Annotated in this window: 109 protein-coding genes, 1 tRNA gene and 1 pseudogene (1 of these 111 running past the window's edge); 49 read left to right on the plus strand and 62 right to left on the minus strand. The window is 66.9% G+C overall.

The genetic code is table 11. The features are described from left to right. Positions 1–245 precede the first annotated feature (245 nt). From J0I99_RS10650 to J0I99_RS10660, 3 genes are all read right to left on the minus strand, one after another. The gene (locus J0I99_RS10650; RefSeq protein ID WP_291397511.1) at positions 246–1,073 is read right to left on the minus strand and encodes an inositol monophosphatase family protein; all 828 of its coding nucleotides are present in this window, start codon (positions 1,071–1,073) and stop codon (positions 246–248) included. A gap of 71 nt (positions 1,074–1,144) precedes the next feature. After that, on the minus strand, positions 1,145–2,053 hold the full coding sequence (gene galU / locus J0I99_RS10655; protein ID WP_291397513.1) for a UTP--glucose-1-phosphate uridylyltransferase GalU: 909 nt from the start codon (positions 2,051–2,053) through the stop codon (positions 1,145–1,147). A 39-nt stretch (positions 2,054–2,092) separates the two neighbouring features. Continuing rightward, complete coding sequence (locus tag J0I99_RS10660) at positions 2,093–3,484, minus strand: UDP-glucose/GDP-mannose dehydrogenase family protein (RefSeq protein WP_291397515.1); 1,392 nt, start codon at positions 3,482–3,484, stop codon at positions 2,093–2,095. Positions 3,485–4,048: 564 nt separating this feature from the next. On the opposite strand from J0I99_RS10660, the gene J0I99_RS10665 reads away from it, so the two are divergent. The 7 genes and pseudogenes from J0I99_RS10665 (at position 4,049) to J0I99_RS10695 (ending at position 10,474) form a co-directional block, all read left to right on the plus strand. Then, entirely contained in the window at positions 4,049–4,732 is a 684-nt protein-coding gene (locus J0I99_RS10665; RefSeq protein ID WP_291397517.1) for a sugar transferase, read from the plus strand. 34 nt (positions 4,733–4,766) lie between these two features. Continuing rightward, the gene (gene gmd, locus J0I99_RS10670) at positions 4,767–5,831 is read left to right on the plus strand and encodes a GDP-mannose 4,6-dehydratase (RefSeq protein ID WP_291397519.1); all 1,065 of its coding nucleotides are present in this window, start codon (positions 4,767–4,769) and stop codon (positions 5,829–5,831) included. After that, a complete protein-coding gene (locus J0I99_RS10675; protein ID WP_291397521.1) occupies positions 5,831–6,778 on the plus strand; it encodes a GDP-L-fucose synthase in 948 nt (315 codons plus the stop codon). Before gmd ends, J0I99_RS10675 begins: the two co-directional genes overlap by 1 nt. 27 nt (positions 6,779–6,805) lie before the next feature. Further along, a complete protein-coding gene (locus tag J0I99_RS10680; RefSeq protein ID WP_291397523.1) occupies positions 6,806–7,768 on the plus strand; it encodes an NAD(P)-dependent oxidoreductase in 963 nt (320 codons plus the stop codon). A gap of 279 nt (positions 7,769–8,047) precedes the next feature. Beyond that, positions 8,048–8,977, plus strand: a pseudogene (locus tag J0I99_RS10685) (glycosyltransferase); the annotation flags it as partial. Continuing rightward, on the plus strand, positions 8,974–9,552 hold the full coding sequence (locus J0I99_RS10690; RefSeq protein WP_291397527.1) for a putative colanic acid biosynthesis acetyltransferase: 579 nt from the start codon (positions 8,974–8,976) through the stop codon (positions 9,550–9,552). The pseudogene J0I99_RS10685 and the gene J0I99_RS10690, both read left to right, overlap by 4 nt. A 79-nt stretch (positions 9,553–9,631) precedes the next feature. After that, positions 9,632–10,474: a hypothetical protein gene (locus tag J0I99_RS10695; RefSeq protein WP_291397529.1), complete on the plus strand. Its 843-nt coding sequence runs from the start codon at positions 9,632–9,634 to the stop codon at positions 10,472–10,474. Between the two features lie 3 nt (positions 10,475–10,477). Here the strand turns inward: J0I99_RS10695 and J0I99_RS10700 are convergent, their stop codons facing one another. From J0I99_RS10700 to J0I99_RS10725, 6 genes are read right to left on the minus strand one after another with little or no spacing between them, the layout of a single operon-like run. Further along, on the minus strand, positions 10,478–10,726 hold the full coding sequence (locus tag J0I99_RS10700) for a hypothetical protein (protein WP_291397531.1): 249 nt from the start codon (positions 10,724–10,726) through the stop codon (positions 10,478–10,480). 35 nt (positions 10,727–10,761) lie between these two features. Continuing rightward, a complete protein-coding gene (locus tag J0I99_RS10705) occupies positions 10,762–12,198 on the minus strand; it encodes a mannose-1-phosphate guanylyltransferase/mannose-6-phosphate isomerase (protein WP_291397533.1) in 1,437 nt (478 codons plus the stop codon). 4 nt (positions 12,199–12,202) lie between these two features. After that, positions 12,203–14,353: a Wzz/FepE/Etk N-terminal domain-containing protein gene (locus J0I99_RS10710; protein ID WP_291397535.1), complete on the minus strand. Its 2,151-nt coding sequence runs from the start codon at positions 14,351–14,353 to the stop codon at positions 12,203–12,205. A gap of 9 nt (positions 14,354–14,362) precedes the next feature. Then, the gene (locus J0I99_RS10715) at positions 14,363–15,850 is read right to left on the minus strand and encodes an O-antigen ligase family protein (protein ID WP_291397537.1); all 1,488 of its coding nucleotides are present in this window, start codon (positions 15,848–15,850) and stop codon (positions 14,363–14,365) included. After that, positions 15,847–16,515 carry a hypothetical protein gene (locus J0I99_RS10720; RefSeq protein WP_291397539.1) on the minus strand — a complete coding sequence of 223 codons (669 nt, stop codon included), beginning with the start codon at positions 16,513–16,515 and terminating at the stop codon, positions 15,847–15,849. Before J0I99_RS10720 ends, J0I99_RS10715 begins: the two co-directional genes overlap by 4 nt. Positions 16,516–16,560: 45 nt before the next feature. Next, positions 16,561–16,974 (minus strand): hypothetical protein, encoded by a 414-nt coding sequence (locus J0I99_RS10725; protein ID WP_291397540.1) that lies wholly within the window; start codon positions 16,972–16,974, stop codon positions 16,561–16,563. A 516-nt stretch (positions 16,975–17,490) separates the two neighbouring features. On the opposite strand from J0I99_RS10725, the gene J0I99_RS10730 reads away from it, so the two are divergent. Beyond that, positions 17,491–18,093, plus strand: a complete 603-nt coding sequence (locus J0I99_RS10730) for a hypothetical protein (RefSeq protein ID WP_291397541.1) — start codon at positions 17,491–17,493, stop codon at positions 18,091–18,093. 7 nt (positions 18,094–18,100) lie between these two features. Here the strand turns inward: J0I99_RS10730 and J0I99_RS10735 are convergent, their stop codons facing one another. Together J0I99_RS10735 and J0I99_RS10740 are read right to left on the minus strand one after the other, a co-directional pair. Continuing rightward, positions 18,101–18,643, minus strand: a complete 543-nt coding sequence (locus tag J0I99_RS10735) for a transglutaminase-like cysteine peptidase (protein WP_291397542.1) — start codon at positions 18,641–18,643, stop codon at positions 18,101–18,103. A 102-nt stretch (positions 18,644–18,745) separates the two neighbouring features. Then, positions 18,746–18,994 carry a hypothetical protein gene (locus J0I99_RS10740; protein ID WP_291390897.1) on the minus strand — a complete coding sequence of 83 codons (249 nt, stop codon included), beginning with the start codon at positions 18,992–18,994 and terminating at the stop codon, positions 18,746–18,748. 347 nt (positions 18,995–19,341) lie between these two features. Here J0I99_RS10740 and J0I99_RS10745 point away from each other — a divergent pair, with 347 nt between their 5' ends. The 6 genes from J0I99_RS10745 (at position 19,342) to J0I99_RS10770 (ending at position 25,522) form a co-directional block, all read left to right on the plus strand. Beyond that, on the plus strand, positions 19,342–20,835 hold the full coding sequence (locus tag J0I99_RS10745) for an ABC transporter substrate-binding protein (RefSeq protein ID WP_291397543.1): 1,494 nt from the start codon (positions 19,342–19,344) through the stop codon (positions 20,833–20,835). Between the two features lie 115 nt (positions 20,836–20,950). After that, positions 20,951–21,973 carry an ABC transporter permease gene (locus J0I99_RS10750; RefSeq protein ID WP_291397545.1) on the plus strand — a complete coding sequence of 341 codons (1,023 nt, stop codon included), beginning with the start codon at positions 20,951–20,953 and terminating at the stop codon, positions 21,971–21,973. Next, positions 21,970–22,821, plus strand: a complete 852-nt coding sequence (locus J0I99_RS10755) for an ABC transporter permease (protein WP_291397546.1) — start codon at positions 21,970–21,972, stop codon at positions 22,819–22,821. Before J0I99_RS10750 ends, J0I99_RS10755 begins: the two co-directional genes overlap by 4 nt. A gap of 337 nt (positions 22,822–23,158) precedes the next feature. Continuing rightward, positions 23,159–23,968 (plus strand): ABC transporter ATP-binding protein, encoded by an 810-nt coding sequence (locus J0I99_RS10760; RefSeq protein ID WP_291397548.1) that lies wholly within the window; start codon positions 23,159–23,161, stop codon positions 23,966–23,968. After that, positions 23,965–24,711: an ABC transporter ATP-binding protein gene (locus J0I99_RS10765; RefSeq protein ID WP_291397550.1), complete on the plus strand. Its 747-nt coding sequence runs from the start codon at positions 23,965–23,967 to the stop codon at positions 24,709–24,711. The genes J0I99_RS10760 and J0I99_RS10765 overlap by 4 nt, the downstream gene beginning before the upstream one ends. A 16-nt stretch (positions 24,712–24,727) precedes the next feature. After that, on the plus strand, positions 24,728–25,522 hold the full coding sequence (locus J0I99_RS10770) for a DUF1684 domain-containing protein (RefSeq protein WP_291397551.1): 795 nt from the start codon (positions 24,728–24,730) through the stop codon (positions 25,520–25,522). A 69-nt stretch (positions 25,523–25,591) separates the two neighbouring features. Here J0I99_RS10770 and J0I99_RS10775 read toward each other — a convergent pair whose 3' ends face one another. The 4 genes from J0I99_RS10775 to J0I99_RS10790 all read right to left on the minus strand — a co-directional run bounded on the left by J0I99_RS10775 (position 25,592) and on the right by J0I99_RS10790 (position 30,059). Continuing rightward, positions 25,592–26,908, minus strand: a complete 1,317-nt coding sequence (locus J0I99_RS10775; RefSeq protein WP_291397553.1) for an alpha-glucosidase/alpha-galactosidase — start codon at positions 26,906–26,908, stop codon at positions 25,592–25,594. A 56-nt stretch (positions 26,909–26,964) separates the two neighbouring features. Continuing rightward, positions 26,965–27,840, minus strand: a complete 876-nt coding sequence (locus tag J0I99_RS10780) for a carbohydrate ABC transporter permease (protein ID WP_291397555.1) — start codon at positions 27,838–27,840, stop codon at positions 26,965–26,967. Beyond that, a complete protein-coding gene (locus tag J0I99_RS10785) occupies positions 27,837–28,721 on the minus strand; it encodes a carbohydrate ABC transporter permease (RefSeq protein ID WP_291397557.1) in 885 nt (294 codons plus the stop codon). Before J0I99_RS10785 ends, J0I99_RS10780 begins: the two co-directional genes overlap by 4 nt. 84 nt (positions 28,722–28,805) lie before the next feature. Then, the gene (locus J0I99_RS10790) at positions 28,806–30,059 is read right to left on the minus strand and encodes a sugar ABC transporter substrate-binding protein (protein ID WP_291394044.1); all 1,254 of its coding nucleotides are present in this window, start codon (positions 30,057–30,059) and stop codon (positions 28,806–28,808) included. A 175-nt stretch (positions 30,060–30,234) separates the two neighbouring features. On the opposite strand from J0I99_RS10790, the gene J0I99_RS10795 reads away from it, so the two are divergent. Continuing rightward, positions 30,235–31,158 (plus strand): helix-turn-helix domain-containing protein, encoded by a 924-nt coding sequence (locus J0I99_RS10795; RefSeq protein ID WP_291397559.1) that lies wholly within the window; start codon positions 30,235–30,237, stop codon positions 31,156–31,158. Between the two features lie 61 nt (positions 31,159–31,219). Here the strand turns inward: J0I99_RS10795 and J0I99_RS10800 are convergent, their stop codons facing one another. From J0I99_RS10800 to J0I99_RS10835, 8 genes are all read right to left on the minus strand, one after another. Next, positions 31,220–32,890, minus strand: a complete 1,671-nt coding sequence (locus tag J0I99_RS10800) for a hydantoinase B/oxoprolinase family protein (RefSeq protein WP_291397561.1) — start codon at positions 32,888–32,890, stop codon at positions 31,220–31,222. A gap of 3 nt (positions 32,891–32,893) precedes the next feature. Further along, a complete protein-coding gene (locus tag J0I99_RS10805) occupies positions 32,894–34,963 on the minus strand; it encodes a hydantoinase/oxoprolinase family protein (protein ID WP_291397563.1) in 2,070 nt (689 codons plus the stop codon). A gap of 65 nt (positions 34,964–35,028) precedes the next feature. Then, entirely contained in the window at positions 35,029–36,000 is a 972-nt protein-coding gene (locus tag J0I99_RS10810; RefSeq protein ID WP_291393099.1) for an ABC transporter permease, read from the minus strand. Then, a complete protein-coding gene (locus tag J0I99_RS10815; RefSeq protein WP_291393097.1) occupies positions 35,997–37,535 on the minus strand; it encodes a sugar ABC transporter ATP-binding protein in 1,539 nt (512 codons plus the stop codon). Before J0I99_RS10815 ends, J0I99_RS10810 begins: the two co-directional genes overlap by 4 nt. A gap of 69 nt (positions 37,536–37,604) precedes the next feature. Continuing rightward, a complete protein-coding gene (locus tag J0I99_RS10820; protein WP_291393095.1) occupies positions 37,605–38,594 on the minus strand; it encodes a sugar ABC transporter substrate-binding protein in 990 nt (329 codons plus the stop codon). Positions 38,595–38,691: 97 nt separating this feature from the next. After that, entirely contained in the window at positions 38,692–39,237 is a 546-nt protein-coding gene (locus tag J0I99_RS10825; RefSeq protein WP_291393093.1) for a GAF domain-containing protein, read from the minus strand. Then, positions 39,234–40,469, minus strand: coding sequence for an amidohydrolase family protein (locus tag J0I99_RS10830; protein ID WP_291393091.1), 1,236 nt, complete (start codon positions 40,467–40,469; stop codon positions 39,234–39,236). The genes J0I99_RS10825 and J0I99_RS10830 overlap by 4 nt, the downstream gene beginning before the upstream one ends. A 195-nt stretch (positions 40,470–40,664) precedes the next feature. After that, positions 40,665–41,936 carry an ArgE/DapE family deacylase gene (locus J0I99_RS10835; protein ID WP_291397565.1) on the minus strand — a complete coding sequence of 424 codons (1,272 nt, stop codon included), beginning with the start codon at positions 41,934–41,936 and terminating at the stop codon, positions 40,665–40,667. A gap of 158 nt (positions 41,937–42,094) precedes the next feature. On the opposite strand from J0I99_RS10835, the gene J0I99_RS10840 reads away from it, so the two are divergent. Then, the gene (locus J0I99_RS10840) at positions 42,095–43,033 is read left to right on the plus strand and encodes a dihydrodipicolinate synthase family protein (protein WP_291397567.1); all 939 of its coding nucleotides are present in this window, start codon (positions 42,095–42,097) and stop codon (positions 43,031–43,033) included. Between the two features lie 76 nt (positions 43,034–43,109). Here the strand turns inward: J0I99_RS10840 and J0I99_RS10845 are convergent, their stop codons facing one another. Beyond that, positions 43,110–43,844, minus strand: a complete 735-nt coding sequence (locus J0I99_RS10845; RefSeq protein WP_291397568.1) for a GntR family transcriptional regulator — start codon at positions 43,842–43,844, stop codon at positions 43,110–43,112. A 322-nt stretch (positions 43,845–44,166) separates the two neighbouring features. Between J0I99_RS10845 and J0I99_RS10850 the strand changes: the two genes are divergently transcribed. After that, positions 44,167–45,060, plus strand: a complete 894-nt coding sequence (locus J0I99_RS10850; RefSeq protein WP_291397569.1) for a c-type cytochrome — start codon at positions 44,167–44,169, stop codon at positions 45,058–45,060. A gap of 377 nt (positions 45,061–45,437) precedes the next feature. Here the strand turns inward: J0I99_RS10850 and J0I99_RS10855 are convergent. From J0I99_RS10855 to J0I99_RS10865, 3 genes are all read right to left on the minus strand, one after another. Then, a tRNA-Ser gene (locus J0I99_RS10855) sits at positions 45,438–45,528 on the minus strand. Positions 45,529–45,624: 96 nt separating this feature from the next. Next, complete coding sequence (locus J0I99_RS10860) at positions 45,625–46,344, minus strand: glutathione S-transferase N-terminal domain-containing protein (protein ID WP_291393086.1); 720 nt, start codon at positions 46,342–46,344, stop codon at positions 45,625–45,627. A 143-nt stretch (positions 46,345–46,487) separates the two neighbouring features. Next, entirely contained in the window at positions 46,488–46,931 is a 444-nt protein-coding gene (locus J0I99_RS10865; RefSeq protein WP_291393085.1) for a glyoxalase superfamily protein, read from the minus strand. 489 nt (positions 46,932–47,420) lie between these two features. Between J0I99_RS10865 and J0I99_RS10870 the strand changes: the two genes are divergently transcribed. Beyond that, complete coding sequence (locus tag J0I99_RS10870; RefSeq protein WP_291397570.1) at positions 47,421–48,188, plus strand: sulfite exporter TauE/SafE family protein; 768 nt, start codon at positions 47,421–47,423, stop codon at positions 48,186–48,188. Between the two features lie 44 nt (positions 48,189–48,232). Here J0I99_RS10870 and J0I99_RS10875 read toward each other — a convergent pair whose 3' ends face one another. The 3 genes from J0I99_RS10875 to sugE form a co-directional block, all read right to left on the minus strand. Next, the gene (locus J0I99_RS10875; protein WP_291397571.1) at positions 48,233–50,320 is read right to left on the minus strand and encodes a molybdopterin oxidoreductase family protein; all 2,088 of its coding nucleotides are present in this window, start codon (positions 50,318–50,320) and stop codon (positions 48,233–48,235) included. Positions 50,321–50,415: 95 nt separating this feature from the next. Then, positions 50,416–50,607 carry a hypothetical protein gene (locus J0I99_RS10880; protein WP_291391517.1) on the minus strand — a complete coding sequence of 64 codons (192 nt, stop codon included), beginning with the start codon at positions 50,605–50,607 and terminating at the stop codon, positions 50,416–50,418. Between the two features lie 184 nt (positions 50,608–50,791). Continuing rightward, the gene (gene sugE, locus J0I99_RS10885; protein ID WP_291391518.1) at positions 50,792–51,106 is read right to left on the minus strand and encodes a quaternary ammonium compound efflux SMR transporter SugE; all 315 of its coding nucleotides are present in this window, start codon (positions 51,104–51,106) and stop codon (positions 50,792–50,794) included. Between the two features lie 233 nt (positions 51,107–51,339). Between sugE and J0I99_RS10890 the strand changes: the two genes are divergently transcribed. After that, positions 51,340–52,137: a FecR family protein gene (locus J0I99_RS10890; protein ID WP_291397573.1), complete on the plus strand. Its 798-nt coding sequence runs from the start codon at positions 51,340–51,342 to the stop codon at positions 52,135–52,137. An 11-nt stretch (positions 52,138–52,148) separates the two neighbouring features. On the opposite strand, the gene J0I99_RS10895 is transcribed toward J0I99_RS10890, so the two are convergent. The 4 genes from J0I99_RS10895 to ndk form a co-directional block, all read right to left on the minus strand. Further along, a complete protein-coding gene (locus J0I99_RS10895; RefSeq protein ID WP_291397575.1) occupies positions 52,149–52,334 on the minus strand; it encodes a tautomerase family protein in 186 nt (61 codons plus the stop codon). Positions 52,335–52,350: 16 nt separating this feature from the next. After that, the gene (locus J0I99_RS10900) at positions 52,351–52,638 is read right to left on the minus strand and encodes a 4-oxalocrotonate tautomerase family protein (protein ID WP_291397577.1); all 288 of its coding nucleotides are present in this window, start codon (positions 52,636–52,638) and stop codon (positions 52,351–52,353) included. A 54-nt stretch (positions 52,639–52,692) separates the two neighbouring features. Beyond that, the gene (locus J0I99_RS10905; protein WP_291397579.1) at positions 52,693–54,690 is read right to left on the minus strand and encodes a DEAD/DEAH box helicase; all 1,998 of its coding nucleotides are present in this window, start codon (positions 54,688–54,690) and stop codon (positions 52,693–52,695) included. Positions 54,691–55,053: 363 nt separating this feature from the next. Beyond that, complete coding sequence (ndk, locus tag J0I99_RS10910) at positions 55,054–55,476, minus strand: nucleoside-diphosphate kinase (protein WP_291391523.1); 423 nt, start codon at positions 55,474–55,476, stop codon at positions 55,054–55,056. A gap of 137 nt (positions 55,477–55,613) precedes the next feature. Here ndk and J0I99_RS10915 point away from each other — a divergent pair, with 137 nt between their 5' ends. Together J0I99_RS10915 and J0I99_RS10920 are read left to right on the plus strand one after the other, a co-directional pair. Continuing rightward, the gene (locus J0I99_RS10915) at positions 55,614–57,503 is read left to right on the plus strand and encodes an ABC-F family ATP-binding cassette domain-containing protein (RefSeq protein ID WP_291391524.1); all 1,890 of its coding nucleotides are present in this window, start codon (positions 55,614–55,616) and stop codon (positions 57,501–57,503) included. Next, on the plus strand, positions 57,500–57,931 hold the full coding sequence (locus J0I99_RS10920; RefSeq protein ID WP_291391525.1) for a cupin domain-containing protein: 432 nt from the start codon (positions 57,500–57,502) through the stop codon (positions 57,929–57,931). The genes J0I99_RS10915 and J0I99_RS10920 overlap by 4 nt, the downstream gene beginning before the upstream one ends. Positions 57,932–58,097: 166 nt before the next feature. On the opposite strand, the gene J0I99_RS10925 is transcribed toward J0I99_RS10920, so the two are convergent. The 3 genes from J0I99_RS10925 to J0I99_RS10935 are packed head-to-tail and all read right to left on the minus strand — an operon-like array spanning position 58,098 to position 60,591. After that, positions 58,098–58,544: a DNA polymerase III subunit chi gene (locus J0I99_RS10925; RefSeq protein ID WP_291397581.1), complete on the minus strand. Its 447-nt coding sequence runs from the start codon at positions 58,542–58,544 to the stop codon at positions 58,098–58,100. After that, positions 58,541–59,101 (minus strand): hypothetical protein, encoded by a 561-nt coding sequence (locus J0I99_RS10930; protein ID WP_291397583.1) that lies wholly within the window; start codon positions 59,099–59,101, stop codon positions 58,541–58,543. The genes J0I99_RS10925 and J0I99_RS10930 overlap by 4 nt, the downstream gene beginning before the upstream one ends. Beyond that, positions 59,098–60,591 (minus strand): leucyl aminopeptidase, encoded by a 1,494-nt coding sequence (locus J0I99_RS10935; protein WP_291397585.1) that lies wholly within the window; start codon positions 60,589–60,591, stop codon positions 59,098–59,100. The genes J0I99_RS10930 and J0I99_RS10935 overlap by 4 nt, the downstream gene beginning before the upstream one ends. A gap of 218 nt (positions 60,592–60,809) precedes the next feature. Here J0I99_RS10935 and J0I99_RS10940 point away from each other — a divergent pair, with 218 nt between their 5' ends. The 5 genes from J0I99_RS10940 to pdxA all read left to right on the plus strand — a co-directional run bounded on the left by J0I99_RS10940 (position 60,810) and on the right by pdxA (position 67,370). After that, positions 60,810–61,898 (plus strand): LptF/LptG family permease, encoded by a 1,089-nt coding sequence (locus tag J0I99_RS10940; protein WP_291397587.1) that lies wholly within the window; start codon positions 60,810–60,812, stop codon positions 61,896–61,898. After that, positions 61,895–62,947 carry an LptF/LptG family permease gene (locus tag J0I99_RS10945; RefSeq protein ID WP_291391530.1) on the plus strand — a complete coding sequence of 351 codons (1,053 nt, stop codon included), beginning with the start codon at positions 61,895–61,897 and terminating at the stop codon, positions 62,945–62,947. Before J0I99_RS10940 ends, J0I99_RS10945 begins: the two co-directional genes overlap by 4 nt. Further along, complete coding sequence (locus J0I99_RS10950) at positions 62,944–65,250, plus strand: LPS assembly protein LptD (RefSeq protein ID WP_291397589.1); 2,307 nt, start codon at positions 62,944–62,946, stop codon at positions 65,248–65,250. The genes J0I99_RS10945 and J0I99_RS10950 overlap by 4 nt, the downstream gene beginning before the upstream one ends. Before the next feature lie 84 nt (positions 65,251–65,334). Next, a complete protein-coding gene (locus J0I99_RS10955; RefSeq protein ID WP_291397591.1) occupies positions 65,335–66,213 on the plus strand; it encodes a SurA N-terminal domain-containing protein in 879 nt (292 codons plus the stop codon). A 146-nt stretch (positions 66,214–66,359) separates the two neighbouring features. Then, the gene (gene pdxA, locus J0I99_RS10960) at positions 66,360–67,370 is read left to right on the plus strand and encodes a 4-hydroxythreonine-4-phosphate dehydrogenase PdxA (protein ID WP_291397592.1); all 1,011 of its coding nucleotides are present in this window, start codon (positions 66,360–66,362) and stop codon (positions 67,368–67,370) included. A gap of 179 nt (positions 67,371–67,549) precedes the next feature. Here pdxA and J0I99_RS10965 read toward each other — a convergent pair whose 3' ends face one another. Then, a complete protein-coding gene (locus tag J0I99_RS10965) occupies positions 67,550–67,999 on the minus strand; it encodes a DUF305 domain-containing protein (RefSeq protein WP_291397594.1) in 450 nt (149 codons plus the stop codon). Positions 68,000–68,120: 121 nt separating this feature from the next. Here J0I99_RS10965 and rsmA point away from each other — a divergent pair, with 121 nt between their 5' ends. Together rsmA and J0I99_RS10975 are read left to right on the plus strand one after the other, a co-directional pair. Further along, positions 68,121–68,954, plus strand: coding sequence for a 16S rRNA (adenine(1518)-N(6)/adenine(1519)-N(6))-dimethyltransferase RsmA (gene rsmA / locus J0I99_RS10970; protein WP_291397596.1), 834 nt, complete (start codon positions 68,121–68,123; stop codon positions 68,952–68,954). Further along, positions 68,951–69,208, plus strand: coding sequence for a hypothetical protein (locus J0I99_RS10975; RefSeq protein ID WP_291397597.1), 258 nt, complete (start codon positions 68,951–68,953; stop codon positions 69,206–69,208). The genes rsmA and J0I99_RS10975 overlap by 4 nt, the downstream gene beginning before the upstream one ends. A 234-nt stretch (positions 69,209–69,442) precedes the next feature. Here J0I99_RS10975 and J0I99_RS10980 read toward each other — a convergent pair whose 3' ends face one another. From J0I99_RS10980 to J0I99_RS11020, 9 genes are all read right to left on the minus strand, one after another. After that, positions 69,443–69,736, minus strand: a complete 294-nt coding sequence (locus J0I99_RS10980) for a hypothetical protein (RefSeq protein ID WP_291397599.1) — start codon at positions 69,734–69,736, stop codon at positions 69,443–69,445. A gap of 184 nt (positions 69,737–69,920) precedes the next feature. After that, positions 69,921–70,559 (minus strand): guanylate kinase, encoded by a 639-nt coding sequence (gmk, locus tag J0I99_RS10985; RefSeq protein WP_291391538.1) that lies wholly within the window; start codon positions 70,557–70,559, stop codon positions 69,921–69,923. 3 nt (positions 70,560–70,562) lie between these two features. Continuing rightward, positions 70,563–71,456, minus strand: coding sequence for a YicC/YloC family endoribonuclease (locus tag J0I99_RS10990; protein WP_291397600.1), 894 nt, complete (start codon positions 71,454–71,456; stop codon positions 70,563–70,565). Beyond that, a complete protein-coding gene (gene mltG, locus J0I99_RS10995; RefSeq protein WP_291397601.1) occupies positions 71,456–72,595 on the minus strand; it encodes an endolytic transglycosylase MltG in 1,140 nt (379 codons plus the stop codon). Before mltG ends, J0I99_RS10990 begins: the two co-directional genes overlap by 1 nt. A 75-nt stretch (positions 72,596–72,670) precedes the next feature. After that, a complete protein-coding gene (gene fabF, locus J0I99_RS11000) occupies positions 72,671–73,933 on the minus strand; it encodes a beta-ketoacyl-ACP synthase II (protein WP_291390212.1) in 1,263 nt (420 codons plus the stop codon). A gap of 32 nt (positions 73,934–73,965) precedes the next feature. Then, positions 73,966–74,202: an acyl carrier protein gene (locus J0I99_RS11005; RefSeq protein ID WP_055048542.1), complete on the minus strand. Its 237-nt coding sequence runs from the start codon at positions 74,200–74,202 to the stop codon at positions 73,966–73,968. A 355-nt stretch (positions 74,203–74,557) separates the two neighbouring features. Then, the gene (gene fabG, locus J0I99_RS11010; RefSeq protein ID WP_291397603.1) at positions 74,558–75,298 is read right to left on the minus strand and encodes a 3-oxoacyl-[acyl-carrier-protein] reductase; all 741 of its coding nucleotides are present in this window, start codon (positions 75,296–75,298) and stop codon (positions 74,558–74,560) included. A 181-nt stretch (positions 75,299–75,479) separates the two neighbouring features. Next, positions 75,480–76,430: an ACP S-malonyltransferase gene (fabD, locus tag J0I99_RS11015; protein WP_291397604.1), complete on the minus strand. Its 951-nt coding sequence runs from the start codon at positions 76,428–76,430 to the stop codon at positions 75,480–75,482. A 136-nt stretch (positions 76,431–76,566) separates the two neighbouring features. After that, entirely contained in the window at positions 76,567–77,517 is a 951-nt protein-coding gene (locus tag J0I99_RS11020; RefSeq protein WP_291397605.1) for a threonine/serine dehydratase, read from the minus strand. Between the two features lie 96 nt (positions 77,518–77,613). On the opposite strand from J0I99_RS11020, the gene J0I99_RS11025 reads away from it, so the two are divergent. The 16 genes from J0I99_RS11025 (at position 77,614) to J0I99_RS11100 (ending at position 90,615) form a co-directional block, all read left to right on the plus strand. Further along, a complete protein-coding gene (locus J0I99_RS11025; RefSeq protein WP_291397607.1) occupies positions 77,614–77,799 on the plus strand; it encodes a hypothetical protein in 186 nt (61 codons plus the stop codon). A 57-nt stretch (positions 77,800–77,856) separates the two neighbouring features. Beyond that, positions 77,857–78,153 carry a type II toxin-antitoxin system HigB family toxin gene (locus J0I99_RS11030; RefSeq protein ID WP_291397608.1) on the plus strand — a complete coding sequence of 99 codons (297 nt, stop codon included), beginning with the start codon at positions 77,857–77,859 and terminating at the stop codon, positions 78,151–78,153. After that, on the plus strand, positions 78,150–78,530 hold the full coding sequence (locus J0I99_RS11035) for an XRE family transcriptional regulator (protein ID WP_291397610.1): 381 nt from the start codon (positions 78,150–78,152) through the stop codon (positions 78,528–78,530). The genes J0I99_RS11030 and J0I99_RS11035 overlap by 4 nt, the downstream gene beginning before the upstream one ends. 209 nt (positions 78,531–78,739) lie before the next feature. Continuing rightward, complete coding sequence (rpsF, locus tag J0I99_RS11040) at positions 78,740–79,150, plus strand: 30S ribosomal protein S6 (protein ID WP_291390208.1); 411 nt, start codon at positions 78,740–78,742, stop codon at positions 79,148–79,150. Positions 79,151–79,171: 21 nt separating this feature from the next. Then, positions 79,172–79,426 carry a 30S ribosomal protein S18 gene (gene rpsR, locus J0I99_RS11045; protein ID WP_291390207.1) on the plus strand — a complete coding sequence of 85 codons (255 nt, stop codon included), beginning with the start codon at positions 79,172–79,174 and terminating at the stop codon, positions 79,424–79,426. 82 nt (positions 79,427–79,508) lie between these two features. Beyond that, a complete protein-coding gene (gene rplI / locus J0I99_RS11050) occupies positions 79,509–80,087 on the plus strand; it encodes a 50S ribosomal protein L9 (protein ID WP_291397612.1) in 579 nt (192 codons plus the stop codon). 272 nt (positions 80,088–80,359) lie between these two features. Continuing rightward, positions 80,360–81,850: a replicative DNA helicase gene (locus tag J0I99_RS11055; RefSeq protein WP_291391118.1), complete on the plus strand. Its 1,491-nt coding sequence runs from the start codon at positions 80,360–80,362 to the stop codon at positions 81,848–81,850. 2 nt (positions 81,851–81,852) lie between these two features. After that, complete coding sequence (alr, locus tag J0I99_RS11060; protein ID WP_291397614.1) at positions 81,853–82,995, plus strand: alanine racemase; 1,143 nt, start codon at positions 81,853–81,855, stop codon at positions 82,993–82,995. Between the two features lie 93 nt (positions 82,996–83,088). Beyond that, entirely contained in the window at positions 83,089–83,343 is a 255-nt protein-coding gene (locus J0I99_RS11065; protein ID WP_291391146.1) for a GlsB/YeaQ/YmgE family stress response membrane protein, read from the plus strand. A gap of 27 nt (positions 83,344–83,370) precedes the next feature. Then, entirely contained in the window at positions 83,371–83,907 is a 537-nt protein-coding gene (locus J0I99_RS11070) for a YidB family protein (RefSeq protein ID WP_291397615.1), read from the plus strand. A 106-nt stretch (positions 83,908–84,013) separates the two neighbouring features. Next, complete coding sequence (locus J0I99_RS11075; RefSeq protein WP_291397616.1) at positions 84,014–84,997, plus strand: TIM barrel protein; 984 nt, start codon at positions 84,014–84,016, stop codon at positions 84,995–84,997. Further along, a complete protein-coding gene (locus tag J0I99_RS11080) occupies positions 84,997–85,866 on the plus strand; it encodes a PfkB family carbohydrate kinase (RefSeq protein WP_291397617.1) in 870 nt (289 codons plus the stop codon). Before J0I99_RS11075 ends, J0I99_RS11080 begins: the two co-directional genes overlap by 1 nt. A 68-nt stretch (positions 85,867–85,934) precedes the next feature. Continuing rightward, positions 85,935–87,323: a DNA repair protein RadA gene (radA, locus tag J0I99_RS11085; protein WP_291397618.1), complete on the plus strand. Its 1,389-nt coding sequence runs from the start codon at positions 85,935–85,937 to the stop codon at positions 87,321–87,323. Between the two features lie 124 nt (positions 87,324–87,447). Then, positions 87,448–88,083: a CvpA family protein gene (locus J0I99_RS11090; protein WP_291389552.1), complete on the plus strand. Its 636-nt coding sequence runs from the start codon at positions 87,448–87,450 to the stop codon at positions 88,081–88,083. 89 nt (positions 88,084–88,172) lie between these two features. After that, positions 88,173–89,663, plus strand: coding sequence for an amidophosphoribosyltransferase (gene purF, locus J0I99_RS11095; protein WP_291389551.1), 1,491 nt, complete (start codon positions 88,173–88,175; stop codon positions 89,661–89,663). 208 nt (positions 89,664–89,871) lie between these two features. After that, positions 89,872–90,615, plus strand: a complete 744-nt coding sequence (locus J0I99_RS11100) for an SDR family NAD(P)-dependent oxidoreductase (protein WP_291397619.1) — start codon at positions 89,872–89,874, stop codon at positions 90,613–90,615. 102 nt (positions 90,616–90,717) lie between these two features. Here the strand turns inward: J0I99_RS11100 and J0I99_RS11105 are convergent, their stop codons facing one another. The 3 genes from J0I99_RS11105 to J0I99_RS11115 all read right to left on the minus strand — a co-directional run bounded on the left by J0I99_RS11105 (position 90,718) and on the right by J0I99_RS11115 (position 94,646). After that, the gene (locus tag J0I99_RS11105; protein ID WP_367115397.1) at positions 90,718–91,980 is read right to left on the minus strand and encodes a hemolysin family protein; all 1,263 of its coding nucleotides are present in this window, start codon (positions 91,978–91,980) and stop codon (positions 90,718–90,720) included. 364 nt (positions 91,981–92,344) lie between these two features. After that, positions 92,345–93,778, minus strand: a complete 1,434-nt coding sequence (gene der, locus J0I99_RS11110) for a ribosome biogenesis GTPase Der (protein WP_291397621.1) — start codon at positions 93,776–93,778, stop codon at positions 92,345–92,347. A gap of 28 nt (positions 93,779–93,806) precedes the next feature. Further along, a complete protein-coding gene (locus J0I99_RS11115) occupies positions 93,807–94,646 on the minus strand; it encodes a tetratricopeptide repeat protein (protein ID WP_291397622.1) in 840 nt (279 codons plus the stop codon). Positions 94,647–94,770: 124 nt separating this feature from the next. Between J0I99_RS11115 and J0I99_RS11120 the strand changes: the two genes are divergently transcribed. Further along, on the plus strand, positions 94,771–95,526 hold the full coding sequence (locus tag J0I99_RS11120; protein ID WP_291397623.1) for a polysaccharide deacetylase family protein: 756 nt from the start codon (positions 94,771–94,773) through the stop codon (positions 95,524–95,526). Positions 95,527–95,588: 62 nt separating this feature from the next. Here J0I99_RS11120 and J0I99_RS11125 read toward each other — a convergent pair whose 3' ends face one another. The 9 genes from J0I99_RS11125 to guaB form a co-directional block, all read right to left on the minus strand. After that, complete coding sequence (locus J0I99_RS11125; protein ID WP_291397624.1) at positions 95,589–96,473, minus strand: glycosyltransferase family 25 protein; 885 nt, start codon at positions 96,471–96,473, stop codon at positions 95,589–95,591. Then, complete coding sequence (locus J0I99_RS11130; RefSeq protein WP_291397625.1) at positions 96,470–97,480, minus strand: polysaccharide pyruvyl transferase family protein; 1,011 nt, start codon at positions 97,478–97,480, stop codon at positions 96,470–96,472. The genes J0I99_RS11125 and J0I99_RS11130 overlap by 4 nt, the downstream gene beginning before the upstream one ends. 84 nt (positions 97,481–97,564) lie before the next feature. Beyond that, the gene (gene guaA, locus J0I99_RS11135) at positions 97,565–99,133 is read right to left on the minus strand and encodes a glutamine-hydrolyzing GMP synthase (RefSeq protein WP_291397627.1); all 1,569 of its coding nucleotides are present in this window, start codon (positions 99,131–99,133) and stop codon (positions 97,565–97,567) included. Between the two features lie 70 nt (positions 99,134–99,203). Continuing rightward, on the minus strand, positions 99,204–99,899 hold the full coding sequence (locus tag J0I99_RS11140) for a Crp/Fnr family transcriptional regulator (protein WP_291397628.1): 696 nt from the start codon (positions 99,897–99,899) through the stop codon (positions 99,204–99,206). A gap of 68 nt (positions 99,900–99,967) precedes the next feature. After that, positions 99,968–100,348 (minus strand): Crp/Fnr family transcriptional regulator, encoded by a 381-nt coding sequence (locus J0I99_RS11145; RefSeq protein WP_291397630.1) that lies wholly within the window; start codon positions 100,346–100,348, stop codon positions 99,968–99,970. A gap of 162 nt (positions 100,349–100,510) precedes the next feature. Continuing rightward, complete coding sequence (locus tag J0I99_RS11150) at positions 100,511–100,924, minus strand: TspO/MBR family protein (protein WP_291393903.1); 414 nt, start codon at positions 100,922–100,924, stop codon at positions 100,511–100,513. A 125-nt stretch (positions 100,925–101,049) separates the two neighbouring features. After that, entirely contained in the window at positions 101,050–101,445 is a 396-nt protein-coding gene (locus J0I99_RS11155) for a hypothetical protein (protein WP_291393899.1), read from the minus strand. 3 nt (positions 101,446–101,448) lie between these two features. Then, positions 101,449–102,741 (minus strand): RsmB/NOP family class I SAM-dependent RNA methyltransferase, encoded by a 1,293-nt coding sequence (locus J0I99_RS11160; protein WP_291397632.1) that lies wholly within the window; start codon positions 102,739–102,741, stop codon positions 101,449–101,451. Beyond that, the gene (gene guaB, locus J0I99_RS11165) at positions 102,741–104,243 is read right to left on the minus strand and encodes an IMP dehydrogenase (RefSeq protein WP_291393897.1); all 1,503 of its coding nucleotides are present in this window, start codon (positions 104,241–104,243) and stop codon (positions 102,741–102,743) included. The genes J0I99_RS11160 and guaB overlap by 1 nt, the downstream gene beginning before the upstream one ends. Positions 104,244–104,487: 244 nt before the next feature. Between guaB and J0I99_RS11170 the strand changes: the two genes are divergently transcribed. Both J0I99_RS11170 and J0I99_RS11175 read left to right on the plus strand, forming a co-directional pair. Next, complete coding sequence (locus tag J0I99_RS11170; protein ID WP_291393896.1) at positions 104,488–104,892, plus strand: RidA family protein; 405 nt, start codon at positions 104,488–104,490, stop codon at positions 104,890–104,892. A gap of 139 nt (positions 104,893–105,031) precedes the next feature. Beyond that, on the plus strand, positions 105,032–107,080 hold the full coding sequence (locus tag J0I99_RS11175) for an elongation factor G (protein ID WP_291397634.1): 2,049 nt from the start codon (positions 105,032–105,034) through the stop codon (positions 107,078–107,080). Between the two features lie 343 nt (positions 107,081–107,423). On the opposite strand, the gene J0I99_RS11180 is transcribed toward J0I99_RS11175, so the two are convergent. Beyond that, on the minus strand, positions 107,424–108,737 hold the full coding sequence (locus J0I99_RS11180; RefSeq protein WP_291397636.1) for a hypothetical protein: 1,314 nt from the start codon (positions 108,735–108,737) through the stop codon (positions 107,424–107,426). A gap of 175 nt (positions 108,738–108,912) precedes the next feature. Here J0I99_RS11180 and J0I99_RS11185 point away from each other — a divergent pair, with 175 nt between their 5' ends. Together J0I99_RS11185 and J0I99_RS11190 are read left to right on the plus strand one after the other, a co-directional pair. Next, positions 108,913–110,319, plus strand: coding sequence for an MFS transporter (locus J0I99_RS11185; protein ID WP_291397638.1), 1,407 nt, complete (start codon positions 108,913–108,915; stop codon positions 110,317–110,319). Positions 110,320–110,323: 4 nt separating this feature from the next. Then, positions 110,324–111,721 (plus strand): MFS transporter, encoded by a 1,398-nt coding sequence (locus tag J0I99_RS11190; RefSeq protein WP_291397640.1) that lies wholly within the window; start codon positions 110,324–110,326, stop codon positions 111,719–111,721. A gap of 166 nt (positions 111,722–111,887) precedes the next feature. Here the strand turns inward: J0I99_RS11190 and J0I99_RS11195 are convergent, their stop codons facing one another. Further along, positions 111,888–112,589, minus strand: a complete 702-nt coding sequence (locus J0I99_RS11195) for an RlmE family RNA methyltransferase (protein WP_291397642.1) — start codon at positions 112,587–112,589, stop codon at positions 111,888–111,890. Further along, positions 112,589–113,564: the 3' portion of a Ppx/GppA phosphatase family protein gene (locus J0I99_RS11200; RefSeq protein ID WP_291397644.1), read on the minus strand. Its footprint extends 203 nt past the window's final position; only the last 976 of its 1,179 coding nucleotides appear in the window; the start codon falls outside the window, past its right edge; the stop codon is at positions 112,589–112,591. Before J0I99_RS11200 ends, J0I99_RS11195 begins: the two co-directional genes overlap by 1 nt.

A 113,564-nucleotide genomic window follows, 5' to 3' on the forward strand; every position in this document is an offset into this window, starting at 1 on the left:
GCACCGGCATGGCGCCACCCCGCGTGATAGCGGCTTGTCCGGCGAACCGGACCATGCCGCGCGTGCTTTGAGCCTGGGGCAACACGACTGCCACCCCACCCAACCTCCCCTGCACCAACCACTCGTCATGATCTCGCTTCGGTGCAGCGAACGAGCGGGAGAATCGCACGGGTGCGGGGTGAGGGGGATAAGATTCTCAAGGCTCGGCCTTCCGACCTCGCATGGCCGGGTAATCTGCCCCTTTTCTAGACCCCCTTGGGATGGCTTACGTCCTTCTTCGGCACCTGCTTGAGCTTCTCGAGCAGATACGCGTGGGTGGCCTTGTTGGCCACGATCATGGCGCCGGTCTGCTCGAAGTACTCCGGCCCCCTGCCCCACCAGTCGGTGACGATGCCGCCGGCTTCCTCGACGAACAGGATGCCGGCCGCCGTGTCGACGAAACCGGTCTCCTCGTAGTAGCCCGTGAGGCGACCCATAGCGACATAGGCGCAGGAATTGGCGGCACTGCCGACGATGCGGACGGCGCCGACGGGTGCGCGGATGGCATCGAGGCGTTCGTAGGAGCCGGGGTAGAGCGACAGGCCGGGCGTGGGCAGCCCCGTGCCGATGCACATGAGGCCGATATCGGCCTGCTCGCTGACCTTAAGCCGTTCGCCGTTCATGAAGCTGCCCTGCCCCTTGATGGCAGTGAACATCTCGTCGGCGGGGGGATTGAAGAGCACGCCGCAGACCGTCTCGTTGCCGCGACGGAGCGCGATCGAGATGGTGTAGTGCATGCCGTTGATGAAATTGGTGGTGCCGTCGATGGGATCGACGAGCCAGCGGAACTCCTGGTCGTGCTTGTCGACGGGCGGGAATTCCTCGCCCGTGAAGCTCCAGTCCGGGTAGCGCTTGAAAAGGTAGTTTCGGATGAGGAGTTCGGACTCCTTGTCGGCATCCGAAACGAAATCGGCCGGCCCCTTGATGCCGATTTCGATCTCGCGGAAGCGCTTGAAATAGCCCTGGGTCAGGGCACCCGCCTGGCGGGCGACCGACACCATGTCGTCGAGAACCGCCTCATAGGAAATGGTCATGAATCACCGTCTGGTCTTGAGGCCGGCAGTGTAGCCGAAACAGGTGACGATTCGTGTGGCGGTGCCGGCCCTCAGGCCGGCTCGCTGTTCCGCGCCTCGGCCCCGTCGAGAAGACCCAGCTGGCCGAGCGCCTTGCGGAAATCCGGGCCAAGATCCGGCCGGTCGAGCGCAAACACGACGTTGGCGGTGAGGAAGCCGAGCTTGGAGCCGCAGTCGAACACGCGGCCATCGTACTTCACGCCGGTGAAGTCCTGGGTACGGATGAGGACCTGCATGGCGTCGGTCAGCTGGATCTCGCCGCCGGCGCCGCGGGTCTGCTCGGAGAGGAGAGCAAAAATCTCGGGCTGAAGAATGTAGCGGCCGGAGATGAACAGGTTCGACGGTGCATCGGCGGGCTCGGGTTTTTCGACCATGCCGGTAATGCGGAAGCCGCTGTCGGGGCCCCCGCCGCGGGCGACAATGCCGTAACTTGAGACGTCCTTGGGATCGACTTCCTCGACGCCGACGATATTGCCGCCCATTTCCTCATAGGCGGCCATCATCTGCTTCAGCACACCGGGCTTGGCCCTGAAGACCATGTCGGGCAGGAGCAGCGCGAAGGGCTGCTCGCCGACCAGCTCGCGGGCACACCAAACTGCATGACCCAGCCCAAGCGGCTCCTGCTGGCGGGTGAAGCTGGTCTGGCCGGCGGAGGGCAAGTCCTTCTGCAACTCGCTGAGCGCCTCGGTCTTGCCGCGGATTTCGAGCGTGTGCTCGAGTTCGTACTGCCGGTCGAAATGGTCTTCGATGACGCCCTTGTTGCGGCCGGTGACGAAGACGAAGTGCTCGATGCCTGCTTCGCGCGCCTCATCGACCGCATACTGGATCAGCGGCCGGTCGACGACCGTCAGCATCTCCTTGGGCATGGCCTTGGTGGCCGGCAGAAAGCGGGTGCCGAGACCGGCTACCGGAAACACCGCTGTGCGTACGCGCTTTGGCAAGTTCGATCCCTTTTCGCCGTTGCGGAGGCTTGGTCGCCGTCAGTCTACCTGACGCCGCCCGATGGGGAAGTAGGCCAGGCCCGCCTCCTCCACTGCCGACGGTTCATACATGTTTCGCCCATCGAAGATGGCTTTCTTTGTCAGCCTCGTGGCGAGGACGGAAAAATCCGGCGCGCGGAACGCTTTCCACTCGGTGACGATGACCAGCGCGTCGGCGCCCTCGACGGCCTCGTTGGCGCTCCCGGCGAAGGTGAGTGCGTCATGCGCGCCATCGAGGTCAAGCGCAAGCACGCGCCTCGCTTCCTCCATGGCGACCGGATCGAAAGCACGGACTCGGGCGCCGCGACCGATCAGATCGGCGATCAGCACGCGGCTAGGGGCGTCGCGCATGTCGTCGGTGTTGGGCTTGAAGGCGAGCCCCCAGACGGCGAAGGTCAGCCCGCTGAGGTCGTCTCCGAAGCGGCCGCGGATCTTGCGGCCAAGGACTTCCTTCTGGGCGGTGTTGGCGTCTTCGACCGCCTCGAGGATACGGAGCGAGCGGCCGTGCTCGGCGGCGCTGCGGCGCAGCGCGCTGACATCTTTTGGAAAGCAGCTGCCGCCGTAACCGGTGCCGGCGTACAGGAAGCTGTAGCCGATGCGGGGGTCCGAGCCGATGCCGCGGCGCACCAGTTCGATGTCGGCGCCGAGGTCCTCGGCCAGGTTGGCGAGTTCATTCATAAAGGAGATGCGCGTCGCCAGCATGGCGTTCGCCGCATATTTGGTGAGCTCTGCCGAGCGCACGTCCATAACCATGGTCCGGTCGCGGTTGAGCGTGAACGGGGCGTAGAGATAGCGCATAAGTTCGAGCCCGCGCCGACCGCTGGTCGTATTGTCGGCGCCGATGACGATGCGGTCGGGCCGGCTGAAATCGGCGACGGCGGCGCCCTCCTTGAGGAACTCAGGGTTGGAGACGACGGTGAAATCGGGCTGGCCGAGCCGGATCCGCTCTTCCGGATCGGCGGCAAAGCCCCGCGTGACCAGTTCCTCGGTTACGGCGGCGGCGACGAGGTCAGCAGTGCCGACCGGGACGGTGGACTTGTCGGCAATCACCCTGAAGCCGTTGAGATGCTGGCCGATGGAGTGGGCGACAGACAGCACGTATTTCAGGTCGGCCGAGCCGTTCTCGTCGGGCGGCGTGCCAACGGCGATGAACAGCACCTCGCCGTGGTCGACGCCCTGGGCGATGTCAGTGGTAAAGCTCAGGCGCCCAGCCTCGCGGCTGCCGGCGACGATGGCGTCGAGGCCCGGCTCGTAGATGGGCATGCCGCCGTCGTTCAGCAGCGCGATCTTGTCCTCGTCGACATCGACGCAGACGACCTGGTTGCCCGCATCGGCCAGGCAGGCCCCCGTGACCAGCCCGACATAGCCGGAGCCAAAGACCGTGACTTTCATTCATCGCCTCAAATGGTTCGCTGCAGCATACATATGCCGGATGGCCGCGCAGCAAATATCGATGAGCTCCAGAGCACACGGTTAAGGAACGTGGGTAACACGCCCGCCGCGCCGATAAGGCTCGCCAGGGCAAGACGGCGGCGCGTGGGGACGCTAGGCTTAAGCGGATGCCCCTCTACTTTCCCCCTAGATGCGCATTGCAAGTAGCGATGACCTTAAGCCGGCCTCATGACAAAGATGGAAAACCCTCTTGTTGATTGTCCTGACAATGCATGCGTCTCGTGTCTTCCGGTGCTGCGGTCATCGGTCATTCGACAGTCGTCGTCGACCAAAACAATTTTACGCTTGTACAGCCCCATTAACATATTGTTAATATCCATCCGGGGGGGGCGGCCATGGGCACACTTGCCGGCAGCCGCAGGCATCAACGATCTGGGGCAGTTGATGAGCGATACCTATGATGATGCGCGGCAAATACTTCGCCGGCGCGGCGGGAGTGCTGCGGGAGCTGATGCGAGGCGCAGGCGGGCGTCCGGATCTGGGTGGGGCGCAGAAAACTGTACAGTGGCCTGGCAGAGTGGACTGCCGCTCTGGCTGAGCGGAGGCACACCCTCGGTGCGTCCAGCCGGGCGTTGGCTGGGCCTGCAACTGCGGCTCAAGCGGCTGCTGATCGACATCCCGCTGTCGGCGATGTCGCTGATCGTGCTGTCGCCGCTCCTGATCGGGCTCGCGGTCGCCATCCGCCTCACCTCCAAAGGCCCTGCCCTATTCAGGCAACCGCGCGTCGGCCTGGGTGGCAGCGACTTCATGATGCTGAAGTTCCGCACGATGCGGATCGAGGCCTGCGACGCCACCGGCCTGGCGCAGGTGGTCGCCGACGACGACCGGGTCACGCCAGTCGGGCGGTTCCTGCGCGCAACCAGTCTCGACGAACTGCCGCAGCTCTGGAACGTCCTGGTCGGCGACATGGCCATCGTCGGGCCGCGCCCGATGGTGCGAGGACAGCGCGCGGCCGGGGTCGAGTACCGTGAGGCCGTGCCGTATTACGACTACCGCCATCGCGTCAGGCCGGGCCTTTCGGGCTGGGCGCAGGCCAACGGACTGCGCGGTCCGACGACCGAAATCAAGTCGGCCAAGGACCGCATAGACCATGACTGCGCCTACGTGCAAAACTTCTCGCTGGCACTCGATGTGAGGATCATCATCCAGACCATCGCGCGCGAATTCCTGACGGGATCGGGCGTGTAGCCATCGCCACCAACGACAAGATCGAGTTTCGAGCGTGACCAAACGCGTTGCATTGATAACGGGAATAACCGGCCAGGACGGCGCCTACCTGGCGCGGTTGCTGCTTGAGAAGGGCTATACCGTCCATGGCATCAAACGGCGGTCGTCGTCGTTCAACACCGGCCGGATCGAGGACATCTACGAGGATCCGCACGTCGAGGATCAGCGACTGATCCTGCACTACGGCGACATGACCGACTCCACGAACCTGATCCGGATCGTGCAGGAGGTCCAGCCCGACGAAATCTACAACCTCGCCGCCCAGAGCCATGTTGCGGTGAGCTTCGAGACGCCCGAATACACCGCGAATGCCGACGCCATCGGCACGCTGCGCCTGCTGGAGGCGATCCGCATCCTGAAAATGGAGCACAAGACCCGCTTCTACCAGGCTTCCACTTCGGAGCTGTACGGCCTAGTCCAGGAAGTGCCGCAAAAGGAAACGACACCGTTCTATCCGCGCTCGCCCTACGCGGCGGCCAAGCTCTATGCCTACTGGATCGTGGTGAACTACCGCGAGGCCTACGGCATCCACGCGAGCAACGGCATCCTGTTCAACCACGAGAGCCCGCTGCGCGGAGAGACGTTCGTCACCCGAAAAATCACCCGAGCGGCGGCGGCCATCCGGCTGGGCAAGCAGGACAAGCTGTACCTCGGCAACCTCGATGCCAAGCGCGACTGGGGCCACGCCGAAGAATATGTGCGCGGCATGTGGATGATGGTGCAGCAGGACGAGCCGGACGACTACGTGCTGGCAACGGGAGAGACGACGGCAGTGCGTTCGTTCGTCGAATGGGCCTTCGCCGACGTGGGGATCGCGCTCGAGTGGCGCGGAGCGGGCGTCGCGGAGAAGGGTTACGACGCCGCGACTGGCCAGTGCCGGGTCGAGGTGGACCCGCGCTACTTCCGACCGACCGAGGTAGACCTGTTGATCGGCGATCCCAGCAAGGCGCGCAACAAGCTGGGTTGGACGCACACGAAGTCGGCCCGGGAAATCGCCCGCGAGATGGTCAACGAGGATCTGAAGATCATGCAGACGGCCACCGTGATGAAGGAGGCCTGATGTACGAGCTCAAGGGCAAGCGCATCTGGGTGGCCGGCCATCGCGGCATGGTCGGGTCGGCCGTGGCGCGGCGGCTCGAAAGCGAGGAGTGCACCATCCTCACTGCGACGCGGGCCGAGCTGGACCTGACGCGCCAGGCCGAGGTGGAACGCTTTGTCAGCGAAACCCGGCCGAACGTCATCGTGCTGGCTGCGGCCAAGGTCGGCGGCATCCTCGCCAACGACACCTACCCCGCCGACTTCCTGTTCGAGAACCTCGTGATCGAGAACAACATCTTCGGGGCGGCGCATGCGGGTGGGGTGAACCGTCTGCTGTTCCTGGGCTCGAGTTGCATCTACCCCAGGCTGGCGCCGCAGCCGATCACCGAGGATGCGCTGCTGACCGGGCCGCTCGAGGAAACCAACGAGTGGTACGCGATCGCCAAGATCGCCGGGATCAAGCTGGCGCAGGCGTTCCGCAAGCAATATGGCCACGACTACATCTCGGCCATGCCGACCAACCTCTATGGGCCGGGCGACAATTTCGACCTCAAGTCGAGCCATGTGCTGCCGGCGCTGATCCGCAAGGCGCACGAGGCCAAGCTCCGGCGCGCCGAGAGCGTCACCGTATGGGGCACCGGAACGCCGCGCCGCGAGTTTCTGCACGCCGACGACTGCGCCGACGCGCTGGTGTTCCTGCTCAAGACCTATTCTGGCGTTGAGCAAGTCAATGTCGGCTCAGGCGAGGACCTGAGCATTCTCGAGTTGACGCAACTGGTCTGCCGGGTCGTCGGCTTCGAGGGCCGGATCGTCCATGACCTGACGAAGCCCGACGGCACGCCGCGCAAGCTGATGAGCGCCGACAAGTTGCGCGCCATGGGCTGGTCCCCCCGCATCGAGCTCGAGGCGGGCATCGCCGAGACCTATCGCTGGTTCCTCGATCATGAGGCCGAGGGAAGAGCGGCATGACCCAACAGCTTCCAATGGAGGTCCGACTTGTCGCATGAAGTCGTGATCTTCGGCGGAAGCGGCTTTTTCGGCATGCATCTGTGCCGATACCTCTCGGCTCGGCCCGATGTCGGTCGGATCGTCGTCGCCGACCTTGTGCCGCCGCGTGAAATGCGTCCCAAGGTGGAATATGTCCGTTGCGACGTGCGCGAGCCGATCGCCGTCGAGGTGTTCGGGCCTCCCGTGATCTACAACTTCGCCGCCGTGCACACGACGCCGGGTCATGCGGACTGGGAGTACTACTGGACCAACGTGCGCGGTGCGATCGAGGTGTGCCGATTCGCCGACCGGGCGGGAGCGGAACGCATCAACTTTACCTCGACGATGGGAGTCTATGGCCCGCAGGAGGAGCGTGTCGACGAGGACACAGTCCCTCGGCCGAGCACGGCATATGGACGGTCAAAGCTCCTCGCCGAACAGACGCACGAAGACTGGCAGAAGGCGCGGCCAGGGCGGCGACTGGTCATCATCCGGCCTGCGGTGACCTTCGGTGAAGGGGAGCGCGGCAACTTTACGCGCCTGGCCAGGCTCCTGAGGCGCGGGCTGTTCGTCTATCCGGCGCGCAAGGACACGATCAAGGCGTGCGCGCCGGTCGAGCAGCTACCGGCCTGCATCGACTTCATGGCGCAAGCGGACGAGCCTGTGGTTCGGTTCATCTACGCTTACCCGGAACGGACCACGACGGAGGCGATCAACTGCGCCTTCGCCCAGGCGGCAGGCTTCCGCCCGCCAGCGATCGTCGTACCCGAGGGCATGATCATGGCCACGGCGGTCGTCTTCGAACTCATCAATCGGCTGGGGATCAGGACCTCGATCAACCGGGCACGGGTGCGCAAGCTGATCCAGTCCACCAACGTTTATCCGGCCGAGCTCGAGCGCCGCGGCTGGAGGTTCTCGTTGTCTCTGCCGGAGGCGCTGGCCAACTGGAAGAAGGCGAGCGACTTCCAATGAACCTGCACCAGAAGACGCCGAGCCTGTTCTTCCATGACTACGGCGGCCATGCCTTCACGGCGCAACTGGCCCGCGCCATGTCGCGGCGCGGCTACGCGGTCACCTACGCATCGTCCAACGAATTCGGGACGCCCAAGGGACGAGTGCAGGGTCGCGAAACCGACCCCGAGCAGTTTCGCGCCATCGGCATCAGCGTCGGCGAGCGCTTCGACAAGCAGAACCTGGTGAAGCGCCAGCGCCAGCAGGCGCGCTACGCAACCGTGGCAGCCGAGGCCATGCGCCGGGCTCGCCCAGGCCTGGACGTTTCAGTGCCTGGCGGTCTTCATCTGGTCTATCTGGCGCGGGAGGCCCTATGTCGTGTCCCCGCATGGCATGCTCGAGGCGTGGATTCTTGCGCGGTCGAGGCGGCTAAAGGCCATGGTCTCGTGGCTGTATCAGGACCGGTTTCTAAGGCGCGCTACGGTGTTTCACGTGCTGACCGAAAAGGAACGAAAGGATGTCACGCGCCTCGCCCCCGGGCGACCATGTCACCTGGTCCCCAATTTCGCAGAGCTGCCGGTGAACCAGGCTTGCGCACCGACCTGGTGGCGTTCCGAGTTCAACGGAAGGACGATCTATCTCTACCTCGGCCGCATTCACGAGAAGAAGGGTTGGCGAGAACTCTGCGAGGCGTGGGACCTGGCCTGTGCAAGGGATCGCGCCTTCGCGGCCACCAGCCAGCTGGTGTTCTGCGGGTGGGTCGATGATTCCCCGTCATTTGAGCCTGCCCTGCGACGGCTCTCCGAAAAGCACGGAAACGCACTGTTCGCCGGCCCGCAGTTCGGATCGGCGCGTGGCGGCAGCCTGGCTGTCGCCGACGCATTCATCCTGCCGTCACGCAGCGAGGGCCTGCCGATGGTCGTCCTGGAGGCATGGGCAGCCGGGGTGCCGGTCATGATGACCAAGGAATGCAACCTTGCCATCGGCTTCGAGGCAGGTGCGGCCCTGGAGATCGGCTGGACGACAGAGGCAATTGTTGATGGCCTGGGTCGGTTCGCGGCACTCGCCAGCGAGGCGCGGGCCGGACTGTCGGCGGCAGGCATCGCCCTGGTGGAAGCGCATTTCTCGGCAAGCCGCACTGGCGACCTGATGGCGCGAATGTATCAGGGTTGCCTGGTTCAGTCGGGTGCGCTGTCCGAGATGGACGCTACACCGAAGGACGCCGAATGACCCGGGGCAGAGACATCCTCACCGCAAGCAGCAAGTCGCGGGAGGGCGGGCCGAGCTTCACCCTGCGCAACCGGCTGTTTCGCGCTTTGTGGATCGTGGCCTGGACGTTGCTGGCGCGGTGGACGCCGCCGCCGTTGCATGGGTGGCGGCGGGGGGTGCTGAGAGCGTTCGGCGCCAAGGTGGGCAAGGGCGTGCGGATCTATGGCAGCACGCGGGTGTGGTATCCGCCCAACCTCGTTCTGGGCGACCATGTCGCCATCGGCTGGCAGGTCAAGCTCTACAACCAGGGCATGGTGACGATCGAGGACTACGCGATCGTCTCGCAGCATACCCACGTGGTGGCGGGGACGCATGATATCGACGACCCGTATTTCCAGCTGCAGGTGCGCCCGATCCGGATCGGCAGGCAGGCCTGGGTGGCCTCGGGTGCCTTCGTCGGGCCGGGCGTGACAGTGGGCGAAGGGGCAGTGCTCGGAGCGCGCGGCGTCGCCTTTCGCGACTTGATGCCGTGGACCGTCTATCGCGGCAATCCTGCAGTCGAGATCAAGAAGCGCAGGCCGTTCACCCTACCCTGATGGGTCCGTAGTCGTCCCGACGCGACGACTGCCGCCGGCTCGCTAGTCTCGTTTCCGGATCGAGCCGGGACGGTAAGCCTTGCCCTACCTGCGAAGCATCGTTGCCATCGGGCTGTGGCTCGTGGCCCCACTGGCCGGGGCGCAGGAGTATCGAGCCACGACATCTGCGGACGCGACGGTGCGCCAGGCGCCGGGGGTGCAGTATACGTCGCTCGGCGTGGTGCCGCGCGGCACGCCGCTCGCCATCGACGTCTGCTTCGACCGCGGCGCCTACTGCGCAGTGAGCTATGAGGGCGGGCGCGGGTTCGTCGCCGGGGAATTGCTGGCGATAGAGGGAACGGGCGGGACGGTTCGCGCTGCCGAGACGGCGCGCTGGGCAGCGATCGACGCTCGCGCGACAGGCAGACGCCTGCCCGACTGGGAGAGCCGCAACATCGTGGTGTGGGGCGACAGCCTCTCCGCGGATACGTTCGGCGATGAACTGGAACGCCTGCTGCCCGGCCGGCGGGTCGCGATGCAGGGCGTGCCTGGGGAGGACGGGGCGGCGATCGCGCGGCGGCGCCTCGCCACCGACGCGTTCGACAGGCGCATCGCCGTGATCTGGGACCGGCACTCCACCAACCAGGACCCCACGCGGTACATCGCCGATCTGGCGCCGCTGTTCGAGCGCCTCGACCACGGGCACTACATCGTCATCTCCGACATCCGTTCGATGAGCCCGGAACTGGATGTCGTGGCCGACCGGCAACGGACGGAAGCCATCAACGCGCGACTGAGGAGTGCCCATCCGGACAACTTCCTCGACCTGACCGAAGCGCTGGATGACCCGGCCACGCGCAGCGACGGGCTTCACCTGACGCAGGCCGGGATCGACATCGTTGCCGAGCAGATCGCCCGGTTCGTCACGGACAAGGGCTGGTGACGCTCACCAGCCCCGCCCATCGAGAAAGACCTTGATGGCACTGGCCTGGATCGCCTGGCCGGCGTTGCCGAAGTGGACGAAATCGCCGCCACCGACACGCGTGGCATCGTCATCGAGGGCGGCGGCATAGGCCGACTGCTGGCCAGCGTCGAATGTGTGGCCGGCAAAGAACGGATCGGCCAGCAAGCCCGACTGGATCTCTGCGATGGCGGTTGCCGAGCTGTCGGGCAGGCCGCCGGGACTGTTCAGCACCGGCGGCACGAAGGCGCGGGGATTGGTCTGTCGGTTCAGGTGCGACCGAACTCGTCCTCGATGCGGATGATGTCGTCCTCGCCAAGGTAGGAGCCGGTCTGGACCTCGATGAGCTCGAGCAGGATCTTGCCGGGGTTGGCGAGCCGGTGGACGCAGCCCAGCGGCAGATAGATCGACTCGTTCTCGGTGAGCGTGCTGACCTGGCCATCGATCGTGACCTCGGCGGTACCGGTGACCACGACCCAGTGCTCGGCGCGGTGATGGTGCTTCTGCAGGCTGAGCTTCTTGCCCGGCTTCACGAACAGCCGCTTGACCTGGAATCGATCGCCGCTGAGCACCGAGGAGTAGCCGCCCCAGGGACGGTAGGCGGTACGGTGGATCTCGGTGAGGCCCTGCGTGTCGGGATTGGCGCGGAGCGCCTTGACCATCGGCCCGACGCGCTGCGCCTCGGAGAGTTTGCCGACGTAGATCGCGTCATCGGAAGCGACAATGGCGATATCGGTCAGCCCCTCGACGGCGATATGCGCCTTCTCGGAAACAACCAGTGAGTTGGAGGTGTTGGACAGGGTGGCGTTGCCGTTGGTGACGACGTTGCCGTCCCGATCCTTGGCCGAGACCTTCCAGACCGCATCCCATGCACCCAGATCGGACCATGGAAACGTGACCGGCACCAGCGCCACCGATCGGGACTTCTCGAAGATGGCGTAGTCGACCGAGATGTTGGGAGCGGCGGCGAAGGCCTTTTCATCCAGGCGGATGAAATCGAGGTCGACCCTGGCGGCATCCATGGCCGCCTTGGCGGCGGCGTAGGTGTCGGGCGCGAGGGCCTGCATTTCCGCGAGGAAACTATCGACGCCGAGCATGAAGGTGCCGGAGTTCCAGTAGTAGCCCCCGGCTGCCAGCATGCTCTCGGCGGTGGCGCGATCGGGCTTTTCGACGAAGCGCGCGACGGCGCGGACTCCGTTGCCGAGATCGGTGGCGGCTTCGATATAGCCGTAGCCGGTCTCCGGGGCGGTCGGGGTGATGCCGAATGTGACGAGACGGCCGTGACGCGCGGCGGCAGCGGCAGTGTCGACGCTCCACCAGTAGTTCGCGTCGGCCTCGACCGCGTGATCGGATGCCAGCACATGGATCACGGCATCGCCGCCGAAGCTCGCCCTAGCCTGCAGGGCGGCGGCCGCGATGGCGGCCGCAGTGTTGCGCGCGACGGGCTCGAGCAGGACTGCGGCTGGAGTGACGCCGGCCTCCTGCGCCTGCTCGGCGGCGAGGAACCGATACTCGGAATTCGTGACAATGATCGGCGCGTGGTAGCGCGTCGCATCGGCAACGCGCCTCAACGTCTGCTGGTAGAGCGAGGTCGGACCGGTCAGCGGCAGGAACTGCTTGGGACGGGCAGCACGCGACATCGGCCACAGCCGGGTCCCCTGCCCTCCCGCCAGTACGACGGGAACGATCTTGGCGGCATCAGTCATCGGTTCAGGCCTCGGCGTAGTATCCCGCGTATTTGCCACGGTAGGCGGCGGGATTGCTAGTCTGCTGGTTCAGCACGGTGAGCACGGGAACGCCGTCACGCTTCGCCTTGTCGAGCGCGGCCATTGCCGCCTTCACCTCCTGCTGGGGCGTGCTCGAGAACTTCACCACGACGGCAATGGCATCCGCCATCCCCGCCAGATAGAGGGCATCGACGACGGGGCCGACGGGGGGCGTGTCCAGCACCACGATATCGAAGGTCTTCCGCGCCGCCGCGATCAGCCCCGCGAATGTCTTGCCGGCGATGAGCTGGTCGGTCGCGATATCGCTCCGGCGCGATCCGACGACGATCTGCGCGCCGCTGCCGGAGTCGACGGTAAGAAAGGACCTGAGCTCGGAGGCACCGGCCTCACCGGCGAGATACTCGAGCAGGCCCTCCGAGGCCTCTATACCCAAATGCTTGTGGACGCCCGGCTTCCTCAGGTCGCAGTCGATCAGCAGCGTCGACATGCCGGCAAGGGCATAGGCACGTGTCAGGGCCAGCGCCACGGTGGTCTTGCCCTCATTGGGGGCCGCGGACGAGACGACGATGACAGCGCCGCGTCCATCCTGGGCATCGCCTTCCATCCGGCGCCGCTTGCCGATGGCCTGGTCGATGCCGATGCGGACACGCCGGATCGATTCCGAAAAGACCGAGAGCGGGGCAAGGATCAGCGAATCCGCCACCGAACCCTCGCCGTCGCTGCGCCTCGGCAGACGCTGGCGGGGAATCGCCGATGCCACGGGTGTGCGCAGGATCGACTCCGCCTGGGCCTCGCTAGTGAAGCCGCCGACGAAGTTCTCGATCAGGAACGCGAGGCCGATGCCGATGCCCAGCCCGGCGAACGCCGCAAGGAGCAGGATGATGCGCGGATTGGGGAAGGACGGGCTGGCCGGGGCCGTGGCCTCCGAGACGATGCGGCTGTCGGCGACCTGGAGGTAGGCCTGGGTGTCGAGGTCCTTCTGCCGGGTCAGCAGCGTCTGGTACTGGGCCCGCGCAATCTCGGCCGACTGCTGCAACTCGTAGATGCTGGTCAGCATCTCGGTGGGCAGGTCGCTGGTCAGGATCGACTGGCGCAGCTGGTTGCGCAACTCGCTGACGCGCCCCTGCGAACGGGCGACGTCGACCTTGAGGCCGGACAGGGCCTTGGTGGCCGCCGCGTCCAACTGGTTCTCGAGGCCCGCGAGGCTGCTGCGCAGGTCGATCTCGGCCTGACTGCCCGCGGTGACGCCGGCAATGGTATCGAGCAGCGCGATGCGCTGGCGCTGCAGGTTGCTGACAGCCTCGTCCTTGAGGCTGACCGCGACGGCATCCCAATCCTGGCGGGCGAGGCTGCGCTCCGCCAGCTCGGCGACGGAGGAGGACTGGGTGCGGAAGGCGTTGAGCGAAGTGATCTCGTTTCGCATCTGCGCCAGGTCGATACGCCCCGTCGCCTCGCTGATCCTGTCGATATTCTGATCGACAAACTGGTCGAAGGCCCGCTCGGACTGGGCCACGGTCTGGCTCGCGTCGGCCATCCGGTCCTTGATGATGGCGGCGGACGCCAGCGTCGAGTCGATCTTGGCCTGCAACTGCTGGGCGATATAGGTGCGGGCGACGGCGTTGGCGATCGTGGCGGCGAAATCGGGGCGGCCGGAACGGGCATTGACGGCGATGAGGAAGGTCAAGCCGCGACGCTGCACCGAGACGGCGTCGCGCAGGCCGCCGATGATCCGGGACAACGCCTCGTCACCGGTCGGCATCGCAGGCTCGGCGATACGGAAGAAGGCGAGGAGCATGTCGTGCATGCCCAGACCCAGGCCGAACTCGGGGTCGTTGGGCAGATCGAGCTGCCGGGCGACCGCGAGCAGCGTGGTCTCGGACTTGACCAGCTCCACCTCGCTGTCGACGCGCAGGGCCTCGGACGACGTCCCGCCGATCTGGTCCGGATCGAGCAGGTTCTTCTTGCTCGGATCGACGAGGACCAGCGCCGTTGCGGTGTAGACCGGCTTCAGCGCCAGCAGCGCCACACCGGAGATACCGATCGCGACCACCGTCACAAGCAGGATGATCCAGATCCTGCGGCGGAGGACGTCGAGTATGCCTCTCAAATCCAGTGTATCGTCTTCAGCATCCATGCCGCGATCCTAGGTGAGCGGTGTGTGGGGACGGAGCCCATGGCCCGCAGGCACGATGTTGCGACCGAGCCCTCCAGCGGCGCCGAGGGCCAGGATAACCGTGAACAGGAAGGCATTGGCTTCGATCTCGGCCGAAAAATCGAGCAGGGAATGGATGGCGAAGACGACGATGACGCCGAGGGTTGCGACAGAGACAACGGCGCTCGCGGGATCACGCGCGCCGCGGGCGGTGCGCAGGCCGAGCAGCGCGATGACGACGAGTGGGATCGACCCCGCAACCAGGCCCATCTCGAACCACAGCGCCAGATAGGTTGAATGGCTGTTGTTCCAGACGGACTCCGCCGAGAGCGGAGGCCGCTGGAACGCCTGGAACACAGTGGCGAAACTGCCGGCGCCATAACCCAGCCATGGCCGCTCGAATATGGCGGCCCAGATGAGCCGATGGGCATCGACCCGGCTCTCGTCGACGGTCGGGAGCAGCACGAGGCGCTCGACCAGGGACATTCCGAAGGTGCCGACAACAGCCAGGGCAGTACCGAGCAGAACGAACGCGACGATGAAGCCGACCCGCCCAATGCCGCGGAAGGCCATGGTGCCGAGCACCAGTGCGGTGGCGGCGCCGCCGACTCCCGCAACCGTACCCAGGCGCGAACCGGTGGCGACGAGCGCAGCGCCGATGACGGCCATGCACCCGGCGACCAGCGCCAGTGTCCCGAGCAGGCGACCCAGGGGCAGTTCACGCCGCAGCGCGACCGCTTCCAGCAGGATCGCCGTGCCAAGCGTGAGGCCGACGGCCAGGAATGTCGCGAACGAGTTGCGATTGATGAACGTGGCAGTCGCGTAGCCGCGGTAGATCTGCTTCTCGAAGCCGAGCAGCGTGTCGCCCAGTTGGGTGAGGCTGACGAGGCCGACCACCGCGAACAGCGCGATGATCACCAGGATGCCGAGCAGCATCCGCCGCGCCCGCAACCGGTTGGCCGCAACCTGCGCCGCGAGGAAGAACAGCAGCCCGAAGGTCAAAAACTGGATCAGGACGAGGCGGGAGCTGCCGGGGTCGAGGCTCAGCGTGGCCGGGCTGATTCCCAACGTTTCGACACGGCGGATGACTTGAGGCAGCAGGCCGCCGAGCGGCAAGGTCTGGACGGCGACGTAGGCACACAGAGAAAGCACCAGCGCGACCTCGGACGCGAACACTGCAAGGCCCAGGCGTGGGGGCGCGCGGAGCCGCAGAAGCACCAGGCCATAGGTGAAGGCGAGGCAGCCGATCGCTGTTGACCAGATCATCCAGAAGGCGGGACGATTGCTGCCGAGCGGGATCGGCGCCAGTACAAGCAACGCCATGATGGCGACGGACACAACGGTGTTCAACCGATGCATGGTCGGAGGGACCAGCCGCGGCCCGGACGCAGGCGCCGGCCGCGGCACCATGCGGACCGGCGCCCCATCCTGCGCGATGGGCGGTGCCGGAGTGACGCTGCCCTCGGCCGCGACGCTCACTTGTCGGCCGCCCGCTGGGTGACGAGGGCAAGGAAGGCGCGCTGCCGGTCCGGCGGCGCCAACTCCAGGATGCGCGTGTAGGTGTCGCGCAGGTCGGCGCGCCGGACATAGCGCTGGGCCAGCACCTCGATTCCCATCCGTCCCGTCGCAAGCACGGCAAGATCGTCTTCGTAGACCGCGCGACCTGCGGCATCGACCTGATCGGGGTGCGCCTCCACCAGTTGGGTGCGTCGATCAGCCAACCACTGCAGCTTCGGCGCTGTTCGCTTCGACATGGCGAGAGCCTGGCGCATGGCAGAATAGTCGCGCCGTTCGGCCGCCGTCATGGCGAGCACCAGCCAGGCGCTCGACGTGGTCGGTGCGCTCGCCACGATGCGCCCGGCGTTGTCGCTGCAGTTCAGTAGCAGCCGCCGGCGCGAGGCGGTCGGTTGTGCCAAGGCGTAGATCGCGGACGGTACGTCCAGGCATTCGTCGAGGTAGAGATCCCGCGACCACCTGGAGTCGCCGGGAATGAATGCGCCGGTCACCAGGGCACGAAAGCGTTGTGGAGCCCCGATACCGCCCAAGAAGTACGGCGTGATCTCGGCATAGGCCTCGGCAAGGGAGGCCAGCGCCAGGATGCCGCCGACTACGACAACAGCGATGGCAGTCTGCTTGTTCGCCAATACGCACCGAAGGACTATTGCGCCATGAGACGCGCACAGGAGAGGTCACGCACCGCTAACGCCGAGCGCTCCGGTCTTGATCGTGCCGCCCGCGGCCATCGTGTAGGCGATCTGCATGATCGCGGCGGCCTGCTCGCCGGTCGCGTACTTCGTGCCGATGTCCTCAACGGCCGCGATGACGATCGCCTTGATGTGGGGAGCGACGTCCGCCTGGGCCAGCGCGACGACCAGGGCAGCGATCAGAGCCTCCAGATCGGGACCGGCCACATTGATTTGCTGGAGATACGCGAAGTAGTCGGCCATCACCGCCTTGCAGCCTGCCTCTGTCGCGTCCGCGGCGGTGCAGGCGGCGAGGACCTGATCCTGGGTGACGACCGGAAATTCGATCGGAGCGGCAACGTCGGGAGATGCGGCGTCCTGCGCAAGGGCTGGGACCAGGAGCGCCAGAGGCAATGCCACTGCGACAACTGCGACAATAAATTGCCTAAGCATATCCACCCCCGATCCCAACCATGATCAGGCTAGCTGAGACAAAAGCGGCAGTCAATAACACGTTAACGATCGATTAATCCTGCTTGCGCGGGAACGATCATCTTGCGACCGAAGGATCGACGCACGCCGAAACGCGATCCGAAACTGAACTTATGCCATATCACGTTTCCCACGGAGCATCCTGTCTATTTCGTCCGTAATCACGCCTCAGACACTCGTTTTTTACGAGGCACACGGGGCACGGTCATTACTTTGATCGAACAGGAACAGCGCGGGGACCTCTGAACAGTGCAGCGAAGATGCTTGCGTGGACGGGGCCCGCACGACTGCTCCTCCGCGAGCGGGAGACCTCAGAATGGCTCCGGCGGGCAAGCGCCGACCCTCCGGGCGTCGGCCCCGTTATCCTTACTGAAGGATTACTGACCGGCTCGAACCGGACTGCTGATATCTGGGAGCACCACTTCTGATCGAAAAGGCGTGGAATTGCGCTCGCCCCTCAAATTGCTGTCCCTTGCCGGACTGGTTCTGCTTGTTGCCTGCAACTCTCCGTTCGCGAGCGCGGCCGACCTTGGTTCGAGTCCCGCCGCCATCGCGGATCCGGCGCCTGTCTCGTATCGCGAGGCGCTCTCGCGCTACCTTTCGCTCGAGATGATCCGCGCGACCTTCGACGTGGTGGCGCGCGAGGACCTGGGCCCTGCACTCGAGGACCAGGCGCGCCGCTGGCAGGGAGCCGTGCCGGCCGCCGCAGAGGTTGCCGATATCGACCAGCAACTTCTCGCGGAGGCCAGCTACTACATCGTGTCGCTGAGCTACCTGGTGCAGGTGGGGGGAGCCGTGTTCCCGTCCGACAAGGCGGAGACGGTCTATGCGAACGACACGGTTGCGCGGCTGGAGGACCTGCGTCGCCGGCTGTTCGAGGACGTGGAAGCAGGTAGCGACGTGCTGCCGGTGCTGACCGAACTCGAGCGCATCCGTGCGCTGACCGAGGGGTATGGCAGCATTCCGAAAGGGTTCGGGGTGTTCGAGCAGCATGACCAGCTGCTCGATCAGGTGCTGGCCAAGCAGGCCGAGGGAACCCCGGCCTGAGCTGCGATCAGCTCCAGGACCGCGGATTGGCGCCCGAGATCGAGATGATGCGATAGCCGGTCTGGCTCAGCGGCTTGATGCTGGCTGACAGGTTGTCGAGGACCAGGTCCTTGCCGTTGGTCTTGACCACCAGAATCGCGTGCCCTTCACCCCGGCGCGTCTTGACATAGGCGATGCGCAGCGAACTGGCCGGAATACCGGCCTTGATCAGGGCCTTGCGCTTGGCAAGGACATAGTCCTCGCAATCGCCCGAGGTGGCGTTGGCGTTCCACACATCGGCACCAGCGGCATCGTAGCGCGGCTGGATGGTGCGGTTGACGTGGCTGTTGACGCGCTTGAGCGTCGTCATCACATCCGATGTCAGGTTGACCTTGGCCTTGCCGCCGCCCTGGCATTCCTGCGGCGACTTCAGGCACATCAACTGGTAGCCGAGCGGGGCGTGCGTTCCGGCAGCAGCCGCCGGCATCGAGAGTGCGGCAGTCGACACAACGATGGCGGCAAGCAGCGTCGCTGCGATCCGGATACGGCCCGTCCTGGGTCCAGTGTTCATCTCAAGCTCCTCAAGCGCGCATCCTGCACTTGCGATGAACCATGCCGGAGCCGGTTTGCGGCCCCGTTCAGCGATTGCGTAAAACTTTAGGCAAATTGCGCGTCAGGCCGGCTGCGGCTTGGCCGAGGTTCGAATGACGAGGCTGAGCACCAGGCCGACGTTGAAGGCGACGAGGGTGAGGGCAAGCCAGAGCAAGGTTGCCACAAACGGCGCAGTGGCTGCCACCATGGCGAACACAGTGGTGAGGAACAGCAGGCTGGCGATCACGATCCAGCCCATCAGCGAGTAGTACCCGCCGGCGATCAGTCCCAAACCGGCGGCAAGCATGATCACCAGCACAGTCGCGCCCATCCGATTTCTCCAGAACAGGCAACAGGATGACAGGCGCCGCGTTAACCTGACGTTATCGAAATGTTGCGACTTGCGACGTCCACAGGCGCGGTCGTGCCGCCCCAGGGCCGCAGGTTTGCCACCGGCATGAACGGTTCCTGAACGGAAAACCCGTCGTTGGAACCGGTTTCTCCGCCATGCTGGCCAATGCCAAATCGCATTTCCCGCTTCGCGACGCGCTTGGCAGGATAAGTCTATAGCGGGGATAGGGTATTGGCGCGCGGGGCGCTATCTATCTCTCCCAACGGAGCCAGCGAGCTCCATCGGCGGGGGGTGGTTGCCTCCGGCCCAGCAAGAACGGAGCAAGCATGTCCCTCATCCACCATCGCGCCCTCGTTGCAGCGATCCTGCTCGGCAGCGTTGCCTTCGCGCCGCTGGCCATGGCGCAGGACTACGATGCCAACGCCACGATCCGGATCGGATCGCTGTACGAGCCGCAGAACCTCGACAACACGGCGGGCGCCGGCCAGGGCATCAACGAGGCCTTCAATGGCAACGTCTATGAGGCACTGTTCCAGCTGACGGACGCGGGCACGGTCGTGCCGCAGCTGGTGGAGAGCTACTCGGCCTCCGATGACGGGCTGACCTACACCTTCAAGCTGAAGCCGGGGGTGACCTTCCACTCGGGCGACCCGCTGACCGCCGCCGACGTGAAGTACTCGATCGAGCGCGTCACCGCCGAAACCTCGAAGAGCTCGCGCAAGAAGAGCCTGTCGAGCATCACCGGCATCGAGACGCCGGATGACCAGACGGTGGTGATCACGCTGTCGGCCCGCTCGATCTCCCTGCCCTACAACCTCAGCTACGTCTGGATCGTCAACGACAAGGCGACCGACATCACCGCGACCGAGGACGGCACTGGTCCGTACACCCTGGGCGAATGGCGCCGCGGCTCGGCGCTGGCTCTGGCCCGCTTCGACAAGTACTGGGGCACCGCCCCGACCAACGGCGAAGTGGTCTATACCTACTTCACCGACGCAACGGCGCTGAACAATGCCTTGCTGACCAACGCCGTGGACGTGATCACCTCGGTGCAGAGCCCGGATTCGCTTGCCCAGTTTCAGGGCAACCCGGCCTACACCGTGAGCAACGGCGCCTCGACCACCAAGGAACTGCTGGCCTGGAACGACCGCGTCGCCCCGTTCGACAACGTCAAGGTGCGCAAGGCGCTGGCCCGCGCCACCGACAAGAAGAAGCTGCTGAACGCCATCTGGGGCGACTACGGCACGCTGATCGGCTCGTTCGTGCCGCCGACGGACCCGTGGTATGTCGACCTCACCGGGGTCGATCCCTATGACGTCGAGGGCGCCAAGGCGTTGCTCGCCGAGGCCGGCTACCCCAACGGCTTCGAGTTCACGCTCGATACGCCGGACTACGACCCGCACCCGATCGTCGCGCAGTTCCTGCAGGCCGAGTACGCCAAGGTCGGCGTGAAGGTGAACATCAACATCATCACCGCCAACGAGTGGTACGAGAAGATCTACAAGGCGCACGACTTCCAGGCGACGCTGCAGGAGCACGTCAACCACCGGGACATCGTGTTTTACGGCAACCCCGACTTCTACTGGGGCTACAACAATCCGGACGTGGTCAAGCTGATCGCCGACGCCGAGAGCGCGACGAGCGAGGCCGACCAGGTGGCCAAGCTGACCGAAGCCAACAAGCTGATCGCCGAGGATGCCGCCAGCAACTGGCTCTACCTCTATCCGCAGATCGTGGTCTCGGCGGCGAACGTGACGGGCTACCCGGTCAACGGGCTCAACTCGCAGTTCTTCGCCTACGGGATCAAGAAGGCGAAGTAAGCTGCCGGGCGGCAGCAATGCCGCCCTCCCCGCCTGATTGAGATCGAACTCGGTGTCATCCCCGCGAAAGCGGGGATCTCTGTCTTGCCTCGGTAGCGCAAACGGAGATTCCCGCTTGCGCGGGAATGACCCGATGGGTGGGGCGCGCTATGTTGCCCTCCCCTATCCAAGGACCACACACATTCTCGCCTATCTCCTTCGACGCCTTGCGATCCTGATCCTGTCGCTGTTCATCGCGGCGGTGATCCTGTTCGTGCTGCTCAGGCTGTTGCCGGGCGATCCGGCCAATGCGCTGCTGGGGGTCGGGGCGACCGAGGCGCAGATCGCGGCGGCGCGGGCGCAGGTGGGGTCGGACCAGCCGCTGGTGGTGCAGTTCCTGGCCTTCATCGGCAATCTGGCCCGGTTCGACCTGGGGCAGTCGTTCGTCAGCAAGGCCGGGGTGCTCGCCGAGATCGGCAACCGGATGAGCGTGACGGCACCGCTGACCCTGCTCGGCTTCGTGGTTGCGATCGCGATCGCGCTGCCGCTGGGGATCGTCGCGGGCGTGCGGGGCGACAGATGGTATGGGGCGGCGATCTCGGTGGTCAGCCAGCTCGGAATTGCGATCCCGGTGTTCTGGCTGGGCATCCTGATCGTCACGATATTTGCCATCAATCTCAAGCTTTTCCCCTCCGGCGGCTTTCCGCTCAAGGGCTGGGCGAATTTCGGCGAGGCGGCCGTGGCCATGGTGCTGCCGGTGCTGACCGTGGCGCTGGTGATCGCGGCGTCGCTGCTGCGCTACGTGCGCTCGGCGACGCAGGACGTGATCGGCAGCGACAGCATCCGCACGGCGCGGGCGCTGGGATCGAGTTTCCCCGAGGCGCTGGTGCGGCACGGGCTGAGGAACGGCGCGGTGCCGGTAATCTCGATCCTCGGCATCGAGCTGGCGACGACCTTCCTCGGCGCCGTGGTGGTTGAGAAGGTCTATGCGCTGCCGGGGCTTGGCTCGATGCTGCTGCTCGCCATCCAGCAGCGCGACTATCCCAACGTACAGGGCGTGCTGTTCATATCGACGCTGCTGGTACTGCTGATCGGCTTCGCGGCGGACCTGCTGCAACGGCTGGTCGACCCGCGCCTGCGGGGGCGCAGTTCGACATGACGGCGCTCCAGCAGACCCTCCTGCCGCGCCGTCGCATCGTCTCGGCCAGCCTGACGGCGGGCGCGATTCTTGTCGGGCTGCATGTACTTGTCGCCCTCCTGAGCCTGGTGTGGCTGCCCCATGACCCGACCGGAATGACCGGGGGCCGGCTGGCGCCGCCGTCCTGGGAGCACTGGGCCGGGACCGACCGGCTGGGGCGGGACTTCTTCACGCAGATCATGATCGGGTCGCGGATCGCGCTGACGGTGGGCATCGGGGCGGTGGCGATCGGCGCGGCGATCGGGGTCACGCTGGGCACGCTGGCGGCGTTCGCGACCAGGCTGCTGGATGATGCGCTGGCCGCAACCCTCGATATTCTCATCGCTTTTCCCACCCTGCTGATCGCCATGCTGGTGGTGGCGGCGAGCGATACGGCGAGCCTCGGGACCGCGATCCTGGCGCTGGGGATCGCGCTGTCGGCGATCGTGGCGCGACTGACGCGCATCCTCGTCAAGCGGGTGCTGCTGATGGACTACATCACCGCCGCATACACGTCTGGAACTCCCTGGTATGGCGTGGTCATCTTCCATGTCCTGCCCAACGTCTGGCCGACATTGTCCGTGAACTTTGCCCTGCAGTTCGGCCTCGCCGTGATCGCGGAGGCGTCGCTCAGCTATCTCGGGCTCGGCGCGCCGCCCCCGAACGCCTCGTGGGGGCGTCTGCTGCAGGAGGCGCAGGGGACGGTGTACACGGCGCCGATCGGGGCGATCGCGCCGGGCCTTGCGCTGGTGTCGCTGGTGATCGGGGTGAACCTCTTGGCCGACGGGCTGCGCGACATTGCCGACCCGACGCGGAAGGGCGGGCGATGAGCGCTTCGGTCCACATCGGGGTTGTCATCGCCCCCTCGCTCGTCGCTTCGCTCCGATCGGGCAGGCTTCGTCTGCCGACCCCTCATCCGGCGCTTCGCGCCACCTTCTCCCTCAAGGGGAGAAGGAAGACCGGTGCAGGTTGGCGGCGCCGGCCGGATCCATTGGCCGGAACCCGGGTTATTGTCTCACGCGGTGTCATCCCTGCGAAAGCAGGGACCCAAGTGACGGCTGGCGCCGGCTGCGAGATGGATCCCGGCTTTCGCCGGGATGACACCGAGGGTGTGGACGGGACTGCGGCTCTGCTCTGCAGGATCGACAGCTGGTGGGGGTGGCAAACGTGACGGCCATCCTCAAGATACAGAACCTCAACCTCTCCGCTGCCGGCATCCCGCTGGTGAACGAACTTTCCCTGACCATCGCGCCGGGCGAGCGGGTGGGGCTGATCGGGGAGTCCGGGTCGGGCAAGTCGCTGACGGCGATGGCGGCGACAGGGTTGCTGTCGCGTGCGATCACGGCGCGGGGATCGGTGGTGCTGGGTGGGCAGCAGGTGATCGGGGCACCGGACCGCGTGCTGAACGGATTGCGCGGGACCGTGGCGGCCTTCGTGTTCCAGGAGCCGCTCACGGCGCTCGACCCGCTCATGCGGGTGGGCCGGCAGGTGGCCGAGCCGTTGCGACGCCGGTGGCGGCGCGATGGCCGGGACATCGGCGGACGCGAGCTCGATCGGGCCGTGACCGAACTGCTGGAACAGGTGGCGTTGCCACAGCCGGAGCGCATCGCGCAGGCCTATCCGCACGAGATCTCGGGCGGACAGCGACAGCGCGTGGCCATCGCCATGGCGCTGGCGTGCCGGCCGCAGCTGCTGATCGCGGACGAGCCGACGACGGCGCTCGACGTCACGACGCAGGCCGAGATCATCAGGCTGCTGGACGGGCTGGTGCGGGAGCGGAACATGGCGCTGCTGTTCATCAGCCACGACCTGCCAGTGGTGGCCGGGATCGTCGATCGCGTGCTGGTGCTGCGCAAGGGCCTGGTGGTGGAGCAAGGGCGGGTGGGCGCCGTGTTCGCATCGCCGCAGCACGAGTACACGCAGGCGCTGGTGGCGGCGGCGCGGACGCTGGACACCGCACTGGGAGGCGCCGCATGAGCCTCGTCAGTGTCGACCATGTCGGGTTCAGCTATGCGCGTGGGCGAAAAGTGCTGGACGGGGTGTCGCTCGCGATCCGGGAGGGCGCCAGCGTCGGGCTGGTCGGCGAGTCCGGATCGGGCAAGACCACCCTGCTCCGCCTGCTGCTCGGCCTGCAGCGGCCGGATGCCGGGCGCATCAGCTTCGATGGCGCGCCGCTCGAAACGCGCAGCGCGCGCTTCATGCGCGGGTACCGGCGGCAGGTGCAGGCCGTGTTCCAGGACCCGTACTCGTCGCTCGACCCGCGACAGAACGTGCTGGGCATCGTGTCCGAACCGCTGCGCTGGCTGGGCGTTGCCGGGGATCGGCACGAACTGGTGCAGGCGGCGCTCGAGGCGGTCGGCCTCGAACGCGACATCCTCAAGCGCTATCCGCACGAGTTTTCCGGCGGCCAGCGCCAGCGCATCGCCATTGCACGCGCCATTGTCGCCAAGCCGCGGCTGCTGCTGGCGGACGAGGCGGTGAGCGCGCTGGACCTTTCCACCCGCATCCGCATCGTCGAGCTGCTGAAGCAGCTGGCGGCACAGATGACGCTGGTGTTCGTGTCGCACGACCTCGGCGTGGTGGCGGCACTGTGCGAGGAGATCGTGATCCTCGAGCGCGGCCGGATCGTCGAGGCCGGGCCGACGCGACAGATTCTCGACGCCCCCCAGCATCCCTACACGCGGACGCTGCTTGCCAGCGTGCCGCGCATGCCTGCCTGAGCCAAAGGACGACCCCATGACCACCCAAGCCAACTACCCCGCCGAACTCGAGGCCTGGAAAGAGCGCCGGATGCGCAATCTCAAGGCGCCGAACGGCTGGCTCAACATCATCGGCCGCTACTGGCTCGAGCAGGGTTCGGTGACGGTCGGCAGCGCGTCGGACAACGATATCGTGCTGGCGGCCGGCCCGGCGCATGTGGGAACGATCACCGAGGACGAGACGGGCGTGACCTTTGCGCCGGCCGACGGCGGCACGCCGCTGCGCCTGCAGCTGAACAAGCAGAGGCCACCGCAGTTCGACGTGGGATCGCTCCTGCTCGAGGTGACGACGATGAACGGGGAGAACGCCCTGCGGGTCCGCGACAAGGAGTCGAAGGGGCCGGCGGCGTTCCCGGGGATCGAGTACTTCCCGATCCGGCCCGAGTGGCGGATCGTGGCGGACTGGGTGCCGTTCGAGCAGGAGCTGACGGTCAACACCTCGCACAACATCCCCACCGACGTGGTGGCGACGCACAAGGCGGTGTTCACGCACGACGGCAAGAGCTACGAGCTGATCGCGACGCACGGCACGCCCGAAGCGCCGCAGTTCGTGATCCGCGACCTCACCTCGCGCGACAGCACCTACGGAGCGTGCCGCTTCGTCTATGGCGAGGACGTGACCGAGACCTCGATCGTGCTCGACTTCAACAAGGCCATCAACCCGCCCTGCGCCTTCACCGAGCACGCCGTGTGCCCCCTGCCCCCGGCGCAAAACGTCCTGCCGTTCCGCATCGAGGCGGGTGAGAAGCGCGTGGACATGCCGCTCGCCTGAAACCGGGCGTCCCGCCGACGCGGCGGGACGGCCGATCGATCGAGGGCGGGCGTGGATGGCCGGCTGGCCCTACCGGTAGGCCGGCAGCCAGTTCCCGTGCGCTTCGATCAGGCGGTCGACGAGACTCCAGATCTCGTCGAGCGACAGTTCGGCCGCGGTGTGCGGATCCAGCATGGCAGCGTGGTAGATGTGCTCGCGCTTGCCGGTCACGGCCGCGGCGACGGTCTGGCGCTGGACGTTGATCGATAGCTGCATGATGGAGGCCAGGTGATCGGGGATGCGCCCGATGCGGGTCGGCTGGATGCCGTTGCGATCGACGTGGCAGGGCACCTCGACCACCGCATCGTCGGGCAGGTTCTCGATCAGGCCGCGATTGGGGACGTTGCCATAGATCAGGCCGTTCTCGCCGGTGGTCAGCGAGCGGATGATGCCGGCGGCGTACTCGTTGGACTGCTCGACCTCGAGCGGCGCGTCGCCCTCGAGGTCGCGGCGCAGCTGGTGCCATTCGGCGATCTGGTCCTCGCAGCGATAGAGGTATTCGCCGAGGCGGAGGTTGTACTTGTCCAGCAGATCCTGGCGGCCGCGCTTGATGAACCAGGAATTGTACTCGGAGAGATGCACGCTCGACTCCGTGACGAAGTGGCCGACGCGCTTGAGCAGGTCGAAGCGCACGCGGTCGTCGTCCGGGATGGGGCCGTGCTCGGCGATGGCCTTGAGGCGGGGATATAGGTCCTCGAACGCGCCGTCGGGCCGCACCTTGCCGAACTTCAGATAGAAGGCGACGTGGTTGATGCCGGCGCACAGATAGCTGAGGTCGGCCGGGTCCTCGCCCAGCAGCCCGGCCAGTTGATGCGAGGTCTCCTGCACCGAATGGCACAGGCCGACGGTCTTGATGTGCGGGAACTTGTCCTTGATGGCCCAGCAGTTGATCGCCATCGGGTTGACGTACTGCAGCAGCGTGGCGTCCGGGCATACCTGCTCCATGTCGCGGCAGATGTCGAACAGCACGGGGATGGTGCGCAGGCCGCGGAAGATGCCGCCGATGCCGAGCGTGTCGCCGATGGTCTGGTTGAGCCCGAAACTGTCGGGCACTTCGAAATCGGTGACGGTGGCCGGCTTGTAGCCGCCGACCTGCATCATGAGGATGACGAAATCGGCGTCGCGCAGCGCCTCGCGGCGATTGGCCGTCGCCTCGACCTTGAGGCTCGTGAGCCCAAGCGCCTGGCCGATGCGGTTGGCGACGACGACCGAGGTCGAGAGCCGGGTCTCGTCGATGTCGTGCAGGCTGATAGTCGCATTCTGCAGGGCCGGATTGGAGAGCACGTCGCCGAGGATCGACTGGGCGAAGACGGTGCTGCCGGCGCCGATGAGACAAATCTTGAGCATGCGATATTCCTTCATCGCGAGGATGCCGAGGGGGTGGTTGGTTCGGGTGTCGGGGGCTACTTGATGCCGGTCGCGGCGAACCCCTGGATGAACTGCTTCTGGGCGAAGAAGAACGCCACGATGATCGGGGCGATCGAGATGATCACCGCCGCCATCATCAGCGCCCATTGCGCGCGATAGAGCCGCTGGAACAGCGCCAGGCCCACGGGCAGCGTGGTCTTTTCGAGGTCCGACGGCAGGTAGATCAGGGCGCTGAACAGGTCGTTCCACGAGTTCATGAAGGCGAAGATGGCGAGTGCGGCGAGCGCCGGCTTCGCCAGCGGCAGGTAGATCGACCAGTAGATGCGGAACAGGCTCGCGCCATCGAGCCGGGCCGCTTCGAGCAGTTCTATCGGGATGGTGCGGAAGTACTGGCGCAGGAGGAACACCCCGAAGGCGCCACCGAGGAAGCTGGGCAGATAGAGCGGCACGTCGGTGCCATAGAGGCCGAAGGTCCTGAAGATGATGAACTGCGGGATGACCGTCATCTGGTAGGGCACCATCAGCGTCGCGAGCAGCAGCACGAACAGCAGGTCTCGCCCCCTGAAGCGCACGATCGCAAAGACAAAGGCGCCCATCGAGCAGGTGACCACCTGGCCGATGGTGGAGAGCGTCGCGATGCGGAACGAGTTCCAGACCAGGTGCTGGAACTCCATCAGCTCCCAGGCCCGGCCGAAATTCTCGAAGGTGACCTGGCGCGGGATCAGGTCGCGGGTGAACTGGTCGGCGGCCGGCTTCAGCGCCGTCGACACCATCCAGACGAACGGCGCGACCATCAGCACGCCGCCCACGATCAGCACGAGGTAAAACCAGATGTTCTCGCGCAGGTGCCGGGCGAGGAACGCGGTGGTCGGCAGTTCGGTGGCCGGGGCGGAAGCGGTGACGACGCTCATCCGTGTTGTCCCCAGCGCTTGTTGAGCCGCGAATAGACCAGCGTCAGGCCGAGCACGATCACCGCCAGCACCACGGACTGGGCCGAGGCATTGCCCATGCGGAAGTAGTTGAAGCCCTCGCGGTAGATGTTGAACACCAGCATAGGCAGGCTGGAGCCGCCATTGCCGGTCTGGGTCAGGATGTAGACGTAGTCGAAGGCCTGGAAGGCGTGGATGGTGCTCAGCACGGCCTGGAAGAAGATCGAGGGCAGCAGCATCGGCACGGTGACGGCGAGGAACTGCTGGAAGCGCGATGCGCCATCGATGGTCGCGGCTTCGTAGACGTCGCGCGGGATCGCCTGCAGCCCGCCGAGGAAGATGATCATCCCCTCGCCGATGGCGCCCCAGACATTGACGATCACCACCGAGTAGAGCGCCATGTCGGAGCCGAGCCAGTGCACCGGCTCGCCCCCGAAGGTGGTGACGATGGCGTTCAGCACGCCCTTGTCCCTGGAATAGATCCAGGTCCAGACAAGGCCGACGGCTGTCGGCGAGGTGACGACGGGGATGAAGTAGATCAGCCGGAACAGCCCAACGGCGCGGATGCGCTGGTTGAGCAGGACCGCCACCACCAGCGAGATCGAGAGCGTGGCGGGCACGTACATGGCGGAAAACAGCGCGGTGTTGCCGAGCGCCTTGAGGAAGCTGCGGTTCTCGGGCAGCGCCAGGTAGTTGTCGAAGCCGACCCAGCGGGCCGGGCTCAACAGGTCCCACTGGAACAGGCTGATGCCGATGGTCGCGGCGATCGAGCCGAACGCGCCGAGCGCCAGGCCGAGCAAGGTCGGCAGCAGCAGCACGATGACCCAGAAGCGCTCCGCCCCACGTACTCCGACCCCAGACATCTCGCTGCTGCCCCCTCGCCCGCTATGGCCCAAGCCTGAGACCAGCCCGGGCGGCCGGCAAGGTCGCCCGGGGTCCCCAGGAGGTTACTGGTTGCCGGCCAGCGCCGCGTCGGCGTTCGGCACGATCTCGGCCAGCGCGTCTTCGATGGTCATTTCGCCGTTCCAGACCAGCGCCAGTGTGTCGCCGACGGCCGCCGACCATTCCTCGTAGCCGCGGAAGCTCGGCTTGGTGTGGGCGTAGGCCAGAGCATCGAGGAACACCTTGTGGTTGCCGCGCGCCTTCTGCTCGAGGAAGACGGGGCTGTTGGCGACCTTGTCGATCACCGGAATGGCGAAGCCGAGCTCGGTGAGTTTCGATTGCCCCTTCTCGCTGATGACAAACTGCACGAACTTCCACGCCGCATCCGGATTGGGGGTCGAGGCGCTGACGACAATGCCGGCGCTGTTGACCAGCGTGGCGCGGCCGGCCGGACCCTTGGGGAACGGAGCGACGTCCCAGTCGAAGGCCAGATCGGAATAGGCCGGGACCACCCAGTGCCCCGAGAAGGTCATCGCCGCCACGCCCGCGAGGAAGCCATCGCTGCCGTAGCTCTCGAGGTCTTCCTGGCTCATCACCGAGCCGTCGTTGAGGCGGAAGTCGGCGAGGAACTTCCAGGCCTCGGCAGCGGCGGCATCGCCGAGCGTGGTCTTCTTGTGGTCCTCGCTGATCGGGGCGCCGCCGTAGCTGTAGAGCACCGGGCCCCACATCGGCTCCATGTCCCACAACTCCGTGCCGAGCCCCCACTGGTCGGTCTGGCCGTCGCCGTCCTTGTCGATGGTCAGCTTCTTGGCCGCGGCGCGCAGGTCGTCGAGTGTCCAGCTGTCGTCGGGGTATGCGACCCCGGCGGCATCGAACATCGCCTTGTTGTAGAACAGCACGATGGTCTGGAAGTCCCGCGGCAGGCCGAAGGTGCCGGCGCTCAGCTGATAGGCCGAGAGCGGGCCGGGATAGACGCCATCGAGCGTCTCGGGGGCGGCGGCGAGGTAGGGCGACAGATCGAGCAGGCTGCCGCGCGACTGCCAGTCCGGATAGAGCGGCGCATCCATGGCGAACACATCGGGCGGGTTGCCGCCGACGGTGGTGACCCGCAGCTTGTCCCAGTAGCTGTCCCAGTCGGAAACCTCGACCTTCACCTTGATGTCGGGGTTGGCGGCCTCGAACTCGCCGACAATCGCCTCCCACACGGCAATTTCCGGCGGGTCGCCCCACATCATGTAGGTCAGGTTCGTCTGTGCAATGCCCGCCGTGGCCGACAGTGCGAGCGCGCTGAAAGCGGCGGCCGAAAACAGTGCCTTCAAGGTCCTACCCTCCATTGGTCCCCAGAGTGCCGGAAAGCGCTTTCCCTCTCCGCTGTCCGGCCGTAGTGGCACTGTCCGGCAAAGCGCGCGCGTAATCTTCCGAAATTCTGGTGTTATTCTTCCGGAAAAGTAGCGATTGTGACAGTTGTCGTTGCCGGGCGCAGGAGGGGATGCCATGCCGAACGCACTGCGTACCACGCCCGCCGACGTGCCGATGTCCGACAACAACGAAGAAATCCTGCGGCACCAGTTCTGCGTCGAGACGCATCTCGCCGACGCCATGCCCGAGAGCCATTGGCACGACCATGTCGAGCTCAACTACCTGTGGTCGGGCCAGCTCACCTACCTGATCAACGGCAGGCGGCTGGTGCTCAATGCCGGTGAACTGGCGATCTTCTGGGCGGCCACGCCGCACCAGGTGGTGGCGGTCGAGGAACGGCAGCGGCTCAGTTGCGCCTACATGCCGCTGTCATTCTTCCTCAGCCTGCCGCTCCAGCCGGGGTTCCGCCAGGCGATCCTCGATGGCGAGGTGTTCTACAGCCTCGAGCAGGACGATGGCGACAGGCACATGTTCGCGCGCTGGACCCGCGAGTGGCAGGATGCCGATACGCCGCAGCGGCACATCCTCGAGGAGGAGGTTCGGCTCCGGGTACGGCGCCTGTCATGGTCGCAATCGATCGCGCGGGCCGGCGGCCGCCCCCCTGCCCCGGCGATGTCGCCCACCGGCCACCGCGCCGTGGCGATGGCCGAGCGGATGACGCGCTTCATCCACGACCACCTCGATACGCCGGTCAGCGTGCGCGACGTGGTCGCTGCGTCCGGGCTGCATGCCACCAATGCCGGGGCGGCGTTCCAGAAGGTGCTGGGCATGTCGATCGGCGAGTACATTCGCCGGCACCGGCTGCAGCACGCCATGCGGCTGCTGGTCGATACCGACATGGAGATCGCCGAGGTGGCGTTCGAATGCGGCTACACCTCGCTGGCCCGGCTGTACGACGCGTTCCAGAAGCGGCTGGGCAAGACGCCGCGGCGCTATCGGCTGGAGTTCCAGCAGGGCCGCGGCGCGTTGCGACGGGAGCCGGCCCGGGTGGCCGGCTGACGTCATTTCGCTACAGGCCAGCCGGCCTGCACTCCCGCCGGTCTTCCGGCGGGACGGTCATTCACGCGCTGTGCGCACCATCGGCCAGCGGGCCATAGACCTCCCTGGCCCGCTCGACGGTCAGGTAGCCGTTCTTGATGTCCTGGGCCACCATTTCGGGTGTGCGCAGGGCCGGATCGCCATAGCCGCCGCCGTTGGCGGTAACGATGCGGATCACATCGTTGGTGTTGACCACCACGTTGGTCGCAAAGGAATAGCGCTCCCTGCGGCCGTCGGTGCGGACCAGCTCGACGTAGTTCAGCGAGCCATCGAGGCCACCGGCCGCACCCCACGGCGGAATGCGCGAACGGGTGTAGCCGAGCGACAGGAAGTTGTTGTCGCCACGCACCCGGTAGTGCACTTCGATGCCCTTGCCGCCGCGCCACTGCCCCTCGCCGCCGGGCTCGGAATTAAGCGCCACCTGGTCGACATACATGCCGTAGCGGGCTTCCGCGATTTCGGCCGGGCAGTTGAAGGTCTCGCCGTGGAAGCCGGAGAACTGGCCGGAATTGCCGTCATGGCCTTCCCAGCCGCCCCAGCCGCCGATCTGCGGCTCGACGATGGTGTAGTGGCGGCCGGTGTCGGGATGCTTGCCACCCATGACCGTGCCGCAGATCGAGGCGAAGTTGCCGGCGGGCACGACACCGCCGAAATGGTGCGCCAGCGCCCGGAGCGTCATGTCGAAAAGCCGGATCTCGACTTCCGAGTAGTAGCCGAGCGCGCCCGGCTCGACGACGTGGAAGATGGTGCCCGGCTCGGTGATCACCTCGAGCGGCCTGAAGCAGCCGCCATTGCCCGGCCCCTCGGGGTCGGTGAAGTTCTTGAACGCCAACTGCAGGGCAATCTCGGAGCCCTCGCGCGAAGAGTTCTTGGAGCCCGACTGCGCCGGGTTGCCGCGCAGGTCGACGGTGAACTTCTCGGGCGAAATGATGAGCCGGAGCTTGTGGACCGCGCCGTCGTCCTGCTCCTCGGAATAGTCGTAGGTGCCGGCCGGCAGCTGCTTGAGCGCCGCAAGCACGCGCTTTTCGCCGAGGTCCATGTAGTCGACGACGGCGGCAAGGTAGGTCTCGGCGCCATACTTCTCGATCAGCTCGAGCACCCGCCGCTCGCCGATGCGCAGGCCCGCAATGCCGGCCCACAGGTCGCCCTTGAGGAAGTCGGGCAGGCGCGTGTTGACATAGAGGATGTCGAACACCGCCTGGTTGGCGACGCCCTGATCGAACAGCTTTACGGCCGGGATGCGGACGCCTTCCTGGAAGATCTCGGTGGCGTCCGAGGACATCGAGCCCGGCACGTTGCCGCCGACGTCGTTCCAGTGCGCGATGTTGGCGACCCAGGCGACCAGCTTGCCCTCGGCAAACACCGGCGCGGCCAGCACCATGTCGTTGAGATGGGTCACGCCGCCATAGTACGGGTCGTTCGAGGCATAGAGGTCACCCGGCTTGACGGTCTCGAGCGGGAACTTCTTGAGGATGCCCTTGACCGCCTTGTCGAGCACCCCGATGAACGCCGGAATGCCTGCGCCGGCAGCGGCGATGTCGCCGACCGGATCGAGGATCGACGAGGAGAGATCGAGCACCTCGTAGATGATGGCCGACATCGACGCCTTGCGCTGCGCCACGAACATCTCGTCGGCGATGGCTTCGAGGGCGTTCTGGATGATGTCGAAAGTGACGGGATCGTGCTTGGTCATCTGTCAGCCCCGGATCGCGATGTGAATGTTGCCGTAGTCGTCGATTGAAACCCGGTTGCCGGGCTGGATGACCACGGTGGTGCCCGGGTCCTCGATCACTGCCGGGCCGGCAAAGCTCATGCCCGGCTCGAGGCGCGTGCCGTCATAGATGGTCGCCTCGTGGATGCCCTCGGTCGCGTAGTCGACCTCGCGACGGCCCTTGACCGCCTGCTCGACGGTGGCGCCGGTCCGCGCAAGCTTCAGGATCTCGAGCTTGCCGACTTCCGAGGCGGCCACCAGGTGCAGCCCGATGATCTCGACGCCGGCATCGAGGCGGTAGGTGTATTCGCGCTCGTAGGCATCGTGGAAGGCGGCGATCAGCTCGGCCATCGAGGCTGCCGTCGGCTCGCCCGCCGGCAGCGGCACCTCGACGGCGAACTCCTGGTTCTGGTAGCGGGCGCGGACGAAGCCGGAGATGCTCACCTTCTCGGCCGGCACGTTGCCGCGCACGAAGTCGGCGATGGCCCGCTCGCGGGTGCGATCCAGCAGCGAGGCCAGGCCCTGGTGGTCGTCGGCATCCATCAATTCAGTGACGAAATAGTCGCGACGCAGGTCGGACATCAGCATGCCCCAGGCGGAGAACACCGAGGCGCCGCGCGGCACCACGACCTTCTTGACCCCCAGCTCCTTGCCCAGTTCGGCGCCGTGCATCGGACCGCCGCCGCCGAACACCACCATGGTGAAGTCGCGGGGATCGTAGCCACGGTTCACCGAGACGAGCTTCAGGGCATTGACCATGTTGGAGTTGGCGATGCGGACGATGCCACGCGCCACCTCGACATTGCTCATGCCGAGCTTGCCGCCGAGTTCGGCGAGCGCAGCGTTCAGGGCGTCCATGTCGGCGACGACGTTGCCGCCGACGAAGTAGTCCTTGTTGATGCGCCCGAGGGCCAGGTTGGCGTCGGTGGTGGTGGCATTGGTGCCGCCCCGGCCATAGGCCGCCGGTCCGGGCATGGCGCCGGCCGACTTAGGGCCGACGTGCAGCTTCTGGAACTCGTCGACCCAGGCGATCGAGCCGCCGCCGTTGCCGATCTCGACCAGGTCGACCACCGGCACCATGATCGGATAGCCGGCCGACTTGCCGTGCCGCTCGATCCAGTAGTCGGTCTTGATGTTGACGTGGCCGCCGGTGATCAGCGAGCACTTGGCGGTGGTGCCGCCGATGTCGAGGGCCAGCACATCGGGTTCGCCGATGATGCGGCCGAGCTCGGCGGCGCCCCAGAAGCCGGAGGCCGGGCCGGATTCGACCATGGTGATCGGCGTCTGCTTGATCGACTCGACGGTATCGACGCCGCAGTTGGACTGCATGACGTAGAGGCCGCCCTGGTACCCCTTGCCGCGCAGGCCGCTCTCGAGCCGCTCGAGGTAGCGCTGGGCCGAGGGCTGCACGTAGGCCGAGAGGATCGTCGTCGAGGTGCGCTCGTACTCGCGCCATTCGCGCGTGATCTGGTGCGAGGCCACGGCGGTGACGTCGGGCCACAGCCGGCGCAGTTCGGCCAGCGTTGCTTCTTCGTGCGCCGGATTGGCATAGGCGTGGATGAAGCAGATGGCGACCGCCGTCACCCCCTCGGCGCGGAAGTCGGCAACGATCTGGCCAAGGCCGCCGAGATCGAGCGGCACCTGCTCGACGCCGTGGAAATCGACGCGGCCGGGCAGCTCGCGGCGCAGGTAGCGCTCAACGAAGGGTTCGGGCTTCTGGTACTTGAGGTTGAAGAAGTCGGGGCGGTTGCCGCGCCCGATCTCCAGCACGTCGCGAAAGCCCCTGGTGGTGATCAGGCCGACCTTGGCGCCCTTACGCTCGGTCAGCGAGTTGATGACCACGGTGGTGCCGTGGGCGAGGAAATCGAGGCTCTCGACGTCGACGCCCGCCTTGTCCAGGACCGCCAGCACGCCCTTTTCGAAATCGGGCGGCGTGGTGTCCGACTTGTCGGTGCGCACGGTCTGCGCCCCGGTGCGGGTGTCGGTTTCGAAGTAGACCAGGTCGGTGAACGTGCCGCCCACATCCGTGGCCACGCGCGTAATCTTGTCGGGCATATGCGTCTCTCGTTTGGGCGCCGCAGCAACGCGCTACGGTCGCCTGGATAGCGTGTGGGTCGGGATCAGCGGCGGTTGCCGGTCGCGGCTAGGGCGACGGCGAGCACGATGATCACGCCCGTGGTCAGGTCCTTGAAGAAGGGGTTCACGTTGAGGATGTTGAAGCCGTTGCCGATCAGTGCCATCAGCAGCACGCCCGCCATCGAGCGCCAGATGGCGCCGGCGCCGCCCATGATCGAGGTGCCGCCCAGGATCACCGCGGCGATGGCGTCGAACTCGTAGCCGGCGCCCGCCTGGGGCTCGCCCATCGACAGGCGCGACACGGTGATGACACCGGCCAGCCCGGCCGCGCCGCCCGAGAGGGCGAAGGTGATGATCTTCACCAGGTTGGTGCGGATGCCCGAGAGCAGCGCCGCCTCCTCGTTGCCGCCGACCGCGAAGATGGCGCGGCCCAGCGTGGTGCGGTTGAGGATGACCATCATCAGCAGCATGAAGCCGAACATCACCAGCACGGCGACGTTGACCATCTCGATCTTGGAGCGGCCAAGCCATGCGAACTCCTCGACGCGGACCGGGATCAGCTTGCCGTCGGTGACGAGGATGGCGAGCCCGCGATAGACGAGGCTGGTCGCCAGCGTCACGAGGAACGAGTGCACGTTGAAGGCGGTGATGATGATGCCGTTGATGGAGCCGAGCAGCAGCCCGATCATCGGCGCGGCGATGATGGCGACCAGCGGATCGACGTTGATCGCCAGCCACGCCGCGCTCACCGAGGCGACGCCGAAGATGGCGCCGGTCGAGAGGTCGAAACCGCCACCGATGATCACCAGGGTCAGCGCGCAGGCGATGATGAACAGCGGCGTCGACTGGTTGAGGATGTTGAACAGGTTGCGCGCCGACAGGAAGGACGGCGACAGCAGCGTCAGGCCGACCAGCATGACCGCGATGATGATCAGCACGCCGTACTGGCGGACAAAGGCGCCGATGTCGAAGCGCCGCGCGGGCGCACCCGGCCGGTTGAGAGCGGTATCGGTCATGGGGCAGCGCCCTCCTGGCGGTTGCGGTGGCTGTTCTGTTCGAGGAAGACGCGATGCAGGGCGGACTCGACCGTCAGGCTGCTGGCCGGCTCCTCCGCGAAGATGCGTCCGTCGCTGAGCAGGTAGCAGCGATGCGAGAGGTTGATGACCTCCTCGATCTCGGACGAGATGAGGAGCACGCCGACGCCCTGCCGGGCCATGTCGACGATGAAATCGTGGATGCGGCGGCGGGCGCCGACGTCGACCCCGCGGGAGGGTTCGTCGAGGATCAGCAGCCGGGGCTTGGCGACAGCCCATTTCGAAAGCAGCACCTTCTGCTGGTTGCCGCCGGAGTAGCGGGCCACGCGGCCATCGACGGCGGCGGGGACGATGCCGAAATGCTTGATCATCTCGCGCGTGCGCCGCACCTCGGCCGAGGTGCCGAGAATGCCGAACCGGCTGATGGCCCCGAGCGTGCCGAGGCTGACGTTGAAGCGGGTCGGCTGGGTCAGGACCAGCCCCTGCTTGCGCCGGTCCTCCGGCACCAGCGCCACGCCGCTGGCGATGGCGCGCCGGACGCTGAGCCGCTGCTCACTGCGGCGGCCCTCGATCAGGTACTCGCCGCCGGTGATGCGGTCGGCACCGAACATGGCGCGCGCGACTTCGGTGCGTCCCGAACCGACGAGGCCGATCAATCCGACGATCTCGCCGGGGCGCACGGAAAGCGAAATGTCGGAGAGCCCGGCATCGGTGCTGACATTGCGCAGCTCGGCCACCGGGCGGACGTCGCCGGCGGGAGCCGCAGGCAGCGCGGGATAGAGGATTTCGGCTTCCTGGCCGAGCATCGAGTCGACCAGCGACTTCTTGGTCTCGCCGGCGATCGGCGAGGTCCGCACGACGCGGCCGTCACGCATGATCGTGACGTTGTCGCAGTTGGCCAGGATGTGATCGAGGAAGTGGCTGACGTAGATGATGGTCTTGCCCTGCGACTTCAGGCGCTTGACCACCTCGTGCAGGCGATCGGCCTCGTCCTCGGTGAGCGAGGAGGTCGGCTCGTCCATGATGATGACCTGCGCGTCGCGGGCGATGGCGCGCATGATCTCGACCTTCTGGCGCTCGGCGATGCGCAGCGTCGCCACCCGGGCGAGCGGCGAGATGCCGAAGTCGCAGGTCTTCTCGAGCGCCTCGAAGCGCGCCATGTCACCCTTGACCAGGATGCCGGCGCGGGCGCTCTCGCGACCGAGGAAGACGTTCTGGACGACGCTGAGTTCAGGGGCGAGCTGCAGCTCCTGGTGGATCATCGCCACGCCCAGCTGCAGTGCGTCGCGCGGGGAGAAGCGCGCCACGGCGCGGCCGAGGATCTCCACCTGCCCTTCGTCGGGGGTGTAGTAGCCGCCGATGATCTTGCCCAGGCTCGACTTGCCGGCGCCGTTTTCGCCGACCAGCGCATGGACGGTGCCGGCGGCGATCTCGACATCGATGTTATCGAGGATGCGTGTTCCGCCAAAGCTCTTGGCGACGCCTCGCACTCGAACGGCAGTGGTAGCACTGGTCATGGGCGTTCTGCTCTCATGCTCGCAGGATGTGCCGGGGGAGCCCCCCGGCACGCACTCGGATTGTCAGGATCAGCCTTCCCACTCGGCCTTGAAGTCCGGATGGGCATCGAGCCATTCCTTGTTCACGATCGTGGGGTTGGTCGCCTTGGTGGCGGGGTCGATCCAGTTCTCGACCGTCTCGCCCTTCTTGGCCCGGATCAGCGCGTCGGCGGCGTAGTAGCCCTCGGAGTACGGGTAGCCCGACAGCGTCGCGTCGAACACGCCCGACTTGATCTTGTCGACGGTGATCTGGTTGAGGCCGCCACCGATCATGTAGATCGGCTCGACCGGAATGCCGGCGTCATTGAGCGCGATCTCGACGCCCAGCAGGTGCTGGTCGGCGTTGGAGAGCACGACATCGATCTTGGGGTTGGCCTGGATGATGTCCTGGAACGCCGTCAGCGAGGCGTCGGGGCTGTAGTTGCCTTCGCCGGTGGCGACGATCTTGATGTTCGAGTGCTGGCTCAGCACCGATTCAAAGGTCTTGTTGCGCAGGTTGTCGAACGGGAACTGCAGCTGGCCGATCATCACGACCACGTTGCAGGGATCCTTGTCGGCGCAGAACTTCACGACTTCTTCGGCCTGGGCGGCGGCACCATCGACCGGGTTCGAGGCGACGGTGGTGGTGAGGCCGGGGACCTGCGGGGTCATCACCGTCAGTTCCGGACCGACCGGGAACAGCGTGGCGGCGACGAGCAGGCCTTCCTTGGTCGCTTCCTCGAGCGCGGTGGCGATGCCGACCGTGTCGTTGGGAGCGATGATGATGCCGTCGAAGCGGCCGCCGGCAATGATGTCTTCCACCTGCTTGTACTGGGTGGCGGCGTTGAACTCACCGTCGAAAATCTCGACCTGGACGTTGCCGGCCTTCTCGGCGGCAGCCTGCACACCCTTCCAGGTGGCGTCGTTGTAGCCGTTCTGGCTGGAGGCGGCGAGGAAGGCCAGGCGGATCGGCTCCTGGGCCATGGCGGTGGCGGGGATGAGGCACGTGGCCAGCAGCGCCGCGGCGATGAGTTTATGCATGCGTTGTCTCCTGTGCGGGACGCCAGTCCCGTTGTTGTGTTCCCTTGGGCCCGTGATGACCGGGCCACGTAATGCGCCGCCCGCGAGGGCCGGCGAGCTAGCCTTCCATCGCCTGCACCGCGTCGGCGGTGACCGTGCCATGGAAGTTGGCGCCTTCCGACCCAGCGAGGTCGAGCAAAAGAAAGGCGAGTGTCGCGACCGGCTGCCAGGCGAGCGCGAGCGCCACCTTGTCGGCCGTGAAATGTCCCTTGCGGTGCAACAGGTTGATGGTGCCGATGACGCGTCCATCGGCAATCGCGGGCAGGTTCATGTTGGACTCGAACCCGAGCCCCTGGATCTTCTGCCAGTCAAAGAACACCGTCGCGATTTCCTCGATCGTGGTCGAGGAGAACGGGCGGCGACCTTCGATCACCGTCTCGAAGTAGCGGTTGCGGTCGAGCCGCTTGAAGTTGCCGGTAGGATAGGCTGCCGCATCGTCGGTCCACACCCGGCGCGAGCGCATCCGGGCGAGATCGTAGACCGAGGCGGTGGTCAGCAGCGAGCCGGCCGAAGCATGGATGCCGGCCCGGGCGTAGGCGAACACCGCCTCGGCCGCGTCCTCACCCTGCGCCAGCTTGAACGCGTGATCGAGGTCGGGGGTCAATTGGCCCTCCGGTCATGCGCCACGGCCCCGTTCTTGACCACCAGCTTGAGGTGGTCGGCGGGACGGCCGAGGGCGGCGATGTTCGAGAACGGGTCGACGTCGAAAGCCACGAGGTTGGCGCGCGCGCCGGATGCCATGGTGCCGATCTCGCCTTCCATGCGGCAGAGCCGGGCGCCGGTCTCCCACATGCCGCGCAGGATCTCGGTCGGGGTCAGCACCTGCGCCAGCAGCTCGAACTCGAGGCCGCCGAACTTGCGCAGCTGGCCAAGGAGGTCGGTGCCGAAGGCCATGGGCAGCCCGGCATCGCGCATGATGGCGAGCGAGTTGCGCCCGCCGTCGCGGACCACGTCGAGCTTGGCCTGCTCGGCCTCGCCGAGGCCGAGCTGCTTGCCCTCGATCTTGAGACCCTCATAGGCGGCGAGGGTCGGAATGGCGATGCAGCCGGCCTCGGCCGCCATCGCCGCGGTTTCAGCGCCGATCAGGTTGCAGTGCTCGAGCGACTTAACGCCCAGCTTCACGCAGCGGCGGATCGAAGCATCGGAATAGACATGCGCCGACACATAGGTGTTGGCGTTGCCCGCCTCCTCGACCATGGCGCGGATCTCGTCGTCCGAGTACTGCAGGCCGTCGATGGGGTCGTTCGGCGAGGACACGCCGCCATTCGCCATCACCTTGATGAAGCGCGCGCCCTCCTTGATCATCTTGCGGCAGGCGCGGCGGACATCGTCGACGCCATCGACCAGCACGCCCATGTTGCCGACGCGCCAACCCATGGAGTCGGGCCGGATGTCGGTGCGCTGGCGCAGGTCGGTGTGGCCGCCGGTCATCGACAGGCCCTTGCCGCAGATGACGAGGTCCGGGCCGTTGATCAGGCCCTCGTTGACGCCGCGGACCAGACCGTAGTCGGCCCCGCCGAGGTCGCGCACGGTGGTGAAGCCATCGGCGAGCAGGCCTTCCATCACCTTGGCGGCACGCAGTGCGGCGAGGCTGTCCGGAGCAATCGTGTTGGCCCACAGGTCGAGCGACCAGGCAACGACGTGGAAGTGGCAGTCGATGAAGCCCGGCATCAGCGTGGCGCCGCCGAGGTCGATCACCTCAGAGGCGGCATCGGCGGGCTGGCCGGTGCCGGCGATCCTGCCATCGACGACGGAAACGGAGGTCGGCGCCGTCAGCTTGCCGGCATCAAGGTCGACGAGACGGGCGTTGACGAGGGAAAGCGAGGACGATGCCATCAGAGCCTCCGGAGGCCCGGCCGACGGTAAAGGCCCGACGTCTGGCGCCGCTGCGCCATCCGCCCTGCCGGCAGTTCAATCATACCCTCAGCGTGCATTCCGATCCCGCATTGCAACCGTTTCATGTCAGTATGTTCCAATATTTTGTTTGTCGACAAGATAGATTCTTAACGTCGACAGAGATTTTACCAAGCCTCAGACTCGGCGCAGCCCGCACCAGCGCGCGACAAAAAGCGCAATGATTTCAGTGGTTTTCCGCAGGCTCTCGAGATCGACCGCCTCGGCGGGCGAATGCATGCCGCGCGCCAGGCCGCCGTAGCAGAGGGCCGGAATGCCATAGTAGAGGTCGTAGAACCGGGTATCGCTCGTCGCCGTCATGCTGATGGTTTCGAGGGGCGCACCCATGATGCCGGTGTGGATTTCGTCCAGCAGCGCTTCCGCCTCGGTGCCGGGCGCGAACACGTGGCCATCGGCCTGGAAGCCGATCCAGGTCAGGACCGGCATGTCGGCTCCCATCGCCTCGGCGCAGCGCCGAACGGCCTCGGTCACGCGCTCGCGCACTTCGGGCAGGCTGTGGCCGGGGAGCACCGACAACCGGCACTCGAGCTCGCACCACGAAGGCACCGAGCCGAGCCAGTCGCCGCCGCGGATCTTGCCCGGGTTGAACTTCACCGGGTCGGGGATGGCGCCAAAGTACGGGTGGGCGACGGCAGCGGCATTGATCTGCGCCGTCAGCGTCTTCAGCGCCTCGATATAGCCCATGGCCGCGAGGATGGCGTGCGAGCCGGCGGCGGCGCTCGCCAGCACATGGCCGGGCCGGCCGAGGATACGCAGGCGGAACCAAACCGAGCCGAGTTCGGCGCGCACGAGCTTGTGGCCCATGGATTCGGGGATGAAGGCGGCATCGGCGCGATAGCCGCGCGCCAGGGTGGAGAGCGCGCCATTGCCGGTGCACTCCTCCTCGCTCACCGTCTCCACATGCACGGTGGAGCCCGGCACGTAGCCCAGGCTGCGCAGTGCATCGAGGGCGAACACCATGGCCGAGACGCCGGACTTCATGTCGGCCGTACCCCGCCCGTACATCCAGCCATCGGCAATGCGCGGCTCGAACGGCGGCTGCGACCAGAGCTCGGGCGCGCCGGTCGGAACGACGTCGATATGGCCCTGCAGGATCAGGCTCCTGCCGACCGGTTCACTGACGCGTTGCGTGGCCACCACCTGGATGGCCCGGGAATAATCCGCATCGACCACCGGCGAAAACCCGGGCAGCCCGGAGATCGCAGCCTCGTCGATCGCGTACTTGTCGACCTCCCAGCCGCGCCCGGCGAACTCGCCGGCAAGCCAGTCCTGGGCCGGCCCCTCATTGCCGCGCGTGCTGTCGAACGAGGCCAGTTTCGCCAACCAGGCCGTCTGCCTTTCGAACCCGTCCGCCACGGCCCGCGCGACCGCTCCGCTGTCGATATCCATTCCCGCCCCTACCTCCGAAACGCAGGTTTCGAGGAGCTCCCGAACCTTGCATTTCTCTTGTCGACAAACTGTCGGCTGGAGCCTATAGGGAGATCGTGACGAAGCGCAATACGCTTTCTTCCCCCCTGTTTCCCGTTGTCTCCGATGGAGCTGATGCCATGGACAATAGCCCTTTCACCGGGTGTATCCCCGCCCTGATGACCCCCTGCCGTGCTGACCGCACCCCCGATTTCGACGCGCTCGTCCGCAAGGCCAAGGAGCTGATCGAGCTGGGCATGTCGGGCGTCGTCTATTGCGGCTCGATGGGCGATTGGCCGCTGCTGACCGACGCGCAGCGCATGGAAGGCGTCGAGCGGCTGGTTTCGGCCGGCATCCCGGTGATCGTGGGAACCGGCGCGGTCAATACGCAGTCTGCCGTGGCGCACGCCGCGCACGCCCAGAAGGTCGGCGCGACCGGCCTGATGCTGATCCCGCGCGTGCTTTCGCGCGGCTCGTCGCCGGCGGCCCAGAAGGCGCACTTCAAGGCCCTGCTCGCCGCAGCCCCGGACCTGCCGGCCGTCATCTACAACAGCCCGCACTACGGCTTCGCCACCCGCGCCGATCTCTTCTTCGCGCTGCGGGCCGAGCACAAGAATCTCGTCGGCTTCAAGGAATTCGGCGGCGAGGATGCCCTGTCCTATGCAGCCGAACACATCACCTCGTCCGACCCGGCCCTGGCCCTCATGGTGGGTGTCGACACGGCGGTCTACCACGGCTTCGTGCAGTGCGGCGCCGCCGGCGCCATCACCGGCATCGGCAATTGCCTGCCGCGCGAAGTGCTGCACCTGGTCTCGCTCTGCCAGAAGGGCCAGCAGGGCGACCCGGTGGCCCGGCGTCGCGCCAAGGAACTGGAAGAGGCCCTGATCACCCTCTCCACCTGGGACGTCGGCCCGGACCTGGTGCTGTTCTTCAAGTACCTCCTCGTCCTCAACGGCGAGAAGGAATACGAGCTGCACTTCAACGAGACCGACGCGCTCAGCCCGTCGCAGCGCCGGTTTGCCGAGCAGTCGCTGCAGCGCTTCCGCACCTGGTACAGCGCCTGGTCCGCCGCGGCCTGATCGACAACTGCCGCAAGAAACAGGCGGGCCGGACAGTGCATGTCCGGCCCGCCTTGTCGTTTGCGGCCGCGGGTGCCTACTTGGCCTTGCCGGAAAGGTCGATGCCGCTGGTCGTGTCGCGCGCCATGTAGGCCTGGATCTGGCGGACGATCTGCGATGCGTGCGCGGCGGCGAGCTGGTCGGCCCGATCGGCGTCACCCGCCTCGACAGCCGCCACCATGTCGTTGTGCTCGTCCACGTACCGGTGCGGCAGGTCGTCGTCGAACGAGTGGTAGTAGAGGCGGAGAACCCGCCGGCCCTCGTCGAGCAGGCGCGCGAACAGCTGGGTGAAGTAGATGTTGCCGCCCGCCTCGGCGACCGCCACGTGGAAGTCGCGGTTGGTCGAGATCATGTCGAGCGCGTCATGGCGCTGCACGGCATCGGCGTAGGCAGCCTCGTGCGCCTTGATGTTCTCCAGGTGCTCGGGACGCCGGTGCACCGCCGCCGACCGGGTCGTGGCGCGATACATCAGCGTCAGCGCCTCAAAATAGACCGGCAGGTTGATGAAATCGATCGGGGCAACGATGGTGTTGCGGTTCGGCAGCGTCGTCAGCAGGCCTTCCGCCGCCAGCCGCACCATCGCCTCGCGGATCGGCGTGCGGGACAGGTTGAACTCCTCGGAAAGCCGCATCTCGTCGAGCGGGCTTCCGGGCGGCAGGCTGAGGTCGAGAATGGACTGGCGCAGCTTCTCGTAAACCTTCTGCACGCCGTGCCCGCGCTTGCGCCGCTCCGTCGACCCCTCGTCACTCGCAGGCGGCAGTCTTCTTGCCATTCCGATCTTCCACTTCCGAACAGCCCCCGTTGCTTCCCTATATGCAAATTGTCGACACCTGGCTAGGCCATCTTGATTGGCCGGCATCTTGCGGCCTGCTGTCGCTGTGGAGCAGCACGTAGCGATCGTCCGCAACTCGTTGAAGGGTTTGACGCCTTGGGCCGTAGCCGGCAGCTCGGCCATCTCATCGACGAAGCGAACGTAGCCCGAGCCCCGCCACGATCGAAGGCGGGACAGCGACGGCGCCGCAATGCTGAGGGTACGCCATTGTAGTGCGGCGTCGGGAGCGATAATATGCGGAGGTTCAGTAGGGGAGGTGTGAATGACCAGATCACTGGTTGCGCTCGCCATATTGGGCGGCGTCTTCTTTGCATCGACAGCGTCGGCGCAGGACGACTTGGTCAAGCGCGGCGCGTATCTCGTCAATGGGCCGGCAGCCTGCGCAAACTGCCACACCCCGAGGAACCCTGACTTCTCTCTGATGGCTGGAAAGGACTTGGCGGGTGGATTCCATCTGGTCGATCCCGCATTTGATGTTTACTCAGCCAACATTACACCGGATCCCAATACGGGTATTGGCAAGTGGACCGACGCGCAGATCGCGCGCGCCATTCGACAGGGCATCGACGACAAAGGGAACGTGATCTTCCCGCCGATGCCGGTACCGACGTACAACAGCATGTCGGATGATGATGTGAAGGCGATCGTGGCCTACCTCCGGACGATTCCGGCCGTGCAGAATGAAGTGCCGGAGTCGAAATGGAACATCCCCCTGAAGCCAATGCCCGAACCAAAGGGTACGGCCGCGCCCTCGCCCGATGACAAGGTTGCTTACGGACGTTATCTGGTGACGTCGATCGCGCATTGCTTCGAGTGCCATACGACGCCGGACGAACATGGTGTGCCCGACTTTGCCAACCACCTGGGAGCGGGCGGGCTCAAGATCAGTCTTGGACCAGGCATGGATGTCGTGACGCCCAACATCACCTCGGACAAGGAAACCGGGATCGGAAAGTGGAGCGCTGCCGATATCAAGAAGGCACTGACAGAGGGACTGACCCCTTCCGGGCAACACCTGTCGCCGCCGATGCCGTTCCCCTGGTTCAAGAATATGACGGATCAGGACCTTGATGCGGTCGTCGCCTTCATCCAAACGCTGCCGCCGATCAGCAACAAGGTCGAGCGCACGGAGTTTCAGAAGACGGCGTTCAAGTAGTCTCCTCCAAATCCTGTCAGCGCCCGGACGTCACGAATGACGACCGGATGAAGCGCAGCGTGACGGAAGGCAGTGCGGTCATGTTCAGCCCTTGACGGCGCCGAGGAGCATGCCGCGCACGAGGTAGCGCTGCACTGACGGGTAGAAGACGAGCAGCGGCACGATCGCCAGCAGGATGCCGGCCATCCGGCCCTAGAGGACAAGCGCCCATCTCCCGGTAGAGGCCTGCCGCTCGGCCTTATTGGCCGACCAGGGCACCATCGCCCACTTCATTGATGGACCACGGCAAGCTGTGCCACCGGACGCTCGGGCGCAAGGCCCCCACCACTAGCCCAGTTTGGGCCCCAGTGTCGGGCACCGGCCACTTGGAGTGAAGGTGGCGGAGAGGATGGGATTCGAACCCACGAGACGCTTTTGACGTCTGCGCCCTTAGCAGGGGCGTGCCTTCGACCACTCGGCCACCTCTCCGGCGCGGTTCGGATAGCCGCAATCGCCGGGATGGGCAAGCGGTTTTCCGACCGCTTGCGCAAAGCCGGCCCGGTCGGGGCGGCTTTGCCGCGCCTGTCAGCGCTGGTTGAACAGCACGCGCTGGGCTTCCCTGTCGTTGGCGGCGCTGATCTGCTGGCTCTGGTCGAGCGTGATGGCGAGGGCGCGCTGCACGGCCGGGCGATCGGTGACGCGCTGGCGCCAGGCGGCGAAGGTGGGGAACTCGGCGATGTCGATGCCGTGGTTGTCCGAGCCGCGCGACCAGTCGAAGATGGCAATGTCGGCGATGGAGTAGCCCTCGCCGGCGACATAGTCGTGACCGGCGGCCTGCTGGGCCTGCAGCTGGGTGTCGAGCACGCGATAGAGACGGTGCGACTCGTCCTGGTAGCGCTTGATGGCGTAGGGAATCTTCTCGGACGCGTAGCGGGAGAAGTGGTTGTTCTGGCCCAGCATCGGGCCGAAGCCGCCGACCTGCCAGAACAGCCACTCGTCGATCTTGACCTTCTCACGCCAGGACGTGCCGTAGAACTTGCCAAACTTCTCGGCGAGGTACTTCAGGATGGCGCCCGACTCAAAGACCGAGATCGGCTTGCCGTCCGGGCCCTCGGGATCGACGATGGCGGGGATCTTGTTGTTGGGCGAGATGGCGAGGAACTCGGGCTTGAACTGGTCGCCGCGGCCGATGTTGATCGGATAGATGCCGTAGGGCAGCCCCAGCTCCTCGAGCATGATGGTGATCTTCCGGCCGTTCGGGGTGGCCGCGTAATAGAGGTCGATCGGCAAGGTCTGGGTGGTCATCTGTCGTATCCGCTGCTGCAGGTGGAGGGGTGACAGGGCGCCACCGGTGTCGGGGTTCATATATCGGTACTTGCCGATGGAACTCAACCCGGCCACGGAAACGACAATGGCGGGCCGAAGCCCGCCATTGGAATAGCGTTTCGTCAGGCGCGCCGCAGGCGCATATGCGGTTCACCGTCGCTGGTGCGGGCCGCCGAGACGCCGTGCAGGTCGACCGTGGCCCGGACGCGCTGGCGCCAGATCGGCCCCATGAGCTCGGACTTCGAGACGTTCACGGGCTGGTCGAACTTCACCGTCACCTCGTAGTGGGCCATGTCGGCAAGCATGTGCACGCCGATGACCATGCCGGCGAAGGGCTGGCCGAGATAGGCGCCGCGCACGCGCTGGCCGACCTGGACGGGCGTCGCGATGCGCTCGGGCATGGCGGCCGCGGCGGTGTTCCAGTCGCGATAGCCGTGGCGGCGGGCAATTTCCTCGAGAGCGGCGCCATGGGCGATGGGCGCCCCGGCAACGGCGCGTTCGGCACGCAAAGCCTTGGCCTCGGCCTTGAGCGTGGCGGTGCTGGGGGTATCGAGAGAGAAGGTCATATCGGTCCTCTGTTGCAGAGGCGGATTGTCTTCATGGGGCCCGCGTTGCCATGAACCGCCTGCACGAAGGAGCGATCATGATTGGGCGCGGAATATTCCGCGGCTGGACTTCACCATCGGGTTTCCCCGGCGAGCGGCAGGCGCCAGCAGCACGGTGCACATGTGGGGGATGCAGGCGGGTTTGTCAATTGGGGGCGCGGGCGCGACCTCCCTCCTCCCTCCTCCCCTCGCGGGAGAAGGGGGCGCGCAGCGCCAGATGAGGGGTTCGCAGACGCAGTCTGCGCGACCGGAGTGAAACGACGGGCGGCAGCGAGGGCTGAGACAGACCCCTCATCCGCCCTTCGGGCACCTTCTCCCGCAAGGGGAGAAGGCGATCACAGCAGCCTCAATGCTGATCATCACTAGCCTTGATGGGGATGATTAGGGTTTTGCGTTGGCGTGGCGGACCGCCTCCGGCTAGGTGTGGCGGGAAATGTCAGACATTTGCCGATGACCGAACTGCTGCTCGTCCTCGCCGGGCTTTTCGCCGGAACCCTGAACACGCTCGCGGGGGGCGGCTCGTTCGTGCTGTTTCCGGCGCTGCTGGCGGCGGGGATTCCGCCGGTGATCGCCAACGCGACGAACACGTTTGCCAGCCTGCCGGGCTATGCCAGCGGCGCGGTTGGGTTCTGGAGCGACATCGTCCGGCACCGGGAGCGCCTGCTCGCCTACAGCATTGTCGGCCTGGTGTTCGGCTATGCCGGAGCCGAACTGCTGCTGCACGTGTCGAACCAGGCCTTCGTGCTGGTGGTGCCGTGGCTGATGCTGTTCGCGGTGGTGCTGTTCGCGTTCGGAGCCCGGATCAACGCATTCGTGCGGCTGCGGGCTGGCAGCGGCGGACGCCGGCAGCGCGCCGGGGCGATCGGGCTCGTGCTGCTGCTGGCGGCAATCTCGCTCTATGGCGGCTTCTTCAACGCGGGGCTGGGCGTGCTGCTGCTGGCCTTCCTGGCGCTGGCGGGGTTCACCGACATCCATGCGATGAACGGGTTGAAGCTGTGGATCTCGACCGTGGTGGCGCTGGCGGGCGTGGCGCGCTTCGCGCTGTCCGGCGCGATCGACTGGTACCACGGCGCGTTCGCACTGGCGGGAATCGTGGTCGGAGCCTACGGGGCGGCGCGGCTGGCCAAGCGGGTGCCGACGCCGATCATCCGGACGCTGGTGATCGTCTACGGGATCGGGCTGACCGGCTGGTTCTTCTGGTCGGCATATTTCGGTTAGCTGGCCGGCACCCACAGGATGGCGGATGGCGGTGACGCGCCCCCTCAGCCCCTCTTCACCCATACCGCCGTGTCGTGGAAGGCAGCGCCGCCGAAGGGCTTCACGGGGTCGGAGCCGATCAGGGTGTTGATGCCGACGCCGTTGCGGTGGGCGGCGTTGGGGTGGATGCCCTCGGCGATGAGGACGCCGCGCTGCACGCCGGCGAAGTAGATCGCCTTAAGCGGAACTTCGCCACGACGGTTGCCGAGGGTGACGGGATCGCCTTCGGCGATGCCGAGCTCGGCCGCGTCGTCGGGATGGATGAAGACGGTCGGCTCGGGCTGGCGCTTCCGGCTGCCGGGGGTTTCGGCGAAGGTCGAGTTGAGGAAGGCGCGCGAGGGACTGGTGGCGAGGCGGAACGGCGTCTCGGCGTCGACCCTCTCGTTGACGTCCCAGTGGTCGGCGAAGCGGGGCATCTCCGACGGATCGCAGACCCAGGTGTAGCCCTTGGCATCGGCGACGCCCTGCCAGTCGGGGGCGAAGCGGTAGCGGCCGTCGGGCCAGCCGAAGCCGTCGCCGAAATGGGCCTGGCCGAAGGGCTGGGCGCCATCGACGAAGCCGGTCTTCTCGATCTCATCGAGCTCGCCGAAGCCGGAGCGGCGGAAGGTCTCGGCGACCATCTGGCGGTCGGTCAGGTCGAGGGAGGCATGGTCGGAGCCGAGACGGCGGAGCAACTCGTTGACGACCTCGAAGTTGGAGCGGCACTCTCCCGGCGCCTCCACCAGCTTCGGACCGAAGAGCACGCGGGTGTGGCCGCCGCGGCGGTAGTAGTCGTTGTGCTCGAGGAACATGGTGGCCGGCAGGACGATGTCGGCCATCGCTGCCGTGTCGGTCATGAACTGCTCGTGGACCACGGTGAACAGGTCCTCGCGGGCAAAGCCGGCCCGTGTAAGCCCCTGCTCGGGCGCCACGTTGACCGGGTTGGTGTTCTGGATGAACAGCGCCTTGACCGGCCCCCTGCCCTTCAGCGCGCCGGCGTCGCCGGTCAGCACCTTGCCGATCTCGCACATGTCGAGTTCGCGGCCGCCCGGGCCCATGTCGGCGCCGATGATCAGCGACTTGTCGAGTTTCCAGGCGCCGGAGTTGGAGTGGAAGGCGCCGCCGCCGATGTGCTGCCAGGCGCCGGTCATCGCCGGGATGGACAGCGCCGCATGCATGGAGACGGCGCCGTTGCGCTGGCGGGTGAAGCCGTAGCCAAGGCGGAAGAAGGTTCTGGGCGTGGTGCCGACGAGGCGGGCAAAGGCCTCGATCTCGGCGATGGCGAGGCCGGTGATGGCGGCGGCCCATTCGGGCGTGCGGGTGGCCAGGTGCGCTTCGAACTCGGGCGAGAAGTCGGTGTAGCGCGCCATGTAGGCGCGGTCGGCGAGGTTGTCGCGCAACAGGATGTGCATGACCGCGACGGCGAGCGCGCCGTCGGTGCCGGGGCGCAGCACCAGGGCCATGTCGGCCTGCTCCATCGTGGCGTTGCGGTAGATGTCGATGGCGACGATCTTCGCACCGCGCTCCTTGCGGGCGCGGACGGCGTGGGTCATGACGTTGACCTGGGTGGCGACGGCGTTGGTGCCCCAGATGACGACGCAGTCGCTTTCGGCCATCTCCTCCGGATTGACGCCCTGCAGCCTGCCCGCGCCGGCCAGGTAGCCGGGCCAGGCGGTGCCGGTGCAGATGGTGTCGTATTGCAGCGAATAGCCGCGAGCGTGGCGCAGGCGCTCGATGCCGTCGCGCTGCACGTGGCCCATGGTGCCGGCGTAGAAATAGGGCCAGATCGCCTCAGGGCCGTCGGTGCGCTCGATCTCGAGCCAGCGCGAAACGATCTCGTCGATGGCTTCGTCCCAGCTGATGCGCTGCCACTCGCCGGCGCCCTTTTTACCAACGCGGCGAAGGGGATGAGTCAGCCTCTTCGCGTGATGAATCCGCTCGGCGTAGCGCGCCACCTTCTCGCAGATGACGCCGGCCGTGTAGGGGTCGTCCTTGGCGCCACGCACGCGGCCGATGGTGTGCGCGTCGATGATCTCGACGTCGAGGGCGCAGGTCGACGGGCAATCGTGCGGGCAGACGGAGCGCGCGGTGTGTGGGCTGGCGATGGCGTTCATGGGTGCGCTTCTAGCATGGCCGTGGCGGTGACGACAGTCGACCACGGCCCCGCGTGGCGCGGCCTCGCGTGGCGCTCCGCGTTGGGCAGATGCCGCTATTCCTCGGCGCGAATCCGGCGCAGCTCCGCCTGATAGATGCGCAGGCTGAGGAAGATGGCGAACAGGAAGCAGACGATGCCGGTCATCTGCGCCAGCGGCAACTGGTCGATGATCGGCACATGCTTGGCAACGAGCAGGACAACAACAAGAGCGAGGACGGACACGACCTCGGCAAAGCGGAACAGCATGGGTCCCCTTGACCTTTTCAACGGTGATGCGCTGACGCTCGGCGCGGAACAGCTCCGAGTTAAGGAGCCCCCCTGCGCATCACGCTAGGGCAATTCGCAAAAGGTTCCATCAACTTTTGCGTCATCGCCGCGTTTCGATCGGCGAGGCTGGCACGGAAGCCACAGCTGCCGCGCCAGCACTGCCTCAGCCGATCAGCTTGAGGCCGGCGATGCCGGCGACGATCAGCACGATGCAGCCGAGCCGGAGGGCGGTGGCGGGCTCGTTGAACAGCAGCATGCCCAGAATCGCCGTGCCGACGGTGCCGATGCCGGTCCAGACGGCATAGCCGGTGCCGACCGGCAGGTCGCGCAAGGCGACCCCCAGCAGCGCGACGCTCGCCACCATGGCGCCGACGGTAATGGCCGAGGGCACGAGACGCGTGAAGCCTTCCGTGTACTTCAGGCCGATGGCCCACACGATTTCGAGCAAGCCGGCGCCGGCCAGATAAACCCATGCCATGGGAGTACTCCTGTGGCGGGTCGTCCCGCAGATGACTGGAAATTCCGGGGTCGTCCCCGGACACCAGGGATATACGACCTGCATCGCCTTGGAGGTAGCCCCCGCCGGCATATCCGGCATTCCCGCCGCGATGGGGCTGGCGCGACGCGGTCGAGTACGCTAGACAGCCTACCCTACCGCTCCCGCCGGGGGGCCGGGCGGTTATCCATGTCAGTAGCATTTCGAGGACGCGAATGCACAAGTTGATATGGCGAGCTCCCCTCGCCGCGGCGCTCATGGCGCTAGGTCTATATTCACCCGCCACTTCCGCCCTTGCCGCGAGCGGCACAGCGCTCGGGGTCAACCCGTCCGCCGCCGCCGAAACCAAGGCCGAGACGCGGTCCCTTGTCGTCGGCTCGGACGTCTTCATCGGCGACCGGGTGGTCACCGGGCCCGAGGGCCAGGTGCAGATCCAGTTCTCCGACATGACCCGGCTGGTGGTCGGGCCGAACTCGGCGCTGCTGATCGAGGACTACCTGCTGCGCGACGACAAGTCGGCCGGCAAGTTCGCGATCAACGCGCTGTCCGGCACGTTCCGCTTCGCCACGGGGCGCGCGCCGAAGAACCAGTACGTGATCACGACGCCGACCGGGACGATCGGCGTGCGCGGCACGGAGTTCGATTTCAACGTCACTCCCGACCAGACGCGGGTGCTGCTCTACAATGGCGCCGTGCTGCTGTGCAATCCGGACCAGAGCTGCGTGACCGTGGATGACAGCTGCGAGCTCGGCCAGGCGGACCTCGGCCAGTCGCAGGTGCTCGGCAACACGGACGAGATGGACAAGAAGCAGCGCGACGACGTGAAGTCCGACTTCATGTATGCCGTGTCGCAGGCGCCGCTGCTCGGCCGCTTCCGCTTCGAGGAAGCCAAGCAGTGCTTCCAGAAGGGCTTCGTGTCCAACGTGCCGGAAAGCCTGGTGAAGAGCGAGGCCAAACCGGCGCCGCCGGTAGAGTGCCCGGAAGAATACTACTACTACTGCTACCCGGACTAGCCATCACGAGTCTACAGCTCGTCGAAGGGCACGCCGCCCCTCGACTTGCTGTGCTTCGGGCTTTCGACGATCTGCACGACGACGCGCTCGGGGGGCACGTAGAAGTTCCTCACCACGGCGTCGGTGATGTCCTTCATCAGCGCCTTCCTGGCCGCGACCGAGCGGCCCTCGACGATGTGAACGAGGATCTCGGGCACAGCGTCAGGCCTTGGCCTACTTGGCGGCGGATTTCTTGGTCGCCTTGGCGGCTGACTTCTTCGTCGAGGCTTTCCCCGCGCCTGCCTGCGCCCCGTCGCGCTCCCTGGCCTCCGCCTCGCGGATCTTGGCCACCGAGGTGCCCATGTGGCCCCAGTTCTTGTTGTCCACTTCCTCGATGACGACGAAGGTGTATTCGGGCTTCTTGTTCAGGATCCGGACCAGCATCTCGGTCGTCTCCTTGTAGATCTGCAGCTTCTGCTCGTATGTCGCGCCGTCGGTGATCTCGATACGGACGTAGGGCATGTCTTGCTTCTCCTCCCAAAGCGAGGGGAGGATGCGGCAGTCGAGGTACGTCCGTCAATCGAGCGGATCGAAGGCCTTCTTCGGCTTCTTGCGAGGCGCCGTGCCGGCGTCGGCGGGCGGCTCGCGCCGCTCGCGGTTCTTGTACTTGGGCTTGCCCTTGTCCTTGGGGTTGGGCTTGGGCTTTTTGGGCGCGGTCGGACGCTCCTCGCGGACCTCGGCGACGGGCGGAGTGAGCTCACGGGCCGGCCGGGTAGCGAGCTTGGCGCCCTTGTCGGAGCGGACCTTGTAGCGCGGGCCGTCGTCGCGAGCCGGGCGTGGGGAATCGAAGCGCGGGGCCTTGTCACGCGGCGGGCGCGGGCCATCGTCGTAGCGGCCGGGCTTCGCACGCTTCTGGAACCCGGGCGCACTCGAGGGCTCGATGGTGGCGCCGTTCTCGACGCTGCTGCCGTTGCTGGCAACCGTCCGCGCGAAGGCCTCGGCCTTGTCGGCGGCGATCTCGAAGCGCGTCTCGGTGTCGAAGATCTTGATCGAGCCAATGTCGCGCTTGGTGACGTCGCCGGCCTTGCAGATCAGCGGCAAGAGCCACTTCGGATCGGCGCGGCGGTTGCGGCCGATGGAGAGGGTGAACCAGCGCCCATCGGTCATCGGCTCCGGACGGCCCTTGGGCCCCTCGGGCCGCGGGGCTTCGTCGAGGAAGCGCTTGTCGCGGCGGGGCCCCTTCTCGTGGAAGGCGGGTAGTGGGGCCTCGGACACTTCCTCGGCCGCGGGGCGGGCGGCCAGCTCGCGGCGGATATAGGCGGCGGCGAGCTGCTCGGGGCTGAGGCGGGCGAGCAGGTCGGCGACGAAGCCGGCATCGATGTCGTCGGCCGAGATCGTTTCGGCAGCGGCGGCGAGAATCTGCTCGCGGTTGCGCGCGTCGATCTCGGCAATGGTCGGGGCGCCGCGCGTGGTGGCCTCGAGATTGGCGGCGCGCAACACGCGGGCGGCCGCGCTGCGGCGGTGCATCGGCACGATCAGGGCGCAGATGCCCTTGCGCCCTGCCCGGCCGGTGCGGCCCGAACGATGCAGCAGCGTCTCGGGGTTGGACGGGATGTCGGCGTGGATGACCAGATCGAGGTTGGGCAGGTCGATGCCGCGGGCGGCGACGTCGGTCGCGACGCAGACGCGGGCGCGGCCGTCGCGCATCGATTGCAGGGCATTGGAGCGCTCGGCCTGGGTCAGTTCGCCCGAGAGCGCCACCACCGGGAAGCCGCGATTGGCGAGACGGGCGGTGAGGTGCTTCACCGACTCGCGGGTGTGGCAGAAGACGATGGTGTTGGAGCTGTCGTGCAGCAGCAGCGTGTTGATGACGGCGTGCTCCTTCTCGTCGTTGCGGACGACGATCTGAACGTACTCGATGTCGGCATGCTGCTCGCCGGCACTGGTCGCGACCAGCCGCAGCGCATCGCGCTGGAAGGTCTTGGCAAGCTCGGCGATCTCGCGCGGCACGGTGGCCGAAAACAGCAGGGTGCGGCGGGTCTCGGGCGCCAATTCGAGGATGAACTCGAGGTCTTCGCGGAAACCGAGGTCGAGCATCTCGTCGGCCTCGTCGAGCACCACGGCACGGACTTGGCCGAGGTCGAGCGCGCCCTTGGTGATGTGGTCGCGCAGGCGCCCCGGCGTGCCGACGACGATGTGGGCGCCGCGCTCAAGCGCGCGCCGTTCGGTGCGGATGTCCATGCCGCCGACGCCCGCCGCGATCTGCGCGCCGGTATCGGCATAGAGCCACTGCAGCTCGCGCTGGACCTGCAGGGCGAGCTCGCGCGTCGGAGCGATGAGCAGCGCGAGCGGGGTCGAGGCCGGGCCGAAGCGCTGCTCCTCGCCGAGCAGGGTGGGGGCGATGGCCATGCCGAAGGCCACGGTCTTGCCTGATCCGGTCTGGGCGGAGACCAGCAGGTCCCGCTCCGCCGCCTCGGGCGCGAGCACGCTCAGTTGCACCGGCGTCAGCGTATCGTAGCCGCGTTCGGCGAGCGCTGAGGCAAGGGCGGGATGGATGGTCTCGGGCAGGTTCATTCGGTTCTTTCTTTCTTCCCCCTCCCCTTGAGGGAGAGGGTGCCCGAAGGGCGGGTGAGGGGAAGGACGCTCCTCACATTCGTTCGGATCGGCGATGCTCTGCATCGCGACCCCTCATCCGGCGCTGCGCGCCACCTTCTCCATCAGGGGGAGAAGGAAGAACAGAGCCAGCCTTTCCTGCAAGGCCACACCCACCGGGTCATTCCCGCGAAAGCGGGAACCTCTGTTCTGCTGCCTGAGGCACCATCGCCAACGGAGGTCCCCGCTTTCGCGGGGATGACACCGTGGAGTTGGAAACACTTGAGCAAAACAAAACAAAAGGGCCGCCCGGAGGCGGCCCTCGGAAATCGGACTATCGGGCGATCAGCCGACGATCTCGTCGTCGGTGAAGAAGAACTTGATCTCGATGGCGGCGTTCTCGGGGCTGTCCGAGCCGTGCACCGAGTTCTCGCCCATGTTGAGGGCGAAGAGCTTGCGGATGGTGCCCTCGGCGGCGTTGGCCGGGTTGGTGGCGCCCATGATCTCACGGTTCTTGAGCACGGCGTTCTCGCCCTCAAGCACCTGCACGACGACCGGCGAAGCGATCATCTGCTCGACCAGCTCGCCGAAGAAGGGGCGCTCCTTGTGCACGGCGTAGAAGCCCTCGGCCTGGGCGCGGGTCATCTTGATCTTCTTCATCGCGACCGGGCGAAGGCCGTTCTCTTCGAACTTGGCGACGATCTTGCCGATCAGGTTGCGGCGAACCGCATCGGGCTTGATGATGGAAAAGGTGCGCTCGATGGCCATGTGCCTGGTCCTTGCGTGTGGGGCTGAATTGGGTGCGGCCTTCTAGCGGGAAGGCGTGACGGGCGCAAGACGGGCGTTTGCGGCTGTTGCGGCCGGCATTGGACAAGGGCGGGGCAAGTCGCTATCTCCCAGCCGCCATGCTGACCATTACAGACCTCACCTACCGCATCCAGGGGCGACCTCTTTTCGAGGGCGCCTCGCTGGTGCTGCCCGATGGCTCCAAGACCGGGTTCGTGGGCAAGAACGGCACCGGCAAGACGACGCTGTTCCACCTGATCCAGGGGCATATTGCGCCGGAGACGGGCTCCATCGAGGTCAACAAGAAGGCCCGCATCGGATCGGTGGCGCAGGAAGCGGTCGCCAGCGAGGTCAGCGTGCTCGACGTCGTGCTGATGGCCGACAGGGAGCGCACGGCGCTGCTGGCCGAAGCGGAGACGGCGACGGACCCGCACCGGATCGGCGACATCCACACGCGGCTTGCCGAGATCGACGCGCACACGGCCGAGGCGCGGGCTTCGACCATCCTCAAGGGCCTCGGGTTCGAGAAGGAGCGGCAGCTGGGGCCGACCTCGGAGCTCTCCGGCGGCTGGCGCATGCGCGTGTCGCTGGCGGCGGTGCTGTTTTCGCAGCCCGACCTGCTGCTGCTCGACGAGCCGACCAACTATCTCGACCTCGAGGGCACGCTGTGGCTGGAGAAGTATCTCCAGACCTATCCGTACACCGTGTTCATGATCAGCCACGACCGCGACCTGCTGAACAAGGCCGTGACCTCGATCGCGCATCTCGAACACCGCAAGCTCACCTTCTACAAGGGCGCCTACGACACGTTCGAAGAGACGCGCCGGATGCAGATGGAGCTCAACAACAAGAGCCGCGAGAAGACGCTCGACCAGATCGCGCACCTGCAGAAATTCGTCGATCGCTTCAAGGCCAAGGCCACCAAGGCCGCCCAGGCGCAGGCGCGCGTGAAGATGATCGCCAAGCTGAAGCCGCCGGCGGCGATGTTCGACGAAACCTCCCTGCCCTTCAACTTCCCGAATCCCAAGAAGATTCCGGCGACGCCGATGATGACCTTCGACAACGTGTCGGTGGGTTATGGGGACAAGGTGGTGCTCAGGCACATCACCAACCGCATCGACCCGGACGATCGCATCGCGCTGATCGGCGTCAACGGCAACGGCAAGTCGACCTTCGCCAAGCTGCTGTCGGGCGACCTGAGGCCGATGGGCGGCGAGATGCGCAAGGGCAAGGGGCTCGAGATCGCCTATTTCGCCCAGCACCAGCTCGACAAGCTGAAGCCCGAACAGACCCCATTCGAGCACATCGTCGAGCTGATGCCCTATGACAGCGAGGCCAAGCGCCGGAGCCGGGTGGCGCAGATGGGGCTCACCACCTCGCGCATGGACACCAAGGTGAAGAACCTCTCGGGTGGCGAGCGAGCGCGCCTGCTACTCGGGCTCATCACCTTCGGCGGGCCGGGCATGCTGATCCTCGACGAGCCGACCAACCACCTCGATATCGACAGCCGCGACGCGCTGGTCGCGGCGCTGAACGACTATACCGGCGCGGTGCTGATCATCTCGCACGACCGGCACCTGATCGATGCGACGGCAGACAAGCTGTGGATCGCGCAGAACGGCACGATAGAGGAATTCGACGACGATCTCGACTCCTACCAGCGCCAGCTCACGTCCAACTCGAACGGCAAGTCGAACAAGAAGGATTCCGGCCCGATCGTGGTCGAGGACCGCAAGGCAGCGCGGCAAGGCGCGGCGGCAAGGCGCGCCGAAGTGGCGCCGCTGCGCAAGTCGATCAAGGACGTGGAGCAGAAGCTCACCCGGCTCCGCACCGAACTGGCGCGGGTGGACGGCATCCTTGCTGACCCAAAGACCTATGACGGCGCGCCGGAGCGCGTGATATCGCTGGGCAGGGACAAGGCGCGCTTCGAAGGCGACATCGCCAGCGCAGAGGAGAAATGGCTGATGCTGAGCGAAGAGCTGGAAGCGGCCGAGAGGGCCCAGGCGTGAGCGAGGTGACGGCTTCCGACCTGATCAGCCTGCTCGGGCTCGAACCGCACCCGGAGGGCGGATTCTACCGGCAGACGTTCGCCGACGTGGCAACGGCGCAAGGCCGCCCGGCCTCGACGCTGATCTACTACATGCTCACCAACCGGCAGTCGGGCAAATGGCATCGCGTCACCGATGCGGCCGAGGTCTGGCACTGGTATGCGGGCGCCCCGATGACACTGGCCGTGTCGCGCGACGGCAAGCAGGTGAACGAGCGCGTGCTCGGCATCGACTTTAGCGCCGGGCAACGCCCGCAGATCGTCGTGCCGGCGAACGCCTGGCAGCGCGCCACGTGCCTCGGGGACTGGAGCCTGGTCGGCTGCACCGTGGCGCCCGGCTTCCAGTTCTCGAAATGGGAACAGGCGCCCGAGGGCTGGCAACCGGGCTGAGGCCTGGAGCGTGTGGCTCCACTACCCTCCCCATCAAGGGGAGGGAAACGAAAGAACCGAAGCATGCCGTCGGGTCTCCCTCCCCCTTGTGGGGAGGGTAGCGCAGCTAGGGCCTTGGCCCGTAGCGTAGCCAGGGTGGGGGTGTGCAGCGCGCACCAGAGGTCCCCTACCCCTTCTTCACCCACCGGCCGCCGGGCTCCTGCTGCCAGTAGGTCACTTCGTTGCCGTCGCGCAGGTTCTTCCAGGCGGCGCGGGCGTCGGTGAGGGCGTCTGGGTCGTGGCCGGAGAACATGAAGACGATGCGCTCGTAGCCGTCGCCGGATTGCGGCACGGCGCGGTCGACGAAGAAGCGGACCTGGGCGTTGTTGGGGTTGTGCGGGCGCGTGGTGATAAGCACTGGCTGCAGGTTGTCGGCATCGCCGCCGGCGCGGGCGTGCGGCAGGAAGCTGTCGTCGCGATAGGTCCAGAGCAGGTTGTCGATGGCCTCGGCACGCTCCTCGCTGCCGGTCTCGATGACGACATGCCAGCCCCGCTCCAGCGACTTCTCGACCAGCACCGGCAGCACGCGTTCGAGCGGCTGGCCCTCGAGGTGGTAGAACAGGATCTCGCTCATGGCGCCTCCGCCTCGAGTTCGGCAATGGCGCCGTTGGCTCGCGCGAAGTCGAGCATGGCGGCGGCGAGGCCGGCGGCCGGGCGATCCATGCCGCGGATCGGGATCAGGGCGAGGCCGGGCATATCGGTGCGCAAACCTATGGTGCCGGCGCGGCAGGGGCTGAGGCGGGTGTCCATCGGGGCGCGCAGGACGAGCTGCATGGCGCCGCCCCCGGGGGCGAGCGAGACATCCTCGACGGCGCTCCAGGGGATCGGCCCGTCGGTGACGCGACGATCGAAGACGCCGGCATCGTCGATCGACAGCACCGGTCGAGGCAGGCGGAGATCGGCAAGGATGGCCGCGGCCACGACGACGAAGAAGAGCCCCACCGCCGTGGTCGGGACGGCGAGAAAGCTCAGTTCCACCGTCGGCTGCATCGACAGGGCGCCGGCGAGACTGGCGAGCAGGAGGACCGCCGGCAGCAGCGCCAGCACGCCGACCAGCGCGGCGAGGCCAGCCACTGCCGGCAACCACAGCAGCGACGGATTGGCGGTCAGCGGACGCGGGGCCTCGGTCATTTGCCCTCGAAGTTGTCGCGCACCAGCCGATCGAGCAGCGCGACGCCGAAGCCGGAGGCCCAGGACTGGTTGGTTTCACTGGTCGGCGAAGCGAGGGCGACGGCAGCGATATCGAGATGCGCCCACGGCACGTCGTTGACGAAGCGCTTGAGGAACTGGGCCGCGGTGATCGAGCCGGCGGGGCGGCCACCGGAGTTCTTGATGTCGGCGAAGCGGCTCTCGATCAGCTTGTCGTAGGCGGCGCCGAGCGGCATGCGCCAGAGCTTCTCGCCCGTTGCGAGGCCGGCGGCGAGAAGCTGGGCGGCGAGTTCTTCGTTGTTGGAGAACAGGCCGGCGTGGTCGTTGCCGAGTGCGACGCCGATGGCGCCGGTCAGGGTCGCGAGGTTGACCATGAATCGCGGCTTGAAGCGGTCCTGCGTGTACCAGAGCGCATCGGCGAGGACGAGGCGACCCTCGGCGTCGGTGTTGACGATCTCGATGGTGGTGCCGCTCATGGCGGTGAGGATGTCGCCGGGGCGCATGGCGGTGCCCGAAGGCATGTTCTCGACCAGCCCGATGACGCCGATCGCGTTGACCCTGGCCTTGCGGGCGGCGAGGGAGTGCAGCAGGCCGGTGACCGCGGCGGCGCCACCCATGTCACCCTTCATGTCTTCCATGCCCAGGCCCGGCTTGATCGAGATGCCGCCGGAGTCGAACACCACGCCCTTGCCGATGAAGGCGAGCGGCGCCTCGCCGGCCTTGCCGCCGTTCCAGCGCATGATGACCAGCCGCGGCGGCCGCGCCGAGCCCTGCGCGACGCCGAGCAGCGCGTTCATGCCGAGCTTGCGCATGGCCGCTTCGTCGAGTTGCTCGACGTCGACGCCGAGACCGGTGAGCTTCTCGGCTTCGGCGGCGAACTCGAGCGTGCCCAGTACGTTGGGCGGCTGGTGGACGAGGTCACGGGCCAGGATGGTCCCCGAGGTAGCGGCATCGCGGTCGGCGATGGCGGCGTCGACGGCCGGGCGATCAGCAACGTGCAGGGTGACGGACAGCGCGGCGTCGCCGTTGTCCTCCTTCTTGGCCTTGTAGGCGTCGAAGCGGTAGTGGCGCAGCTTGAGGCCGGCCGCGAGCTCAGCGACACGGTCGGGGGTCGCCGCCTCCTCGTCGAGGATGACGGCGGCATTGCCGGCCCTGACACCCATCAGCTTGCCGGCGAGGGAACCGCCGCGGTCGGCCCAGGCCGAGAGCGAAGTCCCCTCCCCGGCCTTGCCGCTGCCCAGCACGAGCAGCCGATCGGCGGTGACGCCGTGCGGGGCGAGGACCTCGAAGGCGCTGCCCTGCTTGCCCTTGAAGCCGGCGGCGGCAGCGAGGGTCTTGAAGTCGAGGCCGGTCGACTGCCAGACGGCGGCGGCGGCTCCGACGGGCTCCGCGCCCTCGGACGCGTAGATCACCAGCGTGCCCGTCGCCTCCGGGTTGAGGGCGGCGGTCTTGATCTCGATCCGGCTGGGCATGAAAAAAGCAACCTTCTGGCAATGGGCGCGAACGCCGCGCTGACTTGAAGGTTCGACAGATAGACCGTCTGCCCGCCGCGTCAATCCCGCAACACCGGGCGGTGCAACGGCTCGGGCCCGCCCCTTTGACTTGCCAAGCGAGGGGGCGGGCGGGCACACTGCGCCGCGCCGCCCGGGCACGATCCGGCGTCCGGCGCGTCCCAAAACCCGTGTCCGGCATGAATCGGCTAAGCAGTTATTTCATCAAGCTTTTTGCCGCCGAAGCCGCTGGGCTGTTCGGGGTGGCGCTGACCATTATCTACCTCGCGCAGACGCTGAGACTCATCGACATCGACACGGTGCGGGAGCGCGGTCTCGGCGTCCTGTTCTGGCAGACGATACTGGCCGTGCCGCAGCTGGCGATTGCGTTTCTCTACACCTGCATCGCCATCGGGCTGGCGCGGGCGCTGCGCGGCATGCAGGCCTCGCGCGAACTGCACATCACGCATGTGGCACAGCTGCTGCCGACCCTGCTGCGGGCCGTGCTCGTCTACGCCGGCATCGGCATGGTGCTGGTGCTGGTGCTGTCGCACGCGATCGATCCGATGGTGCAGCGTGCGACCAATGTCCTGCAGGCCCAGGCTGCGGCGGACCTTGTCGGGCGCTCGCTGGTACCCAACCGGTTCGCGGAGCTGGACGATGGCGTGACGGTGACCGTGGGCGGACGCGGGCCGCGCGGCGAGATCACCTCGTTCTTTGCCGACGACAATCGCGACCCGCGGACGCGCCGCACCTATATCGCCGACTCGGCGGTGATCTCGAGCGATGAACTGGGCTACGTGCTGCAGCTCGCGCGGGGAACGATCCAGTACCGGACGTCCGAGGGGCAGTTCTCCGAGATTTCCTTCGATCGCTACGACATCGCGCTCGAGCGGCTGACGGGCGAACCCGACACCGAGAAGCGCCGCCGCAACCTGCCGACGTGGGACATGGTCAGCGCGGCACTGGCCGACGGCAACTGGCCGAACGAGTGGGTGAACCGCATCGCCGAGCGGACCGCCGACGGACTGCGCGTGCTGGCGCTCTGCCTGCTCGTCGTCGCGATCAGCGGCTTTCCCTCCGGGCGGCGCCGCGAGCCGCGCATTCCGATCGAGGTCACGGTGCTGTGCGCCGTGCTGGTCGAGCGGGTCCTGACCAGCTACGCGCTGATCGGCAGCTGGCAGCAGCAGTTCGTCGGCGTGCTGGTCATGCTCGTCGTGGCACTGGTCGTTCTCGGCGTGCGGCTGAGGCTGTTCTCCCCCGTACCGCGGGAGGCCCACAGCGCATGAACCGGATCGACTGGGTGGTGGTGCGACGATTGCTCGGCAGCGTGGGCCTGACGCTGGTGGTGCTCTATGGCATCGCGGCGCTCGCCGAGTCACTGAACCTCGGGCGCTTCAACCGGCTGTCGGCGCTCGGTGGACCGCCGCTCGCCATCACCGGCATCGTGCTGGGGGCGGCGCGCTGGATGATCGACACCCTGCCCTTCACCTTCCTCGTCGGCGCGATCGCCGGCCTGCTCAGCCTGCAGTCGACGCGCGAGATGACTGTGATCAAGGCCTCCGGCCTGTCGGTCTGGCGGGTGATGAAGGCGCCGCTGGCCGCAACGATCCTCGGCGGGTTGCTGGTGGCGCTGGTGTTCGATTCCGGCCTGGTGTGGCTGAACCGCTCGGTGCTGCCGCCGGCCAGCAGTTCGGACGGCTCGGGGCTGTGGCTCGACGAGCGCCGGGCCGATATCCACTACATTCTGGAGGCGACGGCGACCGATGCCGGCGGGACCAACCTCAAGGACGTGACGGTGTTCCTGATGGACCAGCCGCGCGATCGCATCGAGGCCCCCGAGGCGCGGCTCGAGGGCGACGCATGGGTAATGCCGGAGGCGACCCGGCACCGGGCGGCGGAATTGTCGCAGAAGATCACGGACTTCCACCTGCCGACATCGCGGACGGCGGGCGACATGCGGGCCCGGCTGTCGACCACCGGCGACCTGACGGTCTGGGAACTGGCTGCCTCGCTGGCATCGCGGCTCAACGATCCGGGCGAGCGTGCGGCGGTCGAGACGCGATTCCTGCGCCTCATCGGCCTGCCGCTCAGCCTGTGTGGCTCGCTCGTCATTGCCTTCGCATTTACGGCCGGTTATCGAAGGACGAATAAATATGGCGGGGCGGTGCTTTATGGTATCGTCCTTGGTGTCTTGGTTTATGTGGTGAGCGAGATGGCGGGACGTGCCGGGGGCGCCGGCGTGATGCATCCCGCCATTGCGGTCGCCGGGCCGGCAGTGGTGGCCATCGTCATTGGCGTGACGGTGCTGCTCAACAGGGAAGACGGGCGGACGTGACCATTCCAGGCCGCGACCTGAGGGGGGAAATGCGCCAGCTCGGCGCCGCGCTCCTGCTCGCCCTTGCTACCGGCATCGGCTCGATCGCACCGGCCGCCGCGCAGTACCTCCCCGAGGACTTCTTCGCGACACTGCCCGAACCCGGTTCGCCCGCCCAGGTCGAGGCCAACACGCTCGCCTACGACAAGCGCGCCGACGTGATCAGCGCCGAGGGGCGAGTGATCATGACCTATTCCGGCTACCGGATCAGCTGCGACGACCTGCGCTACGAGCAGCAGTCGGGTCGCCTGATCTGTACGGGCAATGCCGAAGTGCTCGACCCCAGCGGGACGAAATACCAGGCGGACCGGATTGAAGTGACGGGCGGGATGAAGGAGGCCTTCATCCAGTCGCTGACGCTGACCACCAAGGACGGCGCCATGGTGACGGCGCGCGACGTCACCTACTCCAAGACGCTCGAGACGGTGCTCAACGACGCCACCTACTCGCCGTGCGGGCTATGCATCGACGACAAGGGCCGGCGGATCGGCTGGCGCGTCAAGGCCGCCAAGCTGGTGCAGAACGCCGAGACCAAGACGGTCTATCTCGAACAACCCTCGCTGGAAGTGCTGGGCGTGCCGATCGCCTGGCTGCCGTGGCTGTCGCTGCCCGATCCGACCTCGAAGCGCAACGCCGGCTTCCAGCTGCCCAGCGTCGACTACTCGCCAGACTATGGTGCACGGGTCAATGCGCCCTACCTCATCACGGTCGGCGAGGACATCGACATCCTGCTGACGCCGTCGCTGATGACCCGGCAGGGCTTCCTGATGGCGGCCGAGTACCAGCAGCGCTTCACCTATGGCGCGTTCTCGGTGAAGGGCTCGGGCCTCTACCAGCTCGATCCGGGCGCCTTCGACGGCATCGGCGACCGGTCATGGCGCGGGGCGATCCAGACGGCCGGCAAGTTCGAGCCGGTCAAGACCTGGACGGTCGGCTGGTCGTACAGCAAGTTCTCGGACGCGGCCTACCTCGACGACTACCGGTTCGACACCTCGGACTGGACGGTCAACGAGATCTACGCGACGCACCTGAGCGCCGATTTCTACGGCGACGTGCGGCTGCAGGAATTCCTCAAGCTCGGCCAGTTCGACAGCGACGCGGACGCCCGCGAGGCGCAGGACCAGCAGGCGCTGACTGCCCCGAACGCGCGCGGCGCCGGCTATTTCGACCTCGGCGACATGGGACAGATCCGCGCCAATGGCAGCCTGCTCGGCGTGTATCGCGACGAGGATGCGATCGAGAAATACAACGGCGTCACCTACGCGCTGGGCTACGAAGGCCAGAAGACGCATGCCAGCGGCGAAGTCAGCTGGCAGAAGCAGATCGTCACCGCCGGGGGCATGGTCGCCACCCCGTACCTCGGCGTGCGCGCCGACATCGCCAACTACGACCGCGGAGACGCCTTGACCATGGGCGAGCCGGGCGACCAGTACCTGTTCACGGCGACCCCGATCGCGGCGATCGACGTGCGCTGGCCGCTGATCGCCAGCAACGGGCCCGATACGCACCTGCTCGAGCCGGTGGCGCAGCTGGTCTATCGCGGGTCGGACACGAGCCTTGTCGGCATCACCAACGACAACGCGCACAGCTTCGTGCTCGATGACACCAACCTGTTCTCGTACGACCGCTTCACCGGGCCGGACCGGCAGGAGACGGGGCTCAGGGCCAATGTCGGGGCGCGCTACCTCGCCAATTTCTCGGGCGGACAGTGGCTCGAGATCGTCGGCGGGCAGAGCTTCCAGCTTGCCGGCGTGAATGCCTTCGGCGCGGCCGACCCGACCAATACCGGCGTCGGCAGCGGGATGGAGGACGATGCGTCCTACATCGTGCTCGGCGCGCGCGGTTCGCCCTACGAGGGCATGACGCTGGGCGCCAAGCTCCAGCTCGACCCCGACGGCCCGCACGTGGCGCGCGCCGGGCTGGGCGGCGACTATGCCGTGGGCGATTATTCGGTGGGGGGCGACTACATCTACCTGCCCGCCGACGCCGACACCGGCGTCGTCTCCGACCAGCACGAGGTCACCGTGCGCGCCTCGGCGCCGCTGCCGATCGACTACTGGAAGGCGAACGGCAGCGTGTCGTGGGACATCGCGGCCGGCGAGTGGCTGGAGACACGCGGCGAGCTGGTCTATGACGACGGGTACTTCCTCGCCGGAGGCTTCGCCCAGGCCAACGGACCGACGCATGAAGACGGGGAGTCGATCCAGTTCGGCCTCAAGTTCGCCCTCAAGGCGCCCAACACCGAGTACGGTGTCGGGTACTAACGGATTTTGGCCGTATTCTTCAAACAAGAGGAGCATCGCCGGGGGCGATCCGGCAGGCTTCCAGGAACACAAATGGTGACGACAATGCTCCGCCTCATCGCTGCACTGCTGATCGGTGTCACTCTCAGCGTCGCGCCGGCCTATGCCGCGACCAAGGTGACGGTGAACGGAGTGCCGATCTCGGACATCGAGATTTCGCAGCGCACCAAGCTGCTGTCACTCGAAGGCGGCGGCGGCAGCTCCAAGGCGGCGATGGACCAGCTGATCAACGAACAGCTGCAGCTGCAGGAAGCCAAGAAGTTCAACATCACCATCACCGAGCAGCAGGTCGATGATGCGTTCCAGCAGGTGTCGCGCAACGTCAAGGTGTCGACCGACAAGCTGCGCGAGATCCTGCTCAGCCGCGGCGTGAGCGTCGACACGATGCGGGCCCGCCTGCGCGCCGCCCTCGCCTGGCAGCAGCTGAGCGGCATCGTCGTGCAGAGCCGCGTCAAGGTCTCCGACCTCGATCTCGACAAGGAAGCATCGGCAGCGCTCAACACCGATACGAGCTACGACTACATCCTCAAGGAAATCCTGTTCATCAGCACGACCGGCAATGCCGCGGCCCGCACGGGCCAGGCCAATGCCTATCGCAAGGCTTTCACCGGCTGCGACAGCGCGGTGCAGCTGTCGCTGAACTATACCGATGCGGCGGTGCGCGAGATGGGCCGGCGGCACGCCACCCAGCTGCCCGACGCGCTGGCCAAGGAGCTGGCCGGCCTGAACGTCGGCGGCATCACCAAGCCGCGCGTCACCGAGCAGGGCGTCTCGATGCTCGCCGTCTGCGCCAAGAACGCGGCGCGCGACACCACCTTCATCAAGAACAAGCTGCGCAGCCAGCAGGGCAGCGAGGCGATGAAGGCCGAGAGCGAGAAGTACCTGCAGGAACTCAAGGCCAAGGCAAAGATCGTCTACAGCTGATCGGCCGGGGCTGCCGGCATTGGACCAATGAAGTGTCCAATGCCTTAGGAAACGGCGTGGTAGACAAGCTCGCGTAGCGGCGGGGCAAACCGGTCCCGCCCTGGATGTGCGCCGGCCTGCCCGGCAGTCAGAGACATGAGGACGCCGTGGCCGACACGACCTTGCCGCTGGCCATCAGCATGGGGGAGCCCGCGGGCATCGGGCCGGACCTGATCCTGAGGCTCTACGCCCGTCGGGCCGAACTGCGGCTGCCGCCCTTCATCGTGTTCGGGCACTTCGATTTCCTCGCCGCGCGCGCTGCCCGCCTTGGGCTGTCGATCCGGCTAGAGCACAGCATGCCGACGGAAGCGGCGGCGCGCTTTGCCAACGCCCTGCCCGTCGTGCATGTCGAGGGACTGGTGCCCGACAAGCCGGGCGAGCCAACCGCCCTTTCCGGCAAGGTGGTGATCGAGTCGATTGCCCAGGCGACGAATGCGACAGTGACCGGCGCCTGCCGCGGCCTCGTCACCGCGCCGATCCACAAGGCCGTGCTCTATACGGCCGGCTTCAAGTATCCCGGCCACACCGAATTCCTCGCCGCGCTCTGCGACCGGGACGGCAACCTGCCGATGCCGGTGATGATGCTGGCGCACGAGGAGTTGCGCGTCGTTCCGGCGACCATCCACGTCCCGATCCGCGACGTCCCCGGGCTGCTGACGCAGGAGCTGGTGGCGGAGACCGGGCGGATCGTGGCGCATGACCTGCGCACGCGCTTCAGCATTGCCGCGCCGCGGCTGGGCTTTGCGGGGCTCAACCCGCACGCCGGCGAGGGCGGCAAGATCGGCACCGAGGATCTCGATATCGTCGCGCCGGCCGTCGCGCAGCTCCAGCACGAGGGCATCATGGCCGAGGGGCCGATACCCGCGGATACGCTGTTCTACCTGCCGCACTGGCGGCACTACGACGCGGTGATCGCCATGTACCATGACCAGGCGCTGATCCCGATCAAGACGGTGGCCTTCGACGAGGCAGTGAACGTGACGCTCGGACTGAAGATCGTCAGGACCTCGCCCGACCACGGCACAGCCTTCGACCTTGCCGGAACCGGCAAGGGCTCGGATGCAAGCTTCCTCGCCGCGCTGCGCCTGGCGGATCGGCTGACGGGCGGGCAGGCATAGCCGGTTCAGGCCTCGATCGTGAGGGAGCGCTCGGAGTCATTCCCGCGAAAGCGGGAACCTCTGCTTTCGGCGCGAGTGGCCAAACGGAGATCCCCGCTTTCGCGGGGATCACCCGGTGGCTCGTCCGGACCGGAGTGGAGAAGCCCGCTTCCGACGGCGAGGGGTCTGCCGGCTACCGCTTACTGTTTCTGCTTGTCGAGCCAGGCCAGCATGTCGGCGATTTCCTTTTCCTGGGCGGTGATCACGCCCTGCGCGAGTCCCTTCACCCAGGCATCGTCGCCATTGGCCAGCTCGGCCTTGGCCATGGCGATGGCGCCGCGGTGATGCGGGATCATCGAGCAGACGAAGGCGACGTCGATGTCGGTGGCGGTGGCGCCAGCCATCATGTCGGCGTTCATCTGCGCCATGCCGGCCATCAGGTCGGTATGCGCGGCGTCGCCGCCACCCATCATGGCGCCGCCGCCATCACCCATCATGGCGCCGCCGCTGCCGCCCATCATCATGCCGGCATGCCCGGCATTGGCGGTGCAGATGGCCGGCAGGCCCGCATCGACCGAAACGGCCTCCTGCGCGGTGGCGATGCCGGGCAGCGCGACCAGAGCAAGTGCAGCGATCATGTTCTTGAGCATGGTGGAACTCCTCTCGTTTGCCGACGAACGTCGCCGGCCGATCGTTCGTTCCTGCACCTTGCCACCATGGCAAGGTCAAGCGGCATTTGCGTTCCCCGATAAATCCGCTATCCCGGCTGGCATGCAGATCGACACCCTCCCCCCGCTGCGCGACGTGATTGCCGCCCACGGGCTCCGCGCCAAGAAGGAACTCGGACAGAACTTCCTGCTCGACCTGAACCTGACGGCACGCATCGCCCGCGCGGCCGGCGGGCTGGAGGGCGTCACGGTGATCGAGGTGGGGCCCGGGCCGGGCGGGCTGACGCGGGCGTTGCTGGCCGAGGGCGCAAAGAAGGTGATCGCCATCGAGCGGGACGAGCGTGCCCTGCCCGCGCTGGCGCAGATCGCGGCAGCCTATCCGGGGCGGCTGGAGGTGATTGCGGGCGATGCGCTGGAGATCGACTACGCGGCACTGGCCGACGGCCCGACCAAGATCGTCGCCAACCTGCCCTACAATATCGGCACGGAGCTGCTGACGCGCTGGCTCACGGTCGATCCCTGGCCGCCCTATTTCGAGAGCCTGACGCTGATGTTCCAGCGCGAGGTGGCCGAGCGCATCGTCGCGCAACCCGGTTCGGACGCCTATGGGCGGCTCGGCGTGCTTTGCGGCTGGCGGACCGAGGCGCGCATCGCCTTCAACGTCGGGCGCGAGGCGTTCACTCCGCCGCCCAAGGTGACCTCAAGCGTCGTGCATCTGAAGCCCAGGGCGACCACCGACGGCGTTGCGGTGCGCGACCTCGAGGCGGTGACGCGCGCCGCCTTCGGGCAGCGCCGCAAGATGGTGCGACAGAGCCTCAAGTCGCTTGGCGTGCCGATGGAGTCGCTGCTGGCGGCAGCCGGGCTCAAGGGCGACGAGCGGGCCGAGACGCTGCCGGTCGCGACCTTCCTCAAGCTGGCCAGGGCGCGACGCGGATGAGCGGCGTCTTCGCGCTGGTCGCGGCGTTCATCGCCTTTGCCGTACCGATCGCGGTGCCACTGTTCGTCCAGAGCTGGCGCGGCTTTGCCGTCGTGACGGCGACCGGTGCGCTGTTCTTCACCTGGGTGACGTTCGACCTGGGCAACCCGGCCGGGATCACGCAGGCGCTCGGCCCGTTCGTGTTCGGGCTGGCGCTGTTCGGTTTTGCGGCCGGCGTGGTCGCGAAGTTCGTGATGCTGCTGGGGCGAAGGTAGGCCGCACCCCTCGCCTGGGGCATTCACCATCGATGAGAGGCACGATGTTGTTGCTTCCAACACCGGGTGTCATCCCAGCGAAAGCCGGGATCCATCTCTCGGCTGGACGCGGGCTGCGCGCTGGATCCCGGCTTTCGCCGGGATGACAGTTGGTGGGAGATGGCAGCAGTGGAGCCATCGGCTCGCGGCAATAGTGAAAGCCACACCCGCCGGGTCATCCCTGCGAAAGCGGGGCTACCCGCTCACCGTCGGCTTGCTGACCGTGCCGTCGCCGGTCACCTCGATCTCGGCAACCGTCATGGTGCGCTTGAGGATGGTGGCGGCGCGAGTGAGGAGCGCGGTGTTGACCTCGGCCGCGCTCATCTTGTCGGTGGTGCTGGCCCAGACCTTCAAAGTCAGGTTGTGGTCGAAGGCCTTGTGGGCGGTGATCTCACGCAAAACGACTTTGACTCTGGCCTGGGTCCGATCGGCAAACTTCGGATGCCGGTGCAACTCGTCGATCGTGCATGCCTTGACTTCGAACGGCATGATCAGGTCCCCCGCGAGCGACAGACTCTGCCTGTTCCGAGGTGGGCGGAAGCAGGGCACGCGAACCATCCACAGATGCACGTGGGTTATCCACAAGCAGCTGCTCGCACAGTTAAGGCATTACCTTAACAGGATCGCCGTCACAGGACGGCCGGACCGGTTCGCAGTCTCCTCGCGGAGCTTCCTAAAGAGAGTCGATCTGATCCTGCAAGTCCTTGACGAACTTATCCAATTGTAGAAAGCGCGAACGCTCGAGCCGGGCCGCCGCGAGAATGGTGCGCACGCGGCTGGTCGAATCCTCGAGATCCTCGTTGATCAGCACGTAGTCGTACTCGTTGTAGTGCTGCATCTCGATGCGGGCGTTCTTGAGCCGCTTGTCGATGGTACCGGCACTGTCCTGGGCTCGCCGCTCGAGGCGCTTGCGCAGTTCCTTGATCGAGGGCGGCAGGATGAAGATCGTCACCATGTCGGCACGGCACTTCTCGTAGAGCTGCAGCGTGCCCTGGTAGTCGATGTCGAACAGGATGTCGCGGCCGTTGGAGAGCCGCTCCTCGACGCGCGAGCGGGGCGTGCCGTAGAAGTTGCCGTGGACCTCGGCGCTTTCGAGCAGTTCGCCCTCGGCCCGCATCTTCTCGAACGCCGGCACGTCGATGAAGTGGTAGTGGACGCCGTCCTTCTCGTCGGTCCGGCGCGCGCGCGTGGTCACCGAGACCGAGAGCGCGATGTTCGGATCGTCGGCGAACAGGGCGCGGGAGATCGACGATTTGCCCGCCCCGGAGGGCGAGGCCAGCACCAGCATCACGCCGCGGCGCGCGTGTTCCATGGGTTACTCGATATTCTGAACCTGCTCGCGGAGCTGATCGATCACGGCCTTGAGGTCGAGGCCGATGGCGGTGAGCGCCACGTCGTTGGACTTGGAGCAAAGCGTATTCGCTTCGCGGTTAAATTCCTGTGACAGGAAATCGAGCTTCCGGCCCACCGGCCCGCCGCCGGCAACCAGGTGGCGCGCCGCGGCGATGTGGGCGACGAGGCGGTCGAGCTCCTCGCGGATGTCGGCCTTGGTGGCGAGCAGCATCGCCTCCTGCGCCAGCCGCTCCTCGGAGAGTGCCGGCGTGGTCTCGCTGAGCTCGGCGATCTGCTGGCGCAGACGCGCCAGGATAGCTTCGCGGCTGCGGCCGGGATGGAGCTCGGCGGCCTTGGTCAGGGCGGCGATCTCGTCGATGCGTTCGTTGAGGATTGCCGCGATGCGGGCGCCCTCCTCCTTGCGTGCGGCGACGAGCCCGGCGACGGCCTTTTCGACGGCAGCGAGGATGGCCGCATTGAGCGCCTCTTCCTCGTCGGCCGGCAACGGGCTTTCGTGCTGCTCGAGCACGCCGCGCAGGGCGAGAATGCCGTCAAGGCGCGGCCTCTCGGCGTCGACGCGGGTCTCGAGCCACTTGAAGCCATCGAGCACCGCCTCGAGCGCCTGATGGTTGACGACGACGCGCCCGCCCTCGCCCTCACGGTCGACGCTGAGGGAGACGGTCAGCGACCCACGCGTGATCGACTTGCCGATGAGCCGGCGGATTTCGCCTTCCAGCGCATCGAAACCCGGCGCGAGGCGCATGCGCAGGTCGAGGCCGCGGCCGTTCACCGATTTCAGCTCGATGGCGAAGCTGACGCCGGGTACGGCGCCCGCGGCGCGGGCATAGCCGGTCATGCTCTGCAGCGTGGCGGCCATTACTGGACCTGCTCGACGGTCTCGCCGGCACCCTTGGCCTGCTCGGCCTCGAGCGCTTCCTTGGCCGCCTCGGCATCGGCCTCGGCGGCCGCCTTACGGTAGAGTGCAACGTTCTTGCGATGCTGCGCATAGGTCGCGGCGAACAGGTGGCCGTCGGCCGGGTCGGCGCTCTTGGCCACGAAGTAGAGGTCGTTGGTGGCGGCCGGATGGGCGACAGCGGCCAGCGACTTCTCCCCCGGGTTGGCGATCGGGCCGGGCGGCAGCCCGTCGACCTGGTAGGTGTTGTAGGGCGTCTTCTGCTTGAGCTCGGACGAGGTCGGCCCCCGGTTGAGGATGGCCTTGCCCTGGGTGACGCCGTAGAGCACCGTGGGGTCGGTCTGTAGCCGCATGCCCTTCTTCAGCCGGTTGATGAACACGGCGGCGACCTGCGGGCGCTCGGTCTCGAGCCCGGTCTCCTTCTCGACGATCGAGGCCAGGGTCAGCAGGTCCTCGGGCGACTTGATGACGCTGTCGATGGCGCGATCGCGCCCCTCCCAGATCTCGGCAAGCCGGGCCTTCATCTGGGCCTGCATCTTGTCGAGCACCGACTGGCGGGTATCGCCCGGAAAGAAGTCGTAGCGCACGGCGAGGAGCGAGCCCTCGGCCGGTACGGTGACGGGCTCGCCCGTCAGGTTCGGGTTATCGGCGTTCAACCGCTCGGCGACGAGGAACGAGGTGTCGCCGGGGATGACGTTGACGAAGAAGTCGAGCGACTTGCCCTCGGTCAGCTCCCTGAGCACGTCGGCCATCGAGGAATTGGCCTTCAGCAGGTACACGCCCTGCTTGAGGTCCTTTTCCTTCTTCAGGCCGTAGGCCCCGACGCGGAAGATCAGCTGGCTGGGGATGACCTGGCCGGGCGGGATGAGCCCCTGCTCCTCCAGCCGCTGCGCGGTCGTCCCCATCGAGGCGCCCTTGTCGACGGTGAAGTTGGTGTCGGCCTTGACCGCGCCAGGCGTGTAGAAGGCGTTGGCGCCGTAAAGGAAGATGCCGACGCCGACCAGGATGCCGAGCACAAGCAGCGTCAGCAGCGCATTGATGACGTCGACGAAGCCCCCACGGCGGCGTTTCCTCGCCCGCTTGTCGCTGCGCTCGTTGGCCATTGGACGAACCCTCCCAGGGCGGCGGCACTAGTACCAGAAGACGACAGAAGTACGAACCCGCTGGGGCCCGGGAGTTCAGCTGGCCTTGCGGAAGATCAGCGAGGCATTGGTGCCGCCGAAGCCGAAGGAGTTGGAGAGGGCAATGTTGACCTCCTTCTTCCTGGCCTTGTGGGGCACGAGGTCGATCACCGTCTCGACCGATGGGTCGTCGAGATTGATCGTGGGAGGCAGCATGCTGTCGCGCATGGCGAGCAGGCAGAAGATCGCCTCGACCGAACCTGCGGCGCCGAGCAGGTGCCCGATCGCCGACTTGGTGGAGCTCATCGCCGCCTTCGGGGCCGCGTCGCCGAGCATGCGGGTCACCGAGCCGAGTTCGATCTCGTCGCCGAGCGGCGTCGAGGTGCCGTGGGCGTTGATGTAGTCGATCTCGGACGGCTTGATGCCGGCCCGCTTCACCGCCGCCTGCATGCAGCGGAAGCCGCCGTCGCCGTCCTCGGACGGGGCGGTGATGTGGTAGGCGTCGCCGGAGAGGCCGTAGCCGATCACTTCGCCATAGATCTTGGCGCCGCGGGCCTTGGCGCGCTCGTAGTCCTCGAGCACGACGATGCCGGCCCCCTCGCCCATGACGAAGCCGTCGCGGCCCTTGTCATAGGGCCGGGATGCCTTCTCGGGCTGGTCGTTGTAGCCGGTGGAAAGGGCGCGGCAGGCGGCGAAGCCGGCGATCGACAGCCGGTTGACCGGGGACTCGGCGCCGCCGGCCACCATGACGTCGGCATCGCCCAGCGCGATCAGCCGAGCCGCGTCGCCGATGGCGTGCGCACCGGTCGAGCAGGCGGTGACCACGGAGTGGTTCGGGCCCTTCAATCCGAAGCGGATCGAAACGTTGCCCGAGGCCATGTTGATGATGCGGCCCGGGATGAAGAATGGGCTGATGCGGCGCGGGCCGCGTTCGTGCAGGGTGATCGAGGCATCGTAGATGCCGCCGATCCCGCCGATGCCCGAGCCGATCAGCGTGCCGATACGGTATTTTTCTTCTTCGGTCCTGGGCTCGACCCCGGCGTCGGCGATGGCCTGGGTGGCCGCCGCCATGGCGAAGACGATGAAAGGATCAACCTTGCGTTGCTCCTTCACGTCCATCCATTCGTCGGGATTGAACTTGCCGTCCGCGTAGTCGCCGAGCGGGATGCGGCCGGCAATCTGGGCGGCGAGATCATCGACCTGGAAGTCGTCAATCCGCTTTACGCCGCTCTTGCCGGCAAGAATGTTGGACCAGGTAGCCTCGATCCCACAGCCCAAAGGGCTGACGATCCCCATCCCGGTGACGACGACGCGGCGCAGTTCCATCGAAGAAGCCGTTCAGCGGTCGGCGCTTAGCCGACGGCCTTGGTCAGGTAGGCGACGGCGTCGCCGAAGGTCTGGATCGATTCCGCGGCGTCATCCGGGATCTCGACGTTGAACTCTTCCTCGAAAGCCATGACCAGCTCGACCTGATCGAGCGAGTCGGCGCCCAGATCGTCGATGAAGCTGGCCTTATCGACGACCTTCTCCGCATCCACGTTGAGGTGTTCGACAACGATCTTGCGGACGCGATCAGCGATATCGCTCATATTTGACTTCCCTTGTTACCAGACTGGTTGTTCGTTCTCATTCGGCCGGGAGGTGCTGGATTAGAGCTTTCCCTCGGACCCGCCGCCATTCGCGGCCGACTGTAGGCATTGAACTCACCCCTCGCAAGGGTGGCCCAAGCCCGAAATCAGCGGCGGACGTAACACACTTCCCAGGCCATTGCCATATTGCGCGAACGCCGCTTTCCCCAGCCTTCGTGCTTGCATTGCACTTGCGGACACCTGCCGGAGGCTGCCCTCCCCCTTGCGGGGAGGGCCTGGGAGTGGGGGTCCATCGGGGAGCGCCGGACCATCCCTCCCTCTTTCCCTCCCCCTCAGAGGGGGAGGGAGGCAGTCCTCAGAGCATCACCATGCCGCCATTGACGTTGAGCGTGTGGCCCGTGATGTAGCCGGCCTCGTTGGAGGCCAGGAACACCACCGCCGCCGCCACTTCCTCGGCATGGCCCAGGCGGCCGGCCGGGACCTTGGCGAGAATGCTCTCACGCTGCTTGTCGTTCAGTTCGTCGGTCATGGCCGAGCCGATGAAGCCCGGCGCCACGGTGTTGACCGTGATGTTGCGCGAAGCGACTTCGTAGGCCAGCGCCTTGCCCATGCCGATCAGGCCGGCCTTGGACGCGGCATAGTTGCCCTGGCCCGGATTGCCGACCACGCCGACCACCGAAGTGATGCCGACGATGCGGCCGAAGCGCTGCTTCATCATGCCCTTGAGCACGGCGCGCGTCAGGTGGAAGGCGGACGTGAGGTTCACGGCCAGCACCTCGTCCCACTCCTCGTCCTTCATGCGCATGAACAGGTTGTCGCGGGTGACGCCGGCATTGTTGACGAGGATGTCGATGCCGCCGAGAGCCGCCTCGGCAGACGGGACAAGCTTGTCGACCGCATCGAGGTCTGACAGGTTGGTGGGGATGATCGGATGATCGCCGCCGCCGAGCGCGGCCCTGGTCTCTTCCAGTGCACCGACGCGGGTGCCGCTGAGGGCTACGCGAGCGCCGGCGCCGGCCAGCGCCTTGGCGATCTCGCGCCCGATGCCGCCGGAGGCACCGGTGACGAGGGCGCGTTTGCCAGTCAGATCAAACATTTATCGGCTCCCTTGGAGAGTCTGATTCATCGTTCTATTGGGGCTCATCCCCTCACCCGTCTCGGCCTCCGGCCGATCCACCCTCTCCCCGACGGGGAGAGGAACAAGTGGTGATCCCCGATGCCTCGGTCTTCTTCTCCCCGTCGGGGAGAAGGTGGCGCGTAGCGCCGGATGAGGGGGTTCAGGCGCTCATCTCGGCGACGAACGCATCCACATCCGCCGGCGTGCCGATCGATACCGCCGCCGTTTCCGGCGCGATGCGCTTGGCGAGGCCCGACAGCACCTTGCCCGAGCCCAGTTCGACGAGTTGGGTCACGCCGCCGTCCTTGACCAGCCAGTTCACGCATTCGGTCCAGCGGACCATGCCGGTGACCTGCTCGACGAGGCGCTTCTTGATTTCCTCGGGGTCGGTGATGGGCTTGGCCAGCACGTTCGCCACCACCGGCACCACCGGCGCCTTCACCGTCACCTGGTTCAGCGCATGCTCCATGGCGTCGGCAGCCGGGCGCATCAGGGCGCAGTGGAACGGGGCGCTGACCGGCAGCGGCAAGGCGCGCTTGGCGCCCGCGGCCTTCAGGAGCTCGATGGCGCGGTTCACCGCGCCGACATGGCCGGAAATCACCACCTGGCCGGGCGCATTGTCGTTGGCGACGCCGCAGACTTCGCCGTCCTGCGCATCGTTGGCGGCGCGCAGCACGGTCTCGAGGTCGAGCCCGAGGATCGCCGCCATGGCGCCCTGCCCGACCGGCACGGCCTGCTGCATGGCCTGGCCGCGGATCTTCAGCAGCCGCGCCGCGTCGGCGAGGCTGAAGGCACCGGCGGCGGCGAGGGCGGAGTATTCGCCCAGCGAGTGGCCGGCGACGTAGGCGGCGTGATCCTTCAGCGCTACGCCGCGCGCCTCGAGGACGCGCGTCACCGCCACGGAGACGGCCATCAGCGCCGGCTGGGCGTTCTCGGTGAGGCGGAGGGCCTCGTCGGGCCCCTCGAACATGATGGTCGAGAGCTTCTGGCCGAGCGCGTCATCGACTTCGGCGAAGACATTGCGCGCCTCCTGGTAGGCGTCGGCAAGGTCCTTGCCCATGCCCACAGCCTGGCTGCCCTGGCCGGGGAAAGTGAATGCGCGCCTGGTCACGTTGTCCGCCATAGCCTGGAACCTCCGCCGTTTGTTCTTGCTGTTTGGGACAAGCCTAAGCCCCGCCCGGACAGGCGTCCAGTTGGCGGCGGCGTTTGCCGGAGGGGGATGGCAAAGTCAAGGCGTGGCCCCTCGCCTATTCGAACTTCACCGCCGTCGTGTTGGCGCCGCACAGCAGCACGCCGACCCTCTCATCCGGCGCCGGGACGTAGCGGCCGGAGAGCAGAGCCGCCATGGCCGCCGCCCCACCCGGCTCGACGACGAGGCGCAACACGTCCCAGACCGTCTTCTGGGCCGCGACGATCGCCTCGTCGGTAACGAGCACGGTGCGGTCGATGTGGCCCGACAGCGCGAAGCAGAGCTGCCCGATGCGGCGGGCGCCGAGGCTGTCGGCGGCGACGCCGCTCACCGGCACGTCGACGGGGCGCCCGGCCTTCGTCGCCTCGAACAGGGTCGGAGCGTTCTCCGGCTCGACGCCGACGATGCGGACCCGGCCACCTACCGCCGCGGCGATGCCGCCGATCAGGCCGCCGCCGCCAACCGCGACCAGCAGGGTATCGACCTCGGGCGCCTGCTCCAGCCATTCGAGCCCGACCATGCCCTGCCCGCACAGGGTCTCGTAGCCGTCGTAGGCGTGCACCTCGATCAGCCCGTGCTCCCGGGCGAACGCCTGGCTCGCCGCATAGGCATCGGCATAGGCTTCGCCGCCGACGGTGATCTCGGCGCCGTACTGCTTGATGCGCTCGATCTTGGCCGGGGAGGAGATGCGCGGCACATAGATATGCGCCCGGATGCCGAGCTTCATCGCCGCATAGGCGACGGCGGCGCCATGGTTGCCGCCCGAGGCCGCGACGACGCCGCGCTCGGCGCCCTTGCGCATCAGCAGGTTGGCGAAGGCGCCGCGGGCCTTGAAGGTGCCCGAGTGCTGCATGAACTCGAGCTTGAAGTTGAGCGGCGCGCCGGAGAGACCGAAATCGGCCGCCGGGGTGTCGAGCACCGGGGTGCGCCGGATATGGGGACGGATCACCGCTTCGGCAGCCAGGATGGCATTGCGGTCGGGTACGGCGATCTCGGTGGCATTGGTCATGGTACTGCTTCCTGTCCGGCGGGCGTGATGTTGAGCCTCATGCGGCGCGCGGCACAATAGGGTACACTCGGATCCGGCAGAATGGTGGAGGCGGAGATGGGCACGATCAACGCCGAATGGCACAAGGCGAACCGGATGCCGGCGAACCCGACCAGGAGGCAGCGGGCCGAGTGGCATTTCGAACACGCAAAGCATTGCGGCTGTCGCGCGCTGACCCCCTCGATCGTGTCGCTGCTGGTGTCGCAGGGTTTTGAAGTGCCCAAGGAAGCGCGGCTGGCCTAGCCACGCTTGCTTTTCTGCGTGGGCCTGCGATTGTTCCCGTGATGGGAACTTACAGTTGTGCGCATCATTGCCAAAGCGACATTGAGGGCGTTTTGGGAGCGCCATCCGCCGGCTGCTGGCCCGTTGCAGGCATGGTTTGCCCTTGTGAGCGCCGCCAGGTGGCGTTCCCCAGCGGACATAAAGGCCATGTTCGGGGCAACCGTCGACTTCGTGGCCGACAGCCGCGTGATCTTCGATATAGGCGGCAACAAGTATCGCCTGATCGTGGGCGTTTCGTACGAGTATGGTCAGGTGTTGATCAAGTTCATTGGCACTCACGCCGAGTATGACAGGATCGATGCACGGAGCGTATGATGGATGTCAGGCCAATCCGCAACGACGATGACTATCGCTGGGCGCTAGCCGAGATCGAGCAGTATTTCGACGTCGAGCCGACAAGCGGGACGCCCGAAGCAGACCGCTTCGAGGTGCTCGCCGACCTCATCGAGGCATACGAGGCGCGCCAGTGGCCGATCGATGCACCCGATCCGGTAGACGCGATCCTGTACAGGATGGAAATCGGCGGGCTACAGGCTAAGGATCTCGCGGAAGTCCTCGGCTCGAAGTCGCGCGCTTCCGAGATTCTGCATCGCAAGCGTACGCTTACGCTGGAGATGGCCCGCAAGCTGCACGATGCATGGGATATTCCGGCGGAGATACTCATCCGCCCCTATAGGCTCGACGCAGCCTGAACGCTTGCCATTCCCACCCTTTTGCCCTATAGCCCGCCTCGCATTCGTTCGGCCGGGGGCTGAACGGAGGGCTTTGCCATCGGCGAAGTAGGGAAGTTCCCGTCCTCCCGTGTTCCCGCTTCTTAGAAGACTGCTTTGACGCCTTTCCGGCTTCAAGGAGGCTCCGCGCCGAGAGACTGCGTTGTGAACCAACACGAAGGAAGGCGCTCATGGCCCTTTACGAACACATCTTCCTGGCGCGCCAGGACGTGTCCCCGACGCAGGTCGAGGAACTGACCACCGCGTTTACCGACCTGATCACCCAGGGCGGCGGCAAGGTCACCAAGAACGAGTACTGGGGCCTCAAGTCCCTCTCGTACCGCATCAAGAAGAACCGCAAGGCGCACTACACGCTGCTCAACATCGACGCGCCGCACGCCGCCGTGGCCGAGATGGAGCGCCAGCAGGGCCTCAGCGAAGACATCCTGCGCTTCATGACGATCCGCGTCGATGAGCTCGAGGAAGGCCCGTCGGCCATGATGCAGAAGCGCGACCGCGACGACGACCGTGGCGAGCGTGGTGGCCCGCGCGGCGATCGCGGCGGTTTCGACCGCGGCAGCCGTCCGCCCCGCCGGTTCTAAGATTTCGGAAGGAAGCCTCAAATGGCCATCAAAGACCTGACCACGACCACGGCCCGCCGTCCGTTCCAGCGCCGCCGCAAGACCTGCCCGTTCTCGGGCCCGAACGCGCCCAAGATCGACTACAAGGACGTCCGCCTGCTGCAGCGCTACGTTTCCGAGCGCGGCAAGATCGTCCCCTCCCGCATCACTGCGGTTTCGGCCCTGAAGCAGCGCGAACTGGCCCGGGCCATCAAGCGCGCGCGCTTCATCGGCATCATGCCCTACGCCGTTCAGTAAGAACGGTTCGGGATTGGTTGGGGTGGCCCGATGATGGGCCGCTCCTAACTGCCTGCATGGCAGGACAGCAAAGGACAAAGACATGAAAGTCATTCTGCTCGAGCGTATCGGCAAGCATGGTCACATCGGCGACGAAGTGAGCGTGAAGGACGGTTTCGCCCGTAACTTCCTCCTCCCCACCGGCCGGGCGCTGCGCGCCACCGAAGCCAACCGCAAGCGCTTCGAGCGCGATCGCGCCGACATCGAGAAGCGCAACCAGGAGCGCCGCGAGGCCGCTGCCGGGATCGCCGCGGGCCTCAACGGCAAGTCGGTGATGATCATCCGCCAGGCCGGCGAAACCGGCCAGCTCTATGGCTCGGTCTCCTCGCGCGACGTCGCCGACGCGCTGATCGCGGACGGCTTCACCGTGTCGCGCTCGCAGATCGACCTCGCCAACCCGATCAAGACGGTCGGCGTCCACACGGTGCCGCTGCACCTGCACGCCGAAGTTGCGGTGTCGATCACCGTCAACGTCGCCCGCTCGGAAGACGAGGCCAACCGCCAGGCCGCCGGTGAAGACCTCACCGCGATCAACTACGACGACGAGGCAGCCGAACAGTTCGCCGCCGGCCAGGCCGAAGCCGGCTCGGCCGCTGCCGACGCCTTCGGCGACGAAGAGTAAGAACCCGCTCTACCGCAGGGGTTTCGAAGGCCGGGAGCGATCCCGGCCTTCATCTTTTGCGGGCACCCGATCCGATCGCGGCGCGACTCGGCTGCCGCGCGGACGCACGAGTTGCAACGGGACGCCTTGGTTTCCCCCGCTTTCAACACTACCCACAAGCTGCCGCACGAGAGGCGCGATTCGGTCACGGCTGCGTCACAAATGATGCAGGCCCGGCATGCCGGCGCTGGTAAAGCACTCGTTAACGCGCGGATAGGAGAATCCGAGTCGCCATGGCCGACAACAATGTGCATCGCCTGCATCCGGAAGGAGAAAAGCCCTTCCGCCTCGCCCCCCACAACGTGGAGGCCGAGCAGGCGCTGCTGGGCGCGATCCTGGTCAACAACGAGGCGTTCTACCGGGTCAGCGACTTCCTGATCCCCGAGCACTTCTATGAGCCGATCCACCGGACGATCTACGAGGTGCTGGCCAAGATCATCCGGGCCGGCAAGACGGCAACTCCGATCACGGCCAAGACCTATCTGGCGGACCAACTGACTGCCGAAATGACGATGCCCCAGTACCTGGCGCGGCTCGCGGCGGAAGCGACGACCGTCATCAATGCCGCCGATTACGGCCAGACCATCTACGACCTCGCCATCCGCCGCAACCTGATCCAGATCGGCGAGGAGATGGTGCAGACAGCCTACGACTCCGATGTCGAGGCGACGGCCAACAAGCAGATCGAGGAAGCCGAGAAGCAGCTCTTCGACCTCGCCGAAAAGGGCCGCTACGACGGCGGCTTCCAGACCTTTTCCGCGGCGCTGACCGAAGCGATCAAGATGGCCGGCGAGGCCTATGGCCGCGACGGCACGCTGTCGGGCACCGCCACCGGGCTCACCGACCTCGATCGGCTGATGGGCGGCCTGCAGCGGAGCGACCTGATCATCCTCGCGGCGCGTCCCGCCATGGGCAAGACCTCGCTCGCCACCAACATCGCCTTCCACGTCGCCAAGAGCTTCAAGGGCGAAGTGCAGGCCGACGGCCACACCAAGACCGTGGACGGCGGTCATGTCGGCTTCTTCTCGCTCGAAATGAGCGCCGAGCAGCTGGCGACGCGTATTCTCGCCGAGCAGGCCGAGATCTCGTCCGCCGACATCCGGCGCGGCAACATCCACGAGAGCCAGTTCAGCAAGCTCGTCGATACGTCCAACCTGATGGCGCAGGTGCCGCTCTATATCGACGACACCGGCGGTATCTCGGTGGCCCAGCTCGCGGCCCGCGCCCGCCGGCTGAAGCGGCAGAAGGGCCTCGACCTGCTGATCGTCGACTACCTGCAACTGTTGAGCGGTTCGTCCAAGAAGGCGAGCGAGAACCGGGTGCAGGAACTGACCGAGATCACCACCACGCTCAAGGCGCTGGCCAAGGAGCTCGAAGTCCCGATCATCGCGCTGTCGCAGCTGTCGCGACAGGTCGAGAACCGCGACGACAAGCATCCGCAGCTTGCAGACCTGCGCGAATCCGGTTCCATCGAGCAGGATGCCGACGTGGTGCTGTTCGTCTATCGCGAAGAGTACTACCTCAAGAACAAGGAGCCCAAGGAGGGCACGCCGGAACACCTGGCGTGGCAGGGTGAGATGGAACAGGTGCATGGGCGGGCCGAGGTGATCATCGGCAAGCAGCGCCACGGCCCGACGGGCACCGTGCAGTTGAGCTTCGAGGCGCAGTTCACGCGCTTCGGCAACCTCGCTCGCGCCGACTACCTTCCGGAGAGGATGGAATAGTGATGGCGGCACCGGCCATTGCGACCGGTTACGGCGGGCGGCTGACGGTCGATCTGGGCGCGCTCAAGCGCAACTGGCAGGCGCTGAGCAAGGTCAGCCGCGGCGCCTTGACGGGCGCCGTGGTGAAGGCCGACGCCTATGGCACCGGCATCGCCCAGGCCTCGCGCGCCTTCTACGAGGCCGGCGCGCGCTTCTTCTTTGCCGCGACCCCCGACGAAGGCATCGCGGTTCGCGCCGCCCTGCCCGAGGACAGCCACATCTTCATCCTCTCGGGGCTCTATCCGGGCTCGGCGCCGCTCTATGTCGGCGAGCGGCTGATGCCGTGCCTGGCCTCGATCCCGATGCTCGAGGAGTGGCTCTCGGCCTGCATCGCCTCGAACCAGGCGCTGCCGGCGGCGCTGCATTTCGACACCGGCATCAACCGGCTCGGCTTCCGGCTCAACGAGGTCTCGATCGTCAAGCGCATGATCGAGCAGATCGGCTACCAGCCGCAGATGATCATGAGCCACCTTGCCTGCGCCGACACGCCGGCGCACGAGAAGAACCGCACGCAGCTGGCGCTGTTTACCTCGGTGATGGCGCAGTTCCCGGGCGTTCCGGCCTCGCTGTCCAACTCGGCCGGCCTGATGACGAACCGTGAGAACCATTTCCAGATGGTCCGGCCCGGCATCGCGCTCTATGGCGGGCGCGCCGTCGCCGGCCGCCGCAACCCGATGGCGCCGGTGGTGACGCTCGAAGCGCCGATCCTGATGACCAAGGACGTCAAGACCGGCGAAACCGTCGGCTATGGCGCCCTGCAGACGATGAGCCGCGACAGCCGCCTCGCCGTCGTCGGCATCGGCTATGCCGACGGCTTCTTCCGCGCATTGAGCTCATCCAACAACCACCGCGGCACCAACATCGTGATCCGCGGCCAGCTCTGCCCATTGGTCGGCCGCGTGTCGATGGACATGATCGGGGTCGACATCACCGACCTCCCCACCCCGCCTGCGCCTGGCGAGATGGCCGAGATCATTGGCAGGCAGGTGAGCGTGGACGACCATGCGGACGCCGCCAACACCATCGGCTACGAAGTGCTGACCAGCCTCAAGGGGCGGTACACGCGGCACTATGTCGACACCCCCGAGCCGAGCCAGGCGCGCTAGCCTTTCGCCACTGCCCCCGCTCGAGGGCAAGGAACGCACATCTCACCTGCCGCGTTAGGCCAGACCGCAATTCCGCGGCGAGGTGAAGCGTCAATGGGCATACTCTGGACTATCATCATCGGGCTGATCGCCGGCATCGTGGCGAAGCTGATCCTTCCCAATAGCGGCGGACCATCCGGCTTTGTCATGACCGCCGTTCTCGGCATCGTCGGAGCCTTCGTGGCGACCTTCCTGGGGCAGGCCCTGGGCTGGTACGCGGCGGGAGAAGGCGCAGGACTGATCGGCGCCATCGTCGGCGCGGTGATCGTGCTGTTCGTGTGGGGCGCCTTCATGCGCCGCCGCGCCTAGTGCCTCGAGATCGTGAGGAGAGCCACCATGGCAAGGAATGGAATGCCTTCAATGCTCGCGCTGCTGGGCTTGCTCGCCGTAGCGGGCTACCAGAACCGCGACAAGATATCGGAAGCCCTGAAGGGCCTGCAGAGCCGCGGCGCCACCGGACCGGACGGCGCCCCGGCGCATGATGGACTGTCGAGCATTCTCGGCGGCCTCGGCGACCTGTTCGGCGGCGGAGCAGCCTCCACTGATCCGAACCGCGCTCCCGGCACGGGCAATGTTCTTACCACCGGTCTGGGTGACCTGATGGACAGCTTCCGCAATTCCGGCCAGTCGGAAACCGCGGATTCCTGGGTGACGATGGGCGTGGCGACCAAGGGGCTCACGCCCCAGCAGGACGAGCAGGCCGTCGGCACCGACAACCTCGCCGAACTGGAAAAGCGCACCGGCCTGTCGCATCAGGAACTGCTCGAGCGGCTGGCGACGGCCATTCCGGAATCGGTCGACCGGCTGACGCCGGGCGGCAACATCCCCCGTTCCGATACGGAAATCCGCGATCGCCTGACCGCCGCCGCCTGAGCCAGCAGCGGGACGCAATCGCCAGGGCCGGCGGCTGGCATGACGCCGCCGGCGCAATCGGGTAGGAATGCTGGCGACCCGCCGATCGACGGCGGCGAGGGGGACGATGATGTCGCTTGCCTTTGCCACCCGCCTGAACTCGTTCGCCTCGCGCCCCGAGGCGGCATGGCCCGGCCTCAAGGGCAAGCCCGGCGTGCTGCAGCTTGCGGCACGGGCGGCGACGGTGACGGGCCTCACGCATGTCGACCTCAACTATCCCGACCACCAGGGCGACGGCATCGGCGCAACCGCCCGCGCGATCCGCGACCTCGGGCTCGAGCTCAACGGGCTCGCCATGCGCTACTACACCGAACCCGCGTTCAAGATCGGCGCCTTCACCAATCCGGACCCGGCGATCCGCCGCGCCGCCATCGACCTGACCAAGCGCGGCATCGATGCGGCGCTCGAAGCCGGTTCGCCGCTGATGACCCTGTGGCTCGGCCAGGACGGCTTCGACTACGCCTTCCAGGCCGACTATCGCCGGCTGTGGGACATGGAGATCGAAGCCATCCGGGAGGTTGCCGCCCATCAACCGCAGTGCGACATCAGCATCGAGTACAAGCCGAACGAGCCGCGCTCCTACTCGCTGCTCCCCGATTGCGCGACGACGCTGCTGGCGATCCGCGAAGTCGGGTTGCCCAACCTGGGCGTCACGCTCGATTTCGCGCACTCGCTCTATGCCGACGAGCAGCCGGCGCTGGCGGCTGCATTGATCGCGCGGCACAGTCGCCTGCTCGGCGTTCATCTCAACGACGGCTATGGCAAGCGTGACGACGGCTTGATGGTGGGCTCGGTCAATACGCTGAAGACGATCGAACTGCTCAGGCAGGTCCGCAAGGACGGCTACGGGGGCCCGATCTACTTCGACACCTTCCCGGACATGACCGGGCTCGACCCGGTGCAGGAGTGCACGGTCAATATCTCCACCGTCAACTCGATGTTCGCCGTCGTCGATCGGCTCGATGCCTCGAACAGCCTCGATGATGCCATGGGGCGGCAGGATGCGGTGTCGGCGCAGGCGATCGTGCAAGCCGCACTGTCGGGCCGCTGATGGTGGGCCGCGTCGTCGTCTTCGGCAGCCTTCACTACGACATCACCGTCCAGGCCGGGCAATGGCCGCGACAGGGCGAGACGGCCGTGGGCTCGGCCTGGGCCCCCAAGCTTGGCGGCAAGGGCCGCAACCAGGCCGTGGCAGCGGCGCGGGCCGGCGCGGTCACGGCGATGATCGGCGCGGTTGGCCAGGACGATTTCGGCCGGGAGCTGCTTGCCGACCTGGGGTCCCGGGGCATCGATTGCGCCCGGGTGCGGGTCAGCGACGCAGCTGGCTCGGGAATGAGCGTCGCGCTGTTCGACGAAACCGGGGACTACCGCGCCGTGATCGTCTCGGGGGCCAACCTGACGCTCGGCGCCGCGGACGCTCCACCACAAGGCTATTTCTCCGCTGCCGACGTCGTGGTGCTGCAGAACGAGGTGCCCGAGGCGGCCAACACGCTGGTCGCCCAGGCCGCGCGGGCCGCGGGCGCACGGGTCATCCTCAACGCCGCTCCGGCCCGTGCCATCGGCGCGGACCTGGCGGGCGCGGTCGACGTCCTCGTCGTCAACGCCGTGGAGGCCGCCGCCATGGCGGAGGTCGCCGAGCCCGCCACGCTGGAGCAGGCTCGAGCCGCCGCAGGTTCCCTGGCGCTTCGATTCCCGGCCGCGGTGGTCACGGTCGGGGGCGCCGGACTGGCGCATGCGAGCGGCGTCGCGTCGTTCTCCCTGCCCGGAGAACGGGTGGCGGTGGTCAGCACGCACGGCGCCGGCGATGCCTTTGTCGGGACACTGGCAGCGCGGCTTGCGGCGGGAGCCGAGATGCGCGCTGCGCTGGAAGCGGCCAACCACGCCGCGGCGCAGCTGGTGGCTGGAGTCGCACCGGCCTGATGTTCACTTTCCGTTCTTTCCTTTCGGGCCATAGTCTGCCCTACTGATTACCGATTCCGGGGCTGTTCATGGCGCGCACGAAAACTTCCTATGTCTGCCAGGCCTGCGGGGCGGTGACGCCGCAATGGCAGGGCCGCTGCGAGAGCTGCGGCGAGTGGAACACCATCGTCGAGGAGCTGGTCGGCTCGGGTGTCGGAGCCGGGCCGAAATCGGCGACGGCGGCCGGGCGGCCGATCGAGCTGGTGCCGCTGGCCGGCGAGACCGAGACGGCAGCGCGCGTCGTGACCGGCGTCGGCGAGCTCGACCGGGTGACCGGCGGCGGCTTCGTCAAGGGCTCCGCGGTGCTGGTGGGCGGCGATCCGGGCATCGGCAAATCCACGCTGCTGCTGCAGGCGGCAGCCGCCATGGCCGAGCGCGGCCGGCGCGTCGTCTATGTCTCGGGCGAGGAGGCGGTGGCGCAGGTCCGGCTCAGGGCTCAGCGGCTCGAGCTCAGCGATCGCGAAGTGCTGCTGGCGTCGGAAACCAATGTCGAGATCATCCTCGCGACGCTGCAGAAGGGCCCTGCCCCCGACCTCGTGATCATCGACTCGATCCAGACGCTGTGGACCGACCGGGTGGAGAGCGCGCCCGGCACGGTGACGCAGGTACGCACCTCGGCGCAGGCGCTGACGCGCTTTGCCAAGAAGTCCGGCGCAGCGGTAGTGCTGGTCGGGCACGTCACCAAGGACGGCCAGATCGCGGGGCCGCGCGTGGTCGAGCACATGGTCGACGCGGTGCTCTATTTCGAGGGCGACTCGAGCCACACCTTCCGCATCCTGCGCGGGGTGAAGAACCGCTACGGCGCGACCGACGAGATCGGCGTGTTCGAGATGTCCACCCTCGGCCTGCGCGAGGTGGCCAATCCCTCGGCGCTGTTCCTCGACCAGCGCGACAAGGACGCGGCGGGGTCCGCCGTGTTCGCCGGCATGGAGGGCACGCGCCCGGTGCTGTGCGAGATCCAGGCGCTGGTCGCGCCCTCCCCGCTCGGCACGCCCCGCCGTGCCGTGGTGGGCTGGGACAGCTCGCGCCTGTCGATGGTGCTGGCGGTGCTCGAGACGCGCTGTGGGGTGCGGATCGGGGCCAACGACATCTACCTCAACGTCGCCGGCGGGCTGAAGATCAACGAGCCGGCGGCCGACCTCGCCGTCGCGGCGGCGCTGATCTCCTCGCTCACCGGATCGCCCCTGCCTTCGACCAATGTCTATTTCGGCGAGATCTCGCTCGCCGGCGGGGTCCGGCCGGTGGCGCATGCGGCGCTGCGATTGCGCGAGGCCCAGAAACTGGGCTTTGCCGGCGCCGTCACCGGCCGCCTCGGCAAGGGCGACGTGCCGTCCGGCATCGCCGTGGGCGAGTATGCCGAGCTCGCCGAACTCATCGGCAAGATCGCGGCAAGGGGCCAGCGGCAGGCGGCAGAGTAGCACAATGGCCACGCTCCCCGCTTTCCGTGAACATCGGCCATGCACGCCGGCCTCGCGACTTGGCTTTGCCGGAAGAAGCGGCTACACGGGGTTTTCAAGCGGGTCCGTTCGGCGGGTTTCATAGATGTTGACTGCATTCGACGTCGGTGTCGGCGTACTCGTGCTGATCTCGGCGATCCTGGCCACGGCCCGTGGCTTCACGCGCGAAGTCCTGTCGCTCGCCACCTGGGTCGGCGCTGCCGCCGTCGCGGCCTACCTCTATTTCTACCAGCCGACGCTGCTCGACCAGTTCTTCACCGAGGAGCTGATCAGCAAGATCGTTCTCGTCGCCGGCGGCTTCCTCGTCTCGCTGATCGTGCTGCACCTGTTGACCATGCGCATCGCCGATTTCGTGGTCGACAGCCGCATCGGGCCGCTGGACCGCACGCTGGGCTTCGTGTTCGGCGTGGCGCGCGGCGTGCTGATCTCCGTGGTGGTGGTGATCTTCGGCCTGTGGCTGATGTCGAACAACCTGCCGGCCTGGGCCAAGGATTCGCGGTCGCTGCCCGTGCTCGAGAACCTCGGCAACAGCCTGATCTCGCTGCTGCCGACCGACCTCGAAAAGCAGGTCACCGACCTCTTGCATCGCGGCAAGGGCGGCACCGAGGATGGTTCGCCCGACGAGGCGCCGGCGCCCGGCGAGGCTCCGCCGCCGGATGACAGCACCGACCTGCCCGAGGACGCCACGCCCCAGGACGCGGCGCCGGCTACCAACACCTGATGAATTTCGGGTGAGTGCATTGCAAATCCGTCTCCGGGGCCGCATCTCGCGGTCCCGTTGCCTTTAGGCCCCAACCCGAGGTGCCCGCTGTGACCGCTCCCGCCAAAGCAATCGCCGAATGGGACTACGATACGCTGCGCGAGGAATGCGGCGTGTTCGGCATCCTCGGGCACCCGGAAGCTGCGACCCTCACGGCGCTCGGACTGCATGCCCTGCAGCATCGCGGCCAGGAGGCGGCCGGCATCGTCAGCTTCGATGGGCGGCAGTTCCATTCCGAACGCCAGCTCGGCCTCGTCGGCGACCATTTCACCGACCCGGCGACGGTCAGGCGCCTGCCCGGCCACATGGCGATGGGGCACGTGCGCTACTCGACCACCGGCGAGACGATCCTGCGGAACGTGCAGCCGCTGTTCGCCGAGCTCGAGGTCGGCGGCATCGCCATCGCGCATAACGGCAATTTCACCAACGGCCTGACGCTGCGTCGGCAACTCATCGCCCAGGGCGCGATCTGCCAGTCGACCTCGGACACCGAGGTCGTGCTGCACCTGATCGCGCGCTCCAAGAAGGTCTCCTCCTCGGACCGCTTCATTGACGCGCTGCAGCATCTCGAGGGCGCCTTCGCGCTCGTCGCCATGACCCGCACCAAGCTGATCGGCGCGCGCGACGCCAACGGCATCCGCCCGCTGGTGCTGGGCGATCTCGACGGCCACCCGATCTTCGCTTCGGAAACCTGCGCGCTCGACATCATCGGCGCGCGCTTCGTGCGCGACGTCCGCAATGGCGAGGTGGTGATCTGCGAGATCCAGGCCGACGGCACCTACACCATCGAATCGGTGATGCCCAAGGTGCCGCGGCCCGAGCGCATCTGCCTGTTCGAATACGTCTATTTCGCCCGGCCCGATTCCGTGGTCGCCGGGCGCCCGGTCTATACGGCGCGCAAGCGCATGGGCATCAACCTCGCCAGGGAGGCGCCGGTCGAGGCCGATGTGGTGGTTCCGGTACCGGATGGGGGCACCCCTGCGGCGATCGGCTATGCGCAGCAGAGCGGCATCCCGTTCGAGCTCGGCATCATCCGCAACCACTATGTCGGCCGCACCTTCATCGAGCCGACGCAGTCGATCCGCGCCTTCGGCGTCAAGCTCAAGCACTCGGCCAACCGGGCCGAGATCGAGGGCAAGCGCGTGGTGCTGATCGACGATTCGATCGTGCGCGGCACCACGTCGGTGAAGATCGTGCAGATGATGCGCGATGCCGGGGCGCGCGAGGTGCATATCCGCGTCGCCTCGCCGATGATCTTCCACTCCGACTATTACGGCATCGACACGCCGGATCCGGAGCACCTGCTGGCCAACCAGCATGCCGACCTTCAATCCATGTGCCGGTTCATCGGCGCGGACTCGCTGGCGTTCCTCTCCATCGACGGCCTCTATGACGCGGTGGGCGGAGTGAAACGCGATCCCCGGAACCCGCAGTTCACCGACCACCAGTTTACCGGCGACTACCCGACCGGCCTCACCGACCTGCACGGCCTCAGCAAGGACGGCCCCAAGACGCTGTCGCTGATGAAGGAAGCGAGCTGAGGCTGGGTGGCCCTCCTGACGCGATGTCATCCGTGCGAAAGCAGGGACCCATTTTCCGCCTGCGCCAGTTGATGCCCGGGTCCCTGCTTTCGCAGGGATGACACAGAGTTGGCGGCATGGCTGGCGGTCAACAGGTCACAGCGGAGGATTGCTTCCCAACCGCCCCCTTCCCCGCTAGAACGCCCCCAATTCAAACCGGATTCATCGCATGACCTCCCCTACCCTCGCGGGCAAGATCGTTCTCGTCACCGGCGCGTCGCGCGGCATCGGCTACCAGGCTGCCCTCGAGGCCGGGCGCCGAGGGGCGCATGTGATTGCGGTGGCGCGCACGGTGGGCGGCCTCGAGGAGCTCGACGACGAGATCCAGGCGGCCGGCGGATCGACCACGCTGGTGCCGGCGGACCTGCGCGAGTTCGACAGCATCGACCGGCTCGGCCGCGCCATCTTCGAGCGCTGGGGCAAGCTCGACGCGCTGGTCGGCAACGCCGGTATGCTCAACACGGTTTCGCCGCTCGCCCATGTCGACCCCAAGGAGTTCGACCAGGTCTTCGCGCTCAACGTCACGGCGAACTACCGGCTGATCCGGTCGCTCGACCTGCTGCTCAGGCAGTCCGACGCCGGGCGAGCCCTGTTCCTGTCCTCGGGCGTGGTGAACCGCGCGCAGGCCTACTGGGGGCCGTACACGGCGACCAAGGCGGCGCTCGAGGCGCTGGTGAAGGTCTATGCCGAGGAGATGAAGTCCACCCGGGTGCGGGTCAACCTGCTCAACCCCGGCCCGCTGCGCACCGCGCTGCGCGCCAAGGGCTGGCCGGGCGAGGATGCCGAGACGCTGCAGCGCCCGGGCGTCGTCGCTCCCGACATCATCCGCATGATCTCGCCCGACTTCACCGAGACCGGCACCCTTTTCGACTTCCCGTCGGGCACGTCGAAGTCGCTCGTGGCAAAGGGCTGACTGCTTCCCTCCCCTCGAGGGGAGGAATCAAGGGAGGGGTCGTCCGGTGATCGCGATCGACCCCCACCCCCAGCCCCTGCCTCAAGGGGGAGGGGAGCGGACCTACCCCAGCCGCGTCACCAGCACCTTGTCGATGCGCCGGCCGTCGAGGTCCATGACCTCGAAGCGCCACTGGCCGCGCTCGAACACCTCGCCGACCTGCGGCAGGTGGTTCAGCTCGGATAGCACGTAGCCGGCGACCGTCTCGAACTTGGCGTCCTTGGGCACCGGCACGCCGATATGGGCCTGGAACTCGTCGGCCTGCATCCACCCGGAGACGAGGAAGGAGCCGTCCTCGCGCGTGACATAGGCCTTCTCGTCGCCCTCTTCTTCCTGGAAGGCGCCGGTGATGGCCTCGAGAATGTCGCCGGGGGTGACGATCCCCTCGAAGTGGCCGTACTCGTCGAAGACCAGCGCCATGTGCACCAGCGAGCCGCGGATGGCCTTGAGCACGTCGAGCGCGCTCGAGCGGTCCATGACCACCGGCGCCTGCTTCACCAGCGAGCGCACGTCCAGAGGCACCTCGGCGAGCACGTTCTGCACCAGGTCCTTGCGCACGATCACGCCGACGATCGAATCCACCGGTCCGTCCTGTACCGGCAGCACGGAGTGGCGGGTCGTCCGCAGCTTCTCGATCATTTCCTCGCGCGTCTCGCTCAGGTCGATCAGTTCGACGTCGAGGCGCGGCGTCATCAGGCCACGGGCCGATCGGTCGGCCAGCCGCATGACGCCCGAGATCATGTGGCGTTCCTCGGTCTCGAGCACGCCGGCGCTCTCGGCCTCGGCGATGATGGTCTTGACCTCCTCGTCGGTGACCCTCTCCTCGGCCTCCCCGCCCTGTCCGAGCAGGCGCAGCACCAGCCGGCCGGAGACGTCGAGCAACCAGACGAGCGGGGCGGCGATCGAGGCGATGAACGCCATCAGCGGGGCGACGCGGGCGGCAACGCCCTCGGCATCGCGCAGCGCGATCTGCTTGGGCACCAGCTCGCCGATGATCAGCGACAGGTAGGTAATGATGATCACGACGATGCCGACGCCCAGCGGCAGCGCGACGGACGAATCGATGCCCGCGCCGGCAAGCGTCGTGCCCAGCCGTTCGCCCAGGGTGGCGCCCGAGAAGGCGCCCGACAGCACGCCGACAAGGGTGATGCCGATCTGCACGGAGGAGAGGAACTTGCCGGGGTCCTCCTGCAGCTTGAGGGCCATGGTGGCGCCGCGGCGCCCCTCGGCCGCGAGCACCTTGAGGCGCGCCGGCCGGGAGGACACGACGGCGAGTTCGCTCATTGCAAGCAGGCCGTTGACGAGGGTCAGGACGGCGACGATCAGGATTTCGAGAAACAATTCAGTATCAGGGTTGCGGCCCCGCACTCAGCATCGGGTCGCTTGGGAGGCGGCGAGTATAGCGGGGATGGTCCGCCGCGCAATGCGCCTTGACCCGCCTTCGAGTACCGGCAGCTCCGCATCCCAGGGTGATGACCATGACCGGGATGCCACCTGCTCCCCTCCCCCTTGAGGGGAGGGGCTGGGGGTGGGGGTCCATCGGCGATCACCGCACCACCCCCTCCCTCGATCCCTCCCCTCAAGGGGGAGGGAGGCGCACCTGCGCGAGGTCCATTGCGTCGCGAATGACCGCGTCCTCAGCCCGAGGCTGACTTGATCTGCCCACTGCCCCTGCGTGAGACCGGCGGGGCTACTTCTCGGACTTGTCGAACGGGTTCTTGCCACCGCGCAGCCACAGCCGGATCGGTGTGCCCGGCATGTCGAAGGCGTCGCGCAAGCCGTTCACCAGGTAGCGCTGGTAGGCGTTGGGAACGGCTTCGGGGCGCGAGCAGAACAGGATGAAGCTCGGCGGCCTGATCTTGGCCTGGGTCATGTAGCGCAGCTTCAGGCGTCGGCCCGAAACGGCCGGCGGCGGGTGACTTTCGGTCATACCGCTGAGCCAGCGGTTGAGCCGCGCGGTCGAGACGTGGCTGTTCCAGCGCGCCTCGATGGCGAAGATGGCCTGCATCAGCTTGTCGATGTTGCGGCCCTGCAGCCCGGAAACGGTGACCAGCGGGATGCCCTTGAGCTGCGGCAGGTAGCGCTCGCATTGCTCGCGCAGCTCGGCGAGCTTGGCGTTCTTGTCCTCGATCGTATCCCACTTGTTGACCGCAATGACCATCGCGCGGCCCTCGCGCTCGACGAGATCGGCCAGCGCCAGGTCCTGCTTTTCGAACGGGATCTGCGCATCGAGCAGCAGCACCACCACCTCGGCGTACTGGATCGAGCGCAGCGAGTCGCTGACGGCAAGCTTTTCGAGCTTCTGTTCGATGCGCGACTTGCGGCGCATGCCGGCGGTATCGACGAGGTTGATGACACGGCCGCCGTATTCCCACGGCACGAGGATCGAATCGCGGGTGATGCCGGCCTCGGGGCCGGTCAGCAGGCGCTCTTCGCCGACCATGCGGTTGACCAGGGTCGACTTTCCGGCGTTGGGCCGGCCGATGATCGCGACGTTGAGGTGGCGCCGCGGATCCCAGCGCTTCGCCGGGCCTTCCTCGGTCGAACCGTCGTCCACGGGCAGGTCGACATCGACCTCAGGCATCTGGTCGTCGGCCAGCGCCTCCTCTGCCGCGGCCTTCTCGGCGGCGGCGTCGACGGCCTTCGAGACGATGGCGTGGAGGTCGGCGAGGCCGAGTCCGTGTTCTGCCGACAGCGCCACCGGTTCGCCGAAGCCGAGGCTGTAGGCTTCCATCAGGCCGGGATCGGCGGCCTTGCCCTCGGCCTTGTTGCCGATCAGGTGCACGTCCTTGCCGGCGCGGCGCAGCACCTGGGCAAAGCGTTCGTCGAGCGGGGTGACGCCGGCCCTGGCGTCGATCATGAACAGGATGACGTCGGCGTCGCGGATGGCGAGCTCGGTCTGCTGGCGCATCCGGTCCTCGAGCGAGCCGTCGGTCTTGTCCTCGTAGCCGGCGGTGTCGAGCACCTTGAAGCGCAGGTCGCCGATGCGGCCCTCGGCCTCGCGACGATCACGGGTCACGCCCGGCGTGTCGTCGACGAGCGCGATCTTGCGGCCAACCAGCCGGTTGAACAAGGTCGACTTGCCGACATTGGGGCGGCCAACAATGGCAACGGTAACCGTCATCGAGACCCCAATGGGCAGGCGTGAAGCGTCAGTTCGCCGGCGCGGCCGGTGCGTTTGCGGCCGGTGCAGCGTCGGCAGGCGCGGCCGGAGCGGCGTCGGCGGGCGGCGTGGTGTCGAGCGCCGGCGCGTCGCCGACCGAGCTCGGGGCTGGCGCAGCGGTGGCCGGATCGACGATCACGGGCGTTTCGGCCGCAGCGGCGGCCGGCGGCGGCGCGACGCCGTCGGCAACCAGCTGCCCCAGATAGATGTTGAGGCGCGCGCGGGCGTCCTGCCCGGCGAGGGGATCGTTCACCGCGTCCTCGAAGCTCTGGCGCGCTCCTTCGAGGTCGCCGGCCTTGTACTTGGCGAGCCCAAGTGCCTCCCGCGCCGCGTTGCGGAACGTCGACGTAGCGCCGACGAGGCTGCCAACGCGCTGCTCGACCTGGGCCACGTCGCCGTTGTCGACCAGCAGGTTGCCGGCCAGCAGCAGGGCCAGCTCGCGCAGATACTTGTTGGTTTCCGAGGAGGAGAGCGCGTCATAGGCGGCGATCGCCTCGGTGGCCTTGCCGTCCTTGGCGAGCAGCGCGGCCTCGCGGAAGCGGGCGAGGGCCGGATAGCCGCCGTGGTTGGCCGCGATCACCTCGTCGAGTGCCTTCAAGGCCCCGGCGGTATCGGTGCCATCGGCGAGCTCGAGGGCACTGTAGAACTGGTCCGACGAACGGGCCGAGTTGGAGTTCTGCCACCAGCTCCAGCCCTCGTTCACCGCCACGGCCAGCACGATGACCACGGCGGCGCCGATCACGTAGGGGCCGTAGGTCCGCCAGAGCTTGCGCACGCGGTCGCTGCGCAGTTCTTCGTCGATTTCGCGGATGATGTTTTCGTTGGACATGAAGCTCGGGCGCAAACGGGGGTCGAATTTGGGCGCAACATAGAGAGCCATGTGCATGAATGCAAACCCCCGCTCGACGGCGATTCCGCCAGCGGTGCGCCGGTGTTTCGCGCCACCGGCGCGCATGGTAGAAATCGGCATCTCCGGAGGCAGCACCATTCGCGCCCTGATCCTTGGCTTCGCCGCCGTTCTCAGCCTTGCCGCGGCCGCGCCCGCAGCGGCCGGTCGATTGATCGAACCGGCACTCCGCATCGCCGACGGGGGCTCGCAGGGCCCGCAGGTTGCCCTTACGCTCGATGCCTGCTCGGGGCTGGTGGATCACCGCATCCTCGACGAGTTGATCGCCGACGGCATCCCCGCGACCATCTTCGTCACCGGACGCTGGCTGAAGGGCAATGCTGACGCGTTCCGGCTGATGCTGGCGCATCCGGAGCTGTTCGAGATCGAGGATCACGGCGAAAACCACCTGCCGGCGGTGATCGGAACGGAGCGTCCGTACGGTCTCGAGCCGGCAGGTACGGCCGAAGCGGTGGCGAAGGAAGTGCTGAACGGCCGCGCCGACATCGCCCGCGCGGGCGGCGGAGAGGTGACGTGGTTCAGGGGCGCGACCGCGCTCTACAGTCCCGACGCCATCGAGTTGATCGCGTCGCTGGGCCTCAGGATCGCCGGGTTCTCGCTCAATGGCGACCTCGGCGCCAGCGTCGGCGAGAAGGCCGCCCTCGCCCGCATGCTCACCGCCCGGGACGGCGACGTGATCATCGCGCACATCAACCAGCCCAAGCGGCCCGCCGGCGCCGGCGTGGCGGAAGGCATCCGGCAACTGAAGGCGCACGGCTTCCGCTTCGTGCGCCTGCGCGACGCCACAGTGTCAGGCGGCTAGGGTCCCGCCGCTACGCACGGCCTCGGTCGGCGCCGGCGGGTTCGCCCGAACGGGGCGACTCCTCAAATGGAGCGCCCAGCCTCCCCGCGAATGTCGCCGGAAAACGCCACCGGCCTCTTCCGGGCGAAGGCCGCCTGCCGGTTTCGCAGCGCCTGAGCGCACCAGGGCACGATATCCGCGGCACCGAACGCCAGAATGTCGACCACCCGGCGCTGTCGGCGAGGCCGAGACAGCCGAGTGCCGGCGTTGTCGCTATGGGCCGGGCCATTGACCGGAACAGCTTTGCCTGTCGATGCCGGATCTGCCTTGTCGAGCTGGACGATCGGGCTGGGGTCGGCCTGCAGCACCGTGGTCCGCCACAGATTCGGGCCGAAACGGCCGAACAGGAAGCGATCGACCGCCATGTCGAAGCGATCGACCGCCATGTCATTGACGACTGGCGACGCCAGCGCGGCCTCGGCGGCGGCGCGTGAGAGCAGATACCCGGCGGTGCCGCGATGGGTTGAGAGCAGTTCCCTGAGTTGCACCCCGTCAACCGCGAAACGGGGACGGCCGAGCCTTACGGCCTGTCGCCGGGTTTCGAGACGGATGAGGTCGGCCCCGACACGAGCCAGGAGACCCGGCGCCAGGAACGGCATGACCTCGGGGCTCAGGATAGCGTCATCTTCGAGAACGAGGGCCTCATCGAGTTGCCGGTCCACCAGCGTTTGCCACAGGCGCTGGTGACTGAGGCCGCAGGCGAGGTCCCCGGTGCCCACCCTGTAGAAGTGCCCGGGGCGCTGCACGCGCGCGACGAGCGCTGCCGGCACCTCGGCAACGGTGACCGCCGATATGCGCTCAGCGGCGATCCCCAGTTGTTCGAACTGCCTCTCCATGTGCGCGCGCCGATCGATGCGGGCATCGAGGTTGATGTAGAAGACTGGGATCATGCTCGAACGATTGGTCATGGCGCGACAATGACATCGGCAGCATGGTCGATGGCAGCGCCAGAGAGGCGTTCAACCTGCTCCTGCGCCGCCGCAAGCGCGGATTGAATGTCGGAAGAGCCGATGCTGTCGACGGCCGCGTCAATGTCTGCCTGCGTGACGGTTGCCGCCTCAAAGGTCATTGGCCAGCCGACCCGGCGCAGCACGGCGGTGACCTTCGCTGTGCCCGGAATCTGGTCGATGGCGATAACCGGGCGCCCCATCGCAAGCCCGAGGAGGGCGCCATGCATCCGCGTCGTCAGGATCAGGTCGGCGTCGGCGAAGCGTCCCGCAATTTGCTCCGGGCCTTGCCCGGGGGCCAGTTCGGTGTCGACGGCATGGACATCGAAGCCGTGGCGACGGATGGTTTCGGCGAACAGGCGCTCGGCCTTCTCGTGCTCAGACCGGCGGCCCGGCCCGTATTCCCCCTGCGCCCCACGGAGGCACAGGCCGACGCGTCGCGGCGGGTTGAGGCTCGGAGACGTGGCGGCCGCAATGCCGTGCGGCGCGAGGTCGAAATGCGACTCCGCTGCGCCGTCGCGCGCCACGATCGCATCAAACCGTTCGGTCATCCGACCTTCATTGGGCATGATGCTGACACCGACCGCGTACTTCCTGGCCCCGGGATGGACGGCAAGGAAATCCCTCAGGAAGCTCCTGTCGAGCAGGGGACCGCAGACGAAGATGATCCGTGAGATCGTCCGGCGCAGGGCGAAGACGTCATCGAGGTTCAGGTGGCCTTCGAGGCCGAGTTCCGGGTGAGAAAGGATGGCGTGGGCATGACCACGCGCAGCCAGCGCCTTGGATAGATTGTCGACGGCATGCAGGTCACCTGCCGTGACCTTGCCGGCATAGCCCAGCGTCCCCCACCAGAGAATCACGGTGGGCGGCGCATCGATGGTTCGCTTCTGCAAGAGCCGCCGATACGGCGTCACGAAGGCCCTAGGTATGGCCACGACTTCCTCACGCTGGGCTTCACGGTTGAACAACCGCGCGTGCATAGCATGACGACTGTCACCTGTCGCCGGGCCGGGAGGCCGATAGCGCAGGTGCCCCTGGCCGTCCCGCCCGCCCTATTCCCACTCGATCGTGCCGGGGGGCTTTGAGGTGACGTCGTAGACGACGCGGTTGATGCCGCGCACTTCGTTGATGATGCGGGTGGCGGCGCGGCCGAGGAAGTTCATGTCGTAGGGGAAGAAGTCCGCGGTCATGCCGTCGACCGAGGTCACGGCGCGCAGGGCGCAGACGAACTCGTAGGTGCGGCCGTCACCCATCACGCCCACGGTCTGCACCGGCAGCAGCACGGCGAAGGCCTGCCAGATCTTGTCGTAGAGCCCGGCCTTCCTGATCTCGTCGAGATAGATCGCGTCGGCGCGGCGGAGGATGTCGAGCTTTTCGCGCGTCACCCCGCCCGGCAGGCGGATGGCGAGGCCGGGGCCCGGGAACGGGTGGCGGCCGACGAAGCGTTCGGGCAGGCCGAGCTCGCGGCCGAGCGCCCGGACTTCGTCCTTGAACAGCTCGCGCAGCGGCTCGACCAGCTGCATGTGCATGCGCTCGGGCAGGCCGCCGACATTGTGGTGCGACTTGATGGTAACCGAGGGGCCGCCCGAGAAGCTGACGCTCTCGATGACGTCCGGGTAGAGCGTGCCCTGGGCCAGGAACTGCGCGCCACCGATCTTCTTGGCCTCTTCCTCGAACACTTCGATGAACAGCCGGCCGATGGTCTTGCGCTTGGTCTCGGGATCCGCTTCGCCCTCGAGCGCGCCGATGAACTTGTCGGCGGCGTCCACATGGACGAGCGGGATGTTGTAGTGATCGCGGAACATCGACACGACTTCGTCGGCCTCGTTCATGCGCATCAGGCCGTGGTCGACGAACACGCAGGTGAGCTGGTCGCCGATCGCCTCGTGGATGAGGATGGCCGCGACCGAGCTGTCGACGCCGCCCGAGAGGGCGCACAGCACCCTGCCCTTGCCGACCTGGGCGCGGATCTTCTCGATCGCGCGCTGGCGGTAGGCGTGCATGTTCCATTCGGACTTCAGCCCGACGATGTTGTGCACGAAGGCCTGCAGGAGCTTGCCGCCGTCGGGGGTGTGCACCACCTCGGGGTGGAACATGGTGGTGTAGTAGCGCTTGTCCTCGTTCACTGCGATGGCGAACGGGGCGTTCTCGGAGGTGCCCACCACCTTGAAGCCGGGCGGCAGCTCGGTGACGCGGTCGCCGTGGCTCATCCACACCGGGTAGCGCCCGCCGACCTGCCAGAAGCCCTCGAACAGCGGCGAGGCCTGCTTGATCTCGACGTCGGCGCGGCCGAACTCGCGGGCATGGCCGCCCTCGACCTTGCCGCCCTGCTGCAGCGCAAGGGTCTGCTGGCCGTAGCAGATGGCGAGGATGGGCACGCCGCTATCGAACACCTCTTGCGGCGCACGCGGGCTGCCCTCTTCGGTCACCGAGGCGGGGCCGCCAGAGAAGATGACGCCCTTCGGCTTCATCCGCGCAAAGGCCTCACTGGCGCTCTGGAACGGATGGATCTCGCAGTAGACGCCGGTCTCGCGCAGGCGCCGCGCGATCAGCTGCGTCACCTGCGAGCCGAAATCGATGATGAGGATGGATTCAGCGGGTACGGCAGCGATGTCTTGCATGGGCCGGAAATAGAGCGCCCCCAAGGATTCCGCAAGCCTTACGCTGCCGGGGGACGCCCATGCCTCACGGCTATGCCACCTGGCCGGCGGCCGCCGGGTCGTTGGCGCGGGTGAGCTTGCCGGCGAGATTGCGGTTGAGAGCCGATTCCAGCGTACGGCGGAGCTGGGCGTCGTTGCCGACGGCAGCCGTCAGCTGCGCCTGGTCGAACACCAGGGCGCGGGTCGGCTTGACCACGATCGCGGTCGCGGTCGCCGGCTTGCCGGAGAGAAAGCTCAGCTCCCCGATATAGTCGCCGGGGCCGCAGATGGCGACCAGGCGCTCGCCGTGCTCGACCTTGACGATGCCGTCGGCGATGTAGGTCAGCTGGGTGACCTTCGCCCCCTCATGGGTCAGGACCGTGCCGGGCTCGTAGCGCTCGAGCTCGGCGAGGTCGAGCAGGCGCTTGATGGCGCTGCGATCGACCGTATCAGGCATGTTGTCCGCGAAGTGCTGGTGCTCCTCGTCGAAGCGGTGGTGGTGCTCGTAGTACCAGATGATCAGCAGCTGGACGACGTTGACGATGACGAAGATCGTCTCCCACAGCACGCTCACCGGATCGAGCACGAAGACCGCGCGATAGACGATCTTGGCCAGCCCCGAGGCCACGGCCAGCAGGCGCAGCGTCACCATGCGGCGCATCAGCATGGAAACGATCAGCAGGAAATAGGTGAAGTGCCCGAACAGGATGACGGGATCGGTGAGCCCCCTGAGGAGCTGTTCGAGCATGGTGTCCATTCTGACCGCAGCAGCTGGCGGCCCCGCCACCAAGGCGGGACCAGATAGATCGGCTGGCCTCAGCCGCCCGGCAGGGCGCTATTCGAGGCGCGCAGCCGCCGAACCAGCATGCGCATGACGTTGAGGGCGAAATACGGCGACTCGCTGGTCATGAACAGGAACTGCTTCTCGCTCACCGGCACGACGACCGTGTCGGTTTCGGCGACGACCGTGGCGCTGCGCGGGGCGCTGTCAATCAGCGCCATCTCGCCGAAGATCTCGCCCTCGCCCAGCAGCTGCAGCGTCTTGTTGCCGTGCCGGATGGCGACCTTGCCGGACTTCACCACGAAGAACTCGGTGCCCGCGTCGCCCTCCCGGAAAATGATCTCGCCGGCCCCGAAGGTCCGGGTATCCTCGGTGGCGCGCGCGAGTAGCGTGAAGTCGACGAAGCTGCCGCTCATTGTGAATGCAAACCGGCGGACGCGTGCGCCCCGGCCCCCTGTCCAAGCTGCCCTCTTCTCTGATTTTTGTGTGACAGTTTGCTGACAGCGGAGTGACGGCCCGGCGTTCTGCCTCCACCATCGCACCGCCGGCGCGCGCAGGGACTCCCACAGCCGAGGTCGTCAGTTGAGGAGCGCGACCGAGAAGTTCAGCACCGAGGCGAAGCCGACCCAGGCGGCGTAGGGGATGAACAGCGACGCCGACAGTCGGTCCCGGTTCCAGCGCTCGATGATGAAGGCGACGATCAGGACGAAGATGACCAGGATCACCGCGAAGGCCGGCCACAGCAGGTGCAGCGAGAACCACACCGGCGACCAGGCCCAGTTCAGGATCATCTGGCCGTACCACAGCTTCATTCCGGCCCCGGCGCGGTCGGCAAGGAAGGTCCTCCACCCGGCGATGGCAATCAGCACGTAGAGGATGGACCAGACCGGGCCGAACAGCCAGTTCGGCGGGTTGAACGGCGGCTTGTTCAGACTCGCGTACCACTCGCCGGGGGCGGTGGTGGTGCCGATCAGCGCGCCGACGCCAATCACCACGGCCAGGAACACCGCGAGGACGACAAGCGAACGGGGCGACCTGAGGTCGGAAGCAGTCAGGGTGCTCATGCCCAAAGCAACGCACCTGCGGGCACGAAGTTTCGCCGCGCCGGTAATAACGTCTAGTCGGTCAGCGTGCAGTCGCGCGCGATGTCGAGGGTGAACCTGCCGTCGTGACCGTCGGCACCGGCATGGACGATCTCGACGCTGCGCTCGTCGGCGGCCCAGAGCGGAGCGGCCTTGAGCAGCACCGGGTGTGCCTCTGGCAGGTCGACGACGCAGCCGCGGCGAACCCGGCCGCCATTGGCCTCGGTTTCGGCCACGATGCTGCGATGGCACTTGTCCTCGCAGAATTCGCCGATCTCGATCGTCACACGGCCCGAGGGCGAGACGAACGTGTAGTTGGCGCTGAGCTGAGGAATGGCGAGCCACATGATGGTTCCGGATACCAGCACGAGCGCGATCGAACCGGCGATGACCCAGCCGGCCGACCAGCCGCTCGCTCCGGCTCTCGCCATGGCTCAGCCCTTCTGCATCGCGATGCAGTAGAAGCCGTCGGTGCCGCTGGTGCGCGGCGTCACGGCCACGCCGCCCTCGGGCGAGAAGCGGGCGCGCAGCTTCGTGCCCGAGAAATGCGCCATCCACAGCTTGTTGCCGGGGATGGCGGTGAACTCGGGGTTGGCGGCAAGAAAGGCCAGGGCCTGGCCGGCATTCTCCTCGGGCAGCACCGAGCAGGTGATGTAGACCAGCGTGCCGCCCGGCTTCAGGTAGGTCGCGGCGTCGGCGAGGATGGCATGCTGCTCGGCGACCCGGGCCGCCAGTTGCTCGGGCGTCAGCTTCCACTTGGTGGTCGGCTGGCGGCGCCAGGTCCCGGTGCCGGTGCACGGCGCATCGACAACGACGCGGTCGAGCTTGCCCCTGAGGTCGTCGAGCACGCCGGCTCCCGGCGCCCGGACCTGCACGTTGCGCACACCGGCGCGCTTCAGCCGGTCGTAGATCGGCGCGAGGCGGGTGCGATCGCTGTCATAGGCGAAGATCTGGCCGCGGTTCTGCATGGCGGCGGCCATGGCGAGGGTCTTCCCCCCGGCGCCGGCGCACAGGTCGAGCACCTGCTCGCCGCCGCGCGGGCTGGCCAGCGCCGCGACGACCTGGCTGCCGAAGTCCTGCACTTCGAACCAGCCCTTGAGGTAGCCTTCCTCGCTGGTGACGTTGGGCGTGCGGCTGTCGCGCGCCCCGGCGGGAAAGCGGATGCCTTCGGGGATCCGGATCTCGCTCTCGGGCGTGAACCGGCCCAGCCCGCGCATCACCTTGTCGCGGTTGGCCTTGAGCGTGTTGATGCGCAGGTCGAGCGGCGGGCGATCGGCAAGGCCCTGCGCCTCGGCGATCCAGTCCTCGCCGAAGCTCTGCCGCAGGTGCGGCACGACCCATTCCGGCACGTCGGCCCGGACATGGTCGGGCGCCCCGGCGAGCGGGTCGGCCGCCGTCAGCCGCGCCGCTTCTTCCGGCGTGATCGGCGCCGGGGCGAAGCGATCGCCGCCGAAGCTCTCGTTTAGCGTGGCGATATCCTCGCCCCACTCGCGCACCGCCACCGCCAGCACCAGTGCCCGCGGCTCGTCGGCGCCCATGGTCCAGGCCAGCGACGCGCGGCGGCGCAGCGCGTCGTAGACCAGGTTGCCGATGGCGGCGCGGTCGCCCGCGCCGGCGAAGCGGTTGTTGAGTCCCCAGGCCTTCAGCGCCTCCGCCACCGGGCGCTTGTGCGCATCGATATCGGCCAGCACGTCGATGGCAGCGGCAATCCGGCCCGGCAGGCGCATCAGTTGCCGCCGCGGTAGTTGGGGCTCTCGCGGGTGATCGAGACGTCGTGCACGTGGCTCTCGTTGAGGCCGGCGCCCGAGATCTTCACGAACACCGAGTTGTCGCGGAACTCCTGCAGGTCGTGCGCCCCGGTATAGCCCATGGCGGCGCGCAGGCCGCCGGCGAGCTGGTGCAGTACGTTGCCGGCCGCGCCCTTGTAGGGCACCTGGCCCTCGATCCCCTCGGGCACGAGCTTGAGGCTGTCCCGCACTTCCTGCTGGAAGTAGCGGTCGGCCGAGCCGCGCGCCATGGCGCCCACCGAACCCATGCCGCGATACGACTTGTAGGAGCGGCCCTGGTACAGGTAGACCTCGCCCGGGCTCTCGTCGGTGCCGGCCAGCAGCGAACCGACCATGGCGACGCTCGCGCCGCCGGCGAGCGCCTTGGCCAGGTCGCCCGAGAACTTGATGCCGCCGTCGGCGATCACCGGGATGCCGTGCCTGTCGGCCTCCTCGGCGCACGCCATCACTGCGGCCAGCTGCGGCACGCCGACGCCGGCGACGATGCGGGTGGTGCAGATCGAGCCGGGGCCGATGCCGACCTTGACGCAGTCCGCGCCGGCGTCGATCAGCGCGCGCGTCGCCTCGGCCGTCGCGACGTTGCCGGCGACGATGCGGGTCGAATTGCTCTCGCGCTTCACCCGCTCCACCGATTTCAGCACGCCGGTCGAATGCCCGTGCGCCGTATCGACGACCAGGAGATCGACGCCCGCATCGATCAGCGCCAGCGAGCGCTCGAAGCCGGCATCGCCGACGCCGGTCGCGGCGGCGACACGGAGGCGCCCCTGCGCATCCTTGACGGCGTTCGGATTGAGCTGCGCCTTCTCGATGTCCTTGACGGTGATCAGCCCGACGCAGCGTCCGTCGTCGTCGACGACCAGCAGCTTCTCGATGCGGTGGGCGTGGAGCAGGCGCTTGGCGTCCTCCTTGCTCACCCCGTCGCGCACCGTGACGAGGTTCTCGTGCGTCATCAGCTCGGCGATGCGCTGGTGCGGATTGGAGGCAAAGCGCACGTCGCGGTTGGTGACAATGCCCACCAGCTTGCCGAGGCGGCGACCGCCGGTGCCGCCGTTCTCGACCACCGGAATGCCGGAGATGCGGTTCGCATCCATCAGCGCCAGCGCATCGGCGAGGGTGGCGTCGGGCCCGATGGTGATGGGGTTCACCACCATGCCGCTCTCGAAGCTCTTGACCTGCCGCACCTGCTCGGCCTGCTCGAGCACGTCCAGGTTCTTGTGGATCACGCCCATACCGCCGGCCTGGGCCATGGCGATGGCCATGCGGCTCTCGGTCACCGTGTCCATCGCCGACGACAGGATCGGGATGTTGAGGAAGATGTCCTTGGTCACCCGCGTGCGGATATCCACATCGGTCGGCAACACGTCGGAGCGCGCGGGCTGCAGCAGCACGTCGTCGAACGTGAGTGCGCTGTCACCGGTGATGGAGGTAATGATCTTTGCCAAGGGCTTGGCCCTTCCCTTCTGAGCACCAGAAAAACGGAAGCCCGTGAGCGGGTACGACTCGTCGCCGGCTCACGGGTTGGCGAGGGTGATTACCACCGGCCCGGGGGTTTGGGAAGGCGCTTCGCGCATGGCCGGCATGCGTGCGGAAGCCTCGGCCAGTTCGCGAACCGACGGGCCAGGCAAGCATTGAAGTGGCGTGCTCGGCGTCACGCCTGCCCCCCGGAGCCAGAACAAGAGAACCCGAATGCCCCTAGAACTCATCCACCTCAATCCCGACAACATGCACAGAAACCCGGCCTTTTCGCAGGGGATCATCATCCCGCCCGGCATGCGCACGCTGCTCATCGGCGGGCAGAACGCCGTCGACGCAAAGGGCGAGATCGTCGGCAAGGGCGATACCGCGGCGCAGACCGCGCAGGCCATCGACAACCTGGTCAAGGTCCTCGAGGCGGCGGGCGGCAGCCTTGCCAACCTGGTGCGTGTCGGCTTGCTCCTGCGCGACGACGCCGACCTGCGGGCCGGCTTCGGTGCCTGGATGGCGAGGGCCGGCGAGATCCCGAACCCGCCGACGGTCACCGCCGCCTTTGTCAGCCGGCTTGCCGCACCCGACTACCTCGTCGAGATCGAGGCCACGGCAGTGCTGCCGTGAACTGCCAGTGCCTCGCGGTTGTGATTGGCGACGTGCGCGAGCGGGCGTAAGCTCGCCTGCGGACGCGCCTTCACGGTGCGGGTTCAATGCGCACCGGAGAGGGAGACGCCGACCGAAAAGCACGAACGAGGAGGAGTAGATGGCAGACAACGGCAGACAAGCCGGGCCCCGGTGCATCGCGCTGGTGGGGCCGTTCGCGAGTGGCAAGACCTCGCTGCTCGAGGCGATCCTGATGCGGACTGGGGCCATCACCCGACAAGGCCATGCCAGGGACGGCAACATGGTGGGCGATGCGTCCCCGGAAGCCCGGTCCAACGGCATGAGCGTTGAGCTCAATGTCGCCGAAACGGAGTTCATGGGCGACCGCTACACCTTCATCGATTGTCCCGGCTCGGTCGAGTTCCAGTATGAATCGCTGCCGGTGCTGGCCGGTGTGGACATGGCGGTGGTGGTCGCCGAGGCCGACCCCAAGAAGGTCCCTGCCCTGCAGCTGATCCTGCGCGACCTGGAGGCGCGGCGGTTGCCGCACATCGTCTTCCTCAACAAGATCGACAAACTCTCTGGCTCGGTGCGCGACATCCTCGCGATGCTGCAACCGGCGAGTCGCGCGCCGCTGGTGCTGCGGCAGCTGCCGATGACCAGGGGCGGCATCGTCACGGGCTGCATCGACCTGGCGCTCGAGCGAGCGCACGTCTACCACGAGGCGCGCGAGAGCGAGATCGTGGCCCTGCCCGACGGCGAGAAGGCGGCCGAGGTGGAGGCGCGTACGGCGATGCTGGAGCAGATCGCCGATTTCGACGATGTGCTGATGGAGCAGCTGCTCGAGGACGTGGCGCCGGAAAAGAGCCTCATCTTCAAGGATCTGGCCGAAGAGATGCGGGCCGGCAGGATCAGCCCGGTGTTCATCGGCTCGGCCGAGCACGGCAACGGCATCACGCGGCTACTCAAGGCCATCCGCCACGAGGCCCCGACAGTGCGCGAGACGCGCGAGCGGCTCGGGCTGACCGATGCGTCCGGCACCGTGGTGCAGGTGATGAAGACCATGCAGACGGCGCGCAGCGGCAAGATGTGCGTGGCGCGGGTGCTGGCCGGCAAGGTCACGGACGGCATGACGCTGCGCTCGCCCGACGGGCGGGACTGCAAGGTGTCGGGCCTGTTCCGCGTGATGGGCCAGGATACGCAGAAGCGCGACGCAGCGCAGGAAGGCGATACGGTGGCGCTCGGCAAGGTCGAGGCGGCGCGCACCGGCGACACGCTGTCGACCACGATGGTGCCGGAGCTCGCGCCGCTGCCCGAGAGCCGGCCGATGATGGCCGTGGCCATCGCACCCAAGGAACGCAAGGACGACGTCCGGCTGTCTGCAGCGCTGCAGCGCATCCTCGAGGAAGACCCCTCGCTCCGCCTCACGCACATGGCCGAGACCGGCGAGACGGTGCTCGAAGGACACGGCGAGATGCACCTCAGGGTCGTCATCGACCGGCTGACCGGACGCTACGGCGTACCAGTCACATCCTCGGTGCCGCGCATCGCCTACCGCGAGACCATCCGCAAGGCCGCCAATGTGCGCGGCCGGCACAAGAAGCAATCGGGCGGGCACGGCCAGTTCGGCGACGTGGTGCTGACCATCCGGCCGCAGCCGCGCGGTTCGGGCAACGGCTTCGACGAGAAGATCACCGGCGGGGTGGTGCCGCGCCAGTACATCAGCTCGGTCGAGGCCGGGGTGCGCGAATATCTCGACATGGCCGGCCCGCTCGGCTTCCCGGTGGTCGACGTCGCGGTGACGCTGACCGATGGCTCGTACCACACGGTCGACTCGTCCGACATGGCGTTCCGGCAGGCGGCGCAGATCGGCATGCGTGAAGGCATGCCGCAATGCGAGCCGGTGCTGCTCGAGCCGGTGATGGACGTCACGGTGCGCTGCCCGAGCGAGGCGACGGCGCGCATCAACGCCATCCTGCCCCGCCGTCGCGGCCAGATCATCGGGTCGGACGCCCGCGAGGGCTGGGACGGCTGGGACGAGGTGCATGCCCTGGTCCCGGCCTCCGAGATGCAGGACCTCATCGTGGAGTTGCGTTCAGCCACCGCCGGTGTGGGCAGCTTCGTGCAGGAGTTCGACCATCTTGCCGAGATCGGCGGCAAGGTCGCCGAGGAGATCGCCGGCAAGTACGGGCGACACGCGGGCGTGTAGGACGAGTTGTCTTCCACCCCCCGGCCGCATCGCGCCTCCCTCCCCCTTGTGGGGAGGGATTGAGGGAGGGGGTGGCGCGGTGATCACCGATGGCCTCCACCCCCAGCCCCTCCCCTCCGGCGCGTGGCTCCCCCCACCCAGTTCCGCTAGGTCCTCGCTGACGCGAGAACCAAGCTGCACTGCCCTCCCCACAAGGGGAGGGAGGCCGGTGGATGGGGCGATGATTCACGGGTCTCCCTCCCCCTCGTGGGGAGGGCAGCGGCGCTTGTGAGCGATAGCGAACTAGCAAAGCTGGGTGGGGGTGGGCCACGCGCACCGACGGACCGGCGATCCCGCGTCAACGTCAGGCTTCGGCGGCAGCCTTCTCCACCGCCGGCAGATCCATCGCCTCGATATCGGCGATCAGCGGCTCGATGCGGTCGACGAGGTCGACGTAGCGCTGCTCCATGACGAAGTTGAGCGTCATGAATTCCCGACCGGGGCAGAAGGTGCAGATGTTCTGGGCCGGGTGATAGGCGCCGCAATAGATCGGTTCCATCATCCACTCGGTGACCGGCCCGAAGGTCCGGTGCGGCGGCACCAGCGTCAGGACCGTGTCGGTCTGGCCCGAGAAGCGCCAGAAACGGGGACCGTAGAGGAACGGAAACAGCTTCTGGACTTTGCGATGCAAGGCGAACAACGCCAGCGTCTGCACCTGGAAGGAGGTGACGTCCGAATTCTCGATCTCGCTGACCACGCGGTCGACGTTGCGCACGTAGTCGACGAAATCCGGGATGAATCTGAACTTCGCCATCAGCGCCCGGACGCGGAAGAAATCGTCGTCGACCTCGTTCCGCCGGGTGTCGAGCATGGTGTAGGCGGCGGTGATCATCCGCTCGTTGTGGCGGTGATCGGTGTCCGAATGGAGCGCGTGCGTCACCAGCGCGAAATACAGCGAGCGCTGCCGTACGCCGAGGCGATTGGCCAGCTTGCGCAGGCGGTCGCGCTCGAGCGCCAGCGTGCGGTAGCCGAACGGCTTGTCGGCCGGCGACAGCACGTGGGCGAAGAACAGGTGCAGCACCACGCCGATGCCGGCGCCAAGCGCTCCCTTGAAGCGTTGTCCGAGCGCCACCTTGTTGGTCTTGTTCTTCTGGATACCGTGGCTGGCAGTCTGCGAGCGCGACAGCAGGGCCGAGTCCGAGCCCTCGAGCACGCAATGGGCGGCGCGAACCTGGATGATCGAGGCCCTGCCCTCCCCATCCGGCCCGCCCTTGCGCGTCGCGGCCATGAAGCGGAACAGCGGCAGGTCCGGTTGATCGAAGATGTCGGCGCTCTTGCCCAGCCACTTGTCGGGGTAGCCGTCGAAATCATCGACCATCTCGACGGAGGTGATCGCGTCGAGCTGGCTCTCGGTCAGCGGGTGGCCGGGGCGCGCGCCGACAAAGCCATGGGTCAGTTGCGGCGCCAGGCCGACCACCTGCGCCACCAGGCGCTTGAGTCGTTCCTGGTCGAACGTCTCCTTGGAGAACGCGGTGAAGAAGATTGTGTCCTTGCCGGTGAAAAGGAACCACTGGAAATTGGTGAAGAGCGCCTGCGGATCTTTCTGCACGGCTGCGAGGGCGAGATCGAGCGCCTCGGCATGATCGGACGCAAAGCTCGACGACGAAAAACTCTTCATGACAACTTCCGGCGGATTCCCTGCAGTGAATAAGCCATGCATTGCGCACGAGGGTCAATTGCCGAGACTCGCACGCTTTTTTGTGCCCAAAGTCTGGTTGCGCCACCGGGTCATGCGCCGTATTGCTGGCTAGGTTGATTTCAATCCTAATCGTGCCTCGGCCGAGCCCCCCGCCTTGCGCGTCATCCCCCTTGTCCTCGCGGTCGCGCTGTTCATGGAAAACATGGACTCGACCGTCATTGCCACATCGCTGCCCGCGATCGCGGCCGACATCGGCACCGAGCCGATCTCGCTCAAGCTCGCGCTCACCGCCTATTTCGTGGCGCTCGCCATCTTCATCCCGCTCTCGGGCTGGATGGCCGACCGGTTCGGGGCGCGGAACATCTTCCGCGTCGCCATCGTAGTGTTCATGGCCGGCTCGATCTGCTGTGCGTTCTCGGATTCGCTGCTGGCCTTCGTGCTGTCGCGCTTCCTGCAGGGGATCGGCGGCTCGATGATGACGCCGGTGGCGCGGCTGGTGCTGGTGCGTACGACGCCGCGCAACGAACTGGTGTCGGCCATGGCCTGGCTCACCATCCCGGCCCTGATCGGACCGATCTCCGGCCCGCCGCTGGGCGGCTTTCTCACCACCTATCTCAGCTGGCACTGGATCTTCTGGATCAACGTGCCGATCGGCCTGATCGGCCTGGTGCTGGTGACCAGGTTCCTCAACACGCCCGACAGCCGCAACGAGCGGCCGATCGACGTACCGGGCCTCGTCCTTTCGGCGATCACTTTCGCCGGCGTCATGTTCGGGTTTTCGGTGATCAGCCTGCCGGCCATCCCGACCGTCGCCGGCTACGCCTCGATCGTGGTGGGCATGATTGCCGGCTGGCTCTATCTCGGGCATGCGCGGCGCACCGAGTATCCGATCCTCGATCCGGCGATGTTCAGGCTGCCGCTGTTCCGCAACGCCATCATCGGCGGCTCGCTGTTCCGCATCGGCATCGGCGCCTTCCCCTTCCTCATGCCGCTGATGCTGCAGCTGACCTTCGGGCTCACCCCGTTCGAGTCCGGCCTCACCACCTTTATCGCCGCATTCGGCGCGATCCTCTCCAAGTTCGGCGCCGAGAGGCTGTACGCGACGTTCGGCTTCCCGCGCACCCTCATGGTGACGGCGGTGATCGGCTGCCTGTTCCTCGCCATCAACGGCCTGTTCACCCCGGCGGTGCCGCACTGGCTGCTGATGGCAGCGCTGCTGGTCGGCGGGCTCACCCGCTCGTTCTTCTTCACCGGCGTCAACGCGCTCGTCTTTTCCGATGTGGACGACGCCCGCACCAGCCAGGCGACCGCCATCAACGCGGTGAGCCAACAGCTCAGCGTCGCTGGTGGCGTCGCGGTGGCGGGTGGCGCGCTCGAGATCTTCTCGAACATGCATGGCGGCGGGCTGACCCTGTCGGACTTCCACCTCGCCTGGTTCGTGGTCGCCGCCGTCGCCGTGTGCAGCGCCATCCCCTTCCTGCGCCTGCCGCCCGACGCCGGCAGTGACGTGTCGGGACACCGGAAGAAGACGCCCGAAAAGCCTGTCCCTGCCACGATCTGAACCGATGTCCGCGCTCCGCCTCACCCCGCTGATCCTCGCCGTCGCCCTGTTCATGGAGAACATGGACTCGACCGTGATCGCCACCTCGCTGGCCGCCATCGCACACGACATCCAGACCGAGCCGATCGCGCTCAAGCTCGCGCTCACCACCTACATGGTGGCGCTCGCCATCTTCATCCCGATCTCGAGCTGGATGGCCGACAAGTTCGGCGCCAAGCACGTGTTCCGCTGGGCCATCGTCGTGTTCATGGCCGGCTCCGTCTGCTGCGCCATCTCGGATTCGCTGCTGACCTTCGTGCTGTCGCGGTTCCTGCAGGGCATGGGCGGGGCGATGATGACGCCGGTGGCGCGGCTGGTGCTGGTGCGGGTGACGCCGCGCAACCAGCTGGTCGACGCCATGGCGTGGCTGTCGATCCCCGGCCTGGTCGGGCCCATCGTCGGGCCGCCGGTCGGGGGCTTCATCACCACCTTCGCCAGCTGGCACTGGATCTTCCTGATCAACGTGCCGATCGGCATCCTCGGCATCCTGATGGTCAACAGGTACCTGCCCGAGTGGCACCGCAACGAGCCGCGTGCGATGGACTTCACCGGGTTCCTGCTCGCCGGCATCTGCTTTGCCGGCCTCGTGTTCGGCATCTCGGTGCTGACGCTGCCGGCCCTGCCCGCGAGCTTCGGCTATGGCTCGCTGCTGCTCGGCATCGTCTCCGCCATTGCCTACTGGTTCCACTTCCGGCGCACCGAGCACCCGCTGCTCGACCTGGGCCTGTTCCGCCAGCGGTTGTTCCGGCTCACGATGATCGGCGGAACTGTCTTCCGGCTCGGCACGGGCGCCATGCCGTTCCTGTTTCCGCTCATGCTGCAGCTGGCGTTCGGTCTCAATCCGTTCGAGAGCGGCATGGTCACCTTCGCCTCGGCGGTCGGGGCGTTCTCGCTGAAGTTCGTCGCGGAGCGGATCATCGAGCGGCTCGGCTTCCGGACGAGCCTCGTCCTTGCCTGCACCATCACGGCTGGCGGTGTGCTCGCGATGGGGCTCTATACCCCCGGCACGCCGACGCCGTTGATGATGGCGCTGCTCGTCGTCACCGGCTTCTTCCAGTCGCTGTTCTGGACGGCCACCAACGCCTTCATCTTTGCCGACATCGCCAACAAGGATGCCGGGCAGGCCAATGTGATGAGCCAGGTCAGCGTGCAGCTGTCGCTGGCCTTCGGCGTGGCGGTCGGCGGCGGCGTGCTCGAGGGCGTCCGCTTGCTGCACGGCGGCGGCGAGCCGCTGCTGGGCGACTTCCACATCGCCTTCTGGGTGATGGCGGTGCTGACCATCGTCTCGGCGCTTATCTTCCTGCGCGTACCCAAGACCGCCAGCATGCACAGCCATGCGGAAAGCGGTTCGGCGGCGGAGTAGCGGTCTCCGCCCACCGGAGAGCACAGTCTAGCCTCGCCACCGGCTGTCATCCCAGCGGAAGCTGGGATCCAGCTCGCAGCCCGCGCAGGTGGATAGATGGATTCCAGCCCTCGCTGGGATGACATCCAGTCGGGGGGCAGGCCGGTGGCACCGCCTCGCCGCTTCCCTACCCCTTGAAGCCGCGCGCGATGAGATACGTCTCGGCCGAGTCCTGCCGGCTGGCCTTGGGCTTGGCATGCATGGTGGTGGTGAAGTTCTGCTTCAGCAGATGCAGCAGCTCGTGCTCGGTGCCGCCCTGGAACACCTTGGCGATGAAGGTCCCGCCCGGCGCCAGCACGCGGATGGCGAAATCGGCGGCCAGTTCGACCAACCCGATGATCCTGAGGTGATCGGTGGCGCGATGCCCGGTGGTCGGCGCCGCCATGTCGGACATCACGATATCGGCCTTGTGCCCACCGAGCGCATCGATCAGCGCTTGCGGGGCGTCCTCGTCGTTGAAATCCTTCTGCAACAGGATGACGCCCGGAATCGGGTCCATCTCGAGGTAGTCGATCCCCACGATCAGCGGGTTCTCCTCGGTCGAGCCGACGATCGGCGCGGCGACCAGCGACCAGCCCCCGGGGGCCGCGCCAAGATCCACGATGCGCATGCCCTTCTTGAACAGGTGGTAGCGCTCGTCGAGTTCCTTGATCTTGTAGGCAGCACGCGAGCGCAGGCCCTCGGTGCGGGCCCTTGCGACGTACGGGTCGTTGAGCTGGCGCTGCAGCCACAGGGTCGAGCCGATCTTGCGGCCCTTGGCGGTCTTCACCCGCACCTTGAGGTGGCGGTCGGACCGGCGCCCGATGCCCTCTCCGGATCCCTTGGGCATCAGCGGCTCCTGCGCGGGTTGGTGCGGGTCGTTCGGTCCGCGTCGATCAACGAAATCAGGATCCCCTCGCGCAGGCCGCGATCGGCGACGCGCACGCGCTCGGTCGGCCACTCGCGGCGGATGGCCTCGAAGATGGCGCAGCCGGGCAGCACGAGGTCGGCGCGGTCCCTGCCGATGCAAGGATGGGCCACGCGGCGGTCGAAGGTCATGCCGAGCAGCGCCTTCATGGTGGCGTCCACGTCGGCGCGGCTCATCCACAGGCCATCGACCTTCTGCCGCTCGTAGCGCTCGAGCCCGAGATGGAGGCCGGCGAGGGTCGTGACCGTGCCGGACGTGCCGATCAGGTGCACGGGGTGCTCGGCAATCATCTGCCTGAGCTTCTCGCGGCCGCGGAACTGCCGAAGGTGGCCGGAAACAAACTGCACCATGTCCTCGAACGTGTCGTTGGTGACATGCATGCCGCCAAACTTCTCGGCGATCGAGACGACACCCACCGGCAGGGACTGCCACGAGCGGATGGACGAGGACATGCGCCCCTGCCGGCGTGGCCGGCCTCCGCGGAAATCGAGCCAGGCCAGCTCGGACGAGCCGCCGCCGATGTCGAACATCAGCGCCCCTGCCGAATCCTCCTCGATCAGGTCGGCGCAACCGGTCACGGCCAGCGAGGCCTCCGTCTGCCGGTCGACGATCTCGAGCCTGAGCCCCAGTTCGCGCTCGACGCGGGCGATGAACTCGAGGCCATTGGCGGCCGAGCGACAGGCTTCGGTGGCGATAAGCCGCACGCGAGCCGGCTCGTGCTCGCGCAGCTTGTTGCGGCACAGGCGCAGCGCCTCCATGGTCCGTTCCATGGCGGCGTCGGAGAGGCGGCCGGTGGTCGAGAGCCCCTCGCCGAGGCGGACGATGCGGGTGAAGCCATCCAGCACGCGGAAGCTGTCCTCGTGCGGCCGCGCGATCAGCAGGCGACAGTTGTTCGTG

Origin of the sequence: Devosia sp., from assembly GCF_017307495.1 — a bacterium.
GTDB lineage: Bacteria > Pseudomonadota > Alphaproteobacteria > Rhizobiales > Devosiaceae > Devosia_A.

Excerpts from the sequence above, each read along its gene's own strand:
- J0I99_RS11195 (WP_291397642.1), bottom strand. The coding sequence starts at position 112,589 with ATGCCCAAGGGATCCGGAGAGGGCATCGGGCGCCGGTCCGACCGCCAC.
- J0I99_RS11155 (WP_291393899.1), bottom strand. The coding sequence starts at position 101,445 with ATGGCGAGAGCCGGAGCGAGCGGCTGGTCGGCCGGCTGGGTCATCGCC.
- J0I99_RS10820 (WP_291393095.1), bottom strand. The coding sequence starts at position 38,594 with ATGCATAAACTCATCGCCGCGGCGCTGCTGGCCACGTGCCTCATCCCC.
- J0I99_RS10945 (WP_291391530.1), top strand. The coding sequence starts at position 61,895 with ATGAACCGGATCGACTGGGTGGTGGTGCGACGATTGCTCGGCAGCGTG.
- J0I99_RS11180 (WP_291397636.1), bottom strand. The coding sequence starts at position 108,737 with ATGAAGAGTTTTTCGTCGTCGAGCTTTGCGTCCGATCATGCCGAGGCG.
- J0I99_RS10845 (WP_291397568.1), bottom strand. The coding sequence starts at position 43,844 with ATGGCAAGAAGACTGCCGCCTGCGAGTGACGAGGGGTCGACGGAGCGG.
- J0I99_RS10800 (WP_291397561.1), bottom strand. The coding sequence starts at position 32,890 with ATGACCAAGCACGATCCCGTCACTTTCGACATCATCCAGAACGCCCTC.
- J0I99_RS11120 (WP_291397623.1), top strand. The coding sequence starts at position 94,771 with ATGGTAGAAATCGGCATCTCCGGAGGCAGCACCATTCGCGCCCTGATC.
- radA (WP_291397618.1), top strand. The coding sequence starts at position 85,935 with ATGGCGCGCACGAAAACTTCCTATGTCTGCCAGGCCTGCGGGGCGGTG.
- J0I99_RS10990 (WP_291397600.1), bottom strand. The coding sequence starts at position 71,456 with ATGGCCGCCACGCTGCAGAGCATGACCGGCTATGCCCGCGCCGCGGGC.
- J0I99_RS11140 (WP_291397628.1), bottom strand. The coding sequence starts at position 99,899 with ATGCTCGAACAGCTCCTCAGGGGGCTCACCGATCCCGTCATCCTGTTC.
- J0I99_RS11160 (WP_291397632.1), bottom strand. The coding sequence starts at position 102,741 with ATGCGCCTGCCGGGCCGGATTGCCGCTGCCATCGACGTGCTGGCCGAT.
- J0I99_RS11005 (WP_055048542.1), bottom strand. The coding sequence starts at position 74,202 with ATGAGCGATATCGCTGATCGCGTCCGCAAGATCGTTGTCGAACACCTC.
- rplI (WP_291397612.1), top strand. The coding sequence starts at position 79,509 with ATGAAAGTCATTCTGCTCGAGCGTATCGGCAAGCATGGTCACATCGGC.
- J0I99_RS11020 (WP_291397605.1), bottom strand. The coding sequence starts at position 77,517 with ATGACCAATGCCACCGAGATCGCCGTACCCGACCGCAATGCCATCCTG.
- J0I99_RS10955 (WP_291397591.1), top strand. The coding sequence starts at position 65,335 with ATGCTCCGCCTCATCGCTGCACTGCTGATCGGTGTCACTCTCAGCGTC.
- J0I99_RS10980 (WP_291397599.1), bottom strand. The coding sequence starts at position 69,736 with ATGCCGTTCGAAGTCAAGGCATGCACGATCGACGAGTTGCACCGGCAT.
- J0I99_RS10735 (WP_291397542.1), bottom strand. The coding sequence starts at position 18,643 with ATGAACACTGGACCCAGGACGGGCCGTATCCGGATCGCAGCGACGCTG.
- J0I99_RS11115 (WP_291397622.1), bottom strand. The coding sequence starts at position 94,646 with ATGTCCAACGAAAACATCATCCGCGAAATCGACGAAGAACTGCGCAGC.
- J0I99_RS10810 (WP_291393099.1), bottom strand. The coding sequence starts at position 36,000 with ATGACCGATACCGCTCTCAACCGGCCGGGTGCGCCCGCGCGGCGCTTC.
- rpsF (WP_291390208.1), top strand. The coding sequence starts at position 78,740 with ATGGCCCTTTACGAACACATCTTCCTGGCGCGCCAGGACGTGTCCCCG.
- J0I99_RS10815 (WP_291393097.1), bottom strand. The coding sequence starts at position 37,535 with ATGACCAGTGCTACCACTGCCGTTCGAGTGCGAGGCGTCGCCAAGAGC.
- J0I99_RS10785 (WP_291397557.1), bottom strand. The coding sequence starts at position 28,721 with ATGTCTGGGGTCGGAGTACGTGGGGCGGAGCGCTTCTGGGTCATCGTG.
- J0I99_RS11075 (WP_291397616.1), top strand. The coding sequence starts at position 84,014 with ATGATGTCGCTTGCCTTTGCCACCCGCCTGAACTCGTTCGCCTCGCGC.
- J0I99_RS10835 (WP_291397565.1), bottom strand. The coding sequence starts at position 41,936 with ATGGATATCGACAGCGGAGCGGTCGCGCGGGCCGTGGCGGACGGGTTC.
- J0I99_RS10660 (WP_291397515.1), bottom strand. The coding sequence starts at position 3,484 with ATGAAAGTCACGGTCTTTGGCTCCGGCTATGTCGGGCTGGTCACGGGG.
- J0I99_RS11065 (WP_291391146.1), top strand. The coding sequence starts at position 83,089 with ATGGGCATACTCTGGACTATCATCATCGGGCTGATCGCCGGCATCGTG.
- J0I99_RS10930 (WP_291397583.1), bottom strand. The coding sequence starts at position 59,101 with ATGACCGAGGCCCCGCGTCCGCTGACCGCCAATCCGTCGCTGCTGTGG.
- J0I99_RS11035 (WP_291397610.1), top strand. The coding sequence starts at position 78,150 with ATGATGGATGTCAGGCCAATCCGCAACGACGATGACTATCGCTGGGCG.
- J0I99_RS10860 (WP_291393086.1), bottom strand. The coding sequence starts at position 46,344 with ATGACCACCCAGACCTTGCCGATCGACCTCTATTACGCGGCCACCCCG.
- gmk (WP_291391538.1), bottom strand. The coding sequence starts at position 70,559 with ATGGAACACGCGCGCCGCGGCGTGATGCTGGTGCTGGCCTCGCCCTCC.
- J0I99_RS10905 (WP_291397579.1), bottom strand. The coding sequence starts at position 54,690 with ATGAACCTGCCCGAGACCATCCATCCCGCCCTTGCCTCAGCGCTCGCC.
- J0I99_RS11145 (WP_291397630.1), bottom strand. The coding sequence starts at position 100,348 with ATGAGCGGCAGCTTCGTCGACTTCACGCTACTCGCGCGCGCCACCGAG.
- J0I99_RS10880 (WP_291391517.1), bottom strand. The coding sequence starts at position 50,607 with ATGCTGTTCCGCTTTGCCGAGGTCGTGTCCGTCCTCGCTCTTGTTGTT.
- guaA (WP_291397627.1), bottom strand. The coding sequence starts at position 99,133 with ATGCAAGACATCGCTGCCGTACCCGCTGAATCCATCCTCATCATCGAT.
- J0I99_RS10795 (WP_291397559.1), top strand. The coding sequence starts at position 30,235 with ATGCCGAACGCACTGCGTACCACGCCCGCCGACGTGCCGATGTCCGAC.
- mltG (WP_291397601.1), bottom strand. The coding sequence starts at position 72,595 with ATGGCCAACGAGCGCAGCGACAAGCGGGCGAGGAAACGCCGCCGTGGG.
- J0I99_RS10770 (WP_291397551.1), top strand. The coding sequence starts at position 24,728 with ATGACCACCCAAGCCAACTACCCCGCCGAACTCGAGGCCTGGAAAGAG.
- der (WP_291397621.1), bottom strand. The coding sequence starts at position 93,778 with ATGACGGTTACCGTTGCCATTGTTGGCCGCCCCAATGTCGGCAAGTCG.
- J0I99_RS10850 (WP_291397569.1), top strand. The coding sequence starts at position 44,167 with ATGACCAGATCACTGGTTGCGCTCGCCATATTGGGCGGCGTCTTCTTT.
- J0I99_RS11125 (WP_291397624.1), bottom strand. The coding sequence starts at position 96,473 with ATGACCAATCGTTCGAGCATGATCCCAGTCTTCTACATCAACCTCGAT.
- J0I99_RS10865 (WP_291393085.1), bottom strand. The coding sequence starts at position 46,931 with ATGACCTTCTCTCTCGATACCCCCAGCACCGCCACGCTCAAGGCCGAG.
- J0I99_RS11025 (WP_291397607.1), top strand. The coding sequence starts at position 77,614 with ATGGGCACGATCAACGCCGAATGGCACAAGGCGAACCGGATGCCGGCG.
- sugE (WP_291391518.1), bottom strand. The coding sequence starts at position 51,106 with ATGGCATGGGTTTATCTGGCCGGCGCCGGCTTGCTCGAAATCGTGTGG.
- J0I99_RS10675 (WP_291397521.1), top strand. The coding sequence starts at position 5,831 with ATGTACGAGCTCAAGGGCAAGCGCATCTGGGTGGCCGGCCATCGCGGC.
- J0I99_RS10830 (WP_291393091.1), bottom strand. The coding sequence starts at position 40,469 with ATGGCATCGTCCTCGCTTTCCCTCGTCAACGCCCGTCTCGTCGACCTT.
- J0I99_RS11175 (WP_291397634.1), top strand. The coding sequence starts at position 105,032 with ATGGCAGACAACGGCAGACAAGCCGGGCCCCGGTGCATCGCGCTGGTG.
- J0I99_RS11170 (WP_291393896.1), top strand. The coding sequence starts at position 104,488 with ATGCCCCTAGAACTCATCCACCTCAATCCCGACAACATGCACAGAAAC.
- J0I99_RS10925 (WP_291397581.1), bottom strand. The coding sequence starts at position 58,544 with ATGAGCGAGATCCTGTTCTACCACCTCGAGGGCCAGCCGCTCGAACGC.
- fabG (WP_291397603.1), bottom strand. The coding sequence starts at position 75,298 with ATGTTTGATCTGACTGGCAAACGCGCCCTCGTCACCGGTGCCTCCGGC.
- J0I99_RS10870 (WP_291397570.1), top strand. The coding sequence starts at position 47,421 with ATGACCGAACTGCTGCTCGTCCTCGCCGGGCTTTTCGCCGGAACCCTG.
- J0I99_RS10765 (WP_291397550.1), top strand. The coding sequence starts at position 23,965 with ATGAGCCTCGTCAGTGTCGACCATGTCGGGTTCAGCTATGCGCGTGGG.
- J0I99_RS10780 (WP_291397555.1), bottom strand. The coding sequence starts at position 27,840 with ATGAGCGTCGTCACCGCTTCCGCCCCGGCCACCGAACTGCCGACCACC.
- J0I99_RS11190 (WP_291397640.1), top strand. The coding sequence starts at position 110,324 with ATGTCCGCGCTCCGCCTCACCCCGCTGATCCTCGCCGTCGCCCTGTTC.
- J0I99_RS10875 (WP_291397571.1), bottom strand. The coding sequence starts at position 50,320 with ATGAACGCCATCGCCAGCCCACACACCGCGCGCTCCGTCTGCCCGCAC.
- J0I99_RS10975 (WP_291397597.1), top strand. The coding sequence starts at position 68,951 with ATGAGCGGCGTCTTCGCGCTGGTCGCGGCGTTCATCGCCTTTGCCGTA.
- J0I99_RS11070 (WP_291397615.1), top strand. The coding sequence starts at position 83,371 with ATGGCAAGGAATGGAATGCCTTCAATGCTCGCGCTGCTGGGCTTGCTC.
- J0I99_RS11100 (WP_291397619.1), top strand. The coding sequence starts at position 89,872 with ATGACCTCCCCTACCCTCGCGGGCAAGATCGTTCTCGTCACCGGCGCG.
- J0I99_RS10690 (WP_291397527.1), top strand. The coding sequence starts at position 8,974 with ATGACCCGGGGCAGAGACATCCTCACCGCAAGCAGCAAGTCGCGGGAG.
- J0I99_RS10755 (WP_291397546.1), top strand. The coding sequence starts at position 21,970 with ATGACGGCGCTCCAGCAGACCCTCCTGCCGCGCCGTCGCATCGTCTCG.
- J0I99_RS11090 (WP_291389552.1), top strand. The coding sequence starts at position 87,448 with ATGTTGACTGCATTCGACGTCGGTGTCGGCGTACTCGTGCTGATCTCG.
- J0I99_RS10915 (WP_291391524.1), top strand. The coding sequence starts at position 55,614 with ATGCTGACCATTACAGACCTCACCTACCGCATCCAGGGGCGACCTCTT.
- J0I99_RS10745 (WP_291397543.1), top strand. The coding sequence starts at position 19,342 with ATGTCCCTCATCCACCATCGCGCCCTCGTTGCAGCGATCCTGCTCGGC.
- alr (WP_291397614.1), top strand. The coding sequence starts at position 81,853 with ATGGCGGCACCGGCCATTGCGACCGGTTACGGCGGGCGGCTGACGGTC.
- J0I99_RS10890 (WP_291397573.1), top strand. The coding sequence starts at position 51,340 with ATGCACAAGTTGATATGGCGAGCTCCCCTCGCCGCGGCGCTCATGGCG.
- J0I99_RS10900 (WP_291397577.1), bottom strand. The coding sequence starts at position 52,638 with ATGCCCTACGTCCGTATCGAGATCACCGACGGCGCGACATACGAGCAG.
- J0I99_RS10805 (WP_291397563.1), bottom strand. The coding sequence starts at position 34,963 with ATGCCCGACAAGATTACGCGCGTGGCCACGGATGTGGGCGGCACGTTC.
- J0I99_RS10940 (WP_291397587.1), top strand. The coding sequence starts at position 60,810 with ATGAATCGGCTAAGCAGTTATTTCATCAAGCTTTTTGCCGCCGAAGCC.
- J0I99_RS10705 (WP_291397533.1), bottom strand. The coding sequence starts at position 12,198 with ATGACTGATGCCGCCAAGATCGTTCCCGTCGTACTGGCGGGAGGGCAG.
- J0I99_RS10710 (WP_291397535.1), bottom strand. The coding sequence starts at position 14,353 with ATGGATGCTGAAGACGATACACTGGATTTGAGAGGCATACTCGACGTC.
- J0I99_RS10740 (WP_291390897.1), bottom strand. The coding sequence starts at position 18,994 with ATGGGCGCGACTGTGCTGGTGATCATGCTTGCCGCCGGTTTGGGACTG.
- rsmA (WP_291397596.1), top strand. The coding sequence starts at position 68,121 with ATGCAGATCGACACCCTCCCCCCGCTGCGCGACGTGATTGCCGCCCAC.
- ndk (WP_291391523.1), bottom strand. The coding sequence starts at position 55,476 with ATGGCCATCGAGCGCACCTTTTCCATCATCAAGCCCGATGCGGTTCGC.
- J0I99_RS10965 (WP_291397594.1), bottom strand. The coding sequence starts at position 67,999 with ATGCTCAAGAACATGATCGCTGCACTTGCTCTGGTCGCGCTGCCCGGC.
- J0I99_RS10840 (WP_291397567.1), top strand. The coding sequence starts at position 42,095 with ATGGACAATAGCCCTTTCACCGGGTGTATCCCCGCCCTGATGACCCCC.
- J0I99_RS11055 (WP_291391118.1), top strand. The coding sequence starts at position 80,360 with ATGGCCGACAACAATGTGCATCGCCTGCATCCGGAAGGAGAAAAGCCC.
- J0I99_RS10650 (WP_291397511.1), bottom strand. The coding sequence starts at position 1,073 with ATGACCATTTCCTATGAGGCGGTTCTCGACGACATGGTGTCGGTCGCC.
- J0I99_RS10935 (WP_291397585.1), bottom strand. The coding sequence starts at position 60,591 with ATGCCCAGCCGGATCGAGATCAAGACCGCCGCCCTCAACCCGGAGGCG.
- J0I99_RS10775 (WP_291397553.1), bottom strand. The coding sequence starts at position 26,908 with ATGCTCAAGATTTGTCTCATCGGCGCCGGCAGCACCGTCTTCGCCCAG.
- J0I99_RS11080 (WP_291397617.1), top strand. The coding sequence starts at position 84,997 with ATGGTGGGCCGCGTCGTCGTCTTCGGCAGCCTTCACTACGACATCACC.
- rpsR (WP_291390207.1), top strand. The coding sequence starts at position 79,172 with ATGGCCATCAAAGACCTGACCACGACCACGGCCCGCCGTCCGTTCCAG.